Annotated in this window: 109 protein-coding genes and 1 pseudogene (2 of these 110 only partly in view); 61 read left to right on the top strand and 49 right to left on the bottom strand. The window is 64.3% G+C overall.

From position 1 onward, the window contains the following. Window positions 1-287, bottom strand: the 5' end (the start) of a protein-coding gene (locus QTI68_RS01850) for a LysR family transcriptional regulator (protein WP_286519318.1). It extends 586 nt beyond the left edge of the window; only the first 287 of its 873 coding nucleotides appear in the window; the start codon lies at window positions 285-287; its stop codon lies beyond the left edge, outside the window. Between the two features lie 108 nt (window positions 288-395). Between QTI68_RS01850 and QTI68_RS01845 the strand changes: the two genes are divergently transcribed. Both QTI68_RS01845 and QTI68_RS01840 read left to right on the top strand, forming a co-directional pair. Beyond that, window positions 396-788, top strand: coding sequence for a DoxX family protein (locus QTI68_RS01845; RefSeq protein WP_286519314.1), 393 nt, complete (start codon window positions 396-398; stop codon window positions 786-788). 127 nt (window positions 789-915) lie between these two features. Continuing rightward, a complete protein-coding gene (locus tag QTI68_RS01840; RefSeq protein ID WP_286519313.1) occupies window positions 916-1,869 on the top strand; it encodes a pirin family protein in 954 nt (317 codons plus the stop codon). 522 nt (window positions 1,870-2,391) lie between these two features. Here QTI68_RS01840 and QTI68_RS01835 read toward each other — a convergent pair. The 3 genes from QTI68_RS01835 to QTI68_RS01825 all read right to left on the bottom strand — a co-directional run bounded on the left by QTI68_RS01835 (window position 2,392) and on the right by QTI68_RS01825 (window position 6,206). Beyond that, window positions 2,392-3,537, bottom strand: a complete 1,146-nt coding sequence (locus QTI68_RS01835) for a DUF1501 domain-containing protein (protein WP_286519309.1) — start codon at window positions 3,535-3,537, stop codon at window positions 2,392-2,394. Between the two features lie 2 nt (window positions 3,538-3,539). Then, window positions 3,540-4,907 (bottom strand): DUF1800 domain-containing protein, encoded by a 1,368-nt coding sequence (locus tag QTI68_RS01830; RefSeq protein ID WP_286519307.1) that lies wholly within the window; start codon window positions 4,905-4,907, stop codon window positions 3,540-3,542. 399 nt (window positions 4,908-5,306) lie between these two features. After that, window positions 5,307-6,206 (bottom strand): LysR family transcriptional regulator, encoded by a 900-nt coding sequence (locus QTI68_RS01825; protein WP_286519304.1) that lies wholly within the window; start codon window positions 6,204-6,206, stop codon window positions 5,307-5,309. 101 nt (window positions 6,207-6,307) lie between these two features. On the opposite strand from QTI68_RS01825, the gene QTI68_RS01820 reads away from it, so the two are divergent. The 8 genes from QTI68_RS01820 (at window position 6,308) to QTI68_RS01785 (ending at window position 15,305) form a co-directional block, all read left to right on the top strand. Then, window positions 6,308-7,831 (top strand): CoA-acylating methylmalonate-semialdehyde dehydrogenase, encoded by a 1,524-nt coding sequence (locus QTI68_RS01820; RefSeq protein WP_286519301.1) that lies wholly within the window; start codon window positions 6,308-6,310, stop codon window positions 7,829-7,831. Window positions 7,832-7,876: 45 nt separating this feature from the next. Further along, the gene (locus QTI68_RS01815) at window positions 7,877-9,037 is read left to right on the top strand and encodes an acyl-CoA dehydrogenase family protein (RefSeq protein ID WP_286519298.1); all 1,161 of its coding nucleotides are present in this window, start codon (window positions 7,877-7,879) and stop codon (window positions 9,035-9,037) included. Between the two features lie 36 nt (window positions 9,038-9,073). Continuing rightward, window positions 9,074-9,970, top strand: a complete 897-nt coding sequence (gene mmsB, locus QTI68_RS01810) for a 3-hydroxyisobutyrate dehydrogenase (RefSeq protein ID WP_286519296.1) — start codon at window positions 9,074-9,076, stop codon at window positions 9,968-9,970. Window positions 9,971-10,103: 133 nt separating this feature from the next. Beyond that, window positions 10,104-10,886: an enoyl-CoA hydratase gene (locus QTI68_RS01805; protein WP_286519295.1), complete on the top strand. Its 783-nt coding sequence runs from the start codon at window positions 10,104-10,106 to the stop codon at window positions 10,884-10,886. A gap of 19 nt (window positions 10,887-10,905) precedes the next feature. Beyond that, a complete protein-coding gene (locus QTI68_RS01800) occupies window positions 10,906-12,012 on the top strand; it encodes an enoyl-CoA hydratase/isomerase family protein (protein ID WP_286519294.1) in 1,107 nt (368 codons plus the stop codon). 15 nt (window positions 12,013-12,027) lie between these two features. After that, window positions 12,028-13,605 (top strand): PHA/PHB synthase family protein, encoded by a 1,578-nt coding sequence (locus QTI68_RS01795; protein WP_286519293.1) that lies wholly within the window; start codon window positions 12,028-12,030, stop codon window positions 13,603-13,605. Window positions 13,606-13,615: 10 nt separating this feature from the next. Continuing rightward, on the top strand, window positions 13,616-14,674 hold the full coding sequence (locus QTI68_RS01790; protein WP_286519292.1) for an alpha/beta hydrolase: 1,059 nt from the start codon (window positions 13,616-13,618) through the stop codon (window positions 14,672-14,674). Between the two features lie 10 nt (window positions 14,675-14,684). Continuing rightward, window positions 14,685-15,305: a hypothetical protein gene (locus QTI68_RS01785; RefSeq protein WP_286519290.1), complete on the top strand. Its 621-nt coding sequence runs from the start codon at window positions 14,685-14,687 to the stop codon at window positions 15,303-15,305. A 73-nt stretch (window positions 15,306-15,378) separates the two neighbouring features. On the opposite strand, the gene glcF is transcribed toward QTI68_RS01785, so the two are convergent. From glcF to QTI68_RS01760, 5 genes are all read right to left on the bottom strand, one after another. Beyond that, a complete protein-coding gene (gene glcF / locus QTI68_RS01780; RefSeq protein ID WP_286519288.1) occupies window positions 15,379-16,464 on the bottom strand; it encodes a glycolate oxidase subunit GlcF in 1,086 nt (361 codons plus the stop codon). A 354-nt stretch (window positions 16,465-16,818) separates the two neighbouring features. Then, window positions 16,819-18,522 carry a tannase/feruloyl esterase family alpha/beta hydrolase gene (locus QTI68_RS01775; protein WP_286519287.1) on the bottom strand — a complete coding sequence of 568 codons (1,704 nt, stop codon included), beginning with the start codon at window positions 18,520-18,522 and terminating at the stop codon, window positions 16,819-16,821. Window positions 18,523-18,727: 205 nt separating this feature from the next. Further along, the gene (locus QTI68_RS01770) at window positions 18,728-19,531 is read right to left on the bottom strand and encodes an SDR family NAD(P)-dependent oxidoreductase (RefSeq protein ID WP_286519284.1); all 804 of its coding nucleotides are present in this window, start codon (window positions 19,529-19,531) and stop codon (window positions 18,728-18,730) included. A gap of 3 nt (window positions 19,532-19,534) precedes the next feature. Then, entirely contained in the window at window positions 19,535-21,400 is a 1,866-nt protein-coding gene (locus tag QTI68_RS01765; protein WP_503011615.1) for a TRAP transporter large permease, read from the bottom strand. An 11-nt stretch (window positions 21,401-21,411) separates the two neighbouring features. Beyond that, on the bottom strand, window positions 21,412-22,425 hold the full coding sequence (locus tag QTI68_RS01760) for a TRAP transporter substrate-binding protein (protein ID WP_286519282.1): 1,014 nt from the start codon (window positions 22,423-22,425) through the stop codon (window positions 21,412-21,414). Between the two features lie 197 nt (window positions 22,426-22,622). On the opposite strand from QTI68_RS01760, the gene QTI68_RS01755 reads away from it, so the two are divergent. From QTI68_RS01755 to QTI68_RS01715, 9 genes are all read left to right on the top strand, one after another. Beyond that, window positions 22,623-23,522 (top strand): IclR family transcriptional regulator, encoded by a 900-nt coding sequence (locus QTI68_RS01755; protein ID WP_286519281.1) that lies wholly within the window; start codon window positions 22,623-22,625, stop codon window positions 23,520-23,522. Continuing rightward, window positions 23,515-24,684, top strand: coding sequence for an acetyl-CoA acetyltransferase (locus tag QTI68_RS01750; protein WP_286519280.1), 1,170 nt, complete (start codon window positions 23,515-23,517; stop codon window positions 24,682-24,684). The genes QTI68_RS01755 and QTI68_RS01750 overlap by 8 nt, the downstream gene beginning before the upstream one ends. After that, complete coding sequence (locus tag QTI68_RS01745) at window positions 24,681-26,324, top strand: acyl-CoA synthetase (RefSeq protein ID WP_286519278.1); 1,644 nt, start codon at window positions 24,681-24,683, stop codon at window positions 26,322-26,324. The genes QTI68_RS01750 and QTI68_RS01745 overlap by 4 nt, the downstream gene beginning before the upstream one ends. After that, a complete protein-coding gene (locus QTI68_RS01740; protein WP_286519276.1) occupies window positions 26,311-27,192 on the top strand; it encodes a PPC domain-containing DNA-binding protein in 882 nt (293 codons plus the stop codon). Before QTI68_RS01745 ends, QTI68_RS01740 begins: the two co-directional genes overlap by 14 nt. Continuing rightward, entirely contained in the window at window positions 27,189-27,953 is a 765-nt protein-coding gene (locus QTI68_RS01735; protein WP_286519275.1) for an SDR family NAD(P)-dependent oxidoreductase, read from the top strand. The genes QTI68_RS01740 and QTI68_RS01735 overlap by 4 nt, the downstream gene beginning before the upstream one ends. Before the next feature lie 32 nt (window positions 27,954-27,985). Further along, the gene (locus tag QTI68_RS01730) at window positions 27,986-28,510 is read left to right on the top strand and encodes a gamma carbonic anhydrase family protein (protein WP_286519274.1); all 525 of its coding nucleotides are present in this window, start codon (window positions 27,986-27,988) and stop codon (window positions 28,508-28,510) included. Window positions 28,511-28,716: 206 nt separating this feature from the next. Beyond that, window positions 28,717-29,466, top strand: coding sequence for an electron transfer flavoprotein subunit beta/FixA family protein (locus tag QTI68_RS01725; protein ID WP_286519273.1), 750 nt, complete (start codon window positions 28,717-28,719; stop codon window positions 29,464-29,466). Window positions 29,467-29,468: 2 nt separating this feature from the next. Continuing rightward, window positions 29,469-30,404 carry an electron transfer flavoprotein subunit alpha/FixB family protein gene (locus tag QTI68_RS01720; protein ID WP_286519271.1) on the top strand — a complete coding sequence of 312 codons (936 nt, stop codon included), beginning with the start codon at window positions 29,469-29,471 and terminating at the stop codon, window positions 30,402-30,404. Window positions 30,405-30,420: 16 nt separating this feature from the next. Then, the gene (locus tag QTI68_RS01715) at window positions 30,421-31,437 is read left to right on the top strand and encodes an extracellular catalytic domain type 1 short-chain-length polyhydroxyalkanoate depolymerase (protein WP_286519268.1); all 1,017 of its coding nucleotides are present in this window, start codon (window positions 30,421-30,423) and stop codon (window positions 31,435-31,437) included. A gap of 311 nt (window positions 31,438-31,748) precedes the next feature. Here the strand turns inward: QTI68_RS01715 and QTI68_RS01710 are convergent, their stop codons facing one another. Beyond that, window positions 31,749-32,975, bottom strand: a complete 1,227-nt coding sequence (locus QTI68_RS01710; RefSeq protein WP_286519266.1) for an IscS subfamily cysteine desulfurase — start codon at window positions 32,973-32,975, stop codon at window positions 31,749-31,751. Window positions 32,976-33,128: 153 nt separating this feature from the next. Here QTI68_RS01710 and QTI68_RS01705 point away from each other — a divergent pair, with 153 nt between their 5' ends. The 10 genes from QTI68_RS01705 to QTI68_RS01660 are packed head-to-tail and all read left to right on the top strand — an operon-like array spanning window position 33,129 to window position 42,459. Continuing rightward, on the top strand, window positions 33,129-34,325 hold the full coding sequence (locus tag QTI68_RS01705; protein ID WP_286519264.1) for an ABC transporter substrate-binding protein: 1,197 nt from the start codon (window positions 33,129-33,131) through the stop codon (window positions 34,323-34,325). Between the two features lie 58 nt (window positions 34,326-34,383). Further along, window positions 34,384-35,253: a branched-chain amino acid ABC transporter permease gene (locus QTI68_RS01700; protein ID WP_286519262.1), complete on the top strand. Its 870-nt coding sequence runs from the start codon at window positions 34,384-34,386 to the stop codon at window positions 35,251-35,253. Then, on the top strand, window positions 35,253-36,215 hold the full coding sequence (locus QTI68_RS01695) for a branched-chain amino acid ABC transporter permease (protein WP_286519260.1): 963 nt from the start codon (window positions 35,253-35,255) through the stop codon (window positions 36,213-36,215). Before QTI68_RS01700 ends, QTI68_RS01695 begins: the two co-directional genes overlap by 1 nt. After that, complete coding sequence (locus QTI68_RS01690; RefSeq protein ID WP_286519259.1) at window positions 36,202-36,954, top strand: ABC transporter ATP-binding protein; 753 nt, start codon at window positions 36,202-36,204, stop codon at window positions 36,952-36,954. Before QTI68_RS01695 ends, QTI68_RS01690 begins: the two co-directional genes overlap by 14 nt. Beyond that, window positions 36,947-37,642 carry an ABC transporter ATP-binding protein gene (locus tag QTI68_RS01685; protein WP_286519255.1) on the top strand — a complete coding sequence of 232 codons (696 nt, stop codon included), beginning with the start codon at window positions 36,947-36,949 and terminating at the stop codon, window positions 37,640-37,642. The genes QTI68_RS01690 and QTI68_RS01685 overlap by 8 nt, the downstream gene beginning before the upstream one ends. A 32-nt stretch (window positions 37,643-37,674) precedes the next feature. Beyond that, window positions 37,675-38,448: an SDR family NAD(P)-dependent oxidoreductase gene (locus QTI68_RS01680; protein ID WP_286519253.1), complete on the top strand. Its 774-nt coding sequence runs from the start codon at window positions 37,675-37,677 to the stop codon at window positions 38,446-38,448. Between the two features lie 26 nt (window positions 38,449-38,474). After that, a complete protein-coding gene (locus QTI68_RS01675) occupies window positions 38,475-39,797 on the top strand; it encodes a Rieske 2Fe-2S domain-containing protein (protein WP_286519250.1) in 1,323 nt (440 codons plus the stop codon). A 12-nt stretch (window positions 39,798-39,809) separates the two neighbouring features. Further along, window positions 39,810-40,115 (top strand): non-heme iron oxygenase ferredoxin subunit, encoded by a 306-nt coding sequence (locus QTI68_RS01670; protein WP_286519249.1) that lies wholly within the window; start codon window positions 39,810-39,812, stop codon window positions 40,113-40,115. A 12-nt stretch (window positions 40,116-40,127) separates the two neighbouring features. After that, on the top strand, window positions 40,128-41,318 hold the full coding sequence (locus tag QTI68_RS01665; RefSeq protein WP_286519247.1) for an NAD(P)/FAD-dependent oxidoreductase: 1,191 nt from the start codon (window positions 40,128-40,130) through the stop codon (window positions 41,316-41,318). A 40-nt stretch (window positions 41,319-41,358) separates the two neighbouring features. Beyond that, entirely contained in the window at window positions 41,359-42,459 is a 1,101-nt protein-coding gene (locus QTI68_RS01660; protein ID WP_286519245.1) for a zinc-dependent alcohol dehydrogenase, read from the top strand. 262 nt (window positions 42,460-42,721) lie between these two features. On the opposite strand, the gene QTI68_RS01655 is transcribed toward QTI68_RS01660, so the two are convergent. Beyond that, a complete protein-coding gene (locus tag QTI68_RS01655; RefSeq protein WP_286519242.1) occupies window positions 42,722-43,588 on the bottom strand; it encodes an SDR family NAD(P)-dependent oxidoreductase in 867 nt (288 codons plus the stop codon). Beyond that, the gene (locus QTI68_RS01650) at window positions 43,585-44,283 is read right to left on the bottom strand and encodes a dienelactone hydrolase family protein (RefSeq protein ID WP_286519241.1); all 699 of its coding nucleotides are present in this window, start codon (window positions 44,281-44,283) and stop codon (window positions 43,585-43,587) included. Before QTI68_RS01650 ends, QTI68_RS01655 begins: the two co-directional genes overlap by 4 nt. A gap of 132 nt (window positions 44,284-44,415) precedes the next feature. Here QTI68_RS01650 and QTI68_RS01645 point away from each other — a divergent pair, with 132 nt between their 5' ends. The 3 genes from QTI68_RS01645 to QTI68_RS01635 all read left to right on the top strand — a co-directional run bounded on the left by QTI68_RS01645 (window position 44,416) and on the right by QTI68_RS01635 (window position 46,900). Then, window positions 44,416-45,597 carry a CaiB/BaiF CoA transferase family protein gene (locus QTI68_RS01645; protein ID WP_286519240.1) on the top strand — a complete coding sequence of 394 codons (1,182 nt, stop codon included), beginning with the start codon at window positions 44,416-44,418 and terminating at the stop codon, window positions 45,595-45,597. 39 nt (window positions 45,598-45,636) lie between these two features. Continuing rightward, window positions 45,637-46,395 carry a citryl-CoA lyase gene (locus QTI68_RS01640; RefSeq protein ID WP_286519237.1) on the top strand — a complete coding sequence of 253 codons (759 nt, stop codon included), beginning with the start codon at window positions 45,637-45,639 and terminating at the stop codon, window positions 46,393-46,395. Between the two features lie 142 nt (window positions 46,396-46,537). Next, window positions 46,538-46,900 (top strand): MmcQ/YjbR family DNA-binding protein, encoded by a 363-nt coding sequence (locus QTI68_RS01635; protein WP_286519236.1) that lies wholly within the window; start codon window positions 46,538-46,540, stop codon window positions 46,898-46,900. A gap of 122 nt (window positions 46,901-47,022) precedes the next feature. On the opposite strand, the gene QTI68_RS01630 is transcribed toward QTI68_RS01635, so the two are convergent. The 3 genes from QTI68_RS01630 to QTI68_RS01620 all read right to left on the bottom strand — a co-directional run bounded on the left by QTI68_RS01630 (window position 47,023) and on the right by QTI68_RS01620 (window position 50,675). Continuing rightward, complete coding sequence (locus QTI68_RS01630) at window positions 47,023-47,949, bottom strand: Bug family tripartite tricarboxylate transporter substrate binding protein (RefSeq protein ID WP_286519234.1); 927 nt, start codon at window positions 47,947-47,949, stop codon at window positions 47,023-47,025. Between the two features lie 481 nt (window positions 47,950-48,430). Next, the gene (locus QTI68_RS01625) at window positions 48,431-48,997 is read right to left on the bottom strand and encodes a MarR family winged helix-turn-helix transcriptional regulator (protein WP_286519232.1); all 567 of its coding nucleotides are present in this window, start codon (window positions 48,995-48,997) and stop codon (window positions 48,431-48,433) included. A gap of 184 nt (window positions 48,998-49,181) precedes the next feature. Further along, window positions 49,182-50,675 carry a 4-hydroxyphenylacetate 3-hydroxylase family protein gene (locus tag QTI68_RS01620; RefSeq protein WP_286519229.1) on the bottom strand — a complete coding sequence of 498 codons (1,494 nt, stop codon included), beginning with the start codon at window positions 50,673-50,675 and terminating at the stop codon, window positions 49,182-49,184. A gap of 223 nt (window positions 50,676-50,898) precedes the next feature. On the opposite strand from QTI68_RS01620, the gene QTI68_RS01615 reads away from it, so the two are divergent. The 7 genes from QTI68_RS01615 to dctP all read left to right on the top strand — a co-directional run bounded on the left by QTI68_RS01615 (window position 50,899) and on the right by dctP (window position 56,212). Beyond that, entirely contained in the window at window positions 50,899-51,600 is a 702-nt protein-coding gene (locus tag QTI68_RS01615) for a DUF2848 domain-containing protein (protein ID WP_286519226.1), read from the top strand. A 12-nt stretch (window positions 51,601-51,612) separates the two neighbouring features. Continuing rightward, complete coding sequence (locus QTI68_RS01610; protein WP_286519224.1) at window positions 51,613-52,005, top strand: cupin domain-containing protein; 393 nt, start codon at window positions 51,613-51,615, stop codon at window positions 52,003-52,005. Window positions 52,006-52,015: 10 nt separating this feature from the next. After that, window positions 52,016-52,945 (top strand): ABC transporter substrate-binding protein, encoded by a 930-nt coding sequence (locus QTI68_RS01605; RefSeq protein WP_286519222.1) that lies wholly within the window; start codon window positions 52,016-52,018, stop codon window positions 52,943-52,945. A gap of 14 nt (window positions 52,946-52,959) precedes the next feature. Next, entirely contained in the window at window positions 52,960-53,490 is a 531-nt protein-coding gene (locus tag QTI68_RS01600; protein ID WP_286519219.1) for a flavin reductase family protein, read from the top strand. Window positions 53,491-53,547: 57 nt separating this feature from the next. Further along, a complete protein-coding gene (locus QTI68_RS01595) occupies window positions 53,548-53,817 on the top strand; it encodes a hypothetical protein (RefSeq protein WP_286519218.1) in 270 nt (89 codons plus the stop codon). A 134-nt stretch (window positions 53,818-53,951) separates the two neighbouring features. Beyond that, complete coding sequence (locus QTI68_RS01590; RefSeq protein ID WP_286519217.1) at window positions 53,952-55,253, top strand: amidase; 1,302 nt, start codon at window positions 53,952-53,954, stop codon at window positions 55,251-55,253. 29 nt (window positions 55,254-55,282) lie between these two features. Beyond that, entirely contained in the window at window positions 55,283-56,212 is a 930-nt protein-coding gene (gene dctP / locus QTI68_RS01585; RefSeq protein WP_286519216.1) for a TRAP transporter substrate-binding protein DctP, read from the top strand. A gap of 300 nt (window positions 56,213-56,512) precedes the next feature. Here dctP and QTI68_RS01580 read toward each other — a convergent pair. After that, window positions 56,513-56,727, bottom strand: a pseudogene (locus QTI68_RS01580) (alkene reductase); the annotation flags it as partial. 173 nt (window positions 56,728-56,900) lie between these two features. Between QTI68_RS01580 and QTI68_RS01575 the strand changes: the two are divergent. Further along, window positions 56,901-58,643: a TnsD family Tn7-like transposition protein gene (locus QTI68_RS01575; protein ID WP_286519214.1), complete on the top strand. Its 1,743-nt coding sequence runs from the start codon at window positions 56,901-56,903 to the stop codon at window positions 58,641-58,643. Window positions 58,644-58,792: 149 nt separating this feature from the next. Here the strand turns inward: QTI68_RS01575 and QTI68_RS01570 are convergent, their stop codons facing one another. From QTI68_RS01570 to QTI68_RS01560, 3 genes are read right to left on the bottom strand one after another with little or no spacing between them, the layout of a single operon-like run. Next, window positions 58,793-60,094 (bottom strand): AAA family ATPase, encoded by a 1,302-nt coding sequence (locus QTI68_RS01570; RefSeq protein ID WP_286519212.1) that lies wholly within the window; start codon window positions 60,092-60,094, stop codon window positions 58,793-58,795. Continuing rightward, window positions 60,072-62,369, bottom strand: a complete 2,298-nt coding sequence (locus tag QTI68_RS01565; RefSeq protein ID WP_286519211.1) for a TnsB C-terminal domain-containing protein — start codon at window positions 62,367-62,369, stop codon at window positions 60,072-60,074. The genes QTI68_RS01570 and QTI68_RS01565 overlap by 23 nt, the downstream gene beginning before the upstream one ends. Beyond that, on the bottom strand, window positions 62,360-63,052 hold the full coding sequence (locus tag QTI68_RS01560; RefSeq protein WP_286519210.1) for a PDDEXK family nuclease: 693 nt from the start codon (window positions 63,050-63,052) through the stop codon (window positions 62,360-62,362). Before QTI68_RS01560 ends, QTI68_RS01565 begins: the two co-directional genes overlap by 10 nt. A gap of 1,656 nt (window positions 63,053-64,708) precedes the next feature. On the opposite strand from QTI68_RS01560, the gene QTI68_RS01555 reads away from it, so the two are divergent. From QTI68_RS01555 to QTI68_RS01530, 6 genes are all read left to right on the top strand, one after another. Next, window positions 64,709-65,485 carry an enoyl-CoA hydratase gene (locus QTI68_RS01555; RefSeq protein ID WP_286519209.1) on the top strand — a complete coding sequence of 259 codons (777 nt, stop codon included), beginning with the start codon at window positions 64,709-64,711 and terminating at the stop codon, window positions 65,483-65,485. A gap of 24 nt (window positions 65,486-65,509) precedes the next feature. Continuing rightward, entirely contained in the window at window positions 65,510-66,553 is a 1,044-nt protein-coding gene (locus QTI68_RS01550) for a zinc-binding dehydrogenase (protein WP_286519208.1), read from the top strand. Between the two features lie 85 nt (window positions 66,554-66,638). After that, window positions 66,639-67,874: an MFS transporter gene (locus QTI68_RS01545; protein ID WP_286519206.1), complete on the top strand. Its 1,236-nt coding sequence runs from the start codon at window positions 66,639-66,641 to the stop codon at window positions 67,872-67,874. Window positions 67,875-67,950: 76 nt separating this feature from the next. Further along, a complete protein-coding gene (locus QTI68_RS01540; protein WP_286507973.1) occupies window positions 67,951-68,106 on the top strand; it encodes a hypothetical protein in 156 nt (51 codons plus the stop codon). Window positions 68,107-68,118: 12 nt separating this feature from the next. After that, window positions 68,119-69,507 (top strand): phenylacetate--CoA ligase family protein, encoded by a 1,389-nt coding sequence (locus QTI68_RS01535; protein ID WP_286519205.1) that lies wholly within the window; start codon window positions 68,119-68,121, stop codon window positions 69,505-69,507. 88 nt (window positions 69,508-69,595) lie between these two features. After that, window positions 69,596-70,234 (top strand): LysE family translocator, encoded by a 639-nt coding sequence (locus tag QTI68_RS01530; protein WP_286520189.1) that lies wholly within the window; start codon window positions 69,596-69,598, stop codon window positions 70,232-70,234. A gap of 72 nt (window positions 70,235-70,306) precedes the next feature. Here QTI68_RS01530 and QTI68_RS01525 read toward each other — a convergent pair whose 3' ends face one another. After that, entirely contained in the window at window positions 70,307-70,834 is a 528-nt protein-coding gene (locus QTI68_RS01525) for a GNAT family N-acetyltransferase (RefSeq protein ID WP_286519203.1), read from the bottom strand. 110 nt (window positions 70,835-70,944) lie between these two features. Between QTI68_RS01525 and QTI68_RS01520 the strand changes: the two genes are divergently transcribed. Together QTI68_RS01520 and QTI68_RS01515 are read left to right on the top strand one after the other, a co-directional pair. Then, window positions 70,945-72,027 carry an XdhC family protein gene (locus tag QTI68_RS01520; RefSeq protein WP_286519200.1) on the top strand — a complete coding sequence of 361 codons (1,083 nt, stop codon included), beginning with the start codon at window positions 70,945-70,947 and terminating at the stop codon, window positions 72,025-72,027. Then, on the top strand, window positions 72,024-72,515 hold the full coding sequence (locus QTI68_RS01515; RefSeq protein ID WP_286519199.1) for a C40 family peptidase: 492 nt from the start codon (window positions 72,024-72,026) through the stop codon (window positions 72,513-72,515). The genes QTI68_RS01520 and QTI68_RS01515 overlap by 4 nt, the downstream gene beginning before the upstream one ends. Here the strand turns inward: QTI68_RS01515 and QTI68_RS01510 are convergent. Continuing rightward, a complete protein-coding gene (locus tag QTI68_RS01510; protein ID WP_286519197.1) occupies window positions 72,512-72,943 on the bottom strand; it encodes a cupin domain-containing protein in 432 nt (143 codons plus the stop codon). The two genes, QTI68_RS01515 and QTI68_RS01510, sit on opposite strands and share 4 nt — an antisense overlap. 79 nt (window positions 72,944-73,022) lie before the next feature. Further along, complete coding sequence (locus QTI68_RS01505) at window positions 73,023-73,913, bottom strand: LysR family transcriptional regulator (RefSeq protein WP_286519196.1); 891 nt, start codon at window positions 73,911-73,913, stop codon at window positions 73,023-73,025. 82 nt (window positions 73,914-73,995) lie between these two features. Here QTI68_RS01505 and argC point away from each other — a divergent pair, with 82 nt between their 5' ends. Next, complete coding sequence (argC, locus tag QTI68_RS01500; protein ID WP_286519194.1) at window positions 73,996-74,922, top strand: N-acetyl-gamma-glutamyl-phosphate reductase; 927 nt, start codon at window positions 73,996-73,998, stop codon at window positions 74,920-74,922. On the opposite strand, the gene QTI68_RS01495 is transcribed toward argC, so the two are convergent. Then, complete coding sequence (locus QTI68_RS01495) at window positions 74,915-75,895, bottom strand: ABC transporter substrate-binding protein (protein WP_286519193.1); 981 nt, start codon at window positions 75,893-75,895, stop codon at window positions 74,915-74,917. The genes argC and QTI68_RS01495 overlap by 8 nt on opposite strands. A gap of 97 nt (window positions 75,896-75,992) precedes the next feature. Between QTI68_RS01495 and QTI68_RS01490 the strand changes: the two genes are divergently transcribed. Beyond that, window positions 75,993-77,300 (top strand): adenylate/guanylate cyclase domain-containing protein, encoded by a 1,308-nt coding sequence (locus QTI68_RS01490; protein ID WP_286519191.1) that lies wholly within the window; start codon window positions 75,993-75,995, stop codon window positions 77,298-77,300. Here QTI68_RS01490 and QTI68_RS01485 read toward each other — a convergent pair. From QTI68_RS01485 to QTI68_RS01465, 5 genes are all read right to left on the bottom strand, one after another. Next, window positions 77,269-78,645 carry an APC family permease gene (locus QTI68_RS01485; protein WP_286519190.1) on the bottom strand — a complete coding sequence of 459 codons (1,377 nt, stop codon included), beginning with the start codon at window positions 78,643-78,645 and terminating at the stop codon, window positions 77,269-77,271. The two genes, QTI68_RS01490 and QTI68_RS01485, sit on opposite strands and share 32 nt — an antisense overlap. Before the next feature lie 39 nt (window positions 78,646-78,684). Further along, window positions 78,685-79,461 carry an adenylate/guanylate cyclase domain-containing protein gene (locus QTI68_RS01480; RefSeq protein WP_286519188.1) on the bottom strand — a complete coding sequence of 259 codons (777 nt, stop codon included), beginning with the start codon at window positions 79,459-79,461 and terminating at the stop codon, window positions 78,685-78,687. Next, window positions 79,458-80,543 carry a carboxymuconolactone decarboxylase family protein gene (locus QTI68_RS01475; protein ID WP_286519187.1) on the bottom strand — a complete coding sequence of 362 codons (1,086 nt, stop codon included), beginning with the start codon at window positions 80,541-80,543 and terminating at the stop codon, window positions 79,458-79,460. Before QTI68_RS01475 ends, QTI68_RS01480 begins: the two co-directional genes overlap by 4 nt. 115 nt (window positions 80,544-80,658) lie before the next feature. Beyond that, window positions 80,659-82,230, bottom strand: a complete 1,572-nt coding sequence (locus tag QTI68_RS01470) for a Na+/H+ antiporter (RefSeq protein ID WP_286519186.1) — start codon at window positions 82,228-82,230, stop codon at window positions 80,659-80,661. A gap of 18 nt (window positions 82,231-82,248) precedes the next feature. Beyond that, window positions 82,249-82,821, bottom strand: coding sequence for a methyltransferase family protein (locus QTI68_RS01465; protein ID WP_286519184.1), 573 nt, complete (start codon window positions 82,819-82,821; stop codon window positions 82,249-82,251). A gap of 133 nt (window positions 82,822-82,954) precedes the next feature. Here QTI68_RS01465 and QTI68_RS01460 point away from each other — a divergent pair, with 133 nt between their 5' ends. Further along, the gene (locus QTI68_RS01460) at window positions 82,955-83,401 is read left to right on the top strand and encodes a universal stress protein (RefSeq protein ID WP_286520187.1); all 447 of its coding nucleotides are present in this window, start codon (window positions 82,955-82,957) and stop codon (window positions 83,399-83,401) included. Between the two features lie 6 nt (window positions 83,402-83,407). Here the strand turns inward: QTI68_RS01460 and QTI68_RS01455 are convergent, their stop codons facing one another. Beyond that, window positions 83,408-83,821 carry a hypothetical protein gene (locus QTI68_RS01455; protein WP_286519183.1) on the bottom strand — a complete coding sequence of 138 codons (414 nt, stop codon included), beginning with the start codon at window positions 83,819-83,821 and terminating at the stop codon, window positions 83,408-83,410. A 200-nt stretch (window positions 83,822-84,021) separates the two neighbouring features. On the opposite strand from QTI68_RS01455, the gene QTI68_RS01450 reads away from it, so the two are divergent. Both QTI68_RS01450 and QTI68_RS01445 read left to right on the top strand, forming a co-directional pair. Continuing rightward, on the top strand, window positions 84,022-85,008 hold the full coding sequence (locus QTI68_RS01450) for a formylglycine-generating enzyme family protein (protein WP_286519182.1): 987 nt from the start codon (window positions 84,022-84,024) through the stop codon (window positions 85,006-85,008). 13 nt (window positions 85,009-85,021) lie between these two features. Beyond that, window positions 85,022-85,969, top strand: a complete 948-nt coding sequence (locus QTI68_RS01445; protein ID WP_286519181.1) for a SphA family protein — start codon at window positions 85,022-85,024, stop codon at window positions 85,967-85,969. 29 nt (window positions 85,970-85,998) lie between these two features. Here the strand turns inward: QTI68_RS01445 and QTI68_RS01440 are convergent, their stop codons facing one another. The 5 genes from QTI68_RS01440 to QTI68_RS01420 all read right to left on the bottom strand — a co-directional run bounded on the left by QTI68_RS01440 (window position 85,999) and on the right by QTI68_RS01420 (window position 90,544). Further along, window positions 85,999-87,180 (bottom strand): hypothetical protein, encoded by a 1,182-nt coding sequence (locus QTI68_RS01440; protein ID WP_286519180.1) that lies wholly within the window; start codon window positions 87,178-87,180, stop codon window positions 85,999-86,001. Window positions 87,181-87,185: 5 nt separating this feature from the next. Then, window positions 87,186-88,226 carry a VWA domain-containing protein gene (locus QTI68_RS01435; RefSeq protein WP_286519179.1) on the bottom strand — a complete coding sequence of 347 codons (1,041 nt, stop codon included), beginning with the start codon at window positions 88,224-88,226 and terminating at the stop codon, window positions 87,186-87,188. A gap of 91 nt (window positions 88,227-88,317) precedes the next feature. Beyond that, a complete protein-coding gene (gene alaC / locus QTI68_RS01430; RefSeq protein ID WP_286519177.1) occupies window positions 88,318-89,529 on the bottom strand; it encodes an alanine transaminase in 1,212 nt (403 codons plus the stop codon). A gap of 111 nt (window positions 89,530-89,640) precedes the next feature. Beyond that, window positions 89,641-89,874, bottom strand: coding sequence for a DUF2789 domain-containing protein (locus QTI68_RS01425; RefSeq protein WP_286519176.1), 234 nt, complete (start codon window positions 89,872-89,874; stop codon window positions 89,641-89,643). A gap of 67 nt (window positions 89,875-89,941) precedes the next feature. Next, complete coding sequence (locus QTI68_RS01420) at window positions 89,942-90,544, bottom strand: MarR family winged helix-turn-helix transcriptional regulator (protein ID WP_286519175.1); 603 nt, start codon at window positions 90,542-90,544, stop codon at window positions 89,942-89,944. Window positions 90,545-90,716: 172 nt separating this feature from the next. Here QTI68_RS01420 and QTI68_RS01415 point away from each other — a divergent pair, with 172 nt between their 5' ends. From QTI68_RS01415 to QTI68_RS01385, 7 genes are read left to right on the top strand one after another with little or no spacing between them, the layout of a single operon-like run. Then, a complete protein-coding gene (locus tag QTI68_RS01415; protein ID WP_286519173.1) occupies window positions 90,717-91,892 on the top strand; it encodes an ABC transporter substrate-binding protein in 1,176 nt (391 codons plus the stop codon). Between the two features lie 15 nt (window positions 91,893-91,907). Continuing rightward, complete coding sequence (locus tag QTI68_RS01410) at window positions 91,908-92,765, top strand: branched-chain amino acid ABC transporter permease (RefSeq protein WP_286519172.1); 858 nt, start codon at window positions 91,908-91,910, stop codon at window positions 92,763-92,765. Further along, on the top strand, window positions 92,762-93,769 hold the full coding sequence (locus tag QTI68_RS01405; protein ID WP_286519171.1) for a branched-chain amino acid ABC transporter permease: 1,008 nt from the start codon (window positions 92,762-92,764) through the stop codon (window positions 93,767-93,769). Before QTI68_RS01410 ends, QTI68_RS01405 begins: the two co-directional genes overlap by 4 nt. After that, a complete protein-coding gene (locus tag QTI68_RS01400; RefSeq protein WP_286519169.1) occupies window positions 93,766-94,512 on the top strand; it encodes an ABC transporter ATP-binding protein in 747 nt (248 codons plus the stop codon). Before QTI68_RS01405 ends, QTI68_RS01400 begins: the two co-directional genes overlap by 4 nt. Then, complete coding sequence (locus QTI68_RS01395; RefSeq protein WP_286519164.1) at window positions 94,509-95,222, top strand: ABC transporter ATP-binding protein; 714 nt, start codon at window positions 94,509-94,511, stop codon at window positions 95,220-95,222. Before QTI68_RS01400 ends, QTI68_RS01395 begins: the two co-directional genes overlap by 4 nt. Before the next feature lie 41 nt (window positions 95,223-95,263). Beyond that, window positions 95,264-96,358, top strand: coding sequence for a Rieske 2Fe-2S domain-containing protein (locus tag QTI68_RS01390; RefSeq protein WP_286519163.1), 1,095 nt, complete (start codon window positions 95,264-95,266; stop codon window positions 96,356-96,358). Next, entirely contained in the window at window positions 96,355-97,320 is a 966-nt protein-coding gene (locus tag QTI68_RS01385) for a PDR/VanB family oxidoreductase (RefSeq protein ID WP_286519162.1), read from the top strand. Before QTI68_RS01390 ends, QTI68_RS01385 begins: the two co-directional genes overlap by 4 nt. Here the strand turns inward: QTI68_RS01385 and QTI68_RS01380 are convergent. Then, complete coding sequence (locus QTI68_RS01380; protein WP_286519160.1) at window positions 97,268-99,061, bottom strand: tannase/feruloyl esterase family alpha/beta hydrolase; 1,794 nt, start codon at window positions 99,059-99,061, stop codon at window positions 97,268-97,270. The genes QTI68_RS01385 and QTI68_RS01380 overlap by 53 nt on opposite strands. Before the next feature lie 83 nt (window positions 99,062-99,144). Here QTI68_RS01380 and QTI68_RS01375 point away from each other — a divergent pair, with 83 nt between their 5' ends. Next, window positions 99,145-100,209 (top strand): hypothetical protein, encoded by a 1,065-nt coding sequence (locus tag QTI68_RS01375; protein WP_286519159.1) that lies wholly within the window; start codon window positions 99,145-99,147, stop codon window positions 100,207-100,209. Here QTI68_RS01375 and QTI68_RS01370 read toward each other — a convergent pair. The 14 genes from QTI68_RS01370 to QTI68_RS01305 all read right to left on the bottom strand — a co-directional run. After that, the gene (locus QTI68_RS01370; protein ID WP_286519157.1) at window positions 100,206-100,685 is read right to left on the bottom strand and encodes a VOC family protein; all 480 of its coding nucleotides are present in this window, start codon (window positions 100,683-100,685) and stop codon (window positions 100,206-100,208) included. The genes QTI68_RS01375 and QTI68_RS01370 overlap by 4 nt on opposite strands. Window positions 100,686-100,782: 97 nt before the next feature. After that, complete coding sequence (ccmI, locus tag QTI68_RS01365) at window positions 100,783-102,039, bottom strand: c-type cytochrome biogenesis protein CcmI (RefSeq protein ID WP_286519155.1); 1,257 nt, start codon at window positions 102,037-102,039, stop codon at window positions 100,783-100,785. Continuing rightward, window positions 102,036-102,500, bottom strand: coding sequence for a cytochrome c-type biogenesis protein (locus QTI68_RS01360; protein ID WP_286519153.1), 465 nt, complete (start codon window positions 102,498-102,500; stop codon window positions 102,036-102,038). The genes ccmI and QTI68_RS01360 overlap by 4 nt, the downstream gene beginning before the upstream one ends. Further along, the gene (locus QTI68_RS01355) at window positions 102,493-103,041 is read right to left on the bottom strand and encodes a DsbE family thiol:disulfide interchange protein (RefSeq protein ID WP_286519151.1); all 549 of its coding nucleotides are present in this window, start codon (window positions 103,039-103,041) and stop codon (window positions 102,493-102,495) included. Before QTI68_RS01355 ends, QTI68_RS01360 begins: the two co-directional genes overlap by 8 nt. Continuing rightward, window positions 103,038-105,032, bottom strand: a complete 1,995-nt coding sequence (locus QTI68_RS01350) for a heme lyase CcmF/NrfE family subunit (RefSeq protein ID WP_286519150.1) — start codon at window positions 105,030-105,032, stop codon at window positions 103,038-103,040. Before QTI68_RS01350 ends, QTI68_RS01355 begins: the two co-directional genes overlap by 4 nt. Continuing rightward, window positions 105,029-105,466, bottom strand: coding sequence for a cytochrome c maturation protein CcmE (gene ccmE, locus QTI68_RS01345; protein WP_286519149.1), 438 nt, complete (start codon window positions 105,464-105,466; stop codon window positions 105,029-105,031). Before ccmE ends, QTI68_RS01350 begins: the two co-directional genes overlap by 4 nt. Then, a complete protein-coding gene (gene ccmD, locus QTI68_RS01340) occupies window positions 105,463-105,609 on the bottom strand; it encodes a heme exporter protein CcmD (protein WP_286519147.1) in 147 nt (48 codons plus the stop codon). The genes ccmE and ccmD overlap by 4 nt, the downstream gene beginning before the upstream one ends. Continuing rightward, window positions 105,597-106,391, bottom strand: a complete 795-nt coding sequence (locus tag QTI68_RS01335) for a heme ABC transporter permease (protein ID WP_286519145.1) — start codon at window positions 106,389-106,391, stop codon at window positions 105,597-105,599. The genes ccmD and QTI68_RS01335 overlap by 13 nt, the downstream gene beginning before the upstream one ends. A gap of 7 nt (window positions 106,392-106,398) precedes the next feature. Beyond that, window positions 106,399-107,067, bottom strand: coding sequence for a heme exporter protein CcmB (gene ccmB, locus QTI68_RS01330; protein ID WP_286519144.1), 669 nt, complete (start codon window positions 107,065-107,067; stop codon window positions 106,399-106,401). A 4-nt stretch (window positions 107,068-107,071) separates the two neighbouring features. Beyond that, window positions 107,072-107,707 (bottom strand): cytochrome c biogenesis heme-transporting ATPase CcmA, encoded by a 636-nt coding sequence (ccmA, locus tag QTI68_RS01325; RefSeq protein ID WP_286520186.1) that lies wholly within the window; start codon window positions 107,705-107,707, stop codon window positions 107,072-107,074. 24 nt (window positions 107,708-107,731) lie between these two features. Next, window positions 107,732-108,319: a NapC/NirT family cytochrome c gene (locus QTI68_RS01320; RefSeq protein WP_286519143.1), complete on the bottom strand. Its 588-nt coding sequence runs from the start codon at window positions 108,317-108,319 to the stop codon at window positions 107,732-107,734. Window positions 108,320-108,331: 12 nt separating this feature from the next. Then, window positions 108,332-108,829, bottom strand: a complete 498-nt coding sequence (locus QTI68_RS01315; RefSeq protein WP_286519142.1) for a nitrate reductase cytochrome c-type subunit — start codon at window positions 108,827-108,829, stop codon at window positions 108,332-108,334. Window positions 108,830-108,843: 14 nt separating this feature from the next. Further along, entirely contained in the window at window positions 108,844-111,339 is a 2,496-nt protein-coding gene (gene napA / locus QTI68_RS01310) for a periplasmic nitrate reductase subunit alpha (RefSeq protein WP_286519140.1), read from the bottom strand. Then, window positions 111,311-111,485, bottom strand: the 3' end of a protein-coding gene (locus tag QTI68_RS01305) for a chaperone NapD (RefSeq protein WP_503011614.1). It continues 194 nt past the right edge of the window; only the last 175 of its 369 coding nucleotides appear in the window; its start codon lies off the right edge, out of view; it ends in the stop codon at window positions 111,311-111,313. The genes napA and QTI68_RS01305 overlap by 29 nt, the downstream gene beginning before the upstream one ends.

The raw sequence follows: 111,485 nt of genomic DNA, 5'->3' as shown, positions 1-111,485 counted from the left end.
GCGGCGATGCGAAGCAGCCCGCGCATTGCGGCTTCCGGTGATAGCGTTTCCCGCGCCGCGTCGATCTCGGCCAAGACGCGCATGGCATGCTCGCGGAAAGTCGTGCCGGCCTCGGTGATGACGGAACCCCGGGTGGTGCGCGCGAGTAGTTGAACGCCGAGCGCCTCCTCGAGACGGGTCAGTCTACGGCTGACCATCGACTTGGGCATTCCCAGTCGCCGCGCGCCTGGTGCCACACCGCCCGCATCGGCAACCTCTACAAAGGTCCTGATGTCTTCCAAATCCATTGCGTTCCTGTTTTAGCAACTCTGCGGCGCGGATTATGGGTCTAGTGCAACGAATTTAAGAACGGCAATATACCCCAGCTCGTACCATTTCCTTGGAGATTCAACCTCATGCGTGATGCTTCTATTGCGGCCGTCGGCCGCTTACTTCTTGCCGCTCTCTTCCTGGTCAGTGGGCTGTCCAAGCTTGGCGCCGCGGCGGTGACCACGGGCTACATCGCCTCGGTCGGTCTGCCGCTTTCCGGCGTGGTGTACGCGATCACGCTCGTGGTCGAGATCGGCGGCGGGCTGCTGCTGCTGATCGGCCTCCAGGCGAGACCGGTGGCCGTGCTGCTCGCGCTCTTCAGCATCGTTGCAGCAATTCTCTTTCACAGCAACTTCGCTGACCAGAACCAAGCGATCCACTTCATGAAGAACCTGGCCATCGCGGGTGGCTTGCTGCAAGTGGCCGTAGCGGGCGCGGGTCGACTGAGCCTTGACGAACGTCGCCTGCAGGCGGCCTGATACGGCCCATTGATTCAGGAGTACGCAGATGGATTTGCCACATGTCGAGGCCATCCTCTGTTGGGCGCTGCCTTCACCGCATGACGAATTGCTCGCGGCTATCACTTAACTGACTCGAAAGCACAAAATGTTCAAATTGGGCATTAACGAACAAGTGGCGAGATCGCTCTCTGGCGCCGCCGACAACAACAACGCCGAACTGTTGCGCCGGCGTGTGGGCCATAGGACCCGGGGCCATGGCCATGGTCCGATCACCCGGCTGATGAGCCCATCCGATCTGGGACAGCTGCTGAAGCCGTTTGTGTTCCTCGATATTTTCGACATGGGGGAGGGGTTCCTGCGCGCGGCTGCCTCGGGCGGAGGCATGCCGATTCATCCCCATTCTGGCGTTGCAACTGTGACGGTCCTCTTCGAAGGCCGCTTGCAATATGACGATCCAAGGATGGGTTCCGGCACGCTCGGCTACGGTGGCGTCGAGTGGATGCGTGCCGGCGGGGGCGTCTGGCACGGTCAGGAGATGTCTGCGCCGCCTGAGGTGTCACGTGTCCAGGGTTTCCAGCTCTGGCTTGCGTTGCCGCCCGACGTCGAGAACGGCGCGCCGGAGAGTCGCTACATAGAGGCCGCTGACATGGTGCGCGTCGGCCCGGCGCATGTCATTGTTGGTGCTTATGGGGGTGTCTCCAGCCCGGTGCCTTCCCCAGAAGGCGTCAATTACCTTCTCGTCACCCTCCGAGCCGGAGAGCGTTGGATCTACAGTCCGCCGGTGGGGCATAAGGTAGCTTGGCTTGCGCTCGCCGCTGGCATGCTCGACGCGGGCGAATCGATCACTTCTGGCGAAATGGTGCTCTTCGAAGAAGGCGAACATGCCATCGTTCTGCAGGCGGGACCTGACGAGGACGTCGTTTTCGTTCTGGGATCGGCTGTTCCCCATCCGCATCCCCTGCACCTTGGCAACTATTCGGTCCATACCTCCGACGCGGCACTGCTGGAAGGCGAGCGCCGCATCGCCGAGCTGGGCCTTCAAATGAAAGCGGCCGGCAACCGGCGCACCTCGGCAGGGACGGTTCCCGTATTCCGGTGAGCGCACGTGCCGGAGAAGTCCGTAAGCGGCGAACTGCCACAGCGGCATGTGTCGAAACAGGGCAAGGACGGATGACCAGTCGCTAAGCATGCCCGGCGGGCAGCTTGTGACGCGGAATGGATGCTCTGCGATCGCACACGGGGCTGGTTCGATCAAGGCCGGCTGGTAATAGCGACGCTCGCAACCCGCAGGACCGCCGTACCAAGTGCCCAGGACGGACAAATCAGGATCCCAGTGTCTTTACTGAACGCCGTTTTGTTGTTGGCCTTGGCGGTCACCGCCAGGCCTGGTGCAAAAAGCACAAGTTCCAAGCTCAACCGGCGACATTCGAGGTCGCCAACGACGCCCAAGGCAGTAGAGCATCCCGATCCCCCGCTAAAGCGGTCTCCGGCTTAAGAGTTGCTGGGGCCAAGCCAGCCTGTCAGGTTGCGACACACGGCGGAGGTGCCCGCTCCACTCGAGGCAGTAACCCGACGTTCGAAGTTCCATTCGGCATGCCTCTGTTCGCGGAAAACTCTCCGCTTACGAGCGCAGTTGGCGCGGCAAAGGCTTGCCTCGGCCGCCACCAGGAAAGAGCACCGGTGAAAGCCGCTCGGGCTCTAGCGCGAAGCTCTCCGCACAAGCTGCGATGACCAACGCGTCGAGCGCCAACGTTGGCTTCAGATCGCGTCCGTCGAGCAGGTTGGCGTTTTCAAGGCCTGGCCAATCGGCCACGATGCGGCCGCCCTGCACGGCGCCGCCGACCAGCATCGCCACGGCACCTGTGCCGTGGTCGGTGCCCCCGGTGCCATTGGCCGCAACAGTCCGCCCGAACTCCGTGGCCACCAGAATTACCGTCTTGTCCCACGCGGCTCCAAGACCCTCGTGCAGTCCGGCGAGCAGGTTGTCCAGGTTCTTAAGCTGAGCGGCAAGCCGTGCGTTCTGCCCGCTGTGCGTGTCCCATCCGCTGGTCTCGATCATGGCGATGCGAGGACCGTCCGAGCGACCAAGGAAACCGGCCGCCATGCGGCCAAGCGCGGCCGCGTCCTGCCGGCCCCCGCCACTGCCCATGCTGCCGGCCATCTCGCGCGCCTCTAGGGCGGAGGACCAAAGCGCATGCAACTGTGAGTCCTGGGCATAAAGCTGCTCCACGCGAATCATGAGGTCTTCGTTGGCCTGAGGAAGCGCAGAAGGCGCATATGACGTCACCTCGACGGCGCCTCGAAGAGCCATGGGGATGGCGGGCGAGAATGCAATGGCCTCCTTGCCGGTGCGCGGCAGCACGCTCAGCAGCCGGTTCATCCAACCATCCGTGACCTGATAAGGGGCACTGCCTCCAGTTTCAAGCACATTCTGACCATCGAAGTGCGAGCGATCGCGGTAGGGTGAAGCGATCGCATGGAAGAGGCTTGCCTGTCCTGCCGAGTACAGCTTGCGAATATTCGCGAGCGAGGGGTGCAAGGCAAACGTGCCATCCAACTTCAGTGCAGTGCCTGGGTCGATCGCCAAGGCGCCGCGGGCGCGGGCATAAGCCGGCTCTGCGTACGGAATGAGGGTGTTCAGACCGTCGGCGGCGCCGCGTTGGATGATGAAGATGAAGCGCCGCTCAGTAACAGCTTGCGCAAAGAGCACTCCAGGGGCGGCAAGCAGCGCGGCCGCGCCGAGAAAGCCGCGTCGGTCCATGCTCATTTCTATCTCCTCAGGAATTCAGGGGCAACCAGCAGCAGCGCGAGGGCTGTGCCGCTGCTGTCGGCGCGCGCGATCGCGCCTGCAGTTTTTTCGCTGAGCGCGCCATCCGGCAGCACGCGGGGCGCAAGAGTCCTGGCGTCAACGTCATCGCCCGCCTGCTCGGCGAAGCGCTGCGCGGTTTCCACACGCCGAACCAGCGCGTCGGGCGCAGCCCAGGTAAGGGCCAAGTCTCCATAGCCGGCTGGCGAGCCAGGCCGCCACACGGGCTGACCGAGTTGGTTCATCAGTTGGACGGATTGCGTCTCGGGCATCTCGCGTCGTCCCATCGCTCGCAGGCTTGAAATGCCCCAGTCCCAGGGCGACTTGAACTTGGCCGGCACAGGCTGCCAGGCCTCGGGCGACGCAACCAGTGCCCGGTACACGCTGGACAAGTCTCCGCCGGTGCGTGCGAACGTATCGGCAAGGCGCTGTACCAGCGCCGGCGGGGGGTCGTCAGCTACGAAGTGGCGCGCGAGCTTGGTCGCGATGTGGCGGGCGGTTGCGGACTCGAGGACGAGATCGTGGATGATGGCATGGGCCTGCTGCTCGCCGCCATCGGCATAGCTGCGGCCAAGCACGGTCCTCGCGCCAGGCTCATGCAGGGCTCGCACGAAGCGGAAGGTGGCTTTCGTTTCCTCGCCGGGCTCATCGCTTGGAAGTGTCCAGCCGGTGAGCGCTCGCGCGAATTCGGTCACGTCGTCCTGGGTATAGCCGCTACGCACGCCAAGCGTGTGCAATTCCAAGATCTCGCGGGCCAGGTTCTCGTTGAGGCCGCGGCCGCGCTGCTGGAGGCTTTGCGCGCGTTGGCCAGCCGAACTGTTCGGTCCGAGCGACTGCGCTTGGTCCAGGTAGAGCAGCATCGCCGGATGGCGTGCGACGGCCAGCAGCAAGTCTTCGAAGTGGCCCAACACGTTCGGGCGAATGGCGTCTGCTTCGAAACCACCGGCCATTCCCACCACCAGCAACTTGTCCACGGAGACGGCGAAGTGGTTGGACCAGAAATGGACGAGGCGCTCCACGAAAGGAGCAGAGGCCTGCAGGGCGCTGCTGGTGCGAGCACCCACTGCCGCAATATATTCGTCTCGGCCCTTGCGCAGGTACGCCTCGCGAATCCCGCTGCGCTGGCCCTCTGGTGCCTGCCGTACCGCGCGCTGCTGGGCGAGCCAGACTTCGACCAAGGCAGAAGTGCGCTCGACGGGCTTCCAAGGCGCTGGTAGCACCTCGTATTTGTCGAACTGTGAGGTCAGCCATCGCCGCGGTTCTGCCAGTACCGGCTCGTCCGGCCGGGCACCAAGTCCGAAGCGGTTCAGGGCAATCGCTAAATCACTCATCCCGCCATTGTGGGGCGGCGAAAAGCCACAACAGATGTCTGACGCGTATCCGACGGGTAAAGTGCAGCCGCGTCAGAGCGCGACGCTGCTCCTGCGCTGACCATGCGCAGCGCTTCCGGAAATCGCGACGCATCCGTTCGATCGCCACCGTGACCTGGGAGCGAACAAGTCGTTGAACGCGCCAACAGACGGGTGGTTGCCCCTGGGCAGCCCGCCCGTCTGGCGGCCTCTTAGGAACGACGGAGCGGGCGAATGCATCTGGATGCGAGCGAGTGGTGTGCACACGGCACCTTTGACTCACCAGCAGCACGCTATGAGACGCGGGTGAGAGCGAGGCTGCCGGCCCTCTGAAGAGGGCAGCCGTGAGCAGCATGTCACGTACGAGCTCTTACGACCGAACTACGGGGGAGCGTCGATCAACAGCGATTCTTTTCGAGCCGCAACTGTCTCGCGGAGAAAATCCCAAATCGCGCGCATCCGAACGAAATGCTTGGTTTCCTCTGGCATCGACATCCAGAACGTGCGCGTGAAGTTTGCCTGGGTAGGCAGGATGCTATTGAGATTTTCGTCTGGTTCGGCGATGAAAGCCGGCAGCACGGCGATGCCCGCGCCGGCTACTACGGCACGATACTGGGCAATGATGCTTGTGCTGCGGAGCGCGAAGTGCTCGGGGCGGTATAGCTCGTCAAGGTACTGAAGTTCCTTGCTGAACAGCAGATCATCGACGTAGCTGATGAATGTATGGCCGTGCAGATCCTCGCGTGTGTTGACGGGCTTGTGCTCGGCCAGATAGCGCTTGGACGCATATAGGCGCAACGTGTAGTCGGTGAGTTTCGTTACGACTGCGGGACCGCGTACCGGCCGCTCGAGCGAAATCACGATATCGGCTTCGCGGCGCGACAAGTGCACTAGCCGCGGCATAGCCAACAGGTCGATCACGAGCTTGGGGTGCTGCTGCGCGAACAGTGCCAGATGCGGGGCCAATACCACCGTGCCAAATCCTTCGGTAGCGCCGATGCGCACGAGGCCTGTGAGCCCCTCATCCGAGCTGGGCGTGTCACTTTCAATCCGACGGAAGGCGCTTTCCATTGCCTCTACCTGCGGTTGAAGTCGGCGTCCAGCTTCCGTCAGTCGATGGCCGTCCGCCTCCCGGGAGAAGAGGGCCGTCCCCGCCTCCTTCTCGAGCGCTTGGATGCGTCTTGCCACGGTCGTATGGTCTACCGACAGCCGGCGCGCCGCGCTCATCAGCGTGCCCGAACGGGCAAGTTCGAGGAAGAAGCGGAGGTTGTCCCAGTCCATGCGTTGCAATTATGCAGACCCCGAATGCATATTTGTCTATTGTTTTGTTCAATCATGCAACGGTAGCATCCGCCTAACAGTAGTTCTTTAGGAGACAAAACATGGATGCCACCACCACGCCCGCGACCCAGGTCGCCACCGTCAAGTTGCTCATCGGCGGCAAGTTCGTCGAGTCGAAGACCACCGAGTGGCGCGACATCGTCAATCCGGCCACCCAGGAAGTGCTCGCCAAGGTGCCGTTCGCGACGCCGGGCGAGGTCGATGCCGCAGTCGCTTCCGCCAAGGAGGCTTTCAAAACCTGGCGCAAGACGCCGATTGGCGCCCGCGCGCGCATCTTCCTGAAGTACCAGCAATTGATCCGCGAGAACATGGCCGAGCTGGCCGCGATCCTCACCGCGGAGCAGGGCAAGACGCTGCCCGACGCCGAGGGCGACGTGTTCCGCGGCCTTGAAGTGGTCGAGCACGCTGCCTCGATTGGCAACCTGCAGCTGGGCGAGCTGGCGAACAACGTGGCCAATGGCGTGGACACCTACACCGTGCTGCAACCTCTCGGCGTGTGCGCCGGCATCACGCCTTTCAACTTCCCCGCCATGATCCCTCTGTGGATGTTCCCGATGGCGATCGTCACCGGCAACACCTTCGTGCTTAAGCCCTCCGAGCAGGACCCGATGGTCACGATGCGCCTGTGCGAGCTCGCGCTCGAAGCGGGCATCCCGGCCGGCGTGCTCAACGTTGTGCATGGCGGCGAGGCCGTGGTCAACGCCATCTGCGACCACAAGGACATCAAGGCGATCTCCTTCGTGGGTTCGACCAAGGTCGGCACGCACGTCTACAACCGCGCCACGCTCGCAGGAAAGCGCGCGCAATGCATGATGGGCGCGAAGAACCACGCCATCGTGATGCCTGACGCCAACAAGGAGCAGACGCTCAACGCGCTGGCCGGCGCGAGCTTCGGTGCGGCGGGGCAGCGCTGCATGGCGGTGTCTGTCGCGGTACTGGTGGGCGATGCGCAGAAGTGGGTGCCGGATCTTGTCGAAAAGGCGAAGACGCTCAAGATCGGAGCAGGCACCGAGAAGGGCGTGGATGTTGGCCCGCTGGTGTCTTGCGCCGCCTATGACCGTGTCACCGGCCTGATCGAACGCGGCGTGGCCGACGGAGCGACGCTGGCGCTCGACGGGCGCAAGCCCACGGTACCCGGCTACGAGAAAGGCAATTTCGTGGGCCCGACGGTGTTCGCCGATGTCAAGCCGGGCATGGCCATCTACGACCAGGAGATCTTCGGCCCCGTGCTGTGCCTGGCCAACGCCGCGGACATCGACGAGGCGATCGAACTGATCAATTCCAACGCCAACGGCAACGGTACGGCGATCTTCACCCAGTCTGGTGCCGCGGCTCGCCGCTTCCAGGAAGACATCGACGTTGGGCAGGTCGGCATCAACGTGCCGATTCCGGTGCCGGTGCCGATGTTCTCGTTCACGGGTTCGCGTGCCTCGAAGCTCGGCGATCTGGGTCCGTACGGCAAGCAGGTGATCATGTTCTACACGCAGACCAAGACGATCACGGAGCGTTGGTTCGACGACAGCACCGTTTCGCATGGTGTCAACACCACCATCAGCCTGAAGTGATTTCACCCCCTCTCTTCTGCAGAGAGGGAGCACTGGACCATCTCCATGAACTTCGAACTCACTGAAGAGCAGCGCGCTTTCGCCGACACGGCCCGCGAGTTTGCGTTGAGCGAATTCGCCCCGAACGCCGGGCGTTGGGACGCTGAGTCTCACTTCCCTCGCGATGCGATCGCCAAAGCGGGCGAACTCGGCTTCTGCGGACTCTATGCGCCTGAGAGCATCGAGGGCCTCGCGCTGCCGCGCCTTGACGCCACGCTGGTGTTCGAGGAGATGGCTGCCGTCGATCCATCCACCACCGCCTTCATCACAATCCACAACATGGCGACCTGGATGCTCGGTAACTGGGGCAGTCCGGCGGTACGTGAACAGTGGGGTGCAGATCTCACCAGCGGCCGCAAGCTCGCGTCCTATTGCCTCACGGAATCCGGCGCAGGGTCGGATGCCAGTTCGCTCAAGACGCGAGCAGAGCGCGTCGGCAACGAATACGTCATCAACGGCGGCAAGGCCTTCATCTCTGGCGCCGGTTCAACCGACGTGCTCGTTCTGATGGCGCGAACCGGTGCGGCTGGAGCTGGCGGTATCTCTGCGTTTGCTGTGCCTGCGAATGCCCAGGGCATCACCTACGGCAAGAAGGAACACAAGATGGGCTGGAACAGCCAGCCCACGCGCACCATCAATTTCGACAACGTGCGCGTGCCGGCCGAGAACCTGCTTGGCGGCGAAGGCGAAGGCTTCCGCATCGCGATGAAGGGCCTCGACGGCGGGCGCATCAACATTGCGACCTGTTCGGTCGGCGCGGCTCAGGGCGCATTGGACGCGGCCCGCCGCTATCTGCACGAGCGCCAGCAGTTTGGCAAGCCGCTCGCCAGCTTCCAGGCGCTGCAGTTCAAGCTGGCGGACATGGCCACCGAGCTCGTGGCTGCGCGTCAGATGGTGCGCCTCGCCGCGAGTAAGCTCGACGCCGGCCATCCCGATGCAAGCACCTATTGCGCGATGGCCAAGCGCTTCGCCACCGACGCGGGTTTCACGGTGTGCAACGACGCCTTGCAGCTACACGGCGGTTACGGCTACCTCAGCGAGTTCCCGATGGAGCGACTTGTGCGCGATGCACGCGTGCACCAGATCCTCGAAGGCACCAACGAGATCATGCGCGTCATCATCGCGCGCAAGGTCCTCGAGCCTGATCACGCCGGCGACATTAGATGATTTGAAAGTTCCCAGGAAGCGAAAGAGACATATTTCATGAAGATTGCATTCATCGGCTTGGGAAACATGGGTGGGCCCATGGCGCTCAACTTGCACAAAGCCGGATACCAACTCAGCGCGTTCGACTTGTCGGCTGCGGCGTGCGAGGTTCTGCGCAAGGAAGGGGTACCCATCGCGGCCTCGGCGGCGGATACCTTGGCCGATGCCGAAGTGGTCGTGAGCATGCTGCCCGCCAGCCAGCACGTGGAGGCCCTGTACCTGGGCAGTGAAGGCAAGCCCGGCCTCCTCGAGAAGTTGTCGGCCGGCACGCTGGTAATTGACAGCAGCACCATCGCCGCCTCGACTTCACTCAAAGTCGCGAAGGCCGGTGCAAAGCGCGGTGTTGCCGTCATCGACGCGCCCGTTTCCGGAGGCACGGCGGGCGCGACCCTTGGCACGTTGACGTTCATGGTCGGCGGCTCGAAAGCCGATCTCGAACGCGCGCGACCGGTGCTGGAGAAGATGGGCAGCAACATCTTTCACGCGGGTGAAGCGGGCGCCGGCCAGACAGCCAAGATCTGCAACAACATGCTCCTTGGCATCCTGATGATCGGGACTTCCGAGGCGATTGCACTCGGCGTTGCCAACGGCCTCGATCCGAAGGTCCTGTCGGAAATCATGCGTCGCAGTTCAGGCGGGAACTGGGCGCTCGAGAAGTACAACCCGCTTCCCGGCGTCATGGAAAACGTCCCGGCATTCAAGGGCTACGCGGGAGGCTTCGGTACGGACCTCATGTTGAAGGACCTTGGACTGGCGCAGGAGAACGCGGGCGCTGTGCGTGCTTCGACTCCGTTGGGTGGCCTGGCCCGCAGCCTTTATGCATCGCACAGCCTGGCCGGCCATGGTGCGCTCGATTTCTCAAGCGTGATCAAGTTGTTCCAGAACAAAAGTTGATGGGCCCTTCGGGCGATTGAATGCTGACGTGGGGCTGCCGATGCGCACCGCTCCACGGGATTGACTGAGATGACTTTTCGACGCTCGCGGCACGCACGCCGCGCGCGGGCTGTTCCCTTCCCGGAGAGATCGAATGACTGAATACGTTGGGCTAAAACTTGAAAAGCAAGGTCACGTAGCCCTTGTCACGTTGAACAATCCGCCGGCCCACACCTGGACCCAGGACAGCCTGGCGGCGCTCACCAGGCTCGTGGACGACCTGGAGCAGGACCGTGACATCTACAGCCTCGTCATCACGGGTGACGGTGAGAAGTTCTTCTCTGCAGGGGCGGATCTCAAGCTGTTTGCGGACGGGGACAAGGCGATAGCGCGTGCCATGGCGCGTCGATTCGGCGAAGCGTTCGAAGCCTTGGCGAACTTTCGCGGCCTGAGCATCGCGGCCATCAATGGGTTTGCAATGGGCGGTGGCCTCGAATGCGCATTGGCCTGCGACTTGCGCATCTGCGAGGAGCACGCGCAGATGGCCCTGCCCGAAGCGACGGTCGGCCTCTTGCCCTGTGCCGGAGGCTCGCAGTGGCTGGCATGGCAGGTGGGCGAGAGCTGGGCCAAGCGCATGGTTCTGTGCGGGGAGCGGGTCGATGCTGCCACTGCGCTACGGATCGGCCTTGTCGAAGAAGTACCGCCTCGCGGAAAGGCACTTGAACGTGCGTTGGCGCTCGCGAAATCGGTTGAGCGCCAAAGCCCGACGAGCATCGCGGCCTGCAAGAAGCTGATCCATGGCGCGCGGACGCAGTCGCCTACTATCACCCTGGCGGCCGAGCGAGAAGCGTTCGTTGACCTCTTTGACACGCAAGACCAGCGCGAAGGCGTCAGCGCCTTCTTGGCCAAGCGGCAACCCGTATGGCGTAACGCCTGAGCACGAAAGACTAGGAAAAATGCAGGACTTTGTCCTCTTCGACGAGATAGTCACTGCACGCGGGCGGCGGTTTGGCCACGCCACGCTCAACTCGCTGGCTACGCTCAATGCGTTGTCGCTCGGCATGATCGACCGGCTTGGGCCGATGCTTTCAAAGTGGGCCGAAGACCCGGCGATCGTCGGCGTAGTGCTCGACTCCGTGGGTGACAAGGCCTTCTGCGCGGGCGGCGACCTGCAACTGCTGTACGCGTCGATGTGCGAAACGCCCCCGGGACAGATTCCACAGCAAGCAGCTCGGTTCTTCGAGCGCGAGTACCGGCTGGACTACCAGATCCATACATATCCCAAGCCGATCCTTTGCTGGGGTCATGGCATCGTGATGGGCGGAGGTATCGGCCTGTTGGCTGGAGCCTCCCACCGTGTCGCCACACCGCAGACGCGGTTGGCAATGCCGGAAATCTCCCTCGGCCTCTATCCGGATGTGGGTGGAAGCTGGTTTCTTCGCCGTTCGCCCGGGAAGAGCGGCTTGTTCCTGGCGTTGACCGGTGCATCGATCAACGCGGCCGACGCCCGCTTCGTGGGCCTCGTAGATTTTGTCGTCGCGCATGACCAAAAGGCTCAGGTGCTGGCTGCCGTTGGCGAGGCGGAATGGTTCGAAAACGCCGATGCGAATTCGGCACAGCTCAGCCACATCCTGATGGGGCACTCGGTGCGTGGGGAACTGCCCGAGTCGCAGTTCAGAAAACACTACGAACTGATCGACGCGACCATCGGCCACGACAGCCTGGCGGACATTGCACAGCGACTCGAGGCACTGACGCGGCATGAGGATCCCTGGCTGTCCAGCGCCGCGAAGACTTTCGTAAAGGGCTCTCCGACCTCGGCGGCTTTGTCCTTTGCACTCTGGCGGCGAGTGCTGCACCTGTCCATGGCTGACGTTCTGCGCCTCGAATATCACGTATCCGTGGCCTGCGCCCGGTTTGGTGATTTTGCCGAAGGTATCCGCGCCTTGATCATCGACAAGGACCGTGCCCCCCGATGGCGGCCGGCTTCGCTAGCGGAAATTGGCGAAGACTACATCCAGTCCTTCATTCAGCCGCCACATCCGTTGGCCGATCTACTTTAACTGGACCCGAACAAAATGACCCCCGAGACACTGCAACGCCTGTTCGACAACTGGACCAGAACGTGGCTGCCGCCGCATGCGTCGGACGATGCGCCCACGAGCGCGCTGGCCGACGATCCGCGTTTCAAGGACCCGGCGTGGGCCTCCACGGCATACGGGCAATTCCTGATGAAGTGGTACGAAGCGGCGGGGCAGACTGCGCAGCGTGTCGGCGACCTGGGAACCAGCCTGCCACCGCATCAAAAGAACGTGTGGAATTTTTACGTTCAGTACGCAGTGGATGCGCTGTCACCATCGAACTACTTCCTGACCAACCCGCAGGCGTTGCAGAAGGCGGCCGACACCCGGGGCCAAAGCGTTCTGACAGGTGTGACGCGGATGCTCGACGACCTGCAGAAGAACGCGCTGCCGGCTTCCAACGACATGCAGGCCTTCACGGTCGGCGTGAACCTGGCCACGACCGCCGGCTCGGTCGTTTTTCAGAATGAGATATTCCAGCTCATTCAATACCAGCCGCTAGCCCCAAAGGTCGCCGCGGTACCAATCCTGATCGTGCCTCCATGCGTGAACAAGTTCTATGCCTTCGACTTGAACGAACAGAAGTCCTTCGTCAAGTACTTGCTCGAGCAAGGGCACAACGTGTTCATGATGTCCTGGCGCAACCCTCATCCCGGGGAGACGAGCCATGGTTGGGAAGACTATGTGTTCGACGGTGTGCACAAGGCCGTCGAGATGACCTGCGAGATCGCAGGTTCGCCCAGTACGAACCTGTTGTCCTGGTGCATCGGCGGAGCACTATCGGTCTCGGCGTTGGCGGTGATGAACGCCGCGGAGAAGAAGCGCATTGCGTCGGCCACCTTTCTCACCACCCTGGTCGACTATTCGGATCACGGGGACGTTGGCATCTTCGTTGACGAGCCGCAGGTTGCAGCTTTCGAACCGAAAGTGCGGATGAAGGGCGTGATGCCTGGGCGAGATCTGGCCAAGGCCATGGCGATGCTGCACGCCAAGGACTCGATCTGGCATTTCTACGTCAACAACTACCTGCTGGGCGACAACATCCCGCCGTTCGATGTCCTTTACTGGAATAGCGACACGGCCAACGTTCCAGGCGAGCTCTACCAGTTCTACGTAGAGAACATGTACCTGAAAAATCTGCTGCGCGAACCGAATGCGCTGAGGCTGCGTGGGCGGAAGTCCAACGTGGGCAACATCGACGCCCCGTGCTGCTTCGTCTCTGCCACCGAGGATCACATCGTGCCCTGGCGGACCACTCTTCTAGCGCTGGATCTGGTGTCCGGTCCCGCGGAGTTCTTGTTGACGGAGGGTGGACATGTGTCCGGAACCGCTATCAACCATCCGGCCAAGTCAAGAAAGAGCTACTGGTTCAATGGCCCGAAGACGACGGACGCGGATAAATGGAAGGAGGGCGCCGAGAAACACCAGGGGAGCTGGTGGCCTGAATGGTGTCGGTGGGTCGCCAAGACCAGCGGCAAGCAGGTTGCGGCACCTAAACAGCTAGGCAGTCGGGAGTGTCCGCCTCTCGAGGCTGCGCCAGGTTCATACGTGCTGGAACAGGTACCTCAAGGTTGAACGGATAACGATGCTCTTCGACGCCGACGCCGACGCCGACGCCGCCTCACAGCGCACTTTGCCCGAAATTTCGGTCAGCGACTTCCAGGTACCCGGTAACGATCCGGGCGTCTCGATTTTCGTTCGCAACAAACGCCTCGCGCGAGGTCGGGCGATTGACGATCGGAAGGTTGTCATCTTCGTGCACGGCGCAACTTACGCTGGCAGCGTTGCTTTCGATCAGGCGATGTTCGGCGGCGGCTCATGGTTAGACTACATGGCCGTGCACGGATTCGATGCTTACCTGTTCGATGTGCGAGGCTACGGCCGTTCTTCTCGGCCGACTGGATTCAGCGATAACGCCTTGCATGGTCTGCCATATGCGCGGACACCAGATGCAGTTGCTGACCTGACAGCCGTGGTCGACTTTGTTCGACAGCGGACGGGGGTGTCCAAGGTCAACCTGATGGGTTGGTCCTGGGGCACTGCTATCGCGGGAGGGTTTGCTTCGGGCCACAGTGACCTCGTACGTCACCTCGTGATGGTCGCGCCGTTGTGGACGATTCGAACCTCGCCGGTGATTGCCATGTCGCGGTGGATGATGTCGGCATATCCGACGCCTCTGCGTCGGGCCGCGGATTTCCTAGGGGCCTTTCGCAGTGTTCCGAAGTGCGAGGCTCGAAAGCGATGGTTGCGCGGCCTGGATGCCGACGTGGCCGAGGAAGTGATGCCCAAGGCGGAGTTCGACGCCTGGTGGCGGTCTTTTGTGGAGATTCAGTGCGATCCTCGCTCGACCGAAGGTTCCGTCATGGTTCCGAATGGGGTGATGGCGGACTTGACGGACATCTGGGCGGCGGGAGGGTCGACCTACGCGCCCGAGGGCATCAGCGCACCGACTCTGCTGCTGTTGGGTGAGTGGGACGTCGATACGCCTCCCTACATGGCTCAGGAAGTTTTCTCGCGACTACGGAGCGCTTCGTACAAGCGGCTGGAGATTCTTGCGCGCGGTACCCATTCCATGGCACTGGAGCTCAACCGCGTCGATCTCTATCGAAGAGCGCGTGACTTCCTCGAGACGCGCTTTATCTGAACTCACGGGGATGACCAACATGTCGCGTGCCTTCTTCGATTGTTCAAGAGACGGCGTACGCGCGGAGGACGCCGAGAAGGACTTCTCCGTCCTTGCTGCTTTCGCATCTTGGGCGATTGATTCCAATCGGCTCGCGCTTGCTTTGGACTGCGAGCGGTTCGGGCGACTTTCCCCACATGGCCGTACAGGGAAGCGTTTGGAGCAGGAAGAGCGCGTCCGTCCCCGCCAAAGCGTGCTTTGTCTCGCTGAGTCGGAGGAAGACCGGTTCATGCAACTTGCCGCCGTGTTGGCAGTGGGCGGCAGGGCGATCTGGCCCGTAGAGGACGGCATGGCGGAGTTGCTCGCAGGGTTGCCCGGGTCTGTGCGCGAGTGGGTTGCCCTGGCTGATGTTTCGGCAACCACCATACTGGACTTCGACGTTGCGCTCTGTCACGGCGATGAAGATGCGTTCCAAGGGGTGTTGCGCGGGATTTCGGAACGTGACGGTCCAATCGTGGTTGTTTTGGTCTTGCCGCCAGGATCAGTGGAAATCCCGTTGAACGCCTTGGTGGTCGGCCTGTCGGGCGAGAACCCTGCCGAAGCGACGTCTGCTGAGTCCAGGCGACTGCAACTCCTTCGCTGCCGCCCCTGACATAGTTCGGATGAAGGTGCTTTTGACAGAAGTATCGTGCGCTTTCGATTGATCTCATCAGACAGGCGGCGCCTCACGCTGCCAATGCCTCGTCAAGCAGGTCGACCCAATGCCGCACCGGCGTCTCGCTGCCGCTTTGCAGATGGGTGATGCAGCCGATGTTGGCCGACACAATCGTTGTCGGCCTGAACTGGTTCAGATGGCCCAGCTTGCGGTCACGCAGCGGATAGGCCAGCTCGGGTTGCAGGACCGGATAGGTCCCGGCCGAACCGTAGCACAGGTGCGATTCATTGAGCGTCACCTGCTCGTCAAAGCCCAGTGCGCGAAGGTTCCTCAAGACGCCGCCGCGCAGCTTCTGCCCGTGCTGCAATGTACAGGGCGGGTGGTAGGCGATGACGCCGCGCGACGCGCGGACGCGGCCCTTCAGCGGTACCAACTCGGGCAGCAATTCGCTCAAGTCCCGGGTGAACGCGCTGATGCGCTCCGCCTTCTCGAGGTAGGCCGCGTCGCCCTTGAGCATGTGGCCGTATTCGCGCACCGTCACGCCGCAGCCCGAGGCGTTCATCACGATCGCCTCGACCTCCTCACGTTCGACCAGCGGCCACCAGGCGTCGATGTTGGCGCGCATCTGCGCCTTGCCGTCTTCGTGATCGTTGAGGTGGCACTTCACCGCGCCGCAGCAGCCCGCGCCGGGTGCGATGACCGTCTCGATGCCGGCCGCGTCGAGCACGCGTGCCGTGGCGCTGTTGACGTGGGGCGCCATCGCGGGCTGCACGCAGCCGGCGAGCATCAAGCATCTTGCGCGTGTGGGTGCGCGTGGGCCATTCCCCGGCCTTCCGTGGCACGGGCACCTTGGCCTTGAGCGTCTCGGGAAGCAAGCCGCGCATCGACTGCGGTTGAACTTGGCGAGCGAGAGCGTCACGCCCATCGCATTGGGCATTGCGCCAGAGAGGCCGGTGCCAGCGCCGCGCGCCACGACGGGTACGCCGAGCGCCAGACACGCCTTGAGCACGGCAGCGACCTGCGCTTCAGTTTCGGGCAAGGCAACCACCAGCGGGCGCTGGCGGTAGGCGGTGAGGCCGTCGCATTCATAGGGGACCGTGTCCTCGTCGTGCCAGATCAGCGCGCCTGAGGGCATACAGATGCGCAGTGCGAACACGACTTCCGATTGACGCGCAGTCTTCCGGAGGAGAAGACGCTCGGCACGACGCCAGTGTTTTCATTACGTCGAGCCTCACGTTGAACGGCCGGAAACCGCCCGTGGCCATTCACCAGAAAAAAACCAAGGGTTTTCACCTAAGGGTATATACTAACATCCAACCCAGGCACCTTCGCTTGGAAGTAGTGGGAGCAAAATGCTTTTATCTCTTTTCTCCGTTTGCTTTGTTCCTGGCGTGGCTGCGCTCGCGTTTGCTCTCAGCGCTTCGCGCTGATCCACTCCCTGACCTTCGCGGTAGCAAGGGTCGAGGATTCGCGCTGGCACCAACCCCGTCAGGGGTGGGCGCCTTGAAGATCAATTGAGGAGGTATCTCTCGGCAGGTGCCGGGACATTGCCACGTGGTGCGTCCTTGCACACGAAGCTACTTGCCTTCGTCGAATCGCCGCCCTGATACGCGGGTAGTTTGGGATACACGCAGAGTGGCCTTTGCGTTTTGATCTGCCCGCTGGCTGTATATGAGGTCCCGATGATTTCTTCTGGGGCCTTCTGCTTCTCCACCCAATCCACCATCTGGAGCAGGATGTCTCCCTTTGGGTCCGAGGGGACATAGGCTGAATACGGTTGCCCAAACTCGGTGCCCCCGTCGCCGCCGTCCAAGCCACTGCAGTGGCCCATACCCGGCACGAGGTAATAGCGGAAGTGACTCTGCGTTGCAGCAATGTCCCCCCCTTCTGCATTGACTACACGTTCATAGTAGTTTACTGCTCCGGTGTAAACCACGGCGGGATCTTGGGCTCCGGTGTACATGATCATCTTTCCCCCATTGGCCTTGAACGCGCTGAGATCGGGATTGTTCGCATTGAGAATGGATGCGAGTTGAGCGTCAACCGTGTCGACGTCACGATCGAAGTCGAAGGTGTTGTAGTCCCAGTCTTTGCCAAAGAGCCAGTAAAACGGGTAGAACTGTTGCGCTGGCCACCAAGAAGCTACTTGGTCGGCCGGACCATACGCGACAGCCTCGGACCCAAACGGCACGCCGCCATAGATCCTCTCACCTGTCCTCGGATTGGTGGGGCCCGCGTACCACTTCTTCAACGCATCCACTTGCGGCTGCGTGACGCAATCATCTCCGTCGCCTGAGGTACAACGCGGCAACGTCTCGGGATCGAAGTTGCACTGCCGAGGATCGGTCAGGAACGTATCAGTGGGGCTGCCGCCGTCCTTGCCGACGCACGTCGCCAATGATTTGCTCATCACCATTTTGACCTTCCCTGGAGTCAGCGCAGCTCCTGGTGCCTTGAATGCCTTGTAGTTCCAGATGAACGACATGTTCAGATGAGTGCGATCGTTCCCCGGCGCTCCAGCGATGATTCCGTCATAGTCCTTGGGGTATCTCTGTGCGTTTATCAACGCTTGTTGCCCACCGGTTGAGCAGCCTTGGAAGTATGAGTATTTCGGAGCAGTCTTGTAAAACGCGTTGACCATCGACTTTCCTGCCACGGTCATCTCGCGAGTTGCACGATTGCCAAAATCGATCCACCGCTGGGGATGGCCCTCTCTTGTGGTGATGTCGGGTGCTGTGCCCAAGTCGGTGTTTGCCACCGCGAACCCTCGGATCAGCCCTTCCCTCAAACCGGTGTAGTAAGTGATGGACCCGGCTGGACCACCATTGCCTGTCCCTAGGAATCGGCCATTCCAATTATCCTTTGGCAGCCACACTTCTACGCCGACGTTCGAGTCAGGGCTGGTTTTAATCGTCGCGGTAACGCGGCAGAATGCCGGCAGACCGGTCAAGGGGGACGGTTCGCCCGGCGCTAAGTTGGGCGGTGTGTAGTCGCCTGCTCCGATTGATTGGGCGCCGGTAACGGTCCCGCCGTTGAGCGTCACTCCCGTCATAGATGCGCAAGGATCTTGTGCCTGTGCCGATGGTGTGGTGGCGATTGGAAATGACCCATAGGAACCGCCGCTCCCACCTCCACAGGCGGTGAGGGTGGTCGCGACAGCTATGCCAACAATGCTTCCCCCGAAGGTGAGGCTGCTTCGATCGATGTATCTCATTGCTTCGTCTCCTGAAAAAAAGGGCCGGCATGGGCCCGGTCAAAGGACCATTGGGCGTCGCATTCCACTGGTCCGAATAGGCCGCAGCCGGGACCAGCGCCAAGCAGCGCTATTGACTGATGGGGACTGAGTACCGCGTGACCTGAGTCAACGCGTCAGCCCAGAATTGGCGAGCGCATGCAAAGAGTTTGCGCGGCCAGCTACCTCAGATCAGGCCAGGCAGTCCACATGAATGGCCACCGTCTACGGGCAGACAGACGCCGGTGATGAAGCGCGCTTCGTCCGATGCCAAGAAGACTGCGGCATTGGCAATATCCCACGGAGATCCGCATCTCTTCATAGGAACTGCGTTGCTCCTTGCGAGCTTCATTTCTTCAACCGTCTTGTACTGGCCAACAATCTGTTTGTAGACCAGCGGCGTGTCGATGACACCGGGCATGATCACGTTGGCTCGAATGCCCTTGTCGGCGTACTGCAAGGCGATTGCGACTGTCGCATGGTTCACAGCAGCTTTGGAAGCGTAGTAGCCAAAGTACGAGTACCCGCTCCACCGAATCGCCGACAAGGACGAGATGTTCACGATCGAACCACTTCCCTGTGCGAGGAAGTGCGGCAGGACGGCGCGCACAGTGCGATGCAGTGAGCCGACGTTCAGGTCCATGCTCCGCTGCAGACTGGCATCGTCGGTTTCGAGGGGTCCGCCTGGGATCACCACTCCGACGTTGTTGTGAAGGATGTCGATCCTGCCGAACTTTTCCATGGCGGTTTGGACAGCCAGATTCACCGATTCGGTATTGGTGACATCCGCAGTCAAGGCAAGCGCCTGACCGCCCTCGCTCTGGATGACCTTCGCCGCATCCTCGGCCGCTTCTGTGACGCGATCGATCGCCACGACGATCGCACCTTCCCGAGCGTAGGCAACGGCCGCCGCCTTTCCGTTGCTCCATTCCCCAGGGGGGCCGCCCGCGCCAAAGACGACGGCAACTTTGCCGCTCAAACGATCAGTCATGATTTAGTTCTTCAAGAAGCCAATTGAGAGCCACGGGAACGCGGCGACAAGAACAAGGCCCAGAAACAGAGCGGCCATGTAGCCCCAGATCGGACGAATCCCTTTTTCAGGGTCGACGTTGCCGATGGCGCATGCGGAGTAGTAGCCCACGCCGAACGGAGGCGCGAATAGCCCGAGTCCCATGCTCAGGACCACGACCATCGCGTAGTGAACCTCATGCACCCCCAACGCACGCGCAATCGGGAACAGCAGGGGCCCAAACAGGACGATTGCGGGGATTCCTTCGAGAACGCTACCCAGGATGATGAAGGACACGATCGAGACGATGAGGAACGTGGTCCGTCCGCCCGGAAGCGCCTTCATGAACTCGGCCAGATCTCGCGAGAAACCGGACTGCGTAAGCGCCCAGGCCATTGCCGAGGCAGCGCCGATGATGAGCAGAATTGCACCCGAAAGGATGACGGTCTCTACGAGCATTGGACCGAGCCGGCGCCAGTCAAACTGGCGATAGAGCACGATGCCGATGATGATCGAGTAGAGGATCCCGATGGTCGACACCTCGGTGGCTGTCGCGACGCCTTCGACAACCGCGGCGCGGATCACGAAGGGTAGCGCGATGGCCGGCGCAGCGATAAGGAAGAGCTTGAACGCCTGCTTCTTCGACACGCGCTGCACGCCCGAAAGATCTTCCTTGCGGTAGCGGTATCCGACAACGAAACACAGGAAGATCCCAAGCACCAGGGCAGGAACGAGGCCGCCTGTGAATAGCGCTGCGATCGAAACGCTCGCGACCGACCCGACCGTGATGAGCACAATCGAAGGGGGCACCGTTTCCGTTTGAGCACCAGTCGCCGAGAGCAGGGCAACCAGTTCGCCCGGCTTGGCACCGCGCTTGATCATTTCGGGGAACAGGGCTGGCGCGATTGCAGCCATGTCCGCCGCCTTCGAACCTGAGATACCGGAGACGAGGTACATCGCGCCAACCAGCACGTATGACAGGCCACCACGGATGTGCCCGAGCAAGCCCGCGAGGCTCTGGATCATCGCTTTCGCCATGCCGGTCATTTCGAGCAGCTGCCCCAGGAAGATGAACGTTGGAACTGCGAGCAGCATGAGGTGTGACATCCCCTCGTCCATGCGCCCGACGAGCGTCAGCATGGGGACCCGCGTTGTCAGCGCGAGAAATCCGAACGTGGCAAGAGCGAAGGCGAAGGCAATGGGAACGCCCGCGAACACACAGATCGACACTACGCCCAAGAAGAAGATCACCAGGTTGATGTAGCCAGCGCCCTTCAGGTTCGAGCCGAACAGCCAGAACCCGAGCACCGCGATGCCGACCAATGCGATCGCCGCGACGGCCTGCTTGTCCTTCACGGTATCGATCAACCGGAAGAGACTGAAACAGATCATCAAGGCGACGCCTACCGGGACCGCAGACGCCCGCCATGCGTTGGAGATCTCCAGGGCAGAGGTGGTTACGAAGGCTTCTTCGCTGGCGTAGTGGTAGGCCGGTCCGAGAACCAGAAGAAGAAAGGCCAATCCGGTGGTCAGCGAAAGCGACCCGAAGAAGCTGCTCCATTTCTCGCCGAGCATCGTCACCAGCGCGGTCATGCGCATGTGCGATGCCTGTTGCGTCGCAAGTGCGGCGCCCAGCATCGCCAGCCACAGGAAAAAGATCGAGCAGAGCTCGTCCGACCAGGTGATCGGAACGTGGAACACGTAGCGCGCAACGACGCCGGCGAAAAGCAGCCCGATAACCCCCGTGAGAAGCATCGCGCTAATCACGGCGGCTAAGCGGAACAGAGCCCGCTCCGCCACCTGCAACGGCCCACTCGTGACCGGCATGGGCACAGTAGAAATTGCCTTCATGATGGTGACGCTCAGAGCGTTCCGACAGCGGCTTCGAGCTGGGACCAGCCAGCGGCGGGAAATTTCCCTTGCCACTCCTTGTAGAAGCCGGCGGTGCGGAGCTTGTCGCGGAATTCTTCTGGCTTAGGCGTCACGAACTGGAGGCCCTTCTTGCCCAGTTCGTCGCGCAAGCTTGTGTTGAGCTTCACCAAGTCTTCCCGTTCTGCCAACGCACCGGCGTTCAGATGCTTGGACACGATTTCCTGGATGTCCTTGGGCAGCGCATCGAATGCTGCCCGATTCCCCAGCAACCAGAAACCGTCCCACATGTGATTGGTCATGGAGACGTACTTCTGAACCTCGTAGAGCTTGAAGGTCGATACGACCGCCAAGGGATTTTCCTGAGCGTCGACGATCTTGGTCTGCAGCGACGAATACAGCTCGTTGGCATTGATCGTGGTGGGTGCTGCACCCAGCCCCTTGAACAGCGACGTCCACATGGCCGACGGTGGAACGCGGATCTTCAAGCCCTGCAGATCCGCGGGCGCCTTCACCGGGCGCGAGGAACTGGTGATTTGCCGGAAGCCGTTGTCCCAGATCTTCTCGAAGGCAAAGATCGACTTGCTCTTTGCGATCTCACCTCGGATGAAAGCGCCGAGGCCGCCGTCCATGGCCTTCCAGACGGTGTCGTAGTCCTTAAACGCGAAGCCCACGCCGCTGATGGCGGAGTTCGGTACGAATGTGGACAGGATGACGCCCGAAAGCATGAAGAAGTCGACCGCGCCGGAGCGCACCTGGCCCAGCACATCCGATTGCGAGCCGAGCTGGTCGGCAGGGAACACCTGCAGTTCGAAGCGCCCCTTCGTGTCCGTCTTGATCCGTTCGGCGGCCTCGGTGAGCCGGATGTGAAGTGGGTGCGTCGCTGGCGTTGTGTGTGCGATGCGATAGCTGAATTCGGCCGCGTGTGCGCTGCGCAGCACTGCCAGACCCGAAGACGCGACGCATGCCGCGGAAATGCCCTTTACGAACTGTCGGCGATCGATCATGACTGTCTCCTGTTTAGAGGTCCAATATATGGACCCGATAGAAAAAACGTTGTGGAACGAATTAGAACCTCGTACACTTCGGCCGTCAATACTCGGGCTTACGCCTAGAGTGGTGCAGGGAAATAGAGAGGTCCAATATATGGACCATGTGTAAAGTGAAGAGGTCCAATAATTGGACCTTTGCCTGGAGACAAGCCATGAGCGACAACAGTGAACGGGACGAGTCCGAACGCGGAGCAGCTTCGGCAAGCCAAACCCTCGACCGGGCCATCCACCTCGTTCGACTGATCTCCGGGGCTCGAGGAGCCGGGTTGGCCTTGTCCGACCTGGTGCGTTTGACAGCGTTGACCAAGCCGACGACGCGGCGGTTGCTCATCTCCTTGATTGACAACGGCATGGTTGAGCAAGACCTCGAAAGCCGCAGATACCACTTGGGCCCTGAGGCTTACGCGTTTGGCGTGATCGCAGCAGAGCGCTTCGGGATCCACCGGTTGGCGGCGGACAGCCTGGTCAGGCTCGCGACTCTTTCGGGCGACGCTGCACTGCTGAGTGTTCAGCGCGGGACAGAGTGGGTGTGTTTGTCGCGCGAAGAGGGATCCTTTCCTCTGCGCTCGCACGTCCTGCAGCCCGGAGACCGACATCCTCTCGGCGCGGGAGCCGCGGGACTTGCATTGATTGCCGCGTTGAGCGATGAGGAGATAGCCGAGGTCTTGGCCGTGAACGCTGAGCGGTTGGCCGCGAACTACCCGGGCCACCCCCTGGACGCGCTTCGTCAGCAAATTGCCGAGACGAAGCGAAATGGATACGCGCTCAATGCTGGCTACGTCATCACGGGCTCGTGGGGAATCGCGGTGGCGTTGCGCGACGCACGAAGCCATACCCGCGCCGCGCTCACGATCGCCGGCGTCGAAAGCCGATTCACCGGGGGTCGCATCAAAGAGATCGCGGCGCTACTGACAAACGAAAAGACCTTGCTGGAGCAGCTTCTCGGAGGCGCCAGCAAACCATCCGACTCCGAGCCGCAACTCGGGGCGGTCCACCACCAGCGGTCGTCCGGCCGCAATCCTGTTCACCAAGGAGACGATTCCTATGTCTAAGCGCGCTGTTATCGTGGGTTGGGCCCACACCCCATTTGGCAAACTCGACGATCCCGATGTCGAATCCCTCATCGCCCGGGTGTCCGGCGCAGCCCTCGAGCATGCGCAGGTGGACCCGGAGGATGTCGACTCCGTCACCGTCGGTGTTTTCAACAACGGCCTCACCCCGCAAGGCTTCGAAGGGGGCCTCGTTTCCCTCGGTGTTCCTGGCTTGCGGTTCACGCCATCAAGCCATCTCGAGAATGCCTGCGCGACCGGCTCAGCGGCGATCTACAGCGCGATGGACTACATCGAAAGTGGTCGAGGCCGCATCGCACTCGCAATCGGCGCCGAAAAGATGACGGCGGTCCCCTCGCGAATGATCCCCAGCATTCTGCTGAGCGGCTGCTATCGCAAGGAGGAGGAGAGCCCGGAAGGCTTCGCAGGAATCTTCGGACAGATCGCCAGCGCATATTTCGAGCGGTACGGGAATCACAGCGAAGAGATGGCAATGATCGCCGCGAAGAATCACGCAAACGGCGTCAGCAATCCGTTCGCTCACTACCGCAAGGACGTGGGCTTCGACTTCTGCAACAACGTCTCGGACAAGAACCCACTGGTTGCGGGCCCGCTGCGCCGTACCGATTGCTCGCTGGTCTCTGATGGAGCTGCGGCCGTTGTGCTTGCGGACGAAGAGACCGCGGCGGCAATGGCACGAGCGATCCGATTCCGCGCCCGAACGCAAGTGAACGACATGATGCCGCTCTCGCGACGCGATCCGATCGCCTTTGAAGGCGCGCGCCGTGCATGGACCAAGGCACGCGAAATCGCTGGCATCTCGCTTGACGACCTCAGCCTCGTGGAGACGCATGACTGTTTCACGATCGCCGAGATGCTCGAGTACGAAGCCATGGGCCTCGCAGCGCCTGGCGAAGGGTGGAAGGTTGTGCGTGAAGGCATCACGCGCAAGGATGGGCGGCTCCCAGTGAATGCTTCCGGCGGCCTCAAGGCCAAAGGACATCCGCTCGGCGCAACTGGCGTGTCCATGCACGTCATGGCCGCCATGCAGCTGATGGGTGAGGCGGGGGACATGCAGATCCCGGGTGCGAAGCTCGCTGGCGTGTTCAACATGGGTGGCGCTGCGGTGACCAACTATGTGTCGATCCTGGAGCGCACGAAATGACAGCCGCAGCTCCACAAATTCCAGCCGCTACGCACAGGGTGATGAATCTGGGTGCGTGGGTCACGCAGAATGCGCGGCGGCTGCCCGAGCACCTTGCACTTGTCTGGGGCGCTTCGTCATGGACGTGGGCGCAGTTCGACGCTCGAGTTTCCGCACTTGCTGCAGTTCTCATTGAGCGCGGGGTTCGTCCAGGCGACAAGGTGCTGATTCATTCGAAGAACAGCAACGAGATGTTCGAGTCGATGTTCGCGACCTTCCGCGTGGGCGCGGTCTGGGTTCCAACCAACTTTCGGATCACTCCCGATGAGGTCGTGTACATGGCGAGCGTCGCGCAGAGCCGGGTCTTCCTGTGCCAAAGCGATTTTCCCGAGTATGCGGCAGCAGTAGGCGCAGAGTTTCCCGGGACGGACGTGATCTGGCTTGAGGGCGCGCAGGCGCCTCAGGATGAGCGCTTTCCACGAGCCAGCGACCTCATTACTTCGCATCTTGGCCAGACCGTCCCCAACGCCGCGGTTGAAAGGGACAGCCCTTGCTGGTTCCTGTTCACTTCGGGCACGACCGGCAAACCCAAGGCAGCCGTCCTCACCCATGGTCAGCTCGCCTTTGTGGTCAACAACCACTTGGCAGACCTGCTTCCTGGAACGACTTGCGAAGACGGCTCGCTGGTCGTTGCCCCTCTGTCGCACGGCGCGGGAGTGCACCAGCTGAACATGGTCGCGCGCGGGGCCAAGACGGTTCTGCTGCCCTCCGACCGGTTTGACATCGACCAGGCCTATGAACTCATCGAGAAGCACCACCTGACCAACCTGTTCACCGTACCCACCATCCTCAAGATGATGGTTGAGCATCCGAGCGTGGACAAGTGGGACCACTACAGCTTGCGCTACGTCGTCTATGCGGGCGCACCGATGTATGAGGCGGACAAGCAACTCGCGCTGAACAAGCTCGGTCCGGTGCTCGTTCAGTACTACGGCCTCGGGGAAGTGACCGGAAACATCACCGTCTTGCCCCCGCATGAGCATGAAGGCGAGGGGGCCGCGGCCCGTGGCGCTACCTGCGGCTACGAGCGTACCGGCATGGAAATCTCGATTCAGGACGACGGCGGCAACGAATTGCCATACGGCGAAACCGGCGAGGTGTGCGTCGTTGGCCCAGCGGTTTTCGTTGGCTACTACAACAATCCCGAGGCCAACGCCAAGTCGTTCCGGGATGGCTGGTTCCGCACTGGAGACATGGGACACATGGACAAGAACGGCTTCGTGTTCCTCACGGGCCGCTCTTCGGACATGTACATCTCCGGCGGGTCGAACATCTATCCCCGAGAGCTCGAGGAAAAGATCCTCATGCACGACGACATCACCGAAGTCGCAGTGTTGGGCTTGCCGGATGCGCAGTGGGGCGAGATCGGCGTCGCAGTGTGTGTGCGCAAGGACGGCTCGTTGCTGAGCGAGAAGGACCTTCTCGACTGGATGTCCGCCCGCATCGCCCGCTACAAGATGCCCAAGCACGTGTACTTCTGGGAAGCACTTCCGAAATCGGGCTACGGGAAGGTTCCGAAGCGCATGGTGAAGGATGAGCTGGCCCGCCGAGGCGTTGCCGTAGACCTCAAGACAGTGGCGGGTAGCCATGCGACGCATTGAACACCCCGGCCCGGTCAACGCCCAACGCCGACTCACGGTCGACTGCGGGCTGGAATACGCCCGAGTACCACTGGAACCTGGGGCGTCACTGATCGACTCGTTGGCTGCCATGCTCAAGCGCTATGACGCGACCAGTGCAGTGGCCACTCTTCACGGAGGCGGCTTTGACCCGTTCGTCTACTACATGCCTGCGCTTTCGCCGACGCCAGCGCATGCTGTGTACTTCAGCGGCCGCCACGAACCGGAGGGACTTGTACGACTGGAGGCCGCCGGCGTCACGATCGGTCGGCGCGACAACCAGCCTTGGCTGCACTGTCATGGCATCTGGCGCGATGCGGCCGGCAATCGGCTCGGCGGGCATGTCGTTCCCAACGAGGCGCTGATCGCGGAGCCCATCGAGGCGTCGATGTGGTTTCTGAAAGGCGCGGCGTTTGAGGTCACACCGAGTCCGGAGACTTCGTTCTCGCTGTTCGAGCCAAAGGCAAGGGGCGAGGGCGCGGCCGATGGCAAAGGCGCATTCGCGCTCGCGGTCCGGGCCAACGAGGACCTGTGCACGGCCTTGGAAGAGGAGTGCCGCGCTCGCGGTATCACCAGCGCGAACGTCCGTGGTGGAGTCGGAAGCCTGGTTGGAACCAGCTTTGAAGACGGTCGAGTGGTCGAACCTTTCGTCACTGAAGTGTTCATCCGCCAAGGAAAGATCAGTGTGAACGCGGCGAACGAGCTGGAAGCACAGATCGACGTCGCTCTGGTCGATCACCTCGGGGGCTTGAGTGAAGGCCGCCTTCGGCGGGGCGACAACCCTGTCCTGGTCACCTTTGAGCTCGTCATCGAGCCCTCATCCTTTACACCCACCGGAAGCGCCCAATGACGAACAACACTGGAATCACCATTGTCACCGGGGGAGCATCCGGGATCGGTCTGGCCACCGCCGCCTGGCTGCTCGCGCGCAGCCGTTCAGTACTCGTACTGGACCATTCAGAAGCCAACCTCGAAAGTGCGCGGGTTGCTCTCAAGGAGTACACAGCAAGCGCAGCCTTCGCGGCACTTGACGTCACCGATGAAGAGGCGATGATGCAAGTGCTCTCATCCAACATCCCGGCCGGAACTGCCATCTCAGGCTTGGTCAACAGCGCCGGCTTCGGCACCGACATTCCCTTCCTTGAGACGACCTCGAAAACCTTACGCGACATGCTCGAGGTGAACCTGGTCGGCACGTTTGTGATCAGCCGTGAAGTGGCGAAGCGGATGGTTGGCACGGGAGGCGGAAGCATCGTGCACATTTCCTCGGTCTCAGGTCTGATCGGCAACAAGGGGCGCTCGGCTTACGGCGCAACAAAGGCGGCTTTGGTGAATCTCACACAGGTCATGTCCAACGAACTTGCGCGTCACCACATCAGGGTGAACTGCGTGTGCCCTGGGCCGATCGAGACGCCATTGGCTGCTGCAGCCCACGGTGACGCAGGCAAGCTGCTTTGGGAACAGCAAGTTCCAATGAAGCGGTACGGTAGTCCCAAGGAAATCGCCAACACCGTGGGCTTCTTGCTCGACGAAGAATCATCGTCCTACGTGAACGGTCAGATCATCAGCGTGGACGGCGGATTCATCGCCGCGGGTCTCCTGCCCGCCTAGCGCGTTGAAGCATTGCACCCCTAGGAAAAAGCATGCCCATCTATAGCATTGGCGACGAACGCCCGCAGATCGATGAGACCGCATATGTAGCCGACGCGGCCACGGTGATCGGGCGCGTCACGCTTGCCGCTCACAGCAGCGTCTGGTCGAACGCCGTTCTGCGCGCGGACAACGAGCCGATCACCATCGGCGAAGGCAGCAACGTGCAGGAGGGCGCCGTGCTGCATTGCGATCCAGGCTTTCCCCTCGTGATCGGCGAGAACGTCACGATCGGGCATCAAGCCATGGTGCATGGCTGCACGGTGGGCGACGGTTCCTTGATTGGCATCCAGGCCGTGTTGCTCAACGGGGTCGTGATAGGCAAGAACTGTTTGGTAGGGGCCGGTGCGGTGGTCACCGAGAACAAGACCTTTCCGGACAATTCGTTGATCATCGGAGCTCCTGCGAAGGTGACTCGCACGTTGACACCGGAAGCGATTGAGGGGATCGCCGCTGGTGCTCGCGAGTACGCTCAGAAGTCGGCGCGCTTCAAGTCGGTACTCAAACGCGTTGGCTAGTGCCGCTCTAGGCGCGCGGCGTAGTCGTGGGGCGGCGCGACGCTGACCGCTGCAAGCGATCGGATTAGGGCCCAGACCATCATCCAAACTTGCGCGGCACAGCCGCAAAGCGTAGGTGCCGCTCAGTCGTCGTTGAGGTGCGTCGACATGTTGGGCCTACCCGTGCACCCCTGTCCCTTTGGGTGAGATTCTTCCTGAGGATTGCTATGAAGGTCATTGTTCCCGTCAAGCGGGTCGTCGACTACAACGTCAAGGTGCGCGTGAAGAGCGACGGCACCGGTGTCGACATTGCCAACGTCAAGATGAGCATGAACCCCTTCGACGAGATCGCCGTCGAAGAAGCCGTGCGCCTGAAGGAGAAGGGCGCCGCCACCGAGATCATCGCGGTCTCGTGCGGCGACGCGAAGTGCCAGGAGACCCTGCGCACCGCGATGGCCATCGGCGCCGACCGCGGCATCCTGGTCGAGACCACGGAAGAGCTGCAGCCGCTGGCCGTGGCCAAGCTGCTCAAGGCGCTGGTCGACAAGGAGCAGCCCGGCCTGATCATCCTGGGCAAGCAGGCGATCGACGACGACGCCAACCAGACCGGCCAGATGCTGGCTGCGCTGGCGGATCTGCCGCAGGCCACCTTCGCCAGCAAGGTCGAAGTCGCCGGCGACAAGGTCAACGTGACGCGTGAAGTGGATGGCGGCCTGGAGACCATCTCCCTGTCACTGCCGGCCGTCATCACGACCGACCTGCGCCTGAACGAGCCGCGCTACGTGACCTTGCCCAACATCATGAAGGCGAAGAAGAAGCAGCTGGACATCGTGAAGCTCGAGGACCTCGGCGTGGACGTCAAGCCGCGACTGAAGACCTTGAAGGTCTCTGAGCCGCCGAAGCGCGGCGCCGGCATCAAGGTGCCGGATGTCGCCACGCTGGTGGACAAGCTGAAGAACGAAGCCAAGGTGATCTGATCATGACCGTACTTGTTGTTGCCGAACACGACCACGCCACGCTCAAGCCGGCGACCCTCAACACCGTGACCGCAGGCCTCGCCTGCGCCAGCGGCGACGTCCACGTGCTGGTGGCCGGCGCCAACGCCGCCGAAGCCGGCAAGGCCGCCTCTCAAGTCGCAGGCGTCGCCAAGGTGATCGTCGCCGACAGCCCGTCCCTGGCCGAGAACCTGGCCGAGAACGTCGCCGCCCAGGTGCTCGCCATCGCCAAGAACTACAGCCACATCCTGTTCCCGTCGACCGCCAACGGCAAGAACGTGGCGCCGCGCGTGGCAGCCCTGCTGGATGTCGCCCAGATCAGCGACATCACCAAGGTCGACAGCCCCGACACCTTCGAGCGGCCGATCTACGCGGGCAACGCGATCGCGATCGTGCAGAGCAGCGATGCGATCAAGGTCGTCACCGTGCGCACCACGGGCTTCGATGCGGCAGCCGCCACGGGTGGCAGCGCGGCCATCGAAACCGTGGACGGCGTCGCCAACAGCGGCAAGTCGAGCTTCGTCGGCCGCGAAGTCACCAAGAGCGAGCGCCCCGAACTGACCGCCGCCAAGATCCTCGTCTCGGGCGGCCGCGCCCTGGGCAGCGCCGAGAAGTTCCAGGAAGTGATGGCGCCGCTGGCCGACAAGCTCAACGCGGGGCTGGGCGCCAGCCGCGCGGCGGTGGACGCGGGCTACGCCCCGAACGACTGGCAGGTCGGCCAGACCGGCAAGATCGTCGCCCCGCAGCTCTACATCGCCTGCGGCATCTCGGGCGCGATCCAGCATCTGGCGGGCATGAAGGACTCCAAGGTGATCGTGGCGATCAACAAGGACGAAGAGGCGCCGATCCTCTCGGTGGCCGACTACGGCCTGGTCGCCGACCTGTTCACGGCCGTGCCAGACCTGGTCGAGGCACTCTGACGAAACGCGTCGCTGAATGGCAGTTCGAAAATCGATCACCTGGACCAAGATCTTCGCCCGCAGTTTTGCGGCGATGTCGCGCAGTACCCTGCGCACAAGCGCCCGGGTCATCGGCGAGGCGATCGAGCCGACTGTAAAAAGGCTTCGACCGCCTCCTGGCACCGGGCAATGGATCGCGGGAGTTGCGATGGGCTCCACCGGGATGCGCCGCTTTCAGCTCTACCGGCCACCCGGCGTCATGGTCGGTGAGCGACTACCGTTGATGGTCATGCTGCATGGCTGCTTGCAGGACGCAAAGAGCTTCGCGACGAGCACCCGAATGAACGGCGTAGCAGCGCGCGAGCGATTTCTTGTGCTCTATCCGGAGCAAGACCGTGTATCTAACGCCCAGGGCTGCTGGAACTGGTTTGATACTACTGCGGGACGCGCGTATGGGGAGGCTTCGCTGATCATGAAGGCCGTCGACCAAGTCTGCCTAATGTATCCAGTGGACCGGTCCCGCGTTGCGGTAGCGGGACTCTCGGCTGGCGCTAGTATGGCTGCGCTGCTGGCAGCCAAGCACCCAGAACGCTTTAAAGCGGTGGTAATGCACTCGGGCATTCCACCAGGGACTGCGCATTCGAGCCTCACTGTGCTGGGCGCCATGCAGGGCCGACGTGCGACGAAGCCGTTGATTGCGACGCGTGGCGCAAAGGCAATGTCGTGGCCTCCACTGATGGTGATCCACGGGGGCTCGGATCGCGTGGTGGCTTTCAGCAATGGTCAGGCGGCAGTGCAGAGGTGGGCCGAGGCGGCTGGGGCCACGACCGTCAGGGAGCGCACGGTGCAGAGAGGACGCAGGTATTCCACGAACGTCACGGATTACAAGCGCAGCAGCAGCACTGTGGCCACACTGGTCGAGATCGCCAAGTTGGGACATGCGTGGAGCGGCGGTTCCTCAAAGCAACCCTACACCGATGCGCGAGGTCCCGACGCTTCTCGCATGACATGGGCGTTCGCGGCCAGACAGTTTCGTACGCGGAGGGCGGATTAAGCGAGAGATGACCCCGGAGTTCATCGTAAGGCAAGTCAACAAGAGGAGTGCCCGGAACTGACCGCCGCTAAGATCATCGGGTCTAGACCTAGAGTGAAATGATTGATAAAAAGACCTTCTTCAGGCTCGTTCGGCGTTTCATGCGCGATGTCGTCGACAACTTGGGACCAGTGCATTGCGTGTATGCCCCAAGTGAATCAGCCGTCGCGACTCAAGGCGAGTACCCCTCCTTGTAGGCCTCGCTCGCACGTAAACGCGATTGCACAGCGGCTAAAACTGGCAGTGAACCATTTCAGTCGCTTCGCACAGCGTCAATGCGCGGCCCATTTGATCGTCGAGATATCGATCCCCTCTTTGTACATGTCCCACAACGGGCTCAGCAGCCGAAGCCTCTCGACGGTTTCCGTGACTTGCAGGATCACTGCATCGACCTCTGCCTCGGTTGTGAACCGTCCAAGCGTGAACCGAATGGAGCTGTGGGCGAGCTCGTCGCTGCGACCCAGCGCGCGAAGCACGAAAGACGGCTCCAGCGAGGCCGAGGTGCAAGCGGAACCCGAAGACACGGCGACGTCTTTCATTCCCATGATGAGTGACTCCCCCTCGACGTAGTTAAAGCTCACGTTGAGGTTATGTGGTACCCGGTGCTCGAGGCTGCCGTTGATGTACACCTCTTCCATTCTGGTCAGGCCTGCGCTGAGCCGGTCGCGCAACTCCTTCACGCGGGCCGACTCCGTCTCCATCTCGATCTTCGCAAGGCGAAAAGCCTCGCCCATGCCCACGATCTGATGAGTCGGAAGGGTGCCGGATCGCATCCCGCGCTCATGACCTCCACCATGAATCTGCGCCTCGATGCGAATCCGCGGCTTGCGACGGACGTACAGCGCCCCGATGCCCTTGGGTCCGTAGACCTTGTGCGCGGTCACGGTCAACAGGTCGGCGCTGAACGTGCTGAGGTCGATCGGGATCTTTCCCGCACCCTGCACAGCGTCGCAGTGATAAACGATCCCTCGGTCTCGGCACAACTGCGCGATCTCCTCAACTGGATTGATCACGCCGATCTCATTGTTGACCATCATGACCGACACGAGAATCGTATCCTCCCGTAGGGCTTCTCGCACCGAATCGATGCACACGCGTCCGTCGCTCTGAACGTCGAGGTATGTGACGCTGAAGCCTTCGCGCTCCAGTTCTCGGCAGGTGTCCAGAACAGCCTTGTGCTCCGTCTTCTGCGTGACGATGTGCTTGCCCTTGCCGCGGTAGAAGTGAGCGGCGCCCTTGATGGCGAGGTTGTTGCCCTCGGTGGCACCGGAGGTCCAGACAACCTCACGCGGGTCGGCGCCCAGGAGGCTTGCGACGTGGCCACGAGCCGTCTCCACGGCACTTTCAGCCTCCCACCCATACACATGACTGCGCGAGGCGGGGTTGCCGAAGTGCTCCACCAGGTAAGGGAGCAGGGCTGCGACCACCCTCGGGTCGGGCGGGGTCGTCGCCATGTAGTCCATGTAGATCGGTCGTGAGCGGGGCGAAATCGATGTCATATGAACGTCCAGGTTGGGGTTGTATGGGGCCATGGCGCACCACAAAGGAACAAAATGTGCCCCGAAAAAATGATGCTTGCATTCCTCAACTACCCTAGTTGACAGATGTATATGACGAATATAGCATTGCCCGGCAATCACAAGGAGCACAGCATGGGTATCGATCGCAGAGGGTTCTTGGTCGGCGCGGCAGGCGCAGGTTTGGCAGCTACTTTTCAGCCCACCTGGGCGCAATCAACGGAGGCGGTGCGAATCGGTGTGCCGACAGGCATCACCGGTAATTGGTCGGCACTAGGATCACAGGTCCAGCGCACCTGCCGCCTCTTCGCAAAGACAATGAACGCCAAGGGCGGCATCGATGGCCGTCAGGTCGAGTTTTTCTTCGAGGACACGCAGGGCGACCCTGCGGCATGCGTCCGGAAGACCTCGGAGCTGATCGAAGGCCGTGGCATCAAGTTCATCACGGGGGTCATCTCCAGCGGCGAGTCCCTGGCGATCATGCCCCGCCTTGCAGACTGGAACGCCCTGTACTTGGCAGGCATCAGCGGCGTTGGCTCGCTGACGGCACAACACTTCGTTCCGAACACGTTCCGGACCTGCACATCTGGTCCCATGCGTGCCCGCGCGATTTCGTTGTGGTTCGCCAAGTCACCCAAGACTAAGTTCTTCACCATTGCCCAAGACTATGCCTGGGGAAAGAACAGTCTCTCGACGTTCGAGCAACTCATCGGCGGATTGGGCAAGCAAACAGTGGGCAACGTCCTGACGCCTCTGGGAACCAAGGACTACTCCAGCTACATCGCTCGTATTCGCCAGGCCAAGCCGGAAGTGCTCTACGTCGCTATGAGCGGCGATGACGCCACCGCCTTTCTTAAGCAGGCGGGTCAGTACCGGCTGGGCGAGCAGATGCAGATCGTGACCGAGGTGCTGGATTTGTTGAATACGCGCCCGCTAGGCGACGCGGCGATCGGGTTGTATGGTGTGAGCCAGTACAACTACGCGTACGATGCACCGGCGAACAAGGAGTTCGTGCGCATCTTTCGGGCTGAGTACAGCGAAATTCCAGACACTTGGGACGGTGAGGCCTGGCAGGGCCTGAGCCTCCTGGCGGAAGGGGTGCGGCGCTCGAAGTCTGTTGACGCAATGGCGGTCAGGAAAGCTCTGGTTGACCTCGAGATCGAATCGGTCAAAGGGAAGGTAAAGCTGCGGGCCTGCGACCAGCAAGGCGAGCAAAGTGTCTTCATTGCGCGTCTGGAAAAGAGCGCCGATGCGAGCTACCCAGTTCCCAAGATCATCGAGACGTTCGGGGCGGAAGCAGTCATGCCGGCCTGCCGCAAGGACTCGTTTTGACGCGAGCGGTCACCGGTGGTCCTTTCCCTAGAAAACTGAACCCTACGAAAGACGCACTATGAGTGTGTTGCAACTTTGGCTCAACCTCGGGCTGAACACGCTATCCCTGGCATCGCTCCTGGCAATGCTCACGGTGGGCTTGACGCTGATCTTCGGCATCATGCGCATCATGAACTTTGCCCACGGGGCGATGTACATGTTTGGCGCCTACGTCGGTATCTCGGCGGCTCAATGGGCAGGAAACTTCTGGGCCGGACTTCTGCTTGCGGCGCTGAGCGCCGCGGTCATTGGAGCCGTTTTCGAATCGGGGCTTCTGCGCCACCTTTACAAGCGGGACGCAAGCAGCTTCCTTCTCATCACGTTTGGGCTGAGCCTCGTGCTCACCGAAGCCACCCGCCTGGGTTGGGGATCGAACAGTCGCGACGTTCAACTGCCCGAAGCCCTTGCCGGGGTGGTGTTCGTCATTGAGGAGCCGTTTCCACTTTACCGCGTCTTCCTGATCGCGTTCGGAATGGCCGCCTTGGGCATCCTTGCAATCGTCATCCTAAAGTCGCGGCTAGGGCTCCTCATCCGTGCGATTTCCCAAAATGCAGAGATGACTCAGGCCCTAGGGGTCAATGTCGGGACCATCCGAACGCTGACCTTCGCTGTCGGGTGCGCTTTTGCGGGGCTGGGTGGTTACCTCGCCGTTCCATTGATCACGGGTTACATCGGCATGGGCAGTGCGGCCATCATCGAATCGTTCGTCATCGTGATGATCGGTGGCATGGGAAGCTTCCTCGGATCCGCCGTCGGCAGCTTGCTCGTTGCGACCACCCAGTCGTTCGGCAACTTTTACTTTCCCGACTTTTCGCTAGTGTTTACTTACCTCTTGATGATTGGCGTTCTGCTGTACCGCCCGGGCGGCTTGTTTGGAGAAGAAGAGTGATGAAGTACGCCGTTCCTGTCGTTGCCTTCTTGGCGGCGGCCCCGCTAGCCCTGCAGAGCTTTCAAGTCACGCTACTGACGGAGATACTGATCTTCGCGCTGTTCGCGATGAGCCTGGACGTTCAGATGGGCTACGCCCGCCTGTTCTCATTCGGTCATGTGCTGCCGTACGGTGTCGGTGCCTATGCATGCGCGTTTGCGCTGCTGGCTGGCTGGCCGTTGCCCTTCGCGCTCGGCGGCGCCGTGCTGGTTGCAACACTCCTCTCAGTTCCAATCGGTTGGCTGAGCACACGGGCTAGCGGGATCGCCTTCGCAATGCTGACGTTGGCTTTCGCGCAGCTGGGCTACGCGATCGTCTTCAAATGGAACACGCTTACTGGCGGTTCGGATGGCCTGACCGGCTTCGCACGCAACGCCGGCCCCTTCGGATTCGAGGGCTTCGTATCCCGCGATGGGTATTTCTGGCTCGTCCTGGTTGTTGTCTTTGCAACATACTGGTTGACCCGAGGGTTCATGAACTCTGCAATGGGCAGAGCCATCGTCGCGGTTCGTGAGAACGAACGACGAGCCAGTGCGATTGGATATGTGCCTCGGACCTTGCGCATTGTCGCGTTCGTGGTTTCAGGCGCCCTCGCGGGCGTGGCGGGGGCGCTCCACGCAGGGTTCCTGTTGTTCGTCTCGCCGGAGATCTTGCACTGGATGCTGTCGGGGCACGTCATCATCGCCGTCATCCTCGGCGGAACGGGCACCCTGATCGGACCGATGATCGGAGCGGCTCTGATCATTCTCGCTCACCATCAGTTGAGCGCAATCACCGACAGTTGGCCTCTGGTGATGGGGCTGCTTTTCATCATCGTTGTTATTGCTGCACCGAAGGGCTTGTGGGGCATCAAGACTTCGATTTCGGCCAAGATTTCGCAGCGCCGCGCCCCCCATGTCGGAGAGAAAAATGCCGCTTCTTGAATGTTTTGGTCTTACGAAGCGCTGGGGAGCAGTCACGACAGTGGATGACGTGAGCCTCACAGTTGACGCTGGCGAGGTCGTCGCGCTCATTGGCCCAAACGGTGCGGGCAAGAGCACCGTGTTCAATCTGATTGCGGGTGCGATCAGGAAGACCGCTGGAACCGTGCGCTTCGCAGAGGAGAGTGTCGAACACCTATCAGCGTACGACCTGGCCCAGAAGGGGCTGAGCCGCACGTATCAGATTACCTGTTTGTTCCCGGAACTGACGGCCCTGGAGAACGTCCGGTTGGCAGTTCAAGCCAGGTCCGCCGGGCGGCTTCAGCCGATAGCGTCAAAGGCTTTTGTGCAAGAGACCGAGGCGGAGGCCATGACCTGGCTCGCACGCGTCCGCCTGACCGATTGCGCAGATCGAACGGCCGGTCAGTTGTCTCATGGAGATCAACGGCTGCTCGAAATCGCGACGGCCCTGGCGCTTCAGCCAAAGTTGGTCCTCTTGGACGAGCCCACGCAAGGCATGTCGGTCGAAGAGACACGCGGGACGGTGAGATTGCTCAAGTCGCTGCTGGAGGACTCCCCCATCGCAGTGCTACTGGTGGAGCACGACCTTGAGGTTGTGTTCGGAGTCGCAGACCGCATTGTTGTACTGGACCAGGGGCGCAAGATCGCCGATGGCAACCCGGAGGCGGTGCGAAACGATCCGGCGGTCCAGCGCGCGTACCTGGGAGTCGCACATGCTTAAGGTGGATAAGCTGGAAGCCGGATACGGATCCGGCAAGGTTCTCTTCGGCGTTAATCTTCAGGTGCCCAAGGGGGAAGTGACTGCAATCATCGGGCGAAACGGCGTGGGCAAGACCACGACGCTCAAGACTGTAATGGGACTTGTGCGAGCGTCCTCCGGAACCGTGTCGATCGACGGCCTCGACCTGAGCGGAAAGCCAGCGCACGAGATGGTGAGAGCGGGCATCGGTTACGTGCCCGAGGGCAGGCAGATCTTCCCGGCATTGACGGTCCTTGAGAACCTGCGCGTGGGCCAGCGCACCAAGCCGAAGACTTGGACCGAAGAGCGGGTGCTCGACCTCTTTCCCCACCTTCAACGCCGCATAAAAAACGCCGGCCACGCCCTCTCTGGCGGCGAGCAGCAAATGCTTGCGATTGCGCGAGCGCTGGTAACGGACGTCAAGGTCTTGATGCTGGACGAGCCGACGCAGGGGTTGGCACCTATGGTGGTCCAACAGATCGGTGACGTGGTCAAACTTCTGAAGTCCGAGGGGGTTGCAGTCCTGCTTGTCGAGCAGAACCTCAATCTCACGGAGCGCATCTCCGACCGCATCCTCGTGATGTCCAAAGGGAAAGTCGTGGAGACCCTCTCTATCGCCGATTTCAAAGCCGACGCTGAGCGCGTCCATCGTCAATGGCTGACGATCTGACCATGTTTCGAATGAAAAGCAGGAGCAACTAGATGATTGAGTTTAACGGCAGTCCGTTGTTGGACGGTCAGGTGGCCGTGGTGACTGGGGCCGGTCAAGGGATGGGCCGCGAAATTGCTATCGGCCTGGCCGCAGCGGGCGCGAAGGTAGTGGTCGCCGACGTCAACATGCAGACCACTGAGGAAACCGGCGCGCTGATCGAGCAGCAGGGAGGGACCGCTTGGTCAGTGCGTTGGGACGTCTCTGACCCCGACCAGGCGCGGCTTGCGGCATCTCGCGTCCACGAGCTAGCCGGCGACGTATCCATCCTCGTGAACAACGCGGGCATCCATCGCCGCGGCCAATTCGGCGAGGAAGGCCACTTCGGCACTTGGCGGGAAGTCATGGCGGTGAACTTGGATGGGATGATGTACGGCATCACGGCCTTTCTGGATCAACTGAAGCGCACTAAGGGCAACATCATCAACCTTGCATCGATTCAATCGTTCACGGCAGCTCCGAACTTCACGACGGCCTATGCCGCGAGCAAGGGGGGAGTGGCGATGTTGACCAAGTCGCTGGCGGCGGATTTGGCCCAGCACGGCGTGCGGGTCAATGCCATCGCGCCAGGCTTTATCGAAACCCCTCAAACCGCAGTCTCTCGGGCAAACCCTGACCGCGTCGCGTTCGTCATGTCACACACACCGATGAAGCGCGCTGGCCGCGCGGGCGAGATGGCAGGGCCTGCCGTCTTCCTGGCGTCGCATCTTGCGTCCTTCGTGACCGGCGTCATCCTCCCGGTTGACGGCGGCTTCCTCACCCTTTGATTCGAGTCTCGATAAGGAAACACACCATGGCACTCGTTAACAAGCTCGATGTACTGTCCCACGTGAGCAAGGGCACGCCGGTCGGCGAACTTTTCCGCTCCATTTGGCTCCCAGCTTTGCCCTCAACTCAACTGCCCGAACCCGGCGGCGCGCCGGTGCGGCTGAAGCTGCTTGGCGAAGAGCTCGTCGCATTCCGCAACGGCAAAGGTGAGGTTGGCATCGTTCAGGCCAACTGCGCGCACCGCCTAGCGCCTCTCTTCTACGGCAGAGTAGAACAAGAGGGCATCCGCTGCAACTACCACGGTTGGTTGTACAACGCTGAAGGCGACTGCCTAGAGATGCAGAATTCAACAGATCAGTCCATCTGCAAGAAGGTCAAGCTGACCGCCTACAAAACACAGGAGAAGGCCGACATCGTTTGGGTGTTCATGGGCAGTGGTGAACCGCCGGCGCTCCCGCTGTTCCCTTGGATCGACCTGCCCAAGTCGCAGCGCAACGCAACGGTGTGGATTCAGGAATCGAACTGGCTGCAGGGCATGGAAGGAGAACTTGACAGCTCGCACGTCTCGATTCTTCACACGAACCCGGCGACGATGGCAACCTCGCCGGTGCACCGTCCGTACTCGGCGGTTGACATCACGCCAAAGCTCTACGCCAAGGACACCGAGATCGGGGTCATCGGCATCGCGCGGCGCAACGCCGACGAGAATTTCTATTGGCGTGTTTCTCAGTTCATGGCGCCGTGCTTCAGTTCCATCCCCAGTGCAGACTTCCCGGTGGGCGGCCGTGCGTTCATTCCGATCGATGACCACAACACCTATACCTGGGACTTCAACTACTACCTCAAGGGCGATCTTCCCGAAGCATTCCTGGACTACATCGGCAAGGGGTTGGCCTTCCCACCAGATAGCGTCTATGAACCGTATCGCCTGAACACGGGCGCCATCATCGACACGTTCGTTCCCGTTCGGAACCAGCGGAACAACTACATGATCGACCGCAAGGGAGCGAGCCTGTCGAGCCCCTCCGGTATTCACGGTCTCAACGACCAGGACCGTGCCATGCAGGAGGGCATGCTGGCCCTCCCGGGAACCGAAGGCCGCATCGTCGATCGCGAGAAGGAATTCTTGCTCGCGACCGACATCGCGATCGTCCGTAGCCGGCGGCGCCTGCTCGAGTACGTCAAGTCCGAAGAGAGCCTTGCGAAGTTCCGCGAAACCGTCAAGGACGGCAGCGCCTACGCGGTTGTGCCGCTTGACGTCGTTTCCGAGCTTGGAGAGATGAGCGACTTCCTGGATCGTCATCACGGCGAACTGATGCCTAACAGCGCGGCAGAGTCTGCCGCCTAGTCGCTTGCCGTCATGACGCTTCAACTTATCACCGCATGCGAAAAAGTCACGCAGGATGCCCCATTCGCCTACGAAGGCCAGGGCAAGAAGATTGCAATTTACCGAGTCGATGGCGAGTTCTTCGCAACCGACAACGTCTGTCCGCATGCCTACGCGCTGCTGACCGACGGATTCGTGGAGGGCGACACCGTCGAGTGCCCCCTGCATGGTGCCCTCTTCAACATCCGCACTGGCAAGTGTATGGGTCTGCCCGCGGAATCTGATCTGGCGACGTATCCCGTCACGGTGGTTGAGAACAAGATTTTCCTCAACTTCTAGTTAGCCTCGAACATGACTAAAGTCAACGACATCGTCATCATCGGGGCCGGGCAGTCCGGCGGCTGGGCCGCCAAAACACTGCGCGACTCGGGTTTCACCGGTTCAGTGCAGCTTATCGGCGATGAAAGCCATCTTCCTTACGAGCGTCCACCCCTTTCGAAGCAAGTCTTGCTCGGCGAGTTTGAGCCTGGCGCGTGTCAACTGTGGTCCTCGGAGCGCCTTGAGGAGCTGGGAATCAAGGCGGAACTTGGCAATCACGTCGAGCTTGTCGACCGGAGGGGCGGCCAGGTCGTATGTCGTGAAGGCAAGTCGTTCCGATTCGATCAATTGCTTCTTGCTACAGGATCTCGACCCCGGCGATTGATCTGCGAGGGTGGCGAGCTGGCAGGTGTGCATTACCTTCGGACGATCGACGACTGCATGGCCATCCGTGCCAGCCTCGGGCCTGACACTCGGCTGGTCGTGGTTGGGGGTGGTTGGATAGGGCTGGAGGTGGCCGCGGGCTTGCGTGCGCGTGGCGCGCACGTAACCGTGCTCGAAACCTCCGAGCATCTCTGCGGGCGTTCGCTATCCCCGTCGCTCAGCAAGTACTTCCTCGAGCAGCACCTTAGGCGCGGCGTTGACGTCCGGCTCGGCGCTCGCCTAAAGCGTTTCGTGGGAAAGGGAAGGATTCAAGGGGTGGAGCTTGACGACGGTTCGATGCTGGATGCGACGGTCGTGCTCGTAGGCATCGGAGCGATACCGAACGACGAACTGGCCCGGTCGTGTGGACTGGAAGTTGGCAACGGAATAGTTGTCGACGAGCATTGCCGAACTTCGGACCCCCGTATCTTTGCCTGCGGTGATGTTAGCGATCAGCCGCTGGGCGAGGGCAGGGTACGGCTCGAATCCTGGAAGAACGCGCAGGATCAAGGCGTAGCAGCTGCAAAGGCGATGCTGGGCATCGATTCCCTCGCCAGAGAGTTGCCGTGGTTCTGGTCCGACCAGTTTGACATCAACTTTCAGCTGGTCGGCATCGTGCCCCCAACTGCGCAGCAGTATCGAAAGGCCAATGCAAGTGAAAACGGGTTCATCGACTTTTTTGTGCAAGAGGGGCGCCTGGTAGCAGCCGCCGCCATTAACAGTCCCCGCGAATTGCGGGAAGCCAAGAGGGCGATTCAAAAGGCGCTTCCATTCTGCGTGGATGGCCTGGTGTTGGTTTAAGGTCAAGAAGAGAGGCCCCTGTGGGGCAGGAGAAAGAACTATGAGCGGCGCACGAGCGTTGGTACTGGAGTCACCCAAGAATCTCCAGTTGCGGGAATTTCCCATCCCGAACGTCGGCGACGACGATGCGGTGTTGCGGGTCGAAGCGTGTGGTCTGTGCGGCACCGACTATGAGCAGTGGCTCGGTCACCTCGGTGATTGGGGCGGAGGCATGCCGATAGTGCCTGGTCACGAGATCATGGGCTTCATCGAGCGCATCGGGCCGACAGCAGCCAAGCGTTGGCGCGTGAAGGAAGGCGACCGTGTAGCGGTCGAGCCGATCATTCCTTGCGGGCACTGTGCAGATTGCATATCTGGCGAGTACACACGGTGCCAGTCCGACTTGGGGTACGGCCTGTACCAGAACATCTATTCTGCGCCGTCGCTGTGGGGAGGCTACGCGAGCCACGTGTACCTGCATCCGAAGACGATGGTGCACAAACTGCCCACGGACGTCGCTACCGACCTAATGACCCTGGTTAACCCTTTGTCCAACGCGATCCGCTGGGTGTACGAGGTGGGCGGCGCCTCGCTCGGAAAGACGGTGGTGATCGCTGGTCCGGGGCAGCGGGGACTGCTGGCCGCCGTAGCAGCTCACAGGGCCGGTGCTTCGCAAATCATCGTGACCGGAACATCGTCTGACCGCGGCCGTCTGGATTTGGCGCTTCAGCTTGGCGCTACGGCGGTCATCGATGTGAACAAGGAGGATCCGGTGGAGCGCGTGATCGAGATCACTGGTGGACGTTTAGCCGATGTGGTCCTCGACGTGTCGGCGGGATCGATGGCACCGATCATCCAAGGCGTCGACATGGTCAAGCGCGGCGGTCGTATCGTGCTCGCTGGACTCAAAGCGAACAAGCCACTCGACGGGTTCCCGATCGACAAGGCTGTTCTGCGGGAGATTCAACTCGTCGGGGTGCTCAGCGCGGGTTGGGAGTCGACGGAACTGGCGATCGATATCGTCAAGCATGCTGGAGAGGCGCTGAGACCCCTCTGCACCCACTCATTCGTCCTTGACGAGGGCATTGAGGCGGTGCGCACGCTCGGGCGAGAGGTGACTGACGGCCGGGATGCCATCCATATCACCCTGACACCTGAGTAAGCGCATGTGTGCGGCCTGTTATCGCGCGGCCTCATTTCGATCCCTTGTCGCGGACGATAAGCCCGCTAAGGGGGACGAATTGAGGCATCAAGAGCCGCCGTCCGTGCCCTCGGCCGAACCTCACTCGCCTCTAGCGGATACTCGTATGGGCGAGCAGCCCTCAGCAAAGTCGTAGCGCCACCGGCCTCCCGGGTGGCGCTGTGGCGAGCGCGGATGGTCTGCTTGGCCCGCAGCACCAAGCTGCAGGGGCCCTTGCGCAATATCAGGCCTTGGCCGCCGGGATGTGCGATTGCGCGCCCAACTGCGGCCAGGCAATCGGCGCTGTTGCTGCGGCGAGGCGTTCCCGCGGTGGGAGCCGCGAGTCCCAATGCCTAGCTACCAGTCTCAAACCAGTGACGTCATTGGCTTCGTTCGAGCAGAGCCAGAGCGTTGGCTTGGCGAGTTGCTCCGGTTGAATAAGGTCTTCGGGATCGATTCCGCAATCAGCCGGCACCATACGGGAGTTCACAGGGCCGCCGGGGAGCAACACGTTGACTGTGACCCCACTTCCCTCCAGATCCTGGAACATGATGCGTGACGAGGCCTCTAGAGCTGCTTTACAAGGCCCATAGGGGCCAATGCCTTGGCGGTACATCGTATCGAGACTGGTTGAGACGTTGATGATGCGGCCCCATCCCTGTCGGACCATGTCCGGGGCGAACAGTGTGCTGAGCAGTTGCGCGCCGAAGACGTTGACCCGCAGCATCTCGAGCCATAGCGCATCCGGGGTGGACCAGAATTTGGGCTTGGCCACGAGATAAGCCGGGTCATTGCGCTCAGGACCAATCGCCGCGTTGTTGATAAGGATATCGACGCCGGTGGATGCGCCGGCCAGTTCGGCGCGCAGTGCCTGTGCGCTGATCCGATCGGCAATGTCCATCGCCTTGGCTTGAACGCTCGCTCCGGCTCCTCGCAACTGCGTTGCCGCCTCAGCCAGTTCTTGCTCCGCTACGTCGACCAGGATGAGATTTGCGCCGGCGGTGGCTAACAGCTCGGCAATGGCCAGACCAATTCCTTGTGCCGCGCCCGTTACCAGTGCGGTTCGACCCATCAGGCTTTCGGCCGGAAGGTCTACGGACGAAACCGTCACGTCGGATCCCCACCGGAAGGCTGGCTGAAGTCACCAAAGCACTTGGCCGCGAAGCGCAGCGCCCGGGCCTTGGCGAGTTCATGCGCGTCGGGATTGAATCGATCGGCGCGGAACCGGTTGTAGAACGCGTGCTCAGCCCCTTCATAGGTGTAGAACTCGTCGTCGTCGCGTCCGCGCCTGGTGACCGCGTCGGAGACCGCCTCAATGACTTCGACGGGGTTGTGGTTGTCGTTCGTCCCGAAATGGAACTGCAAGGGACATTCGATTCCCTGGATGAGGTCCCCGAGCTTGTTCAAGCCCACACCGTACATGGAGATCATGCCGGAGAGGGGCGTAGCGGCGGCCATGCGGATCGCCATGCGGCCGCCTAGACAAAAGCCAAACACGATGGGCCGTTGGTCCGCCGTCTGCTCTGCCTGTAGCCAGTCGGCGCAAGCGGCCAGATCCAAGGCCCCAGTGCCCTCGTCGTAGCGCAAGGAGTAGTCAACGGCCTGTTGGCGCTCGTTGTCGTCTTCGCCGTTGCCCAAATTCAAATTTCGTGCCAAGCGCCAGTAGATGTCCGGCACAAGAACGGCGTAGCCAGAATTCGCCAGGTCGTCCGCGATCGAACGCATCGCCGGCGTAACACCGAAGATTTCCTGGATCAGAACGATGGTGCCATGGGCCCGTGCAGGTCGGGTGTAGTACGCGTCCATGCTATCCGAACCGACGGGGACTGAGACGTTTGTCGAAAGCAGGTCCATGGCAAGTAGATGTGTTGACAAAGGTAGTTGAATGAGGCATCGTAGCATGCAGTGTTTGGTGTTGGCAATGAACTGGAAGAAAAGATGGATAGCAACGCAACCTCGCCCCTGACAGGCGTGCGAATCGTGGAACTCACAGCGATGATCACCGGGCCGCTGGCGGGCACGTTGTTGGCGGATCTGGGCGCCGACGTGATCAAAGTGGAGAACCCCAAGGATGGCGATCCGTTCCGATCCTTCCGCGGAGGCACCTACAGCCCCTACTTCGCCACCTACAACCGCAACAAGAAGGGCGTCACGCTTAACTTGAAAGGGGAGCTGGGGAAAGCGGCGTTCCTGAAGCTAATTGAAACCGCGGATGCACTGATAGTGAACTTTCGCTCCGGTGTGATGGAGCGGCTAGGCCTTGGCGTGGACAAACTGCGGGAGGTCAACCCTCGCCTGATCGTTTGCTCAATCACGGGTTTCGGCGAGTCCGGCCCATACGCTGATCGACCGGCCTACGACGCGGTGGGACAGGCGCTCAGCGGCATCTCGAGCCTCTTGCTTGGCGCCGATGCGCAGATCACCGGCCCGTCGATCGCGGACAACCTAACCGGCATGTATGCCAGCTACGGTATCCTCGGCGCGCTGTTCGAACGGGAACGCACGGGCAGGCCCCGCACGCTCCAGTTGAACATGTTGGAGTCGACGATGGCGTTCATTAGCGATCCATTTGCCAATTTCACGATGGCAGGGGTCAAACCGGATCCCTTGATGCGAGTGCGCGCGTCACAGTCTTATGCGTTGCGCTGCCGAGACGGCTCCCTGGTGGCCGTGCACATGTCCTCGCCTCAAAAGTTTTGGGAGGGCTTGCTCAAGGCCCTCGAGCGCGAGGACCTGGCGACTGATCCGCGTTTCACTGAGCGCGCGCAGCGACTGGACAACTACGAAGAACTTGCCATTGAGCTGAACCGAACATCCAAGACGCAACCGCGTGACCATTGGCTAGCCCGGCTCGTCGAGTTCGACGTGCCGCATGCCCCTGTGCTGACACTTCCAGAGGTCATGGACGACGCACAGGTGAAGCACCTGAACTCCTTCGCAGATGCTGAACACCCCGTGCACGGTCCGCAGAAGATGATCCGCAGACCGGTTCTTTACGACGGCCAGCGAGAGGATCAACCGTTGCAGCCCGCGCCCGACCTGGGCGAACACTCCCTTGATGTATTTCGTGCACTCGGTTACGCCGACGATGTGATCGCCAAGATCCAGTCTGGCGGCTGAGAAGGTTCGCGCCCAGACATTGACCATCAGGAATCAATCATGACGAAGACACAAATCGGAAGCCATCCAAGCGACACAACGCGCCTGCGCGTTCGCGGCAAAGACACTCTGAGTGAGGTCGTAGGAGAACTTAGCTTCACTGAAGGCTTCTACATGGTCGTTACCGGACGTGTTCCGACTGCGACGCAGCGCAAGGTACTCGACGCGGCGCTGCTGGTCCTGATGGACCATGGCCTGACGCCCAGCGCACTGGTGGCACGCATTGTTGCCGACTCGAATCCCGACGACATTCAGATCCCGCTGGCAGCGGGCGCATTGATGGTTGGCAACCGATTCGCGGGCACGATGGTCGGTGCGGGCCGGGTGTTGAACGAAGGCATGTCCTTTGCGGGCGATCGGCGCGAATGGGCCAAGGGTCTTGTTGCCAAGTTCCGCGAATCCAAGCGCCGCATCCCCGGCTTTGGTCACCCCAACTACAAGGGCGTGGACCCACGCGCGGCGCGGCTGTTCGAAGTAGCGATGACGGCTGGCGTGAAGGGCGAGCACATCGCTTTGCTGAAGACGCTGAGTGAAGAGATCGATGCCGACGCGGGCAAGCAGATTGTCCTGAACGCGACCGGCGCACTGGGCGCGATCTTGCATGAGATCGACTTCCCGGTGGAAGCGATGCGCGCGGTGGCTGTGGTAGGCCGCTGCGCAGGGCTGGTCGGTCATGTGCTCGAGGAGCGGAGTTCGCCCATCTCCCCAGACATCTATGCCTTCAGCGAGACTATCGTCTACGAGGACGGGTTAGATTGAAGTCGTCGCAGCGCCAGTTCCAGAGGATGACGGGCGTTCAGCATCGACGATCGACTGTGACGCCCAGTCAGGCTGTACCCAGGCCGCCTCGGCGGCGCCGAAGCGCCCCACTTTTCCAAAGGTTGGATCGGATGGAACGCCTGTGAGCGTGAAAACCGCAGTAGTGAAATCTGTCACGGCACGGTACCGTACCCGTCCGGATCATCTGTGGGCCCGGTTTCCGGAGTACGCGGTATTCAGGCAAAAAGACAGCGGCAAGTGGTACGCGCTGTTCATGACCGTACAGCGAAAGAAGCTTGGGCTCGCGGGCGAAGGCAACGTTGATGTTGTAAACGTCAAGAGCAGGCCGGAAATGGTCGGGTCGCTCAGAATGAAGGACGGGATCCTTCCGGCCTACCACATGAACAAGGAGCACTGGCTCTCGGTGCTGTTGGACGCGACGGTACCAGAGGAGCTCGTGTTGGAGTTAATCTCCGACAGTTTCGAGCTCACATCAGGCGCTTGAGGTCTTTGAAGCCAGCCGTGCGACGACCGGACATCGGCGGCCATCAAGCGGACTGAACCCTGACCGCGCAGAAGTGTCGACCGACGTCCAGGGAGCCGCTGTGCCGCCCCGGGTAGAACTTATCAATCGATGTGAGCTCCGGATACCTTCACGATCTCAGACCATTTCTCGGTCTCGGCCTTGCTGAACTGCACGAGCTGTCGCTCGTCCATCAGGGGGACGTCCAAGCCCAACGCGACCAGCTTGGCTTTGGTTCCCTCGGTCATGACGGTCTTCCATGTCGCGTCTCGCAACTTCGCAAGTACAGCTGGAGGGGTCTTTGCGGGGGCGTAGAGCATCATCCAAGCCATCAGGTCGAAACGCTCCACGTCCTGCTCCTGGATCGTGGGGACCTCCGGGGCGATCGAAGTACGCTGCGCAGTGGATGTGCCGAGCGCGCGCAACTTGTTCGCGCGGATGTGGGAGAGTGCCGCCACAGGGTGGTAGAACATGAAGTCCACTTGGCCCGCAATCACGTCGTTCAGTGCGGTTGCGCCCTCCTTGTAGGGCACATGCACCATGTCGCCACCCAGGCGAACCTTGAGCAACTCGCCAGCCAGGTGGCCTGAAGTTCCGTTGCCCGCGGAAGCGAAGCTCAGGCTCTTTCCACCTGACGCAGCAATGCGCAGGTCCTTCAGCGTCTTGTAAGGTGAGTTGGCCGAGACGATTAGCAGGGTAGGTGTGGAGCCGGCAAAGCCGATGGGCGCGAAGTCCTTGAGCGCGTCGGTGCTGGTCTTTCGGTACAGCGCGGGGTTGATCGCGTGTGTTCCGACAGTTCCGAGCAGGATTGTGTACCCGTCTGCGGAAGCCCTGGCAACCGTATCTACGCCGATGTTGCCGCCTGCGCCGGCCCTGTTTTCAACGACGACCGGCTGGCCCATCTGGTGCGCGATGCCTTCCCCAAAGACCCGTGCCACGATGTCCGCGGTCGTGCCCGCGCCGAACGGCACTATAAGCTTGATGGGACGGCTGGGGTATTCCTGGGCAACGGCTTGTTGTACGAGGCTCAAGACGGCTGCGGCAGTCAGAATTGTTCGACGAGAAAACATGGAAATCCTTTGGGGTGTCACAACTCCTAGCCAACAAGCCGAGCTTGCAGGAGTACTCGACAGGCTATGTTAACTAGCCTTGTTGACTAGTGCAATATTGGGGCCAGCCTTGTGCACCCACGCGGCGACGACTACGGACTACGAGAAGCGCCCAGTGCACCGCACCGGTGCAGCTGTCGCATCTCTTGGTGCCTGACATGCCCAAAACCCCATCCAATCCGCCGTCAGAGAGGGCAACAGGTCAAGCCAGAGCCAGAGCCGTAGAGTGAGCCTGCGGGCGAGCATAGAAAGCGGCAGCAGAGGCGCCGCCGGGGATGGACTACCACAGTAGGCTAGGGTAGGCGGGAGCGCCCGTCGCATAGCCGTAACGAAGGTCGACCTTCTCCGTGCTAAGCGGCCGCTGTCCGCGGCGCTGGAATCAACTGCCCCGATGGCGTAGGCGTCAGAGCTTCGCGCCGACGTAGAACATCAGAATCGACAAGGCGCTTTCACGCTCTTCGATACTTAGTTGGCTGACAAAATAATCCACGTGAAACTTGACGTTCTCGTCGATTTTGTGCAGCGTGGCGCGGCCCGAATCCGTCATGGCGACATAGGTCGTTCGCTGATCCTGATCACCACGCCGACGCACCACCAAGTCCTTTTCGACGAGCAGTTTGACCAGGCTGGAAGAGAAGGCTGGCGTTATATCAAGGCGGCTGGCGATTTGATTAACCTGCAGCTCCATTTCAGGGCTGCCGTAGATTTGGATAAGTGCCTGGTGAGCCAACGGGTCGATGCCAAACTTTTTGGCCTGCTCTTCGACAATGCGGAACACCTTTCGCAGCACATAGCGCGCTTCGGCAACGCCTATGAAGTAGAGGTGTTTATTGCCGTCTCGTGCTTTGCGGTTTGCATCACTTTTGCGACGGATGCGATCAACGGAGAGCGGCTGCGACGCGACCGGCACATCTAGTTTGGGTTCACGTGATTTGATAAGCGCACGCGAAGGCTTTGAAGCGGTGGTCATTTTAATTTGCTGGGTACCGATTGAGCGCGTCGCGTGCCGCCACAGTCAGTCTCTAAAGACTTTGATCTGTGGCAATATATATCATGTAAATAGCATTGTCAACACACTGATATAACGAAAATGTAGCCGGGCTTGCAAAAAAAAGGCCGGAAGTCCGGCCCTTTCTTTGTTATAGCTCAGCGCGCTACTTGTAGTCGTTCGGTCCGAACGCGCCCTCAAAGCCTGGAAGGGCCAATGCGCGATCGACCAAGCCGGTCGCTCGTGCGTAATCAAAATTGCGGTTGACATTTTGCTTGACCAAGAAGGACGCGCCGCCGTAGAACTTCTCGTATTGCTGGTGGCGATTCCCAAACTCGGAGCCAATAAAGTCCCATGCCATTCGCATCAGCGCGACGCGCTCGTCGGCGGTGGTGGTCGCCGAACGGTAGTACCGCTGCACGTCCGCTGCAGTGTCGGAGTTGTGGAAGTCCTTGTACGAAGAGGGAAGGGTGATCATCCCGGCGCCTGACAACTCGCGGATGATTTCCACCATGCGAGCGTTCAGTTCCGATTGAAGCGCCATGATCGAGTACAGGGCGGTGCGGGACGGCCACAGTACGCCATTGCTGTCTTTCTCGGCAGCTACTTCCTGTGCCAGCAGCATGTTCTCGACGATCGAAACCAGAGAGGTCAACTCGCCCATCTGGGTCTGCACCGCGGGGTTGGCGTCATTGCCTGTCAGCTCGTTCATGCGTTTGGCCAAGCCGGTCATGAAACGCAGCTTGGTGGCGTAGCGAGCCTGCGCCTGCAAGTTGCCATACAGGTGGGCGGGCGTTTTCCACCACTGGTCGCGGGCGACCTGGAGGTTGCGGTAGATGAAAACGTGCTCCCAGGGGATGAACACGTCTTCGAGTACCACGAAGCAGTCCGATTCGTCGAAGCGACTCGACAACGGATAGTCAAAGGAGTTCAGTGCCTGACCGCCGAACGGGCGACGCGGGTAGAGCTTGACACCAGGGGCTCCCACCGGAACGGCCACGCCGAACGCATAGTTCTCGTCTCCGGCCTGCAGCGGGTGGATTGTGCTGATGTAGATGTAGTCGCAGTAGACGCCGGCCGTTGCCAACTGCTGTGCGCCCTTGATGACGATGCCATCGTCTCGCTCCTTGACAACCCCTGCGTACAGGGTGGGGTCGCTTTGCTGGTGCGCTGGCTTGCTGCGGTCGATCTGCGGAGGCACGATGGCGTACGTAACGTACTGGTGGGTCTCGCGCAGGTGCTCGTAGAACTTGACCACGTTGTCCGCAAATTGCTGTCCACCAGCAGCGAACACGCTCGGAACTGCCGCATAGCCAGCGAAGAATCCAGCGACGTGATCTGGCGAGCGGCCCATCAGGCCGAAGGTAGCCTCCGACCACAACTCGCTCGCCAGACGCTTGGCCTTTAGATCGGCGTGCGTCTGCGGGATCTGGAACCCGCGGAGGACTGGGTTGCCGGTCGCCGGTGAGGTGTACGTCATCACCTCCCGGTTTTCGGGCGCCGCCGCGATGTCATAGAGGTTGCTCAGAGAGCGCGCTCCCCTTGCGAACGCGCGATGGGTCGTCACGTCCAAGACCCGTTCGCCATCCACATAGATTTGTCGACCATCGCGCAGCGCGCGCAGGTACTCATCACCCGTACGCAAGTTAGCTGTGACCACTGTAGCTCCTAGTTGAAACGACTTGATACCGCCTTGAACGGACGGCGACTTGGCTCGGTTGGCTTCGCCGGATCCACGGTTGACGCCAGATCCCAAACGCTGCATACTAAGCCACATAGGTATGTTAACTCATCTATCTGACGCATGCAACGTGTCTGTGTTTGCGATGCAGCGCCAGGGTCCACAAACCCGTGAACCGGTGAACTAGAGGAACTAGACGGAAATGAACAATGTTCGAGCAAGGCTGCATCTGGAGACGGCCGACCACGTGGGCCCGCATCACCTCGACGTGCCTGTCACCGACCTGGTGATTGCGGGCTGGACCGGTAGCGACGCCGCGGCCATTGAGGCCCACATCGTGGAGTTGGAGGCGTTGGGTGTGCGGCGTCCGAAGAAGACGCCAATCTTCTACCGCGGCGCTGCCACGCTGCTGACCCAGCGCGAATCAATCGAAGTGGTGGGAAGCACTGCGAGCGGGGAGGTAGAACCCGTGATCTTCAGCACCGATAGCGGTCTGTGGCTGGGCATCGGATCGGACCACACCGACCGCGAAGTGGAGACCGTGGGCATCACGATCTCCAAGCAGATGTGCGCCAAGCCCGTTTCCACGAAGGCCTGGAAGTTCGAGGAGGTGGCGGGCCACTGGAACGAACTCATCGTTCGCTCATGGATGACCAAGGGCGGTCAACGCCGCCTCTACCAAGAAGGGCCTCTCGCCAAAATGCGTCATCCCTATGAACTGCTCAAGCTTTATGGCGGCGAGGGCTACGTCCCCGAGCCCGGCCTCGTCATGTTCTGCGGAACGCTGGCGGTGCACGGCAATTTGGAGCCCGCAGAGTTGTTCGAAATGGAGCTGGAAGATCCCGTGCTCCAACGCTGTCTTAACCATTCCTATCGTGTGACTGAACTGCCCATCGAGGGCTAAAAGGAAAGTGCTATGCCGATGAACAAACCCCACCTTGAATTTCACCCATTGGACATGGTCAATGGATGGCAGAGCCCTCCGGGGTATCCGCCGGGCGCGGCCGTGCAAGAGAAGATTTTGGCCAGTGACATCGATGAGGTGAACAAGTCCGGTAGCAGGACCCGATTGCTTCGGTTCGAAGCGGGAGCCTTCTCCACCAAGCCTTTCGTTCACGACCACTGGGAAGAGGTCTACCTGGTGTCGGGAAACCTCACAGTGGGCAACGACGAGAACGGCGTGGGGGGTGAAGTGTTCGCCGCGCCAACCTATGCATGCCGTCCTCCAGGTGTTTGGCACGGTCCGTTCAAGTCTGAGACGGGCTGTCTTCTGTACGAGATTCACTACTACGACGAGAGCAAGAAGTAAGAGGCGCCCCATGACTTTGAAGATTGCAGTCCCCGACCTCATCTCGAACTCCTACTTCCCCGTCGAAGCTGCCGTGGAACTTGGCTTCTTCAAAGCCGCGGGTCTCGACGTCTCGCTTGAGCTGATCTTCCCCGTTGACAAGGCCTATGCCGCGCTGAAGGAAGGGCGGGTCGATTTCGTGGGGGGGTCGGCCCATTCCGCCCTTGCTGCCTTCCCGGACTGGAAGGGAGTCAAGTTGCTGGCTGCCCAGGCGCAGGGCATGTACTGGTTCCTTGTGATGCGGTCCGACCTGGTCAAGGAAAAGGGTGACCTGAGCGTCGTCAAAGGCCGCAAGATCGGCGCGGCTCCATGGGTAGAGATGGGCCTTCGGCAGTTGTTGGTCGCTGGCGGGATCGATATCGAGCGCGACGGCGTTCAAATTGCGCCTGTGCCTGGTGTGCAGGCGGGCAACGTGAACTTTGGTGTCACCGCCGCGAAGGCTCTCGAAGACGGGAAGATCGATGGGTTCTGGGCCAACGGCATGGGAACCGAGGTTGCGGTCCGCAATGGCGTCGGGACCGTTGTCTTGGATGTGCGCCGAGGGGACGGCCCTGCAGGCTGCTTCGACTACACGTTCGCATCGATTGCCGCAGCGGACGCAGTGATCGAAAAGTCTCCTGACCTGGTAGCTGCCGCCGTAGGCGCCCTGGTCAGTACTCAGAAGGCATTGATCGAGAACCCCGGCATCGCCGCGAAAGTTGGCGAAAAGCTGTTTCCGCCGACGGAAGCGTCACTGATTGCCAAGCTTATCGAGCGGGATTTGCCCTACTACGACGCGTCGATCTCGACCCGAGCCGTGGATGGCATGAATGCCTTTGCCCGATCGCTCGGCATTCTCCGTGGCAATCCCGCCTATTCCGATGTGGTCGCGGATCAGTTTAAGCCGCTCTGGAAAGCATAAGTAGGAGGTCCGCCGTGTCCCTCGAGCAGAAAGAATTCCGCAACGCGCTGGGCCAGTTCGCGACCGGCGTAGCTATCGTGACCGCGACCGTGGACGGCAACCGTTTGGGCGCCACCATCAGTTCGTTCAACTCAGTGTCGCTGGACCCGCCGCTTGTGCTGTTCAGCATGATTCGAGGGTCTCTCGGCATTGCCCAGTGGAAGGCTGCGAAATCCTATTGCATCGCCATCCTGGGCGAATCACAACGGGATCTGTCCAACCGATTCGCCAAAGCGGGAACGGACAAGTGGATTCGCATCGCCCCTACATTTGCAGCCAACGGAGCACCCATGGTTCCGGGCGCAAACGCCTATTTCGAATGCGAGCCGTGGAGCGTTTGCGACGGAGGTGACCATGAGATCTTCATCTGTCGGGTCACAGCGTTTCGAGTGATCCCTCAAGCGGAGCCTTCGCTGATTTTTTGTGGCGGCAGGTATAGGCACCTGAGCGCACTTGACGCCGCAACCACCCCGCCACCCGAGAACCTGTACTTGCACGGCTGGTGACCGCCGCGACACAAATCTCGGCACGAATGCTCCAACCCAGCACCGAAGGTCGTACCTATGAATACCGCACACATCGGGGTCCCGGAAAGAAGCGACCGCTTCATCAATCTGGTCGACTTCAAATGGCTGATGGCTGGCATGGGCTGGTGGGTCAATCTTTCTCGTTTGCAGACCGATAGGGACTACATCGACGAGTGCCTGCAACTCGCTATGACCAGTGACTCAGAGTTGCTGCAGGAGCGAAGCATTGAAATGCTTGGCTTGCGAGGCTCGGATTCGCATTGCGACAAGGTTGTATCGTCCCGATCCCTCGCCTCGGCATGGTGACAGGCGCTGTCCGGCTCCATTTGCCTGGAAAGCTCACTCACTCGTCAACGTGGTTCTTGGGTGGATGAAACACCTCCGAGTAAGTACGGATCAGTCTTCCGCGCCTCACAAACACTTCTTCCCTTGAGAACGTCATGGAACAAATCTCCAAGCTTGAAACCGTCGAAACCATGCTGTCAAGAATCGAGGATCCGCGGGGGCAGGGGTCCGTCGTGTTCACACAGGTGTACCGCGAGCAGGCTCGTGCGTCCGCAGCGAGCGCAGATGTCTTGGAGAAGGCGGGAATTGAGCAGCATCCTCTGGCAGGGGTGGCAGTTTCTGTGAAGGACCTGTTCGATGTGAAGGGTGCGCAGACGCTGGCTGGGTCGCGCGCGCTGTCGAATGCCAAGCCTGCCTCTCAGGATGCAACTGTGGTCGCCCGGCTCCGCCGTTGTGGTGCCGCGATCATCGGCAAGACCAACATGACCGAGTTCGCGTTCTCGGGTTTGGGCATCAATCCCCACTACGGAACGCCGGTGAGCGTATGGGACCGGCCGGCTCGCCGCATCCCCGGGGGCTCATCTTCCGGTGCGGCGGTGTCCGTCGCCGAAGGAATGGCCTGGGCTGCGATCGGCACGGACACCGGCGGGTCGTGTCGAATCCCTGCCGCCTTCAATGGCATCGTCGGGATGAAGCCGACGGCTTCCACCGTGCCGCGGGACGGAGCGCTTCCCCTTTCGTCCAGCTACGATTCTGTGGGGCCCCTCGCGTCAACGGTGGCCGACTGTGCCAGGGTGTACTCGGTCATCAGTGGTTCTACCGCAACGCTGGTCAAACGCGAATGCTCCACCCTCCGTCTGGGGGTAATTCGAAACTACGTCTTGGAGGGGCTTGACGACTATGTCGGGCACGCATACGAGGCTGCTTTGAAAAAGCTGGCGGAGGCAGGTGCTGTACTGCACGAATTGACCCTGCCGGTGCTGAACGGAATGCCGGACGTCCTTCATGGCGGGGGCCTAGTCGCCGCGGAAGCATTTCAGTGGCATCGTGAGCTCTTGGCCAGCAACGAAAACGAGTATGACCCTCGAGTTTCGTTGCGGATCCTGCGTGGCCAAAGCATTGGAGCCGCCGACTACATTTCGTTGCTGGCCGTACGTGAAAGAATGATTCAGCGCTGGTCTGAGCAGATCGCGGAATTCGACGCTGTCCTGATGCCCACTGTACCCACCGTGGCGCCACAGTTGGAATCGCTTGAAGATGATGATGAGTACGGGCGTGTAAATCTGCTGCTGCTGCGTAACCCTACCGTCGTGAACATCATGGACGGCTGCGCCGTGTCGGTGCCGTGCCACGAACGCGGCGGCGCTCCGGTAGGCCTGTCGATCGCGGGAGACCGCGGGCGCGATTGGCTAGTGCTCAGCATCGCACGCATCATCGAGCAAGTGCTCGCCGGCTAATCCTTCCCACTAAATTTGTTGAGGACTCCATGCAAGGCGACATCCACTTAATTGCAGCGTCCGCTTACCCTGCAGGTACCCTGCCAGGGATGGGGCTGTCTCGCTTTGCAAAAGAGCTTTGCGTCCTTTCGGGTTCACAGATGACCGTCGATTGTTGTCATGACCTGCCGATGCAGGCCCCGTCGATACTGGATGCGGTGCGACAAGGAGACTTCCAGATCGGCGATCTGTACTGCGGCGCGCTGAGCAACGTGGATCAACTCTTTCAGATCGGTTCGATGCCGTTCCAATCGTCGACCAGGGCGTCTGCGTTGCAGCTCTTGGCGGTGGCGCGCCCGCACTACGAACAAGCCTTTGAGGCATTGGGAGTCCGTCTCGTGTACGTCTCGCCCTGGCCGCCAACTGGACTGTGGACGCGTGAGCCAGTCCGATCGAGGACAGAATTCGAGAAACTGCACATCAGCACTTACGACGATATGTCGGCCGACGTTATGAGAAGCGCGGGCGGCCAAGCGGTGCAAATGCCAATCGGAGAAGCCTTCAGCCACCTACGGCAAGGAAGCCTGGGAGGCGTTCTCTCATCGGGTGACGGCGCCGCGGGCCAGCGCCTCGGCGAGCACCTGCGATGCTTCTACGACATTAGATATGCCACGCCAATCTCTTTCGCCGTAATGAACGCTCAGCTGTATCGCGCCATGGCGAGCGATCAACAGCGGCTGGTTGATCAAGCTTCTGAAAAGATCGAACGATCGCTCTGGTGCGACTTGGATCGTCGTGTTCGTCAAAACCATAGCCACATGACGGCTGCCGGCATCCAGGTGTTCCCGGAGCTCGAGGCGAAGCTGAAGCAAGCTCTATGGGAAGGCGGGCACCAGGCAATCAGTCGGTGGGAGCAGGGCGCCTGTGGCAAGACTGCATCGATCCTCGGAGAATACTTTCCGTCGCCGCAGGGGAGGTAATCTGTGCCCCGCAGCTCGTCCCGTTGTGCCACCGGCGTGGTGATCAATCGCCCGATTGAGCGCTGACCCCGAATCCGAACACTGTCGGAGCGCTTCATCAACCGGGATCGTCACCTGCCCTTGAGCCTGACTAGTCCGACCCCTTGTGCGAATTCGGTAGCGATAGGTGCGAACGCGTCCGGACCCCCGCCCGGCCTCAATCACGCACTCCAAACTGCTGATCGTGGGCAGCGAGGCGAGCCTCTGGCTTGCACTGAAGATTAGCTCTTTGCAGAGGGCAGCGCTGGCGGGGCGTCCCGGCGCATCGCCATAGAAGGTATCGTGGTCTGCATTGTTCATCGGCGCATTTGCCTTCAGGCGTGCGACGAAGTCGGGATAGGCGAGCACCATCTGGCCGTACGCCTCCAGCTCAGCCAGGCCTGGCGCCACATCGGCGCCGATCGGTTCGCGCGCCCGCCCCGGCCGGTTCAGGGTGAGCGCGCCGTCCCGAGCCTGCGGATGTCCCCCAGCAGCGGCTAAGGCGGCGGCATACTCGTCTTCCTCGCCCATCTGCACGAGGTTGTCCCGGGGGGAAGTTGCGCCCTTCCATGCGGAGGAGTACCGTGGCCAGTTCGGTGCCGGATTCGCAGAGGGTGCCGGGCGGGACGTCTTACAGCTAGGGCTGGCTAGCGAGTGGAGAGTTCACACTATGAGAACCTCAGACCAACTTTCGTTGCTGTGTTGGTTGCCTGACGAGAGTCTATACAGCTTGTGCAGCCGCCAGCACCGGTTCTGGGGTTTCAGACATGCTTCAGAAACTTGCGAGCGGCTGTTTGGCGCACCTCTTGCTGGGACGCATCACGATTTGCCCAACCACCTGGCAGAGCTCGCCATCCGAACGGATTCGGCGTGGGGTGCCGCGCACGACCTCGCGCAGCAACGAACGTTGCTCAAGTTCTACGCGACCTTCTTGCGTGAAGAAAATGTGAACGAGTGCGTCGATGCGATGGCCGGAGACAGCGTCGCGCACCTGAGATTTCGCCTTGGTCTATGCGCGAGTCGGTTTGGTACGAATCATCCGCTGAAGGCGTGCCTTGCATGCATTGACGACGACGTCGAATCTAAAGGATGGCCGTACTGGCATCTGGAACATCAGTATCCGGGCGTGTGGGTTTGTAGGAAGCACGAGATGATGCTTCGCGAGTCGCTGTTGAAGTCGACTGGCCTGGGGAGGTTTCAGTGGCAGCTGCCAGCGAAGGAGCAACTTAGAGCCCGACTTGCAACGGGCTCCTTCGGAATCGATGAACCGACCGAGCAGGCATCGATCTTCGCCAGACTAATTGTTGAGCTGACAGAGTGGGGTGGCCGCATAGGAGTACCTCGATTGCGGCCTCTTTACATTAGGAAGCTGGATCAGCTAGGTCTTGTCACGCCGGGGGGACGCGTCCGAATCGGGAGCGTGGCCAACGATCTGTTGTCACATAGTTTGTCCGTGCGTCCAGTGGCTCCGGAGCTTGGAGCCTTTCCATCAAACTTGGACGAGGTCCGTGCCAATATGGAGCGCTTGCTTCGGCCGACTCGCTCTAGCATTCATCCGCTGCGACACATATTGATGATTAGTTGGCTCTTTCGGGACGCCGCGACCTTCTTCGATGCGTATGCCGAACTCCCTGATGATCCCGTGGATGTCGGTCAAGATCTGGGCGCTACGAACCTTGCTCAATACCGCATTGAAGGGGCTCCAGAGGCGCGTTCCGCCTCGATACGCACCGAGAAGCCGCAAGGGACAGGTCTGTCAGGGGGAATACTGCGAGTGTCAGAAGGCAGTGACTTGACGACTACGATGGCGGACGCCGGGCGTGTAGCGACGCGGCGCGGACCCTGGCTCGTCAAGGGCAAGTTGCGACAACAACTGATCACCAAGTTGGCGGCTGGCAGCGGTGCGCAGGTCCTCTCTGTCAAATACAAGGTTTCAAAGACGACCATTTATGACCTCCTGCGCACAGAGCCTGATCTCTTGGACACCTGGACCGAAGCCCGTGACCAACAGGTGCTCGACCGTGCGCGGCAGCGATGGCTGTATGCCGTAGAAAAGCACGGACACCTCGGGCTCCAGCGCGTGCGGATGCTCGAGTCCGCCGCATACACGCGGCTCTATCGTCAGGACCGCGCGTGGCTGGACCAGCACAAGCCTCCTCGCGTGAAGATGGATTTCGGAAGGCGTAAAGGGGTGTCGTGGCCCGCGCGAGATCTGGTTCTGAGCGCGCAGGTTCAACGCGCGCTGGATGAACTGGCAATGACAAGGTCTGGGGATCGGTGGCATCTCTGGCAGATCTGCCAAGCCGTACCGGAGGTGAAGGCGAAGCTTCGGGTGCTCGATCGACTGCCGCTAACGCGCCAGGTCGTGGATGCCGCATTGGGGCGAGGTGTGAACGGGTCTTCGATAAGGTGAGGTCATTGGCCTTGGATCGCCGTTGGAGGCTGCGCAGTGAATGATTCATCGTGTGCCAACCGAGGAGGCCGAAACTCAGGCAGCTTGCGCCACGGGAAGCCATGAACGGTTCGCCCATCGTCACAGAGACATGCATTGGATAGCCAAGCTCAAATCGTTCCGACCTTGTTCCAAAAGAGGGCCCAGAAGTCATCGTCTCGGGGCACCAAGTCCTCGTAACGAGATCTCGCATCGGGCGTGTTGGACAAGAGCGCCTTGACGCAGGGTTGCAGCAGCTTCAGGTAGGTATCCGCTGCCGTTTTGAAGTCCTGCAGAAGGAGGTTGTCAACCTTGCAGCGTGAAGCGGCAGCTCGGTCAAATGCAACGCGGTGCGCGGCAATCCACAGAGCAATGATAAGCCGCTGGATTCCAGCAGTGCGATCAATGACGACGCGCGCAAGTTCGTCACTGTCTTCAATGCGGTCCTTAACGAACTGGAGCTTGAGCAACTGTTTGAAAAATATCCTTCTGAAATAGGATTTCGGATCGATGCTATTGAATCGCTCCAAAGAGTAGTACCCCATCGTGGAAACGCGCTCCATAGTGCTAAGGCGTTTTGTCAATGCGCCTATACCATCGTATGTGCCGCTCGTGACAGTAGGAATACCCGAGTTTATAAAAGTGAGAAGCCATTTAAGGGCGTTGTCGTCGCTTATACGCAACATTGGACCAGGTTGTTCTGGCGCCTTTTTCCTTCTTCGCTCTTCAAGGGTTGGAATATGAAAGAGATTCTGTATCTCATCAAGATGCAAGATTCCGAGCGATTCTGCCCTGGCGACCAGCGACCACTCGTCCAGCATCTGTTGTCCGTTGGGCTTTTTGAGATCTACGAATCGCGAAAAGCGATTTCCTTGCGTAGCCAAGTCCCACTGGGTTCCCAAGGCGCGGGCCAAATCGGGAGACCGTCCTCCTGCCGGCACATTGACCGACAGGTGGACAACTTGCAAATGATGGCCAATGATGCCCGGGTATGATTGGTGCTTAATGACTTGAGGATAAAGCCCAAATATCTGCTTAAATGTTTCAGTCTTTCCGGTTCCACTGTCGCCCCCAAGTACAGCTGCCGACGCAGGGGCGGCTTTGAGCCCTTTCAAGGTGCTGTACCCGGAAAGCTGGGCCCATGTGCGAGCGTCCGCCGGATTTCGGTGGCTGTAACCTTCTCTGATCATTACATCGACTGTGGCTGCAAGAGGGGTTGCTTGGCCTGGCGGAAGATACAGATTGCGTATGAACATCACCCAATGCAGTCTCAGGTGCCGAGGTATCGATTCAATTAGTGCTGGAAGTTGAGGTATAACCGTCATTAGTTCCAAGGTTCGCGCAGGAGAGAGGATCGATCCTAATGGGCCAATTAGAATATTTTCTCCATATGGATTCAAATCTGAGGGGTCAATGATGGCTGACTTTTGCATGGGACATCCTTCCAAGAATTTTGTTCATCATTGCGATATGCGCGTGATCGGATTCCTCGATTTTCGCCTCGTCGCCGATCACAGTCGAAGGGTGAAGGCCTGCGTTTTTTTCTACTTCGATTTTCCGAGCCTTGGTGACGTTGGGAATTTCTTGAGGAAAAGAGAGAGTTTCGTTCGTCAATGCTTCTGCCTGTGAGATTATCAGTTTCGAGATTTGACCAAGTTGATTGTTCAGCACGACACGACGGTGTTCATAATCGGCATTATTCAAGGACCCGAAATAGAAGGCATCCATGACGTCATCCAACGTCTGAAAGCGTGTGGCCCTCGTGAAATCGGAAAGCTGAAGATCTAGCAGCCCGTTGCCTGAGGGATTGGGCGTCCAAATTCTGGAGACCGTTCCAGGGAAATTCAGAGCTGGAATTTCGCTCCTCCCAAAATTTCTTGCATACGCAGTCCATTGTTCTTCTTCGATTTGGGGGCAAGAATAATCCAAGCCTGCGAAGTTAACGCCGCTTCGGGTGATGATCGCGGTGCGATCTCCCGGCAAGAGTGATGTGATGAGCTGTGGAAGAGTCGTCGCTCGCTGCACCCCAGCGCCAATGGCGTGCCCATAGCTCCAGAGTCCGGCAGGCGACGGGAACACGCCTGCTTGCAGCATGTTGGTATCTAGCCGCTTGCTCCGATCGGCGTTCAAGTTGTAGAGCGTGAATATGATATAAAGGTAGGTGGCGAACTCCGGAACCGTGAGGACCCCTTCCTTTGGATTGAAATGCTTCAATTCATACTCGGGACGTCGCGCATCAATTGCTCCAGGCACGAATAAGAAGATCTTGTTCTTCGCCACGCGATGGAGGACCTCGTTGATGCCTCGAAGGTCTGGGCGGTATGGCGGCATGTATTGCAAGTGCACTTCCAATTCCACACCGAATTGCTTTGCCCCTTTGCTCAGGTACTCGCCGCGGTCGCACCAGAGATAGTAGGAAAGAGTAGGGGATGGGTGCAGGCTCATGATCGGCACGTAATGCCAGAGTTCACCCATCAGGCTTGGCGGCGCCGCCGCGGAGAAGATCGCGAGCTTGGCCGTCGCCCAACTGGGACCGCTAAGGCAGACGTGGAAGCCTACGATCGCTGTCGACCAAACGTCGACGACGATATAGACGATCGGTCGACCGACAAACCATGCGCGGTTCACTGTCGATCGGAGGTACACATCGCCGACTGAACTGTCGATGGCATACGTGTGGCCCGGTCCGGGAACTCCCTTCCAGCTTCGCGCCTTCAGGCCACGCTTGGCCCTGGTCATGTGTCCTTCGGTAGTGCTCTGCGCTAGTCGAACGAGACGATCCGTTTGGCGTTCGAGGAACCTTGCGATCTGCCGTCTCGATGGATAGGCGCCCTTCGGTAGCGGGATTGGCACCAAGCAGCCATCGACTTCCTTGCACTGCGTGAAGAAATGACTATCGAGAATCATCTGGGCCCTGTCCGGATAATCCGGCTTTGGACACTGGATCAAGGCATCGCCGGCCAAGATGAGTGCCTGCCAATCTGTGCAAATACCAGGTTGTTCAGGCGGTAAGATTTTCTGTGTCTCGGCGTAGTGCTTTCGCTGCTTGTTCGTCCAGCGACCGGCCTTCTTGCGACCCCCTGGATCACATGGCCGTGAGATACCCCGCGCGCCAGATCTGAAGTAGCGGTCAATCAGGCTGCTCTCCTCGAAGCCATAGCGACAGAGCAGCGAAAAGTACTTATAGATAGTGCACGCGGCGCGCCCGCTTTCAGTTTTTGCGGCCTCGACGAGGCCCGCAAGAGAACGCGTCTTCAGGAGTTGCTCTTGGAGGCCCTCAATGTCGAGGAAGATCGCCATCGCAAGGCAGCGCGCCTTGTGGTCTTCGTTTTCGTATGGGTCACCGTCCTTTTCCTCAAACTCCTTGCTCGCCGAGTCATCCATTGGACGTGGCTTGATGTTGTAGTACCGAGAGTCATTGAGCAGGTCCACCTGCAAAACCTGAGCTTCGGCGCTCAGTTTCTCGAGTTTGGTCACGGTGGTCCAAATGAGTTTTCCGACGAGCGGCTGGGGAGGCCTTTTGCGGGGATTTTTGGTAACCTCCAAATGCTTCCTGCCACCGTGCGAGGGTTTAATTGCGCTGGCTGGGGCGGCTATACACGCCAAAGCGCAACTGTCACAGTCTTTCCCGATTGCTACGATCCGAAAGGTACCATTCAAAGGCTCAGCTGCGGTGATACGAATCACACCGTTTTGCATCAACTCCATGATGATCTCCTCATCGTGATTGGATTGAGCTCTCGAAAATCCGACAGGGGAAGTAGTGGGTAGGGAAAATTCAAATTCCAGCCCATTCGCATGTCAATTGATAGGGCCTCTTCCCAGACCGATTGCCAGAATGCCCGTTGGGCCAGTTCCATGCTGCCCAATTTGGAAGCCATTCTTTGCAAATTGATATAAAGTGGCGACGCCTGATGAAGACGATGAATGGCCTGCGCGATCGCTCTCGATTCTTCTCCCGCTTCTTTATCAATTGCCCAGGCAGCAGCAGATCTGAGAAGATCGCTCACGCGAGGGTCATATAGCTCGCGCGTGAAAAAAATCCAAGGAACGCCTCTGATTTGCCAGTAGCTCCTTTCCAATGAAAGGAGTTGTCGTTCTCGAGGGGTTATCTTCTTGTTGGGTTTGGCGCCGACTGCCAAGGCAGAAAGCTCCCGGCTGCAATTGCCTGCGGGACCGTAAACGATCAAGCGATCAGTCGAGAGTGTCCATGGCTTGGTATCGGCGCCCTCTCTGATTACAGGGTGCTTGATGCCCAATAATTCGGCTAACTCTAAGGTTCCGAGATACTTTTTTCGCGGATCGACCATCATGTAGGCCGACAAATCGTGAATGGCAGAGTCGAGCGAAAGAGGTCGCTGTTCGGTGCTATCCTTAACGGTGGAATCCAAACTCGTAAATAGCAGACAATCCCATTCCCCATCGCTCAATAGAGCTTGCTGTCGACCGCGCCAAAGATGAAGATGAGAGCGACCCCTGCTTGCGGGATCGCCTCGGGAAACGCCATGCCAAGGAACGTAGTCTAGGTAAGCGCCCAACCCACGGCCTTCTCGGAGGAATCGGGCGAGAGTTGTCGTTGTAAACCGCTTGGTCGTTCGCATCATGGCCCTTCCTGCGAGGCGGGCTATCGCTGCTGGCGTTGAGCCCAGGTGACAAGCTCGCTTAGGTCTGCGGGCCGCACCAAGGCGACTTTGGCGCTGGTATCGCATCACTAGATGAAAAGCATCGGCCTGCACGTCCCATTAAGAAGGCAGCGGGATGGCGCGACCTCGTTCATACTCCTCTCATCGGAGGTGAGGGTAACGATCCGTTATCAATGTCGCGACGGTGGCCTCGCCAACGGAACCGACCTGTAAAAATAGTATGAGTGCCTCCTAAACCCTGGTGCGGTTTGAGGTCTGGCATTTTCAAATGCAAACACCGCATCCATCGGCTTCGTCCATAGTGACCCTCCGATCAACGCCAGAACATACCCGGGCATATAGGGAACTTGACTTCCGAGAAACAGGTCGCACGTCTTGCGGACACGATTGTAATCGGCGACCTCACGCATCCAATCCGATGGATAGGTGGTTAGGACTTTTTCGGCGAGGTCGATTCCTTGTAGGCTCGAGGCGATCTTGACTCCGAGACGTGCTGATTGCCGAAGAATCGAAAAACGCACCACGACATTGATAAAAGGCTTCCCTAAATATAGCATCACCTGACATATTTTCGAATAGTTGGCAACGGCTGGATGACTTCTGCAATCTCTAATCATCTTCTCTTCCGTTTTTGAAGGCGCTAGATTTTCAGCGAATTCTGGTTGCGTTTCGTAGGCGCTCAACGGTGCTCGCGAAAGCTGCACTCTTGGATGTATAGGACACCAGTACATCCCGGGAATTTGGTGCGTCCTGTGCCAATAGCTTCGTGTACCCGTGTGAAAATCGATGCTGGCGCATTTTTTACACCAATAGACATATGGCCGTAGATGGTGGAATATCTGGCCCCGTCGTTCGGGATTTTCCCATCTATTTCGGCAGGAAATTCCGCTCAACGCCACCATTGAGTGTTGAGCTGCAAAATCGCTCGCAGTCAACCCTGACACCTGAGCGAGAATTGCTGCGCGCTTGAATCCCTCTAGACCCGGCCTTCCAAGAAGATCTTTCGTCTTTTTACCCTGGTAATCTCCCGGTGCTAGAAAATTGATAGCGCGAAACCAACTGTCGTAGCCCCAGACTATTTCATCCGGCAAAATTAGAGGTCTGGTAAACCGTATCATTGCACTCTCGACCATTGTTTGCGACCCTATTGGGACCTCGTGTGAGTTTCTGGAACGGCGTTTACGACTGGCTGTGGCGCGAACGAACCTCTGGGGCACGCCCCCAATATGGCCAGCGTTTACGACTTAAATAGCTAGCAACACTGCTGCTGCTCCGCACCACCGCCTAGGAAACAACATGTTCACCTCATCGTCCATTCGCCGCCGCCTGCTGGCCGACGAGGGCGCCTTGTTGTCGGCGCTGATCAAACAGCAGAAGATCGTGGTGGATTGACACGGGACCGGCATGCACGAACAACCCATCCTCACGCAGGCCCACGGTCGGGTCGGCCTCATCACGCTGGCCCGGCCGCGGCAGATGAATGCGCTCGACGACGCACTGATGGACGCGCTCGGCGCGGCGCTGCTCGGATTCGACGCCGACGCCGACATCGGCGCCATCGTGATCACCGGCAGCGCGAAGGCCTTCGCGGCCGGCGCGGACATCGCGGCGATGGCGGACTGGGGCTACATGGACGTCCACCAGGGCGAGTTCATCACGCGCAACTGGGAAACCATCCGCCGGGTGCGCAAGCCGGTGATCGCCGCGGTGGCGGGTGTCGCGATGGGCGGCGGCTGCGAGCTCGCGCTGGCCTGCGACATCGTCATCGCCGCCGAGTCGGCGCGCTTTGCGCTGCCCGAGATCAAGCTGGCCATGATGCCCGGCGCGGGTGGCACCCAGCGGCTGCCGCGCGCCATCGGCAAGGCCAAGGCCATGGACATGTGCCTGTCGGCCCGCACGCTGGACGCCGCCGAGGCCGACCGCTGCGGGCTGGTTTCGCGGGTCGTGAGCGACGAGCGCCTGCTGCCCGAGGCGATGGAACTCGCGGCGCGCATCGCCGGCTTTTCGCTGCCCGCGCTGATGGCGATCAAGGAGTCGGTGAACCGGGCCTGGGAGGCTTCGTTGACCGAAGGCATCCTGTTCGAGCGCCGGCAGCTCCATGCGCGCTTTGCCAGCGAGGACGCACACGAAGGCATGAACGCCTTTCTCGAGAAGCGCCAGCCGGTGTTCCGGCACGGCTGATCCACATCCCACGAGGAGCACCGCATGCAGGCAGTCTTCATCACCGGCCACGGCGGCAACGAGGTCGTCGCCGTCGGCGAGCGGCCGAGGCCGATGCGTGGGCCGGGCGAGGTGCTGGTGCGCCTCCAGGCGGCCACGCTCAACCAGGTCGATCTCTACATGCGCGACAGCGGCGCGGGCATCACGCATCGGCTGCCCCAGATCATGGGACTCGACGGCGCCGGGATCGTGGAGGAGGTGGATGCGGACGAGCCTCTTCTGGCGCCCGGCCAGCAGGTCGTGCTGCATCCGGGCATCGCCTGCGGCCGTTGCGAGTTCTGCCAGCGCGGCCAAGGTGTGCTGTGCACCGCGATCCAGTACCTGGGAGAGCATCGCGACGGCACCTTGGCCGAATACGTCAGCGTGCCGGCCCGCAACGTGTTCCCGATGCCTGCGCACCTGAGCCACGCCGAGGCCGCGGCGCTGGGGGTCAACCACCTCACGGCCTGGCGGATGCTGTTCACCAAGGCGCAGATCAAGCCCTGGGAGACGGTGCTGATCTTCGGCATCGGCGGCGGCGTCTCGCTGGCGGCCCTGCAGCTGGCCCGGCTGGCCGGCGCCAGGGTCATCGTCACGTCGCGCACCGACGCCAAGCTGCAGCGCGCCCTGCAGATGGGCGCTGACCATGCGATCGACAGCGCGACCCGCGACGTGGCGAAGGAGGTGATGGCGCTCACCGGCGGCCGCGGCGTCGATGTCGTGATCGAGAACGTGGGTGCCGCGGTCTGGTCCGGCGCCATGAAGTCGCTGGTGCGCGGTGGCCGGCTCGTGACCTGCGGCGCCACCAGCGGCGACCAGCCGCCGGCGGACCTGCGCCGCATCTTCATCCGCCAGCTCCAGATCCTGGGCTCGACGCTGGGCGATCTCGACGAGTTCGCGGCCTTGCTGTCGCTGGTCCGGCGCACCGGCCTGCGTCCCGTGATCGATGCGGCGTTTCCGATGGCCGAGGCCCACGCGGCACTCGACCGACTGGGCGCCGTCGACCGTTTCGGCAAGGTGGCCATCACCATCGCCGACGGCGCGCGCTGATCGCTCCGCGAAGGGGCCCATCGCCAGATGGCATGCGCGCCGCGGGCATGCAGCGGGACAATGAATGCGACTCCCGCCGCCATTCATGTCCGATATTTCCGCCGCCAGTTCCCCTCGCACCCTTGCCGACCCGGCCGCCCAACACTGGCGGCGCAACCTCGTCGTCTGCATGTTCGGCTCGTTCACCACCATCGTGGCGATGACGCTGCTGCTGCCCTTCCTGCCGCTCTACGTCGAGCAGCTCGGCGTGCGCGATCCCGCGGCCATCGTCCGCTGGTCGGGCGCGGCCTACGGCGCGACCTTCTTCAGCGCCGCGCTGGTGGCGCCGCTGTGGGGCCGGCTGGCCGACCGCTACGGCCGCAAGCTGATGCTGATCCGCGCCAGCCTGGGCATGGCCGTCGCGATGGCGCTGATCGGCCTGGCGCAGGACGTCTGGCAACTGGTCGGCCTGCGGCTGCTCGCCGGCCTGCTGGGCGGCTATGCCTCGGGCTCGACCGTGCTGATCGCGACCCAGACGCCGAAGGAGCGCTCAGGCTGGGCCCTGGGCACCCTGTCGTCCGCGGTCATGGCCGGCAGCCTGGTCGGCCCGCTGATCGGCGGCGTCCTGCCGCCGCTGATCGGCATCCGCTGGACCTTCTTCGGCGCTGGCGCGGTGATCTTCGTCGCCTTCCTGGCCACGCTGTTCATGGTCCGGGAGGAGCGCCGCCCGGCGCGTGCCAAGGCCGACGCCAAGCCGGCCGGCGGCTGGGCCGCGGTGCCCGACAAGCGGCCCGTCACCGCGATGCTCTTGACCGGGATGCTGCTGATGCTGGCCAACATGTCGATCGAGCCGATCATCACGGTCTACGTCGCGCAGCTGGTGGCCGAGCCCGCGCGCGTCACGGTGATGGCCGGCTTCGTGATGTCGGCGGCCGCGCTGGGCAGCATCCTGTCGGCCTCCCGGCTCGGCAAGCTGGCCGATCGGGTCGGCCACTGGAACGTGATCATCGGCTGCCTTGCGATGTCGGCCGTGCTGCTGGTGCCGCAGGCCTTCGTCACCTCGGGCTGGCAATTGGTCGGGCTGCGCTTCCTGATGGGCCTGTCGCTCGGCGGGCTGCTGCCGTGCATCGCCAGCGTGATCCGGCACAGCGTGCCCGAGGGCACCGCCGGCAGCATGCTGGGCTATTCGATTTCCGCGCAGTACACCGGTCAGGTCGCGGGGCCGCTGCTGGGCGGCTTCGTCGGCGGCCATTTCGGGATGCCGACCGTGTTCCTCGCCACCTGCTTGCTGATGGCCTTCGGCGCGCTGTGGAATTGGCGCGCGAAGCGGGCCTGCGACTGATGCCGACTGTTCGTCTGTATTTCTTGCCGCCGGCGGCTCAAAATGGGCGTTCTTCCGCAGTCCGAGGATCAGTCCCATGTCCACTCCCAAAGTCCCCTCCGAGGACGACCCCGGGCAGCTGCCCGTGGAGCCTGAATTCCCCACCGACGCCGACCCGACGAACCCCCATTCGGACGAGGGCCAGCCCGGCGCCGACGAGAACGCCGCCGGTTTCGTGAAGGAGAAGCTCTAGGGAGGCCACCTGATGCCGCCGCCGGTCGACCCCTGGTTGTCGGGCTCGGTCGCGCTGGACGTTGCGCTGGCCGCGCGTGCGCCGGCGGCGTCGATCGCCGCCCGGCAGGCGGCGCGCCTGGGCCGGCTGCTCGCTTCGGCCCGCCTGCACTCGCCGACCTACCGGCGCCTGCTCGACGGCCGCGCGCCGGACCGGCTGCAGCTGGCGGACCTGCCGGTCGCGCACAAGGCCGCGCTGATGGGCGATTTCGACGGCTGGGTCGCCGATCCCTGCCTGCGGCTGGACGCCCTGCGCCGCTTCGTGGCCGACCGCCGGCGCATCGCCGAGCCCTTCCTTGGCCGCTACGCGGTATGGGAGAGTTCGGGCAGCACCGGGGAGCCCGCCATCTTCGTGCAGGACGCGGCCGCGATGGCGGTCTACGACGCGCTGGAGGCGCTGCGGCGGCCCGTGCTGCGGCCACTGCAGCGCTGGCTGGACCCGTGGGGCCTCGCCGACCGCATCGCCTTCGTCGGCGCGACCAGCGGCCACTTCGCCAGCACCGTCTCGATCGAGCGGCTGCGGCGCCTCAATCCGGCGCTGGCGCAGCGCCTGCACGGGATCTCGTTCCTGCAGCCGGTCGCGCGCCTGGTCGAGCAACTGAACGCGCTGGCGCCGACCGTGATCGCCACCTATCCGAGTGCGGCGGTGCTGCTGGCCGAAGAGCGCATCGGGGGGCGGCTGCGGGCGTCGCCGGGCGAGATCTGGACCGGTGGCGAAGACCTGTCGGCGGCCGAGCGCGACTTCGTGCAGCAGGCCTTCGGCTGCCCGGTGGCCAACAGCTACGGCGCGTCGGAATTCCTCTCGCTGGCCTTCGAATGCGGCCACGGCGGGATGCACCTCAACAGCGACTGGGCGATCCTGGAACCTGTGGACGCGCAAGGCCGCGCCGTGGCGCCCGGCGAACTGCCCGCGACGACCTTGCTCACCAACCTGGCGAATCACGTGCAGCCGCTGATCCGCTATGACCTGGGCGACCGCGTGACCGTTTGCCCGGGCGGGTGTCCTTGCGGCTCCTGCCTGCCCGTGATCGAGGTCCAGGGCCGCTGCGAAGACACGCTGCACCTGGGCGCCGCCCGCTCGGGCCCGGTCAGCGTGCTGCCACTGGCACTCAGCACGATGCTGGAGGAGGGCGCCGGCCTGTTCGATTTCCAACTGGTGCAGGTGGGCCCCTGCGAATTGCTGTTGCGCACCGGGCTGTGCGGTTCGGCGGCCGGCCCGGCGCTGCGGCGGGCGCGGCAGGTGCTGGGCGAGTTTCTCGAATCCCAGGGTGCGCCGGGGGTGCGGATCCATTGCCGCAGCGGCGAACCCGGTCGTGCCGGCCGCAGCGGCAAGGTGGCGCGCGTGGTGGCATCGGCGCCCTGATTCCGGACCGCGGGCCGGGGGTTTCCCGGTCCGAAGACAATCGGGACCTGAAACGCCACCGCGCGGGTGGCGTCACTGAGGGGTGATGGTGACCTGGTCGAACTGGCTCGTCTTTTGCGGTGTTTCGTTGTTCATGGCCTTCACGCCCGGCCCGGCTGTGCTGCTGGCTGTCTCCAACTCGGTGTCGGTCGGGCCTCGCCGCGCCATGTGGGGTTCGCTCGGCAATGCGGTCGGCGTGTTCCTGGTGTCGGCCGTCGCGATGGCCGGCCTCGGCGTGCTGCTGAGCAGTTCCGCCACCGCGTTCATGGTGCTCAAGCTGGCCGGTGCGGCCTACCTGGTCTACCTCGGCATCCGGCAGTGGCGCAGCGGCGCCAACGCCTTCGCCGACACCCGCCGGCCGGACGAAGCCTTGCCGCCCGCCACCCTGCGGCTGTTCGGGCATGGCCTCACGGTGGCCGTGACCAACCCCAAGAGCATCCTGTTCTTCTCGGCCCTGTTCCCCCAGTTCCTGACGCCGGGCGCGCCGGTGGCGGAGCAGTTCTTCGTGCTGACGGCGACCTTCGCCGTTTTCACCGTGCTGTCGCATGCCTTCTACGTGCTGCTGGCGCGCGGCATGAAGCACAGCTTTTCCGACCTGCGCCGGGTGCGGCTGTTCAACCGCATCGCGGGCGCGGCCTTCGTGCTGCTCGGGCTCGGTCTGCTGCGGCTGCGCAGCAGGGTCTACTGAGACTTTGCGGGACAGACCAAAAACTGCGCAGCAGTTTTTGCTCTGTCCTCAACTGACTAGAAGATTCCGCCGTCAGGGCGCGCGCAAGGCGTCTGGCTCGGTACGCGCATCCACCTTGAGCTGCAGGAACACCAGGTCCAGCCAGACGCCGAACTTGGTGCCGACCTCGCTCATCAGGCCGACCTGTTCGAAGCCGAGCTTCTTGTGCAGTTCGATCGAGCCGGTGTTGTTGGCCTCGATGGCGGCGACCAGCACATGCTTGCCGATGCCGCGCGCGCGCTCGATCAGGGCCACCATGAGCGCCTTGCCGATGCCCGCGCCGCGGCAGTCCTGGCGCACGTACACCGAATGCTCCACCGTGTGGCGGTAGCCGTCGAAGGCGCGCCAGTCGCCGAACGAGGCGTAGCCGGCGACGCCGCCTTCGGCATCGATCGCCACCAGCACCGGGTAGCCGACGCGCTGCCGCTCGGCCAGCCAGGCCGCGCGATTGGCGGCGTCGACGGTCTTCTCGTTCCAGATGGCGGTGGTGTTGCGCACCGCGTCGTTGTAGATGGCGACGATGCCGTCGATGTGGGTGGTGTCTGCGTCAAGGACCTGCATGGGGCCTCCAGGGGAAAGATCCGGCGATTTTCAGCCCGAGTCGGGCCTGCGCTGGTCTATTCTTGGTTCTTGGCGTGGAGCAAGCGACATGCCGACCGAAGGAGTCCTCGATGCCCGATGAAGATCCGACCGCCGCGAGCCCCGGGTCCGCCGACACGGCCCCGGCGGCGATCCTGCGCCAGGCCCTCGCATGGAAGGACGCCGCGGCCGATGTGGCCCTGGCGACGATCGTGCGCGCCTGGTCCACTGCGCCGATGCGCGCCGGCAGCCAGATGGCGGTGCGCGGCGACGGTGTCCGCTTCGGGTCGCTGTTCGGCCCGCCGGTCGATGCGCGGGTCGCGCAGGCCGCGCTCGATGTCCTGGACCGGGGTGCGGACCCTAAGCTGGGCGTCGCCGTCGACGACGCGACCGCCTCGACCGCGGGGCTTGCCTGCGGCGGCGCCCTGGAGATCCGGCTCGAAGCGATCACGGAAGGCGACGCGGGCCACGCCGACCTGTTGCGCGCGGCCCTGCGCGCCATCGAAGACCGGCAGGGCGTCGTGCTGTGCACGCGGCTCTCGGACGGCCTGCGCGCCTGCCTCCCCGCCAGCGGCGCCGCTGCGCATGCGTGGGCGGCCGAGGCCCGCGACCGGGCCCGCGCCGACGACACCGGCATCGCGAGCGTGGACGGCGACGAGGTGCTGTTCCAGGTCTTCAATGCCCCGCTGCGGCTCTTCGTGGTCGGGGCCGTCCGCGCGGCCCGGGCGCTGCTCGATGCGGCGAAGCTGGTCGGATTCGGCGTGACCATCATCGACCCGCGGCCCGGCCACATGCAGGCGATGCCGTTTCCCGGCGCGCGACAGGTCGTCGACGATGCCGCCCGCGCGTTGCGCGACGCGCACCTGGACGAGCGCTGCGCCGTGGTGTTTCTTTCGCACGCGCCCGAGATCGACGACCCCGGGCTGGCCGAGGCGATCGGCAGCCGGGCCTTCTACGTCGGTGCGCTCGGCAGCCGAAGGACGCATGCGGCGCGCCTCGCCCGGCTCGCCGAGCGGGGCCACGCGCCCGAACTCACCGCCAGGATCCATGGGCCCGCGGGCCTGCGCATCGGTGCCGTCGGGCCGGCGGAGATCGCTGCCTCGATCGTGGCGGAAATCGTCGCCGTGCTGCGGCGGGGCGATGGCGGGCTGGCATCATCCGACCCGTCACCATGAGCAACCCGCGCTTCGCCTCGACCCTCGTTCGCCTGCTTTCGACGGCCGCCTGCCTGCTGGCGCTGGGCTGCGCGAGCCCGCCGCCGCCGATGTCCGGGGCCGGTCCCGCGGCGCTCTCGGCCGAACAGTCGAACGATGTCGCCATCCATGCGCTGGGCCTCGTCGGCACGCCCTACCGCTACGGCGGCAACACCCCGGCCGGCGGCTTCGATTGCAGCGGGCTGATCGGCTACGTGTACCGCCAGAGCGCGGGCCAGGCGACGCCGCGCACCGTGGCCCGAATGGCCGCCTTCGGCCGTCCGGTGCCGGTGTCCGAGATCCGCTCGGGCGACCTGGTGCTGTTCGGTGCCGCCACGCCGTCGCACGCGGGCATCTACGTCGGGGAAGGGCGCTTCGTGCATGCGCCGTCGACCGGCGGCGAGGTGCGCCTCGACCGCCTCGACGGCATCTACTGGTCGCGCCAGCCGACGCAGGTGCGGCGGCTCTAGGTCTGTGCGGGCGCCGCCGGCTTCAGCCCGTAGCGCGACATCACTTCCATCAGCTTCGCCCGGTCGGGCGGGCCGCCGGCATTGACCACGACGGCCACGTCGCGGAAGTACTGCGCGCCGATGTCCGGCGTCAGGACGACGAGCGCGCGCGCCGTCTGCGTCCCTTCGTTCTTGAAGCCGTGCACCGAGCCTCGCGGCGTCGACATCCATTCGCCCGGCTGGAGCTGGCGCGTGTCGGCGTCGACCGTGTAAGTGATCGAGCCTTCGACCACATAGAAGAACTCTTCGTTGTCACGGTGGCTGTGGGCCGGCGGGACGTTGGAGCCGGGCGGCACCGTGAGTTCGAACACGCCCAGCCCGCCGCTGGCCGAGCCGTCGACCAGGTAGCGGATCTCGAGTTGGCCTGCGCGGATCGGATCGCTGCTCATGGGAGGTCTCCTGTGGTTTGGCGGCCATCCTACCGGGAGGCGCCATCGCGTCAAGGCCGATCGCCACCGATCATCCGACTCACGTGGCCGGATCCCTCTCGGGCAGCAACGCGTCCAGGACGAACCGCGTCGGTCCGCTGGCGCCCCGGTCACTGACCGCGAGACCCAGCTGCCGCCATAGCGCCGGGCTGAGCGGGCGGACGGCGATGCGAGGGTCCCGCGCGGGCTCGTGCGATTCCGCCGGCAGCAGCGCCGCGCCGTAGCCCGCGGCGACCAGGGTCCTGATCGCATCGTTGTAGTTGAGCTCGATGCGCGGCCGGCAATGCACGCCGGCCGCAGAGAACCATTCCGCGGTCAGCCGGTAGAGGCGGGTGGAGGCGTCGTTCATGATCAACGGTCGCTGGCCCAGCCACTGCGGCGTCAGCCGCCTGGGTGCCTGCCAGGCCGCCGGCAGGAAGGCGACCACGGCCTCGCGCCGCAGCGGCGTGACCTGGACACCCCGCACCGGCGCCTGCGGCAGCGCCACGACCGCCAGGTCCAGGCTGCCTGCGGCGAGCCGGGCCATGCTTTCGTTGGACGTCAGCACCTGCACGTTGACGTCGATGCCGGGATGGTGCCGGGCCAGGCGTTCGAGCGCGGGCGGAAGCAGGTGCGCAATGGCGCCCGTCGAGGCGCCCACGCGCACGCGCCCCGTCTGGCCGGCGAGCTGGCGCCGCACGTCCTCCACGGCGTCGTCGGCGTCCGCCAGCAGCCTGCGGGCACGCGCGATGAAGCGCTCCCCCAGGGCGGTCGCTTGCGCGGGCCCGCGCCCGCGAACGAGCAACTGGCCGCCCAGGCGCGACTCCAGTTCCGCGATCTGGACGGTGACGGTCGGTGCCGCCAGATGAAGGGCGCGCGCGGCATTGGCCAGCGACCCGAGGTCGGCAATGGCGACCAGGGTGCGCAGATGGTCGAGGCTCAGTTCCCGCATGTCGCTAATTTAACTTTTCTTAATCCGGGGTTGGATAAATTTAGCTGGAGCCATCGCGGTCGACTGCCTACGATCGCACGCCATGGACCTCCTCAACATATTCATCGACGGCGACCAGGGCACCACCGGCCTGGACCTGCAGAACCGGCTGCGGGGCGGCGAATTCCGCATCAGCACGTTGCCGACGGAAGTGCGCAAGGACGCGGCTGCCCGCCGCGACGCCCTCAACGCGTGCGACATCGCCATCCTTTGCCTGCCCGATGCCGCGGCGCGCGACGCGGTGGCGATGATCGAGAACCCTTCGGTGCGTGTCATCGATGCCAGCTCGGCTCACCGCACCAGCCCGGGCTGGGTCTACGGCCTGCCGGAACTCGATGCACGGCAAGGCGAACGCATCGCCGCGGCATCGCGGGTCAGCAATCCGGGCTGCTATCCGACCGCCGCGGTCGCCCTGCTGCGACCGTTGACGGATGCGGGCCTGCTGCCCGCCGACTGTCCGCTCGTCATCCATGCCGTCTCGGGCTATTCGGGTCAGGGCAGGGCGGCGGCGGAAGCGCACGAGGCCGGAGCCGGGGCGCATTCGTTCAAGGTCTACGGCCTGGCACTGGAGCACAAGCACGTGCCGGAAATCGAGGCCTACGCCGGCCTGGCGCAGCGGCCCATCTTCGTGCCGGCCTATGGCAGCTGGCGGCAGGGCATCGTGCTCACCATCGGATTGCACGCGCGATGGCTTCCCTCGGACGCGTCGGGTGCGCGCATCCACGAATGCCTTGCGCAACGCTACCGCGATGCGGCGCATGTGCGCGTGCTGGCGATGTCGTCTGCCGAGCCGATCACCGAACTGGACCCGCAAGTCCACAACGGTTCGAACGACATGAGTCTGGCCGTTTCGTGCAATGAACGCACAGGGCAGATCGTCTTGAGCGCAGTGCTCGACAACCTGGGCAAGGGCGCCGCGGGTGCGGCCGTGCAGAACCTGCGTTTGATGGCGAGCGCCGATCTCAGCTGATGAGCCGGTCGGCGCGCACCAGCAGCGACTGCGGCAGCTTGAGTCCGATCGCGTTGGCGGTCTTCTGGTTGAGCACCAGCTCGAAGGTCGTCGGCCGCTCGATCGGCAGGTCCGCGGGCCGGGCGCCCTTGGCGATCCGGTCGACATACGACGCCAGCCGCGCATAGGAGTCCACCAGCCGCGGGCCGTAGGTGCACAGCGCGCCGCTGTCCGCGAAGACCGGCCAGCCGGACATCACGGGCATCTTGCGCGCGATCGCGAAGTCGAGGATCTGCCGCCGGTTGGCCACCGCGAAGCTGTCGCTGAAGATCGACACCGCGCGTGCGGGCGAAGCGGCCATGGCATCTAGCGAGGACGCGAGCTCGCTGCGCGTCCGCGCCGGAAAGTACTCGGTACGCAGGCCGAGTTGCCTGGCCGCGCCGTCGGTGTAGTCGCGCTCGATGTGCGAGCCCGGATGTTCGGGGTTGGCCACGATGGCCACGTCGCGCAGCGACGGAACCATCTCGCGCAGGATCTCCAGCAACTTGCCGTTCATCTCGGCGGCCATCAGCGTGAGGCCGGTCATGTTCGACTCGGGGTGCGCCAGACTTTTCGCGAAACCGGCCGAAACCGGGTCGCCGCTGAAGACGTAGGCCACCGGCACGGCCACCGGCAGGCCGCTCACGACGTTCACTGCCGGCCCGCCCTGCGCCAGCAGGATGTCGATGCCCAGGCCCTGGAGTTCCGCGACCTGTTCGGGGACGCGGTCGACCGAACCGTCGCCGTACCTGAACGCGATGGCAAGGTTCTGGCCTTCGACATGGCCCAGCCGGGCGAGCGAGGCGCGCAGCGCCGCGACCATCGGCGCCAGGCTGGCGGGCTCCTGCGCAGTGACCCATCCGAGGCGCAGCACCTTGTCGGCTGCGCAGGTCCGCGAACTGTTCTGCGTCAACGCAAGGGCGAACGCGGTGCCCAGGACCAAGCGGCGTTTCATGGCGGGAGCGTGCACCATTGGTGGCGCCTGCGCAAGGCGCGGCCCACCTTGACGCGCCCCGGGCCGGCGCATACTGTGCCGTCGACGAAGGACTCCCATGACGACGATCGTTTACCTGGGTGACGACAAGACGGTCTCGGTGGCCGATCCCGGCATGACGGTCCTCGACATCTCGATCGCCCACAAGATCCCGCACCTTCGGGAATGCGGCGGCAACGGGCGCTGCACGACCTGTCGGGTGCGCATTTGCGACGGCATCCAGAACCTCTCGCCGCGCACGCCGCGCGAAGCCGAGGTGGCCGAGGCGCGTCGATGGGACAGGTTCACGCGGCTGGCTTGCCAGGCGCGCGTGGGCGGCGACGTGACGCTCGAGCGGCTGGTCAGGCGTTGCGCGGACGTGTCGCGCCTGCAGCTGGAGCAGGCTTCGATCGCGCCGCCGGAGGAACGAACGCTGGCGATCCTGTTCTGCGATATCCGCGGGTTCACGTCCTTCGTGGACAGCAACCTGGCCTACGACGTGGTGCACATCCTCAATCGCTTCTTCACGGCGATCGGCGATGCGATCCTGGTCAACAACGGCATCATCCACCAGTATGTCGGCGATCAGGTCGTCGGCCTGTTCGGGGTTGGCGCAGATCCCCTCGAAAAGAGCTGTCTCGACAGCCTGCGGGCCGGCTTGGGCATTCTCCAGACGCTGACCGATCTCAACGCGGCGCTGTCAGCCGAATTCGGCGTGACCCTCGATGTCGGCGTCGGAGCGCATTGTGGGCCGCTCGTCGTCGGGATGATGGGGCATCCGAATCAGCAGCAGTTCACGGTCGTCGGGGACGCCATGAACGTCGCCAGCCGGATCGAAGACGCGAACAAGACGCTCGGGACCCGATTTCTGGTGTCGGAGATTCTGTTCGACCACGTCGCTCAGGTGCCCGTGCAAGCGCGGCGAACCCAGGCCGTGCTCAAGGGCAAGCGCGACACTTTCAAGCTGGTGGAAGTCATCGGCTTTGCCGCGCCGGACCCCGCTCTGCTGGTCCAGTCGACCATCGGCGTCCTGCTGCAGCATCAGAAGCAATTCACGGCGCACCTCTATCGGCGCTTGTTCGAACTGGACCCCGGGACGCAGCCCCTCTTTCGAGGCAACCTGGAGACCCAGGGCCAGATGCTCTCCCACATGCTCCAGTTCCTGGTCTACGCCATGAGCCGTCCCGAGACCATGAGGCTCGGCTTGCGGGACCTCGGACGGCGGCACGATGCCTACGGCGTTGCCGCCGGGCACTATCCGGCCTTCCGCCGGGCGTTTCTCGATTCGGCGCGCGTGGTGCTGGGCGAGAAGTACACGCCGCAAGTCGAAATGGCCTGGACGGACACGATCGACGTCATCGTCCAGGCGATGCTCGGTCGCCACTGACGCGCCTGCGGTTCAACCGCAGCGGCACGAGCCCGATCGCGATGCCGCCCATGCCGACCGCGTTGGTCACCGCGTCGAAGGTGGGGATGCTGTAGAGCGCGATGAAGAACAGGAACACGCCGCTGGCCGCCGGCCACCACACGTGGGTCACGGCCGCCCAGCCGGCCGCGGCCAGCGTGCGGTAGTGCCAGGCGCAGGCCAGGCCCGTGAGGCCCAGGTAGAAGCAGATCTGAAAGCCGATCGCGGTGATCGAGTCCTGCAGGATCACGTTGATGGTGGGCAGGTACGAAGACACGAGCAGCAGCACCAGCCCGGCGGCCCAGATGAAGAAGATCGCGACATGCGGCGTCTGCCAGCGCGGGTGCAGCCGCGCGTAGCGCTGATGCAGCGCGCCGTCGCGGGCCTTGGCGAACAGCATGCGCGTGAACTGCAGCATCTGGGTCTCCACCGTGCCCACCGTGCTGAGCAGCACGGCAAGGATCGCCACGTAGCCCCAGGTCTTGCCGAACAGCTTCTCGGCGATCGCGAAGATGACGTTGGTGTTGTAGTGCTGGATCTCCTCGTCGCTCAGGCCCAGCAGGGTGATCGTGATGAACACGAGGAAGAACGCCATCAGGAACACCATGGCCCAGAAGGCCGCGCGGCCCGGCGTGCGGCTCGGGTCCCGGGTCTCCTCGCTAAGGTTCAGCGTCACGTCCCAGCCGTAGTAGAAGAAGATCGCCACCAGCGCGCCGTTGGCGAACAGCTTGGGCGAGAACTCCAGCGGCGAGAACCAGCGCCACGAGAAGGGGTGCGCCGGCGCCTTCGTGAAGACCGCGAACGCCGCCACGATGATCACCAGCAGGATCACGGCCTCGATCAGCGTCAGCCCCACCTGCACGTAGCTGGTGAGCTTGATGCCCTTGACGACCACGGCGCTCACCGCGGTGAGCCACAGCGCGGCGATCAGCGTGACCCAGTGGACGTCGTTCATCAGCGCCGGCGCGAAGACCAGCAGGGTTGCGTTGGCGGCCGGGATCATCGCCGACACCATGAACACGCAGCACAGCACCAGCAGCGCCCAGCCGGCGAAGAAGCCCAGCGTGCGGCCGAACGCCATGGCGACCCACGCATAGGAGGTGCCGGCACTGGGCAGCGCCCGGTTCATCTGGATGAACGCGAACGCGATGCCGAACATGATGAGGCCGCAGACCAGCACGCTGGCCGGCGACAGCACGCCAGCGGTCGCGATGATCGTGGAAGTGGTGATCTCGATGCTGTAGGCCGGCGCCGTGCCGGCGACGCCCATGACGACCGCCTCGGTCATGCCGAGCGAATTGGCTTGAAGACCGGCGGACTCGCGCATGCCCTGGTTGTACGCCGGCTGCGGGGCCGTCGCAACAGCCTAGGCCTCCACGTGATAGGTCTGGATCGGCTCCGCCTTGCCCTTGACCAGCGCCGGCGGCATGGGGCGCAGCCGGAACTGGTCGTCCAGCGCGCGCCGGATGTCCTCCGTGACCAGCAGGTCGACTTCGTACTTGGCGGTCAGTCCTTCGACCCGGGAGGCGACATTGATGGGGTCGCCGGTCACGCTGAACTTGGAGAGGCCGGGGGTGCCGATCACGCCCGCCACCACCTCCCCGCCGTGGATGCCGATGCCGAAGCGCAGTTCGGGCAGGCCCCGCTCCCGCAGGGTGGCGTTGTAGCGCGCCAGGGCCGCGCGCATGTCCAGCGCGGCCAGCACGGCGTCGCGGGCCTGCCAGGGGTTGGCTTCCAGGGCGCCGAACAGCGCCAGCAGGCCGTCGCCCACGAACTCGGTGACATGGCCGTGGTGGTGGCCGATGGCGATCGTCATGTGGCGGAAGTAGTCGTTCAGGATGGCCACGGTCACGGCCGGGTCGAGCCGGTCGCACAGCGCCGTGAAGCCGCGCAGGTCGGCGAACAGCATCGTCACCTGGCGCCGCTCGGGCGCCAGGACGTCGCTGGCCTCGGTGAGCCGCTCCACCACGTCGGCCGGCACGAAGCGCTCGAACTGGCGCTGCAGCTGCTCGAGCCGGTCGTCGGCGGCGAGCAGCAGCTTCTCGAGCTGGTCGTTCTGCCGGCGGCCGTGCAGCACGAGCACGGCCAGGCCCGACAGGGCGATGGCGCCGAGCGCGACGAGGATCCAGTCCAGCGCCGTCACTCCAGCAGCATGGCCAGCCGCACGGTCGCGTTGGCCAGCGACGCCACGCCGATGGCTTCCAGCAGCGCGGCAGTGCCCAGTTCGGCGCCGAGGGCGCGCGTCTTCTGCTGGATCGACGAAGGCTCGTAGTAGACCGTGTCGCGCGCCCACGCCAGGAGGCCGGCTTCGCCCTGCGCCAACCGGGGCGAGCGCAGCGTCGCCATGGCGCTGTCGATGTCCGCCTGGCCGAAGCCGTCTTCGAGCAGCAGGCGAGTCGCCGCGGCTTCGCAATGCGGGCAGCCCAGCGTGCGCGCGACCACGGCGAACATCAGCGCCTTGGCGCTGCGGCTCAGCAAGCCGGACTCGAACGAGCCGTCGAGCGCCGCCTTCATGATGGTGCCTGCCTGCAGGCCGGCCAGCGGCGCGACCACCACGCCGAAGGGGCCGGCAGCCAGGGTGGCCCGGTCCAGGGCCGCCGTTTCAGGCCGGCCCGGGCCGAGCTTCTTCATCAGCGGCATGGCGAGCGCGAGCAGCCAGCGAAACGGCCCGCTGGCCATGCGCTCGAACTTCTTCTCGGGCGGGCAGGCCAACAAGGTGCTGACCCGGTTGTAGAAGCAGCCGAGCGAGATCGCAAAGGCGATCTCGCCGATCTGCGCCGGGGTATAGCCGAGTTCGAGCAGGGCAGCGCGCTCGGCCGCGGCCGGGCGCGGCCGCGACCGGGCCAGGCTGCGGCAGAAGGCGATGTAGGCGCGTTCCCTGGCGTCCAGTTCGGCCATCTGGACGTCGCGCTCGACCTGCTGGATGAACGACTCGGAATAGCCCAGCAGCTTCATGTAGGCGCGGTTTGCGCCATAGCAGTAGCGGCACGAATTCTCCTGGGCCGTCACCATGCTGCCCATCCGGTGCAGACGCTCCGGCAGCGCGGCGGGCATGTAGTTCGTCGCCTGGTAGGCGGCCTCGCGCAGCCAGCGGCTGGCCGCCACCCGGCGGTCGACCTCGAGCACCGGGGCGCCGCGGCGCTTGAGTTCGGCTTCCCATGCCGCGTCCGGCGCCGCCGGCAGGACGGGGTCGCTCCACTGGATCTCGCTCAGCAACACGGCCATGCACCACTCCACAGGAAACCGGACACCATGGCCGATCGTCGACCGGCCGGCCTGGATGGTAGCCAATACGGGCCGCCTTCGCTCGCCTCGCCGGTACCCGCGGACGGCCGCCGCCTCACTGCGGCCTGCCGCCGCCGGCGCTGAGTTCGGCCCAGTCGAGTTCTTGCACCAGCACCCGGTAGGCATCGTCGCCGATGACGTCGTCGCGGCGCATCTCGAAGGCGCGCTGGCGCGCCACCGCGATGGCGCGGCGCCGCAGCGGCCCGCCGGGCACTTCGTCGATCGGCGCCTCGTCGGCATGGCCCGAGTTCAGCTCGACGATCGCGCCGTACTCCTTGCGCAGCAGCTTGCCGGCCAGGCTGTCGTCGTGCGCGATCGCATCGAGCAGCGCGCGATAGGCATGCGTGCGGCCGAGCCGGATCTCGCGCCCGACCGGGTCGTCGTCGCTGAGGCCCATGTGCCGGATCAGCGGCGCCATCGTGAGGCCCTGCAGCACCAGCGTGCCCAGCACCACCGCGAAGGCGCACAGGAGGATCAGGTCGCGGTGCGGGAACGGCGTGCCGTCGGGCAGGGTCTCGGGAATCGCGAAGGCGGCGGCCAGCGTCACGATGCCGCGCATGCCGGCCCATGAAAGCACGATGCCGCTGCGGAAGGCGCCCCGCCCGTGCCCGGCCTGGGCGGCGCCGGCGGCGCGATGGCGTCGCAAGCTCAGTGCCTTGTAGCTCAGCACCCAGACGAAGCGCGCCGCGATCGTCGTGCCGAGCACCACCAGGGCCGTGAACACGGCGTCGGTGCGCGCGCCGCCAGCCTCGAGCCGCTGCCAGATCGGCCGCAGCTGCATGCCGATCAGCACGAAGGCGAACGCATTCAGCACGAACACCACCGCCTCCCAGACCGCGAACACGGGCACGCGCTGGCGCGCCGGCAGCTGGGCGCCGCCGCTGCGCGCGACCGTCATGGCGTAGGCGACCAGCGTGAGGATGCCCGAGAGCCCGATCGCCTCGGCCGCGATCCAGACGCCGAAAGTCAAGGCGAACTGCATGATGAGCAGCACCGGCACCTCGCGAACGCCGCTCATCAGCCGGCGCAGCGCGTAGGCGCAGCCAACGCCCGCCGCCAGGCTGCCGAAGAGGGTCAGCAGGAACACCGGCGCGAAGCTCGCGAAACCCAGGTGGCCGGCCATCACGGCCATGATCGCGAGGCGGTAGACCAGCAGTGCGCTGGCGTCGTTCAGCAGGCTCTCGCCCTCGATGATCTTGAGCAGCTTGTGCGGCAGCTTGACCTGCCGCATCACGGCGGTCGCGGCCGCCGCATCGGGCGGCGCGACGATCGCGCCCAGCGCGATCGCCACCGGCCAGGACATGCCGGGCACCAGCCAGCGCGCCACCAGCGCGACCGCGATCACCGTGGTGCCGACCGCGGCGATCACCAGCCCGGCGATCGGCCGCCAATGGGTGCGCAGGTCGCGCAGCGAGGTGTCGTAGGCGGCATCGACCAGCACCGGCGCCACGAACAGCGTCAGCGCCAGGTGCGGGTCCAGGGTCCAGTTGGGACTGTCGGGCACGAAGGCGAGCAAGGTGCCGCCGAGCGCGAGGAAGGTCGGGTACGGCGCACCCAGCCGGCGCGCGAGCGCAGCCAGCAGCGCGGCGCCGAGCAGCAGCACGATGATCCATTCGAAGGTGGCCATGGTCGGGCGGATTCTCCCTCAGAGCAGAAACGGAACCAGCGCCGCCACCCGCCGGCTGTAGGCCACGTACGCTTCACCGAACTGCTCGCGCATCCAGCGCTCTTCCATGCGCAGCTTTCGCACCAGCGCCCACAGGACCAGCACGATCGCGGCGACGCCCCCGAGGTCCCCGCGTGCGAAGCCTGAGCCCAGGAACGCCAGCAGCAGGCCCGTGTAGATCGGATGGCGGACGAAGCGATAGGGGCCGCGGGTGACGAGTTCGTGGTCCTGCTTGAGCGTCACCGTGCCGCTCCAGTTCCGGCCCAGGTACGCGCGCGCCGCCACGCTGAACAGCAGGCCCGCCAGCGTGACCGCCGCGCCGGTCCAGAAGGGCCATGCGGCGCGCGGCAGGATGCGCGCATCGAGCAGCGGGATCGGCGCATTCGGGCGCCACAGCAGGCCGATGGCCAGCGCGAGGGGGACGATGTGCAGCAGCCGGGAGCCCGGCGATTCGCGGCGCACCGTGGGCTTGACGTCGCGAGACATCACCCACCAATAGAGCGCCCAGCTCAGCCACAGCGCCGGAAACAGGTACCGATAGACGAGGAGCATGGGAACGCCATGAGGGCTGGTGGCTCTTGGCCTCATTCTGCCCCTGCCCCCGCGTTCCTTGCTCGCCGAGGCCGCGCGCGGTACGCTGGGAGCCGCGGGCGGGTGTCCCTGCCCGGGAGGCAAGGTCATGGCCATGTATGAACGCATCCTCGTTGCCACCGACGGCTCCGAGCTCTCGCAGCTGGCGGTCCACAGCGCCATCGATCTGGCCCTTCTGATGCAGGCCGAACTGGTCGCCATCAAGGTGGTGCGCCGCGACCCCACCGGCTACTTCGAAGGATCGGTGCTGCTCGACCAGGCGGATGCCGATCGCCTGGGCGAGCAGTTCAACGTCGAGGCGCAGCGCGTGGTCGATGCGGTGAAGGCCACGGCCGATGCCAGGGGCGTGAAGAACACGCGCGCGGTCGTGGTCCAGTCGGAGCTGGTCTCCGAGGCCATCATCGAGACCGCGAGCCTGCACCACTGCGACCTGATCGTGATGGCCTCGCACGGGCGGCGTGGCGTGCAGCGCCTGCTGATGGGCAGCGAAACCCTGCAGGTGCTGACGCACTCGCGCATACCGGTGCTGGTGCTGCGCTGAAGGCTCTCATGTCTTGTTCGCGGCCTTCCTGGCGAGCCACCACCGGGCGAGCCGGTCCGCCGGCCCGCGGACCAGCAGGTAGGGCAGGAACGCCAGGAAGAACACGACCACGATCGCCTCGCCGAGGTAGAAGGTGCCGACAGTCTTGAACTGGTAGACGGCGTCCAGCGCGAAGCCCAGGGCGATGATGCGCGAGGTGGCCTTGAAGCCTTCGCGCAGACGTGCGCCGCGCTGGGCCGGATCACGCAGCAGGGCCCGGAAGTACGGCGTGCGGCCGGCGCGGGCATCCTTGACGCCGTCGAGGGTCGCGACCACGGCCGCCATGATCGGCTGGAAGATGAAGCGGAACGACTCGGGCCCGCTCGGACGCGAGAGCAGATCCGTCCAGACGCGGTGAAGCACCTCCTGAATTTCGTTCATCATTGACTCCGTGGCTTGCCGGCTTCACCCGCGCTCGGGTCAAGGCGGTCGAGCATGCCGGCGCGGCAGGGGTGCGTCAACGCCTTTGTTGCGGCGTAGGAATTGGCTGACAGCAAGGCGTCGACGGCGCGTGCAAAGCGATGGTCAGGGGCCTTGGGCCCGCCTATCATGCGGGCGACCCATCCTCCGACCCAAGACGCATGGACACCTCGAACACGCCTCTCGCCCCGACGCCGGCCACCGGCGTCAAGCCGCCCGCGCCCGGCATGGCCTGGATACCCGGCGGCACCTTCCTCATGGGATCGGACCGTCACTATCCCGAAGAGGCACCCGCGCACAAGGTCGCGGTCCAGGGCTTCTGGATCGACACCCACGCCGTGACCAATGCCGACTTCAAGCGCTTCGTCGACGCCACCGGCCACGTGACGCTGGCCGAGAAGCCGGCGCGGGCGGAAGACTATCCCGGCGCCGACCCGGCGATGCTGGCGCCCTCGTCGGTGGTCTTCCGCAAGACCGCGGGGCCGGTCGACATGGGCAACGTCCACAACTGGTGGACCTACCAGCAAGGCGCCGACTGGCGCCATCCGCGCGGCCCCGGCAGCTCGCTGCAGGGGCTCTGGAAGCACCCGGTGGTGCATGTCGCCTTCGAGGACGCCGAGGCCTATGCGGCCTGGGCCGGCAAGGCCCTGCCGACCGAGGCCGAATGGGAATTCGCGTCCCGCGGCGGCCTCGACGGTGCGGAGTACACCTGGGGCGACGAGTTCACGCCGGGCGGCAAGCACATGGCCAACACCTGGCAGGGCCAGTTCCCCTGGCAGAACCTGCTGATCGACGGCTACGAGGGCACGGCGCCGGTCGGTTCGTTCCCGTCCAACGGCTACGGCCTGTTCGACATGGCGGGCAATGTCTGGGAATGGACCACCGACTGGTACCAGGAGCACGGCAAGATCGAGCACGCCTGCTGCACGATGAACAACCCGCGCGGCGGCACGGCCGACGCGAGCTGCGACCCGCGATCGCCCGAGCTGCGCATCCCGCGCCGGGTCATGAAGGGCGGCTCGCACCTGTGCGCGCCGAACTACTGCCATCGCTACCGCCCGGCAGCCCGGATGGCGCAGCCGATCGACACCATGACCTCCCACCTCGGCTTCCGCTGCATCGTGCGCGAAGAACAACGCCTGGCCTGAAAGCAAAGCCCCTATGAAGTTGCGATCCCTGCGAAACGCCCTCTGGGCCGCAGCCCTCCTGTCGCCAATGCTGGCGATGGCGACCGAAGGCGGCATCGGCCGGCCGATCACGGGGCAGCAGGTGTATTCCGATGCCGGGATCGTGCCGCCCACGCCGGGCCTGGTGCTGACGCTCGGCAGCATCTACTTCAACGGCGAGCTCGACAGTTCGCGGCAGGTGTCGGTGGGCCGCGTCGTCAGTGCCGGCCTCGAGGCCACGGCGTCCTACAACATCGCCAACCTCACCTACGTCTGGAACACCGGGCCGGGGCGCTGGAACTTTGCCTCGGCGATCGGCCTGCCGGTGCAGTACACCAAGGCCGAGATCGACATCGCCGGCCGCCGGCTGGGTGTCTCGCGCAGCGACAGCAACACGAACTTCGCGGACATCCTGGTCAACCCGGTCGTGGCCGGCTACCACTTCAGCGAGACCGAGCACATCGCCTTCTCGCTGCCGTTCTACGCGCCCACCGGCTCCTACGATCCCAACCGGCTCGCCAACGCCGGCCAGAACACCTGGACCTTCTCGCCGACGGTCGCCTACACCCGGCTGCTGGCCGGCGGCGGCGAGTTCACCGCGGTGAGCGCGATCGACTTCTACACCCGCAACGACGACACCGACTACAAGAACGGCGCCGTGTTCCGCATCGACGCGATGTGGACCGCGACCATCGCGCCCCAATGGCACCTGGGCGTGGTCGGCGGCTGGATCGAGCAGATCCAGGACGACTCCGGACCGACCGCCGACAAGCTCAACGGCTTCAAGGGCTACTCGGTGGGCCTCGGCCCGATCGTGACCTGGGCCGGCAAGATCGGCAATCAGGCGGCGGCCTTCTCGGCGCGCTGGGTCTACGACGTGGACGCCAAGAACCGGCCCAAGGGCAATGGGGTCAGCGTGAGCCTGACCCTGCCCTTTCTTTGAAGTTGCCCCCCGACCTCCGACGCCTGGCGCTAGAGCAACATCCCCAACAGCTGGTCGAACAGCTTGTCGAAGGGCACCATCGCCAGCGCGACCACGCCGAAGGGCAGGGCCGTGAAGGCGGCCAGCGCCAGCAGGCTGCGCAGGTCGACCGCGACCAGCCGCATGGTGAACGCGTTGCCGGCGGTCTGATACAGGTCGGTCACCGCGGAGAAGTCGCCGCTCGATAGCGGCTCGGCCGTGTCCGGCGCCGCGGGCTCGGCCATCCATTTGTCCTCGAGGGCCTCGCCGACGCGCTGGACCAGGGCGCCGTAATCGATCACGCCGCGCCGCCAGGCCGCCAGCAGCGGCGGGCTGAACACCACCAGCGGCGCCGTGAACAGCACGACCACCACCAGCACGGTGCCGAGCGCCAGCCGGCCGAGCTGTTCGGGGCTGCCGGCGCCGCCGGCGAACACATGCGCCAGTTCGGTGGCGGCGACGATGATGCCGATGGCGACGCCGACCACCGAGAAATCTCGCAGCGAATAGCCCACGACCATCAGGCCGGCCGCGCCTTCGGGGTGCGACACGACCAGGCGCAGCTTCAGCCGGGAGACCCGCCAGAGATAGTGCGCCCACAGGCACAGCCGCCAGACCCAACCGAGCAGCAGCACCAGCAGCAGCGGCAGGCTGACCAGTGCGTGCCACCAGCTCGCCAGCGACCGGCCCAGCGGCGCGCTCGGGTCGCCCCGGTGCCAGTCGGGCAGGAAGGAGGCCGGCACATGGCTCACGATCAGCAGTGCCGCGGCGTAGGCCAGCACGACCGCGAGGGCCTCGACCACCCAGCTGTCGCGCAGCCGCCGGATCGACCGCACCACGGCGTCGTAGGCCGGCGCCTCGGAAGGCGGGACGATGCCCCGCGTGCCCAGCGACTGCGCGATGGCGCCCAGGCGCGGAATGCAGACCGCCTCGGCCAGCACCAGCAGCGGCGCGGCGAGCAGCGAGCGCGCATGCACCGAGGCATCACGCAGGAAGGCGTGCAGGGTCTCGGCATGGCCGTAGGCGCCCGCGATCAGCGCCAGGGCCATCAACGGCAACCAGCCCAGCGCGATCACCACCAGGGCGCGGCGCACCACGTGCCGATGCCAGGGATCGAAACGGCCCCACAGCCGCAGCAGGCGCAGTGGCGGGCCACCATCGAAGAGGTCGAGATCTTGTGCGGGGTCGTTCATCCGGTTCAATACAGCCGGCTGCCGGACCAGAGCAGCGACAGCGCCGCCGCCGCGATCGCGACCACCGCCGAGACCAGCGCCACGACGCCGGTGAGCTCGGTGTCGCGGGTCAGCACCTGGACGCGCGAGCCGAGCTTCTCGTAGACGCTCCGCAACGCCTCGGCGGTGCCGGCATGGAAGTATTCGCCGCCGGTCATGCGTGCCACCTCGCGCAGGGTCGGCTCGTCCAGCTTCATGTAGATCGCCAGGCCGTCGGGCGTGGCGGTGTCGCCATCCACCGTACCGAGCCCGACTACGTAGATCCGGACGCCGCGGTCGGCGGCCATCTTCGCCGCTTCGAGGGTGTCGATGCCGGTGGTGCGCCGGCCGTCGCTCAGCAGGATGATCGCGGCGGAATCGAAGGAGCCCGGCGCCACGGGCGTGATCTGCCGGGGCGGCGGCTTTGCTTTCTCGTCCAGGCTGCGCCCGCGCGGCCGGCTGCCGAACGTCATGTCGCCGAGGTCGATGCCCTGCTCCGGAAACAGCTCCGCCAGGCACAGGACGATGGCATCGCCCACCGCGGTTCCCATCTGCATCTGGAAGCCGTCGATGCTGGTCACGAGGCTGGCGCGGTCCAGCGTCGCCCGCTGCGCCACCTGGCTGCTGCCGGCGAAGGTGACGAGGCCGACCTCGATGTCCTTGGGCAGTTCGCGCAGGAACAGCTTGGCCGACTCCTGCGCGGCGGCGAGCCGGGTCGGCAGGACATCGCTCACGCGCATGCTGAGCGACACGTCCATGGCCAGCATGATGGACGACCGTGCCCAGGGCAGCGGCACGCGCGCCACGGGCCGTGCCGCCGCGAGCAGCAAGCCCGCGCAGGCCAGCAGGAACATCGCCGGCGGCACGTGCCGCCGCCAGTTGCGGCCTGCCAGCGCGTCGCGGACCAGCGCCAGGCTGCTGTAGTGCAAGGCTCTCTTGCTGCGGCGGCGCAGCAGCCAGACGTAGGCCGCCGGCAGCAGCGCAAGCGCCGGCAGGAACCAGAGGCAATCGGGCCAGAGGAAGGACATCGGCGGCGCCTTGGAGTTGGGCGGTGCGGCACTATCGTGCCCGTGCGGGCGCGGTTTCGCAAGAACCGCGCCGCGGCGCCCGTCCGTCGACTCAGGCCGCCCGCGTCGCCCCGTCGGCCTTGAACATCGCCCGGATCCCGCGCACGGCCTGTCGGATGCGGGCTTCGTTCTCGATCAGCGCGAAGCGCACATGGTCGTCGCCGTGGTCGCCGAAGCCGATGCCGGGGGAGACGCAGACCTTGGCCTTCTCGAGCAGGCGCTTGGCGAATTCCAGCGAACCCAGTTCGCGGTACGCGGGCGGGATGCGGGCCCAGATGTACATCGAGGCCTTGGGGAGCTCGACCTCCCAGCCGGCTTCGGTCAGGCCCTTGTGGAGCACGTCGCGCCGGGCCTGGTACTTGGCGGCGATTTCGCCGACGCAGGTCTGGTCGCCCTCCAGCGCCGCGATCGCGGCCACCTGCAAGGGCGTGAACATGCCGTAGTCGTGATAGCTCTTGATGCGCGCCAGCGCGGCCACGAGATCGGGGTTGCCGACCATGAAGCCGACACGCCAGCCGGCCATGTTGTAGCTCTTGCTGAGGGTGAAGAACTCGACCGCGATGTCCTTGGCGCCGGGCACCTGCATGATCGACGGCGCTTTCCAGCCGTCGAACACGATGTCGGCGTAGGCGAGGTCGTGGACGATGAAGATGTCGTGCTTGCGGGCCAGCGCGATCACGCGCTCGAAGAAGTCGAGCTCCACGCACTGCGCGGTGGGATTCGACGGAAAGCCCAGCACCATCATCTTGGGCTTGGGGTAGCTGCCGCGGATGGTGCGTTCGAGGTCGGCGAAGAAGTCGACGCCCGGCACCAGCGGCACCGAGCGGATGTCGGCACCCGCGATCACGGCGCCGTAGATGTGGATCGGATAGCTCGGGTCGGGCACCAGCACCGTGTCGCCGCGATCGAGGGTGGCGAGCATCAGGTGCGCCAGCCCTTCCTTGGAGCCGATCGTGACGATGGCTTCGGTGTCCGGATCGATCTCCACCTGGTAGCGCTGCTGGTACCAGTGCGAGATGGCGCGGCGCAGCCGCGGGATGCCCTTCGAGGCCGAGTAGCCGTGCGTGTCGGGGCGCTGGGCGACCTCGGTGAGCTTGGCCACGATGTGGGGCGGCGTGGCCCCGTCGGGGTTGCCCATGCTGAGGTCGATGATGTCTTCGCCGCGGCGGCGGGCGGCGAGCTTCAGCTCGGCCGTGATGTTGAAGACATAGGGAGGCAGGCGGTCGATGCGCGCGAAGCGGCGCTTGCCGACAGAAGAGGACATGGTTGAATCTCACGTAAGCGCCCGGAACCGTCCGAGCGACGCAGGCCGCGATGTGGCGGCCAGATTCGATCATAGCCGCAGGTCAGCGGCGCTCTGAAACCAGCGGACCGCTCAGGCGCGCAGCGCCAGGTTGAGCTGGTCGACCACCTCGGCCCAGTCGGCATCCTCCCGGATCTCCTCGCGCAGGAATTGCGCCTGGCCGGGAGTCCAGAAGCTCGCGTCCGCCAGCGCCACCGCGTCGCTCAGGGGGCGGTGCTCGGTGATGAAGCGCTGGATCTCGGACTCCGTGCTGGGAAGCCCGAGCTGGTCGAACAGGCTGCGGAAGGTGTGGTTGCTGAGGTCCATGGCGTGCGAGTCCGTGAGGTCGTTGCCCGAACCATAGCGCAAAGTGCGGCCCGCGTTGCGCGCGTTGTCAGCCGCCGCCGCGCTTGTCGGCGCGGGCGAAGCGCTGGGCGACATAGCGCTCGGTCGCCGACTCGACCTCCGGCAGGTTTTCGTGCAGGCGCTTCAGCAGCGCGATCAGGGTCTCGTGCTCGGCCTCGCTCAGCACGGACAGGAAGACGCGCTCTCGTTCGAGCGCCACGCCGACGATCTGGTCGTGCAGGCGGCGTCCCTTGGGGGTCAGCGTCGCCATGCGCAAGCGGCCGTCCTTGGCATCGAGCTCGAGGGTGATCAGCTCGCGCTCCTGCATGCTCTTGAAGCAGCGGCTGACGGACGACTTGTCCATGCCGATGACCCGCGATACCTGCTGGGCCGAGATCGAGCCTTCGGTGGCCAGCAGCACCATGCAGCGCCAGGTTTCGATGCCGACGTCGAACACGCGCAGGTAATGCTGGGAGGCACCGCGCGACAGCTTGTTGGCGATCCATGTCAGGAACGCCGGAACGTAGCGCTCGAGGTCCACGACCTCGCCGCCGGCGCCCATGTCCGGCGTGTCGGTTTCGGCCTGCGATGCCCGCGGCGGGCGTCGCGCCGTCGTGTTCGATGCTTTCGCCACGCGCTTGCTGGCAGACATGGATGGCCCTCTTGGTTGTCTTGGATGTCGTTGCGATTGGAACATGCGGGTCGGCGCCAAGGCAGGGAAAACCCCATTTTAGTTGGCATATCAACTAATTGATACTCCAACCATTCGAGACGCAGCCGATCCGACACCCCGGTTGCACGCCCATCCCATCAGGAGACCCCACATGCCCTTGTCCCGCCGCGCGCTCGTCTGCGCCCTCGCTGCTTCGTCCTTCGCTCTCGCCACGGCGCAAGCGCAGGCACAGAGCGTCAAGATCGGCATCGTCGGCCCCTTCTCGGGGCCGTTCGCCCACTACGGCGCCTTGTTCAAGGCGGCCGCGGAGGCCTATGTGGCGGGGCAGGGCGGCAAGCTCGGCGGCAGGGAGGTCGAGCTGATCTACCGCGACACCGGCGGACCGAATCCGGCCCAGACCAAGAGCCTGGTCCAGGAGTTGATCGTCAAGGACAAGGTCGACTACCTCGGCGGCTTCGTCTTCACGCCCAACGCGCTGGCCGTGGCTCCCCTGATCCAGCAGTCGCAGACGCCGACCGTGATCTTCAACGCCGCCACGTCCTCCATCACCGAGAAGTCCGACTACTTCGTGCGCACCGGCTACACGCTGTGGCAGGTGACGGTGCCGCTGGCCCGGTGGGCGGCGAAGCAGAACATCGCCAGGGTCGTGACAGCGGTCACCGACTACGGCCCGGGCCTGGACGCCGAGGCCGCGTTCAAGAGCGAGTTCGCCAAGCAGGGCGGCCAGGTGGTGGAGTCGATCCGCATGCCGATCGCGACCACCGACTTCGGCCCCTTCGTCCAGCGCATCAAGGCCAGCGGGGCCCAGGCGGTCTACACCTTCCTGCCCGGCGGCCCGCCCAACCTGGGCTTCATCAAGGCCTACAACGAGAACGGCCTGGCCAAGTCGGGCCTGCGCTTTCTCGGCACCGCGGAGACCGACGAGTTCGACCTGCAGAAATTCGGCGACAGCGCGGTGGGGCTGACCACCGCCTTCCACTACTCGGGGGCGCACGACTCGGCCGCCAACAAGGCTTTCGTGGCCGCCTTGAAGAAGCAGGATCCGGGCGCCGCCGCCAACTACGCCTCGGTCGGCGCCTGGGACGGCATGTACGTCATCCAGAAGATGATCGAGGCCACCGGGGGCCGGAAGGACGGTCCGAAGGCCATCGCCACCGCGCGCACGCTGCAGTGGGAGAGCCCGCGCGGGCCCGTGCGCATCGACGGCAAGACCCGGCACATCACCCAGGACGTGTACCTGCGCCAGGTCGAGAAGGTCGGCGGGGTGCTGGTCAACAAGGAAGTCGAGAGCTTCGGTCCGCAGGGCGACCACGGCCTGGTCCAGTGAGACCGCTGCCCTGACATGACCGTCCTCTTCAACATCGCCGTCGACGGGCTGGCCTACGGCATGGTGCTGTTCGTCATCGCCGTCGGGCTGTCGCTCACGCTCGGCCTGATGCGCTTCGTCAACCTGAGCCACTGCGCCTTCGCCATGGTCGGCGGCTACTGCGCCGCCTTCCTGGTGCGGCAGGCGCAATGGAACTTCTGGCTCGCGGTGCCGGCGGCCGTCATCGCCACCGCGGCACTGGGCGCCGTGCTCGAGCTGCTGGTGCTCAGGCACCTGTACCGGCGCAAGGAGCTCGACCAGGTGCTCTTCACCATCGGCCTGAGCTTCTTCCTGATCGCGACCACCAACGCGCTGGCGGGCCCGCAGGTGCAACTGATCCCGCTGCCGCCCGGGCTGGCCGGTTCGGTGGACCTGGGCTTTCGCACCTTGCCGGCGCAGCGCCTGCTGGTGATCGGCGCCGGACTGGCGGTCGCGGGCACGGCGGCATGGATCGTCGCGCGCACCCGCTTCGGCATCTGGCTGCGGGCCGCGGTCGACCACAGCGGCACGGCCTCCAGCCTCGGCATCCCGATCCGCGTCGTCCAGTGCGCGAGCTTCGCCGCCGGCGCCGCGCTCGCGGGCTTCGGCGGCATCCTCGGCGCCGAGCTGATGCCGCTGGAGCCGTACTACGCGCTCAAGTACCTCGTGCTGGTGCTGGTGGTGGTGGCCGTGGGCGGCATGGGCAGCATCGCAGGGTCGCTCGCGGCGGCGGTCGTGCTCGGCGTGATCGAGACCGCCAGCAAGTACCTCGCCTCCGACTGGGGCAGCCTTTTCTTCTTCCTGGCCATGGCGGCGCTGCTGGCCTGGCGTCCCGACGGATTGCTCAAGCGATGAACACCTCCACCACGCTGCCGGGGCCGGCCAAGGCCCCACCCGAAGCGCGGCACGCCGCCGCGCCGCGCTGCCGGCCGGCCTGGCGCGCCCCCTTGATCGTGCTGGCGCTCGGCGCGCTGGCCTGTGCGCTGCTGCCGGAGCAACTGGGGCTGATGACCCGCATCTTCGTCGCCGCGCTGTTCGTGCTGTCGCTCGACCTGGTGGTCGGCGTGGCCGGACTCGCGACCCTGGGGCATGCGGCCGTCTTCGGCACCGGCGCCTACGCGGCCGGGATCTTCGCGCTCAAGGTGATGCCCGACCCGCTGGCGGGCCTGGCCATCGGCATCGGCGCCGGCGGCCTGCTGGCGCTCGCCAGCGGCGCCTTCCTGCTGCGCTACCACGGCTTCACGTTCCTGATGCTGACGGTGGCCGTGGCGCAGATCGTCCTGAGCCTGGCACAGAAGGCGCGCGACTGGACCGGTGGCGATGACGGGCTGTCCGGCTTCATCGTCGGGCCGCTGCTGGGCCGCTTCGCGTTCGACCTGGAGGGCCGCGTCGCCGCCTTCTATGCGCTGGCCGTGCTGGTGCTCCTGTACTACGTGGCGCGGCGCCTGGTGGACGCGCCCTTCGGACTGTCCGTGCGCGGCATCCACGAGAACCGGGCCCGCATGGCGGCGCTGGGGACGCCGGTCTACCGGCGGCTGCTCGCCATGTACACCGCCGCGGGTGCGATCGCCGGTGCAGCCGGTGCGCTGTCGGCGCAGACCAACGCCATCGTGGGACTCGACAGCCTGTCCTTCGCGCTGTCGGCCGAGGCCCTGGTGATGCTGATCCTCGGCGGTGCCGGGCGCCTGAGCGGCGCGCTCGTCGGCGCGGTCGTGTTCACCCTGCTGCACCACACGGCGGCTTCGATCAATCCGTACCACTGGCTGTTCGTGGTGGGCTTCATGCTGATGGCGGTGGTGCTGGCTTCGCCGGCGAAGGCGTGGGGCTGGCTGCGTCGCCGCCTGGGAGCTGCATCATGAGCCTGCTGCTGGACATCCGCGATCTGGACAAGCGCTTCGGCGGCCTGCACGTCACGCGCGGCGTGTCGTTCCAGCTCCACGCCGGCGACCGGCTGGCCCTGATCGGCCCGAACGGCGCCGGCAAGACGACGCTGGTCAACCAGGTCAGCGGCGTGCTGCGGTCCGATGCCGGGGAGATCTGGCTGCGCGGCGAGAACGTCACCCGCCTGGGGCAGGCCCAGCGCGTTCGACTCGGCCTCGCGCGCACCTTCCAGATCACGACGCTGGCACCGCACCTCCCGGTGCAGCGGCAGATCGAGATGGCGCTGTTCGAGCGCGAGGGCCTGGGCGGCCGTGCCTGGCGCAGCGTGGACGCCTATCCGGCGCTGAACGCCGAGGCGCAGGCGCTGCTGCAGCGCTTCGGCCTGCGCGGCCATGCCGCCACGCCGACCGAGGACCTGGCCTACGGCGAGCAGCGGCTGGTCGAGATGGCGCTGGCGCTCGCGCTGCGTCCGAAGGTGCTGCTGCTCGACGAACCGATGGCCGGGGTGCCCAGGGGCGATGGCGCGCGGCTGCTCGCGGCGCTGGATTCGCTGCCACGCGACCTGGCCGTGCTGATCATCGAGCACGACATGGACCTGGTGTTCCGCTTCGCCAGCCGCATCGTGGTGCTGGCCGAGGGGGCCGTGCTGGCCGACGGCAGCCCCGACGACATCCGGCGCGACCCGAAGGTGCGGGCCGCCTACCTGGGGACTCCCGCATGACCGAAGCGATGCTGAAACTGGAAGGGCTGAAGGCCGGCTACGGCCCGACGACGGTGCTCGACGGCCTGTCGCTGGCCGTGGCGCCGGGCGAGCGGGTGGCGATGGTCGGGCGCAACGGGGTGGGCAAGACCACGACCTTGCGCGCCATCATGGGCCTGGTGCCGCTGGCCGGCGGCCGCATCGAGTTCCTGGGCGAAGACATCTCGCGCCTGAGCCCCCACCAGCGCGCCCGGCGCGGACTGGGCTACGTGCCGCAGACACGCGACATCTTTCCGTCGCTCACGGTCGAGGAGAACCTGCTGGCCGGGCTCAAGCGCCGCCCGCGCCGCGCCGTCGACGAGGCCTATGCGCTGTTCCCCCGGCTGGCCGAGCGGCGCCGCAACGGCGGCACGCAGCTGTCCGGCGGCGAGCAGCAGATGCTGTCGGTAGCCCGCGCGCTGCTGGGCCGACCCCGGCTGATCCTGCTCGACGAGCCGCTCGAAGGGCTGGCGCCGCTCATTCGCCAGGAGTTGCTGAACGCCTTCCAGGCGATGAGCCGCGAGACCGGCATCGCGGTCGTCATCGTCGAGCAACAGGTCGACGAGGCCCTCAGGTACGCCCGGCGGGCGCTCGTCCTCGACCACGGCACGGTGGTCCACGAGAGCGACGCTCAGGTCCTGCTGCGCGACACCGAGACGCTTGACCGGTGGGTCGGCATGGCCGTGCATTGAGCAGCGTCGACTCCCATCCCAACCCTTCGCAGGAGATTTGCATGAACACCGCCTCCATCCCGGTCGGCAGCATCCGCAAGAGCGGCGCTGCCGCCCGATTTCCGCTCGACCGCTGGTACGTCGCCGGCTTCTCGTCGGAGCTCCAGGACCAGCCGATCGGCCGCACCTTCCTGAACCAGAAGGTGGTGCTGTTTCGCACCGGCGGTGGCGAGATCGCCGCGCTCGAAGATCGCTGCTGCCATCGCTCGCTGCCGCTGTCGTGCGGCACGGTGGAAGCCGACGGCGTGCGCTGCGGCTACCACGGCCTGCTGTACGCGCCCAGCGGGCAGTGCCTCGAGATCCCCGGGCAGGAGCGCATTCCGTCCAAGGCCAGGGTGAGGTCCTACCGGGTGGTCGAGAAGGACCGGATCGTCTGGATCTGGATGCCACGGGACGAAGGCTCGGCCCCGGACGTCGAGCCGCCGGACTACCCCCACCATGACGATCCGCGCTACAAGTTCGGCAGCGGCATGTACCACTACAAAGCGCCCTGGCAGCTGATCCACGACAACCTGCTCGACCTGAGCCACCTGGGGTACGTCCACCTCAAGACCATCGGCGGCAATGCGCGGCTGCACATGAACGCGCCGATGAAGGTGACGCAGGACGGCGACACGGTCAAGGTGGTCCGCCTGATGCCCGGCTCGACGCCGCCACCCACCTACTGCGCCGCCTGGCCCTTCGGCGACACCTGCGATCGCTGGCAGGAGATCGAGTTCCACGTGTCCCATCTGGCGATCTGGACCGGGGCCATGGAGCCCGGCTCCGGCGCCATCGACGATCCGCAGCGGGGCGGCTTCCACATGCGCGGCTTCCACGGCATCACGCCGGAGACCGAGGACACTTGCCACTACTTCTGGAGCATGGCCAGCAACAAGCACCCCGACATGCCCGAGAACATCGACACGGTGGTCGAGCAGACCGCCTACACCTTCGACGAAGACCGGGTGGTCATCGAAGACCAGTACCGCAACATCGCCGATTTCGGCGATCGCAATTCGTGGATGGACATCCACGTGGATGCCGGCGCCAACCGGGCCCGCCGGATCGTGGAGCGGCTGCTGGCGGACGTCCGGCCCGAGGAGGTGGCCGGATGACGACCGCGACGCTCAGGGTCCGGGTGAGCGCCAGGCGCGAAGAAGCCAGGGACATCGCGAGCTTCGAGCTGGTCGCGGCCGACGGGCAGGCGCTGCCCGCTTTCTCGGCCGGCGCGCACATCGACGTCAAGGTGGGGGACGGACTGGTGCGCCAGTATTCGCTCTGCAACGATTCGACCGAGACCCACCGCTACCTGATCGCGGTGCTGAAGGATCCGGCCACGCGCGGCGGCTCGAAGGCGATGCACGAGCGCGTGCGGGTCGGCGATGAACTCGAGATCAGCGCGCCACGGAATCACTTTCCGCTGGCGCACGAGGCTCGCCACAGCGTCCTGCTTGCAGGTGGCATCGGGGTGACACCGATCCTCTGCATGGCCGAACGGCTGGCGGCGGCGCGCGCCGATTTCGAGCTGCACCATTGCACGCGCTCGCCGGAACGCACCGCGTTCCGCGAACGGATCGCCGATGGCCGGTTCGGGTCTCGCGTCCACCATCACTTCGACGACGGCCCGCCGGCGCAGAAGCTCGACCTGGCGGCCTTCATCGCGCGCCAGCACAGCGACACCCACCTGTATGTCTGCGGGCCGAAGGGCTTCATGGACGCCGTATTGAACGAGGCGCGGTCGCAGGGCTGGCCCGAGACGCGGCTTCACTACGAGTTCTTTGCCGCCGGCGCGGTCGACCGCGAGAACGACTGCGGCTTCGAGGTGCAGGTCGCCAGCTCGGGCCAGGTGGTGGCGGTGGGGAAGGACGAGACCGTGGTTCAGGCGTTGTGCAGGATCGGCATCGAAATCCCGACCTCGTGCGAGCAGGGTGTCTGCGGCACCTGCATCACGCGCGTGCTCGAAGGCGTTCCGGATCACAAGGACGTCTACTTCACGGCCGACGAGCTGGCCGCCAACGACCAGTTCACGCCGTGCTGCTCGCGCTCGAAGTCGCCGCGGCTGGTGCTCGATCTCTGAGGACGCCCTCAGGGCTGCGAAGGCCTGCAGGCGTAGCTCGCGGCCACCAGCCGGTCTCCGCCCAGGTAGTGCGATAGTCCGGGTACTGGCACATCGGCCGCGACGCCCGCAGCGCATGCGGTGGCGCCGTGTTCTTCACGGTCTGGACCAGGGCGTCCGGCGCCGTGCCGGCGCTGACCCAGCGGTCGAGCGGGTCCAGCAGGTCGACCATCGTCGGCACCGGCGATCCGTCGGTGACGCTGCTCGCATGCCCCGAGTGGGTCGACGCCGGCGAGATGTAGAGCCGCGCCGACTCGCGCGTCACCTGGGCACCCACCCTGGCCTGCACGGCCGCGAAGTAGTCGATGCCCGCTTGCGGGCTTTGCGCCAGGTCGCCCATGTTCTCGCGCACGATCAGCTTGCCCCCGCGGGCGAAGAAGGCCGAGAGGTCGGGGTTGCTCGAATCGATGAGCGCCGACACCTGCTGCAGGCGGACCTTGAAGTCGGCCGGCTTGTAGGTGCGGACGTCGAAGTTGGCGTCCCTTGTCACGAAGAACTTGACGAAGTTCGAGCCGTACAGCCAATACTGTCCGGCCGACGCCGCATTCGGCGGCTCGGTCGGGACGGCGCTGCCGGTCACCCAGCGCGTCATCGTCGCGTCGACCGGATCGGGCGTGGTCTCGTTGCCATAGAACCATGCCGGATAGCGGGTCAGGCCGTTGGCCAGCGGAAAGGGAAAGTCATTGGGTGCGTGCACCGACCGGACCATGGCGATCTGCGCGTCCGAGAGGCAGCCGTCGCCGGTGTCCGCACCGCCGTTGCAGCGCAGGGCCTGCAGGTCGATCCGCGACGGGCACGCGCGGTAGTTGCTGACGACGCCGTCCGCGATGCCGTCCAGCGCGTCGCAGCGGTCCGAGACGTATGTCGCCAGGGTGCGGACCTTGCCCGCGTTCATCCAGCCGCCGCTGAACTGCGGCACGGTGCGCGGGATGTACGACTGGAACAGCATCGACAACTGCACCACCGGCACGACGCTCACGATGCCGTCGTAGTCGGCCGGAAAACGCTGCGCCATGGTCAGGCCCTCGCGCCCGCCCTCCGAGCCGCCAAAGTAGTAGAACCTGGCGGGCGCCTGGGCGTAGTAGAGCCGCATGATGGCCAGCGCGACATCGTGCGTCTTCTTGTAGGCGGCATAGCCGTAGTTGGCGAGCATTTCGTCGTTCAGTCCGAACTGCCCGATGCTGTTGGCGGCAAAGGCGCTCGCCTGGTGGCCCGAGTCGGTGCCCAGCGTGACATAGCCGCGCATGAGCGGCAGGGGATCGTCGGGCGCGGCATCGCGCAGCGGCGCCAGCCCCGTCACCAGCACCCCGTTGTAGCCGCCGCCGCCGTACTGCAAGGCCTTGCGGTTCCACGCGACCGGCAGGTTGACCTGGAACTGGATCGGCTGCGCGGCCGGATCGACCGGCGCGATGCTGCCCAGCACCTGGCAGTGGTCCGGCGTGGCGGGCCTGAGGCTGGCGCCCGAGCCGGAGGCCGCAGCGGCCGGCACGAAGGTGGCCGACCGGAGGGTCGCGTTGCCGCTGGGCAGTCCGATCTGCGCGCCGGCGACCACCTGGCCCTGGAGTGCCGCGCACGATGCCTTGAAGTCGGCGGCGGCGGGCGCCAGGGTCGGTGCGGTACCGACACTGCCGCAGGCCGCGACAAGCAGGCCGGCGATGGCTGTGGCGAGCAACGCCGGAAGGCGGGCGAAGGGTGTGTTCATGGTTGGCCACCGTAGGGGCTCGCGACGAGGCTGCTGCCTAGGGCTTTCCCTTGCAGCGTGGCTGCGTGCCATCACAATCCGGCATGACGAATCCCGCGCTGCCCAAGGCCGCCGAGCCCGCCTGCCTCACCGAGGCGCTGCGACAGAGCGGCGCGCTCCCTGCGGGCCGTGTGGCAGAGGTGTCGATCGAAGCGTCGTTCGCGACCGTGCTGTCCCACGTCTTCAGGTTGCGCCTCGCCTATGCCGGCGCGGCTGACGGCGCGCCGGCCACACTGATCCTGAAGGCGGGCCTGGCGGACCGTCCCGGCGGACCGTGGCCGGGCGGCGGGCACGAGGTCGCGTTCTACCGGGACCTGGCGCCGGCGATGCCCGCGGGCATCGTGCCGCGCTGCTTCGACGCCCGATGGGATGCCGACTCGGGCACCTGGCATCTGCTGCTTGAGGATCTCACCGACTCGCACTTCATCGCGACGCGCTGGCCCTTGCCGCCCAGCTTCGCGCAATGCGAGGCCATCGTCCGCACGCGAGCCCGATGCCAGGCCGCCTGGTGGGACGACCCGCGGCTCGGCGTGTCGATCGGCGCCTGGCACGACGCAAGCGCCGCCGAGGAGGCAACGGCCCATCTCGCGGCGCAGTTCGCGCGTTTCGCCGATGACCTGGGCGACCGGCTTTCCGATGGTCGGCGCGCGCTGTACGAACGCCTGTTCGACGCCGCGCCGCGCCTGGCCGCACGCTACCGGTCGCACCGCCACATGACGATCGTCCAGGGCGACGCGCACGTGTGGAACTGCTTCCTGCCGCGCGATGGCGCGCCGGATGGCGGCCGGCTGTTCGACTGGGATTCGTGGCGCGTCGACACCGGATCGGACGACCTGGCCTGCATGATGGCCCTGCAGTGGTATCCCGACCTGCGGCAACGCTTCGAGACGCGCCTGCTGGACAGCTTCCACGACGAACTGGCGGCGCGCGGCGTGCAGGGCTACGACCGGCGCGACCTGCACGACGACTACCGGCTGTCCGTGCTCTGGCTGATCGCCACGCCAGTCTGGCAGCATGCGAACGGCATCCCGCCGGTGATCTGGTGGAACAACTTCGAGCGTGCGCACCTGGCCGCCGAGGACCTCGGCTGCGTCGACCTGCTGGGCTAGCCGCGCCGCGCCGCCTCGATCGCCGCGATGTCGATCTTGCCCATCGTCATCATCGCGTCGAACGCGCGCTTGGCTGCCGCGCGGTCCGGGTCGGCCAGCGCCTCGGTGAGCGCGCGCGGCGTGATCTGCCAGGACAAGCCCCAGCGGTCCTTGCACCAGCCGCACTCGCTGGCCTGGCCGCCGTTGCCGATGATCGCATTCCACAGCCGGTCGGTCTCGGCCTGGTCGTCGGTCGCGATCTGGAACGAGAAGGCTTCGCTGTGCTTGAAAGCCGGGCCGCCGTTCAGGCCGAGGCAGGGGATGCCGATGACGGTGAACTCGACCGTCAGCACATTGCCTTCCTTGCCCGCCGGATAGTCGCCCGGCGCGCGAAAGATGGTGCCTACGGCACTGTCCGGGAAGGTGTCGGCATAGAACTTCGCGGCGTCCACGGCGGTGCCGTCGTACCACAGGCAGAGGGTGTTCTTGGGCGTCATTTCGTGTCTCCTGGTGTGCTGAACATCCGGCATCGGCCGAGTTCTAGTTGTCGGATCGGTCCGATGCCGTTGTAGGCCGCCGGGCAGCGAGCCCGCTTCATCTCGGCGCGGTTCCCGATCCGCCCGCGGCGGCCGGCGACACCGTGCCTTCAATAACCAGTTGCAGGCCGGTCCGGCCCACCGGCACCGGCCCCGTGCTGCCGACGAGGTCGCCCTCCGACGGCAGCGCGTTGCCGCTCGCCGAGATGCGGGCCTCCACGATCACCTGGCCCGCGCCCGACAGCCGATGGTCCGGGCGCATGGCCAGGCTGTCGTCGAGGACGAAGGCAAGGGGCAGGTCGCCGACCCGGGCCCGCAGCACCGCCAGCGGCAGGCGGGAGCCATCGACCGGGCGCGCATACACGAACACCGTCTCGTCCGGCCGCGGCGTCCTGGCCGCCTTGCCGCCCAGGCGCACCTGGCCGGCGACCGACGCGGCACCGACGGCCTTGTCGCCGCGGGCGTCGAGCGGTGCGGACGAACGCGCCTGCGCCAGGTTCGCGGCGACCCGCGCCGCGGTCTGGGAGTCCGGCGGCAGCAGGCGCTGGAGGTGCTCCCAATGCCGTATCGCCTCCGGGGTGTCGGCGCGCTCGATGGCGGCACTGGCCGCGAGCGCCAGCGCCTTCGGCTGGTCGGGGTCCAGCGCCAGCGCGCGGCGGACCTGTTCGAGTGCCGGGCCATTGAGTCTGCCGCCGTCGACGCTGGCCAGCACGTCGGCATAGTCCGCGCGCAGCGCCGCCTCCTCGGGGGCCAGCGCCACCGCCCGGGCGTAGGCCGCGGCGGCATCGGCCGGCCGTTCGAGGGCCGCATAGGAGCGCGCAAGCATGTACCAGCCATCGACGTCGTCGGGTTGGCTGCGCAGGCGCAGTGCCAGCTGGTTGACCATGCCCTCGATCTGCGCGGCGCTGGGTTCGCTGTCGCTGTCGTGGGCATGCGCCGCATCGTCCGCACGCCACAGGGCCAACGGGTTGCCGAGCTGCAGGTAGAGGACGATGGCCGCGCTGGGCAGGGCCGCCAGCAGGAGGGCGGCCAGCAGCGGCGAAGGCCGCTCCACTTGTCGCGATGCCGGTGCCAGGTCGGCGTCGGCCAGCAGGCGCCGGGCCACCTCGTCGCGTGCTTCGCGGCCGCGCGCGGGGGCGAGAGTCCCGGCGCGCAGGTCGGCCTCGATCTCGTCCAGCTGGCCCCGGTAGCAATCGGCCACCGGCAGGGTGTCGCGCTCGACTGCGGCGCGCCGGCCCTGGCGCAGCAGGGGCGGCAGCAGGCACGCCATGGCGGCGGCGATCAGGCCCGCGGCGAGCAGCCAGAACGCGATCATCGGCCGGACTCCGGTGCGGGTGCCCTGGATGCATCCAGCAGCGCATCCGCCCGCTGGCGCGCTGCATCGTCCAGTGGCGCCACGGCCGCAGGGCGACGCAGCCGGCTGCGCACGACCGCCAGCGCGGCCAGCGCCAGCAACAGCAGCGGGCCGAACCAGAGCAGCCAGGTCGAAGGCTTCAGTGGCGGGTCGTACAGCACGAAGTCCCCGTAGCGCTGCACGAGGTACGCCTTCACGGCTTCGTCGCCGACGCCCTCGCGCAACTGCTCGCGGATCTGCCGGCGCAGGTCCACGGCGAGTTCGGCCTGCGAGTCGGCCAGCGTCTGGTTCTGGCACACCACGCAGCGCAGTTGCTGCGACAGGGCATGCACGCGCGCGTCCAGCTGCGCATCGTCGGACGGTGCCGCGATCGCCGTCGCCAGCGCAAGGGCCGGCCAGATGGCCGCGATGCGTCTAGGCATGCGGCGCCTTCTCGCTCTCGCGCTCGAGGTCGCGCAGCAGCGGCACCAGCGCCCGCTCCAGGAACTCCGGTGTCATCGGTCCGGCATGGCGAAGGCGGATCACGCCGGCCCGATCGATCACGAAGGTCTCGGGCACGCCATAGACGCCGAAGTCGATGCCGGTCCTGCCGTCGGCGTCGACCAAGGTCGCCAGGTAGGGGTTGCCCAGGCGTTCAAGCCATTGGCGCGCCGCGTCGGGCCGGTCCTTGTAGTTCAAGCCGAGCACCGGGATGCGCGAGCGCGCTGCGAAGTCGACCAGCACGGGATGTTCGACTTGGCACGGCGTGCACCACGACGCCCAGACGTTGAGCAGCCAGACCTTGCCGCGCATGTCGCTGGCGCGGATGCTGCGCCCGTCGCCCTCCAGCAGCGGCAGCTCGAAGGCCGGCGCCGGCTGGCCGAGCAGCGGCGAGGGCAGCGCCCGCGGATCGCGCCCCATGCCGGCTGCCAGCGCGATCGCCAGCGCCAGGAACACGCCCAGGGGCAGCAGGAAGCGCGTCATGCCGGCCCCTCCCCGGTGGACGGCAGCACCTGAGGCCCCGCGACGTCGGGCACCGTTGCCCGTTGCCGCACCCGGTATCGTCGGTCGCTGGCGGCCAGCATGCCGCCGGCCGCCATCAGCAGGCAGCCGATCCAGATCCAGTCGACGAAGGGCTTGACGTGGATGCGCATGGCCCAGTGGTGCGCGTCGATGGCTTCGCCCAGCGCCACGTACAGGTCGCGCGTCCATCCGACGTCGATGGCGGCCTCGGTGGTGGGCATCTGCTGGCTGCGGTAGATGCGTCGCTGCGGCGCCAGCGTGGCGACGGGGCTGCCGTTGCGGCTGACGGTCACGGTCGCGGCCAGGGCCTCGTAGTTCGGGCCCGTCAGGCCCGTCACGCCTTCGAAGCGGAAGGCGTAGTCCGCCAGCTCGGTGCTGTCCCCGCTTTTCATCGGCAACTCGCGCATGCTCTCCTGGCTGCTGACCAGCGTGACGCCGGCGATGAAGACGCCGACGCCGGTGTGGGCCAGCAGCATCCCTGCATAGCTGGCCGGCAACTGGCGCAGCGCGGCCAGCCGCCGGCCGCGCTGGTGGCGAAGGCGATCGGCCAGGCTGGCGACCGCGCTGGCCACCGACCAGCAGGCCAGCAGCAGGCCCAGGCCCGTCAAGGCCGAGGGAGCGCGCAACACGGCCAGCCAGGCCGCGCTGATCGCCAGGCTGGCGAAGGCCGACCAACGCAGCCGCGTCGAGATGTCCGCCAACGCCGCCCCGCGCCAGCGCACCCAGGGCGCGGCGCCCATCAGCAGCACCGCCGGCGCCATCAACGGCACGAAGACCTGTTCGAAATAGGCGGGCCCGACGGATATCTTGCCGAGCCCCAGCACGTCGAGCAGCAGCGGATAGAGCGTGCCCAGCAGCACGGTGGCGGCGGCTACCGCCAACAGCACGTTGTTGGCCAGCAGGAACGATTCGCGCGACAGCGCCGCGAACGCGGTGGGCCGGGCCAGCGTGGGCGCGCGCAGGGCGAACAACGCCAGGGCACCGCCGGTCACGCCGCCGAGCAGCGCCAGGATGAAGCTGCCGCGCAACGGGTCGACGGCGAAGGCATGGACCGAGGTCAGCACGCCGGAGCGCACGAGGAAGGTGCCCAGCAGGCTGAGCGAGAAGGTGAAGATCGCGAGCAGCGCGGTCCAGGCGCGGAAGGCGCCGCGCTTCTCGGTCACCGCCAGCGAATGGATCAGCGCGGTGCCGGCCAGCCAGGGCATGAAGGAGGCGTTCTCGACCGGGTCCCAGAACCACCAGCCGCCCCAGCCCAGTTCGTAGTAGGCCCAGGCGCTGCCGAGCATGATGCCCAGCGTGAGGAAGGCCCAGGCCGCCAGGGTCCACGGGCGCGACCAGCGGGCCCAGGCCGCGTCGACCTGGCCGGACACCAGTGCGGCGATGGCGAAGGCGAAGCTCACCGAGAAGCCCACGTAGCCCATGTAGAGCAGGGGCGGGTGCAGCACCATGCCGGGGTCCTGCAGCAGCGGATTGAGATCGCGCCCTTCCATGGCGGGCGGCAGCAGCCGCAGGAAGGGGTTGGAGGCGAACAGCAGGAACAGCAGGAAGCCCGCGCTGACCAGTCCCATGACGCCGAGCACGCGCGCCACCGTCTCGAGCGGCAGCCGGCGGCTGAACACCGACACCGCCGCCGACCAGGCGCCGAGCATGAGCGTCCACAGCAGCATCGAGCCTTCGTGCGATCCCCAGACGGCCGCGATGCGGTAGGCGGTGGGCAAGGCGGTGTTCGAGTTGGCTGCCACGTAGCGGACGCTGAAATCGTTGTCGACGAAGGCCCGCGCCAGCGCGACGAAGGCCAGCAGCACCAGGGCCGCCTGCAGGCGTGCGGCCGGGCGCGCCATCTCCATCCAGCCGACCCTGCCCGTCGCGGCACCCGCGAGGGGCAGCACGGCCTGGACCCCCGCGACCAGCAGCGCGACGATCAGGCTGAAGTGGCCGAACTCCGCGTTCATGGCTTGGCGGCCTGCGCGGCCTTCTTCAGGGCCTCGGCCGCCTCCGGCGGCATGTAGTTCTCGTCGTGCTTGGCCAGCACCTCGCGGGCGACGAAGACGCCGTCTTCCTGCAGCTTGCCGTTGGCGACCACGCCCTTGCCTTCCCGGAACAGGTCGGGCAGCAAGCCGCGATAGACCACCGGCACCTCGCGCGCCGTGTCGGTGACGATGAAGCGGACCGTCAGGCCATCTCCTTCGCGGCGCATCGAACCCGGCACGACCAGGCCACCGAGGCGGAAGCTGCGCGCCACCGGCGCTTCGCGCGCGACCACCTGCGTCGGGCTGAAGAAGAAGACGAGGTTCGAGCGAAAGGCATTGAGCAGCAGCGCCAGCGCCCCGCCGGCGCAGGCCAGCGCCGCCAGCAGCATGCCGAGCCGGCGTTGCCTGGCGGTCACGAGAACCCCCGCCCTGCCGAGACGGTGCGGCAGCGCCGCTTGAGCCACAGGATTTCGGCGCCCAGGAGTGCGAACGCAAAGCCGAACGCGGCCGCGACATAGGCCGCGTGGCCGCCGGATGAAATCTGCGTCAGCCAGCCCATGATCGGCTCCGGGGTTCGTCCGCCGGGGGCAGGACGCCGCGCTCGCGCAGGATGCAGCGCACCCTGACCAGCGCGACTGCGATGGTGTACGTCCAGCAGGCGAAGGTCATCAGCAGCATGCCGGCCAGCATGGTGGCCGCCATCGACGGCGCCGCGGTGAAGCTGACGGACGCGCCCTGGTGCAGCGTGTTCCACCACTGCACCGAAAAGTAGATCACCGGCAGGTTGAGCGACCCCACGAGCGCCAGCAGCGCGCAGGCGCGTTCGGCGCGCCGGGGCTCGTCGATCGCGGCCTCGAGGGCCATGTAGCCCAGGTAGAGAAAGAGCAGGATCAGCTCCGAAGTGAGTCGGGCGTCCCACACCCACCACGTGCCCCAGGTCGGCTGCCCCCACAGGGCACCGCTCGCCAGCGCGATCGCCGTGAAGACCGCGCCGGTGGGCGCCAGCGCGGAGGCCATCATCGACGACAGGCGGGTATGGAACACCAGTGCCAGCGCCGAGTAGCCCGCCATCACCAGGTAGATGAACATCGACATCCAGGCCGCCGGCACATGGATGAAGATGATGCGGTACACCTCGCCTTGCTGGGCATCGGTCGGAGCGACCCCGAAGCCGACGTAGAGCCCCGCCGCCAGGAACAGCAGGGCGGCGGCGAAGAACCATGGCGCGAGGCGCCGGGCGAGGGGATCGAATCGCCGCGGCGAGGCGAAAGCCAGCCAGCGTCGCGCCGTGCCCCCCGCAGGCTCGCGGTCCCTTGGCAGTGCATCGGCGAGGTTGCCCATGGTCGGCTCACTCCATCGAAATGCGAAGCCCGGCCGCCGTGGCGATCGGACAGAGAAACAGCGACAGCGCCAGGCAGGCCCCGAGCAGGGACAGCTGCGGCATCACGTCGAGCCCGGCGTCGGCCGCCGCGCCGGCGCCGGCCCCGAAGATCAGCACCGGGACGCACAGCGGCAGCACCAGCACGCACAGCAGCACCGCGCCGCCGCGCAGGCCCAGCGTGAGCGCCGCGCCCACCCCGCCGATCAGGCTCAGCACCGGCGTGCCGATCAGCAGCGATGCCGAAAGAAGCAGCGCGGACGACGCAGGCAGCCCGTACTGCTGCGCCAGCAGCGGCGTGAGCAGCAGCAGCGGCAGGCCGCTGGTGACCCAGTGGGCGCAGATCTTGGCGAGCACGAGCAGGGCCAGCGGGTGCGGCGAGAGCAGGAGCTGGTCGAGGCTGCCGTCCGCATGTTCCTGCGCGAACAGCCTCGACAGCGACAGCATCGATGCGAGCAGCGCGGCGACCCACAGGATGCCCGGCGCCAGGGCGCGCAATTGCTGCGGATCGGGGCCGATCGCCAGTGGGAACAGGCTGCTGGCGATGACGAAGAACAGCAGGCTCGACAGGATGCTGCCCCGCCGGCGCCAGGCCAGCGAGACGTCGTGCAGGACGATGGCGGCGAGCAGCGCGGGCATGCGGTCATCCGCCCAGGTGCAGGAAGCGGCCGCCGGCCGAAAGGGCGCGGTGGGTCGCCACCACCGCCATGCCGCCGACGCGCAAGTGGGTGTCGAGCTGCGCTTGAAACGCGTCGGCCGCCTGATCGTCGAGCGAGGTCAGGGGCTCGTCGAGCAGCCAGAGGACGCGCGGCACCAGCACCAGCCGGGCCAGTGCCACGCGCCGGCGCTGGCCCTGCGACAGCCTGCGCACCGGCGCGGCCATCGCGAGCGCCATGCCGTACGCGTCCAGTGCGCGGTCCACCAGCGCCCGGCTCGGCGTGCCGCCGGCGACCCGCATCGCGAAGGCCAGGTTCTGCTCGGCGCTCAGGTCGGGATCGATGCCGTCGGTGTGGCCCACATAGGCGACCGACTGGAGGTAGCCGGATTCGCCCGCACGAACCGGCCGGGCGCGCCAGCGCAGTTCGCCCGCGGCAGGTTCGAGCAGCCCGCTCAGCACCCGAAGCAGACTGGTCTTGCCGCTGCCGTTGGCGCCGGTGACCTGCAGCAACTCGCCGGGCCCGACCGTGAAGTCGATGCCATCGAACACCGGCCGGCCGGCGCGACAAAAGCCGAGCTGGCGCGCGCTCAGTCCGGAATCGGCCGGAGCTTCGACAGGCATGTCGGCAGGGCGGTTGGACACGCGCTAGGGTTCCTTCGCCTGGGCCAGGTCGGGCAGGCGATGCGCGATGCCCTTGTGGCAGTCGATGCAGGTCTTCTCGCGGTCGGCCAGGAAAGTGGAGTGCATGGCTTGCGCGCGCGGACTCTGCCGGGTGAAATCCATCGACTGGTAGTCGTGGCAGTTGCGGCACTCGAGCGAATCGTTGGCCTTGAAGCGATCCCACTCGTGCTGCGCGAGCACCAGGCGATGCTCCAGGAACTTCTCGCGCGTGTTGATGGTGCCGAAGATCTTGCCCCACACTTCCTTCGAGGCCTGCATCTTGCGGGCGATCTTGCTGGTCCAGTTGTGCGGCACGTGGCAGTCCGGGCAGCGTGCGCGCACGCCGCTGCGGTTGGTGTAGTGGATGGTCGTCTGGAGCTCGGGGTAGACGTTGTCGCGCATCTCGTGGCAGCCGGTGCAGAAGGCCTCGGTGTTCGTCAGTTCGAGCGCGGTGTTGAAGGCGCCCCAGAACATCACGCCGGCGATGAATCCGCCCAAGGTCAGGAAGCCCAGGCTGAAGTAGGCGCTCGGCCGGTTGATCGTGATCCAGTAGCGCTTGATCAGCTTGAACATGGCGCCCTCGCGCTATTTCGTCGAACCCAGCACGCCGGGCTTGCGTCGCAGCAACTGCTCGACGTCGACGAAGTTGTTGCCGATGAGCGGCTTGGCATCGGCCTGCGCCACATGGCACTGGATGCAGAAATAACGCCGCGGCGACACGTCCGCGAGCATGTTGCCGTTGCGGTCCTGGTAGTGGGTGATGCTGACCGGGATCGCGCCGGTCTCCTGCGTGCGGGTGCGCGCGTGGCAGAACATGCAGCGGTTGAACTCCTTGTCGACCTGGTAGCCGTCGATGGTGTGCGGAATGGTCGGCGGCTGCATCGCGAAGTTGCGCGTGCGGCGGATGTCCTTGTTCTCGGTCGGGAAGATCGGCGGCGACTTGGTCTGCTCTGGAATGGGCGTCGGCCCCCGCATCGAATCGACCAGCCCCTGGGCCCGCGCCGGCGCGAGCAGCAGGCTGGAAAGCACCGCAAGAAGCAGGGCGCACACGGCGCGCGACAAGGTCGGGGATCGATGCGTCATCGTCTTGCCTTTCGCTAGACCTTCACGATCTTGATCGCGCATTTCTTGAAATCGGTCTGCGAGGAGATCGGGCAGGTGGCATCCAGCGTGACTTTGTTGATCAACTGGCTGGCATCGAACCACGGCACGAACACCAGCCCCTGCGGCGGCGCGTTGCGTCCGCGGGTCTCGACCCGGGTGCGCATCTTCCCGCGGCGGGACACCAGCTCGACCTCGACCCCGCGCCGCAGCCCGAGCTTCTTCGCGTCTTCCGGATGCATGTAGCACAGCGCATTCGGCACCGCCCGGTAGAGCTCGGGAACGCGCCGCGTCATCGAGCCGGAGTGCCAGTGCTCGAGCACGCGCCCGGTCGCGAGCCAGAAGGGATATTCCTTGTCCGGCGATTCCGCGGGCGGCTCGTAGGGCAGCGCGAAGATCACCGCCTTGCCGTCCGGATTGCCATAGAACTGGAAGCCCGAACCGGCCTTCACGTACGGATCGCTGCCTTCGCGGTAGCGCCAGCGCGTCTCCTGGCCGTTGACCACCGGCCAGCGCAATCCGCGCGCCTCGTGGTACATGTCGAAGGGCGCCAGGTCGTGGCCGTGGCCGCGGCCGAAGCTCGCGTACTCCTCGAACAGGCCTTTCTGGAGGTAGAAGCCGAAGGCCTTGGCTTCGGCATTGTGGTAGTCGGGGTCGAGGTCCTTCAGCGGGAACTTGTCGACCTGGCCGTTGCGGTAGAGCACGTCGAACAAGGTCTTGCCCTTGACCTCCGGCTGCTTGTCGATCAGCTCGGCCGGCCAGACCTCCTCGATCTTGAAGCGCTTGGAGAACTCCACCAGCTGCCACAGGTCGGAGCGGGCGTCGCCCGGCGCATCCACCAGCTGGTGCCAGAACTGCGTGCGGCGCTCGGCGTTGCCGTAGGCGCCTTCTTTCTCGACCCACATGGCGCTGGGCAGGATCAGGTCTGCCGCCAGCGCGGTCACGGTCGGGTAGACGTCCGACACGACCACGAAGTTGTCCGGATTGCGGTAGCCCGGATAGCCTTCCTCCATGAGGTTCGCCGCCGCCTGCATGTTGTTGTTGACCTGCACCCAGTAGGCGTTGAGCTTGCCGTCCTTGAGCATCCGGTTCTGCAGCACCGCGTGGTAGCCGGGCTTGTCCGGAATGGTGCCGGGCGGGAGCTTCCAGATGCGCTCCGCCTCTTCGCGGTGCTTGGGGTTGGCGACCAGCAGGTCGGCCGGAAGCCGATGCGAGAAGGTGCCCACCTCGCGCGCCGTGCCGCAGGCCGACGGCTGCCCGGTCAGAGAGAACGGACTGTTGCCCGGCGTCGCGATCTTGCCGGTCAGCAGGTGCAGGTTGTAGACCATGTTGTTGGCCCAGGTGCCCCGCGTGTGCTGGTTGAAACCCATGGTCCACAGCGACATCACCTTGACGTTCGGGTCGGCGTAGAGCTCGGCCAGCTTGTCGAGCTGCTCGCGGGAAACGCCCGACAGCTTCGTGACGTAGGCGGCGTCGTACTTCGACACGAACTTGGCGAAGTCGTCGAACGAGATCGGGGTCGATGCATTGGGGTCGGCGGCATTCTTGGCCGCTTTCTGCAATGGGTGCTCGGGCCGCAGGCCATAGCCGATGTCCGTCACGCCCTGCTTGAACACGGTGTGCTTGCTGACGAAGTCCTGGTTGACCTTGTTGTTGCGTATCAGGTAGTTGGCGATGTAGTTCATGATCGCCAGGTCGGTCTGGGGCTTGAAGATGATCGGCAGGTCAGCAAGGTCGAAGGAGCGGTGCGTGAAGGTCGACAGCACCGCAACCCGGGTCTTCGGTGCGCTGAGCCGGCGGTCGGTCACGCGGGTCCACAGGATCGGATGCATCTCCGCCATGTTCGAGCCCCACAGCACGAAGGCGTCGGCGGCCTCGAAATCGTCGTAGCAGCCCATCGGCTCGTCCATGCCGAAGGTGCGCATGAAGCCGGTCACCGCGGAGGCCATGCAGTGGCGCGCGTTGGGGTCGAGGTTGTTGGACCGAAAGCCGGCCTTGTAGAGCTTCGATGCCGCGTAGCCTTCCCAGATGGTCCATTGGCCGGAGCCGAACATGCCGATCGCGGTCGGGCCCTTGTCCTTGAGCACGCGCTTGAACTGCTGCTCCATCAGGTCGAAGGCCTGGTCCCAGGTGACGGTCTTGAATTCGCCGTTCTTGTCGTACTTGCCGTTCTTCTGGCGCATCAACGGCTGGGTCAGCCGGTCGGCGCCATACATGATCTTCGACAGGAAGTAGCCCTTGACGCAGTTCAGGCCCTTGTTGACCTCGGCCTGCGGGTCGCCCTGCGTGGCCACCACCTTGTTGTCCTTGACCGCCACCGTCACGCCGCAGCCCGTGCCGCAGAAGCGGCAGGGCGCCTTCGACCATTTCAGCTTGGTCATGTCGCCATCGGTCACGAAGTTCGCCGCGCCCGCTGGCAGCGCAACGCCGGCGACCGACGCCGTGGCGGCGACGGCCGTCTGTCTAATGAAGTCCCGGCGGCTGAAGCTCATCGCTCATCTCCTCGGCCATGGCGGCTGCGTCTTCGTTGTGCTGGTAGACGAGCGCCGCTGAGAGCACGCCGTCGAGTTGGTGCAGATAGGTCAGATGGGCCGCGATGGCGCGCGAGCTGGGTGCCTCCAGCGTGACGACCATCTTG

It is taken from the genome of Variovorax sp. J31P207 (assembly GCF_030316965.1).
GTDB classification, from domain to species: domain Bacteria; phylum Pseudomonadota; class Gammaproteobacteria; order Burkholderiales; family Burkholderiaceae_C; genus Variovorax; species Variovorax ginsengisoli_B.
The sequence above is the reverse complement of the archived record's forward strand: the minus strand, read 5'-3'. Positions and strand labels throughout refer to the sequence as shown.

What these genes read in the sequence shown, in the direction of transcription:
- QTI68_RS01845 (WP_286519314.1), top strand. Translation starts at nt 396, where the DNA reads ATGCGTGATGCTTCTATTGCGGCCGTCGGCCGCTTACTTCTTGCCGCT.
- QTI68_RS01840 (WP_286519313.1), top strand. Translation starts at nt 916, where the DNA reads ATGTTCAAATTGGGCATTAACGAACAAGTGGCGAGATCGCTCTCTGGC.
- QTI68_RS01835 (WP_286519309.1), bottom strand. Translation starts at nt 3,537, where the DNA reads ATGAGCATGGACCGACGCGGCTTTCTCGGCGCGGCCGCGCTGCTTGCC.
- QTI68_RS01830 (WP_286519307.1), bottom strand. Translation starts at nt 4,907, where the DNA reads ATGAGTGATTTAGCGATTGCCCTGAACCGCTTCGGACTTGGTGCCCGG.
- QTI68_RS01825 (WP_286519304.1), bottom strand. Translation starts at nt 6,206, where the DNA reads ATGGACTGGGACAACCTCCGCTTCTTCCTCGAACTTGCCCGTTCGGGC.
- QTI68_RS01820 (WP_286519301.1), top strand. Translation starts at nt 6,308, where the DNA reads ATGGATGCCACCACCACGCCCGCGACCCAGGTCGCCACCGTCAAGTTG.
- QTI68_RS01815 (WP_286519298.1), top strand. Translation starts at nt 7,877, where the DNA reads ATGAACTTCGAACTCACTGAAGAGCAGCGCGCTTTCGCCGACACGGCC.
- mmsB (WP_286519296.1), top strand. Translation starts at nt 9,074, where the DNA reads ATGAAGATTGCATTCATCGGCTTGGGAAACATGGGTGGGCCCATGGCG.
- QTI68_RS01805 (WP_286519295.1), top strand. Translation starts at nt 10,104, where the DNA reads ATGACTGAATACGTTGGGCTAAAACTTGAAAAGCAAGGTCACGTAGCC.
- QTI68_RS01800 (WP_286519294.1), top strand. Translation starts at nt 10,906, where the DNA reads ATGCAGGACTTTGTCCTCTTCGACGAGATAGTCACTGCACGCGGGCGG.
- QTI68_RS01795 (WP_286519293.1), top strand. Translation starts at nt 12,028, where the DNA reads ATGACCCCCGAGACACTGCAACGCCTGTTCGACAACTGGACCAGAACG.
- QTI68_RS01790 (WP_286519292.1), top strand. Translation starts at nt 13,616, where the DNA reads ATGCTCTTCGACGCCGACGCCGACGCCGACGCCGCCTCACAGCGCACT.
- QTI68_RS01785 (WP_286519290.1), top strand. Translation starts at nt 14,685, where the DNA reads ATGACCAACATGTCGCGTGCCTTCTTCGATTGTTCAAGAGACGGCGTA.
- QTI68_RS01775 (WP_286519287.1), bottom strand. Translation starts at nt 18,522, where the DNA reads ATGAGATACATCGATCGAAGCAGCCTCACCTTCGGGGGAAGCATTGTT.
- QTI68_RS01770 (WP_286519284.1), bottom strand. Translation starts at nt 19,531, where the DNA reads ATGACTGATCGTTTGAGCGGCAAAGTTGCCGTCGTCTTTGGCGCGGGC.
- QTI68_RS01765 (WP_503011615.1), bottom strand. Translation starts at nt 21,400, where the DNA reads ATGAAGGCAATTTCTACTGTGCCCATGCCGGTCACGAGTGGGCCGTTG.
- QTI68_RS01760 (WP_286519282.1), bottom strand. Translation starts at nt 22,425, where the DNA reads ATGATCGATCGCCGACAGTTCGTAAAGGGCATTTCCGCGGCATGCGTC.
- QTI68_RS01755 (WP_286519281.1), top strand. Translation starts at nt 22,623, where the DNA reads ATGAGCGACAACAGTGAACGGGACGAGTCCGAACGCGGAGCAGCTTCG.
- QTI68_RS01750 (WP_286519280.1), top strand. Translation starts at nt 23,515, where the DNA reads ATGTCTAAGCGCGCTGTTATCGTGGGTTGGGCCCACACCCCATTTGGC.
- QTI68_RS01745 (WP_286519278.1), top strand. Translation starts at nt 24,681, where the DNA reads ATGACAGCCGCAGCTCCACAAATTCCAGCCGCTACGCACAGGGTGATG.
- QTI68_RS01740 (WP_286519276.1), top strand. Translation starts at nt 26,311, where the DNA reads ATGCGACGCATTGAACACCCCGGCCCGGTCAACGCCCAACGCCGACTC.
- QTI68_RS01735 (WP_286519275.1), top strand. Translation starts at nt 27,189, where the DNA reads ATGACGAACAACACTGGAATCACCATTGTCACCGGGGGAGCATCCGGG.
- QTI68_RS01730 (WP_286519274.1), top strand. Translation starts at nt 27,986, where the DNA reads ATGCCCATCTATAGCATTGGCGACGAACGCCCGCAGATCGATGAGACC.
- QTI68_RS01725 (WP_286519273.1), top strand. Translation starts at nt 28,717, where the DNA reads ATGAAGGTCATTGTTCCCGTCAAGCGGGTCGTCGACTACAACGTCAAG.
- QTI68_RS01720 (WP_286519271.1), top strand. Translation starts at nt 29,469, where the DNA reads ATGACCGTACTTGTTGTTGCCGAACACGACCACGCCACGCTCAAGCCG.
- QTI68_RS01715 (WP_286519268.1), top strand. Translation starts at nt 30,421, where the DNA reads ATGGCAGTTCGAAAATCGATCACCTGGACCAAGATCTTCGCCCGCAGT.
- QTI68_RS01710 (WP_286519266.1), bottom strand. Translation starts at nt 32,975, where the DNA reads ATGACATCGATTTCGCCCCGCTCACGACCGATCTACATGGACTACATG.
- QTI68_RS01705 (WP_286519264.1), top strand. Translation starts at nt 33,129, where the DNA reads ATGGGTATCGATCGCAGAGGGTTCTTGGTCGGCGCGGCAGGCGCAGGT.
- QTI68_RS01700 (WP_286519262.1), top strand. Translation starts at nt 34,384, where the DNA reads ATGAGTGTGTTGCAACTTTGGCTCAACCTCGGGCTGAACACGCTATCC.
- QTI68_RS01695 (WP_286519260.1), top strand. Translation starts at nt 35,253, where the DNA reads ATGAAGTACGCCGTTCCTGTCGTTGCCTTCTTGGCGGCGGCCCCGCTA.
- QTI68_RS01690 (WP_286519259.1), top strand. Translation starts at nt 36,202, where the DNA reads ATGCCGCTTCTTGAATGTTTTGGTCTTACGAAGCGCTGGGGAGCAGTC.
- QTI68_RS01685 (WP_286519255.1), top strand. Translation starts at nt 36,947, where the DNA reads ATGCTTAAGGTGGATAAGCTGGAAGCCGGATACGGATCCGGCAAGGTT.
- QTI68_RS01680 (WP_286519253.1), top strand. Translation starts at nt 37,675, where the DNA reads ATGATTGAGTTTAACGGCAGTCCGTTGTTGGACGGTCAGGTGGCCGTG.
- QTI68_RS01675 (WP_286519250.1), top strand. Translation starts at nt 38,475, where the DNA reads ATGGCACTCGTTAACAAGCTCGATGTACTGTCCCACGTGAGCAAGGGC.
- QTI68_RS01670 (WP_286519249.1), top strand. Translation starts at nt 39,810, where the DNA reads ATGACGCTTCAACTTATCACCGCATGCGAAAAAGTCACGCAGGATGCC.
- QTI68_RS01665 (WP_286519247.1), top strand. Translation starts at nt 40,128, where the DNA reads ATGACTAAAGTCAACGACATCGTCATCATCGGGGCCGGGCAGTCCGGC.
- QTI68_RS01660 (WP_286519245.1), top strand. Translation starts at nt 41,359, where the DNA reads ATGAGCGGCGCACGAGCGTTGGTACTGGAGTCACCCAAGAATCTCCAG.
- QTI68_RS01650 (WP_286519241.1), bottom strand. Translation starts at nt 44,283, where the DNA reads ATGGACGCGTACTACACCCGACCTGCACGGGCCCATGGCACCATCGTT.
- QTI68_RS01645 (WP_286519240.1), top strand. Translation starts at nt 44,416, where the DNA reads ATGGATAGCAACGCAACCTCGCCCCTGACAGGCGTGCGAATCGTGGAA.
- QTI68_RS01640 (WP_286519237.1), top strand. Translation starts at nt 45,637, where the DNA reads ATGACGAAGACACAAATCGGAAGCCATCCAAGCGACACAACGCGCCTG.
- QTI68_RS01625 (WP_286519232.1), bottom strand. Translation starts at nt 48,997, where the DNA reads ATGACCACCGCTTCAAAGCCTTCGCGTGCGCTTATCAAATCACGTGAA.
- QTI68_RS01615 (WP_286519226.1), top strand. Translation starts at nt 50,899, where the DNA reads ATGAACAATGTTCGAGCAAGGCTGCATCTGGAGACGGCCGACCACGTG.
- QTI68_RS01610 (WP_286519224.1), top strand. Translation starts at nt 51,613, where the DNA reads ATGCCGATGAACAAACCCCACCTTGAATTTCACCCATTGGACATGGTC.
- QTI68_RS01605 (WP_286519222.1), top strand. Translation starts at nt 52,016, where the DNA reads ATGACTTTGAAGATTGCAGTCCCCGACCTCATCTCGAACTCCTACTTC.
- QTI68_RS01595 (WP_286519218.1), top strand. Translation starts at nt 53,548, where the DNA reads ATGAATACCGCACACATCGGGGTCCCGGAAAGAAGCGACCGCTTCATC.
- QTI68_RS01590 (WP_286519217.1), top strand. Translation starts at nt 53,952, where the DNA reads ATGGAACAAATCTCCAAGCTTGAAACCGTCGAAACCATGCTGTCAAGA.
- dctP (WP_286519216.1), top strand. Translation starts at nt 55,283, where the DNA reads ATGCAAGGCGACATCCACTTAATTGCAGCGTCCGCTTACCCTGCAGGT.
- QTI68_RS01575 (WP_286519214.1), top strand. Translation starts at nt 56,901, where the DNA reads ATGAGAACCTCAGACCAACTTTCGTTGCTGTGTTGGTTGCCTGACGAG.
- QTI68_RS01570 (WP_286519212.1), bottom strand. Translation starts at nt 60,094, where the DNA reads ATGCAAAAGTCAGCCATCATTGACCCCTCAGATTTGAATCCATATGGA.
- QTI68_RS01565 (WP_286519211.1), bottom strand. Translation starts at nt 62,369, where the DNA reads ATGGAGTTGATGCAAAACGGTGTGATTCGTATCACCGCAGCTGAGCCT.
- QTI68_RS01555 (WP_286519209.1), top strand. Translation starts at nt 64,709, where the DNA reads ATGCACGAACAACCCATCCTCACGCAGGCCCACGGTCGGGTCGGCCTC.
- QTI68_RS01550 (WP_286519208.1), top strand. Translation starts at nt 65,510, where the DNA reads ATGCAGGCAGTCTTCATCACCGGCCACGGCGGCAACGAGGTCGTCGCC.
- QTI68_RS01545 (WP_286519206.1), top strand. Translation starts at nt 66,639, where the DNA reads ATGTCCGATATTTCCGCCGCCAGTTCCCCTCGCACCCTTGCCGACCCG.
- QTI68_RS01540 (WP_286507973.1), top strand. Translation starts at nt 67,951, where the DNA reads ATGTCCACTCCCAAAGTCCCCTCCGAGGACGACCCCGGGCAGCTGCCC.
- QTI68_RS01535 (WP_286519205.1), top strand. Translation starts at nt 68,119, where the DNA reads ATGCCGCCGCCGGTCGACCCCTGGTTGTCGGGCTCGGTCGCGCTGGAC.
- QTI68_RS01525 (WP_286519203.1), bottom strand. Translation starts at nt 70,834, where the DNA reads ATGCAGGTCCTTGACGCAGACACCACCCACATCGACGGCATCGTCGCC.
- QTI68_RS01520 (WP_286519200.1), top strand. Translation starts at nt 70,945, where the DNA reads ATGCCCGATGAAGATCCGACCGCCGCGAGCCCCGGGTCCGCCGACACG.
- QTI68_RS01515 (WP_286519199.1), top strand. Translation starts at nt 72,024, where the DNA reads ATGAGCAACCCGCGCTTCGCCTCGACCCTCGTTCGCCTGCTTTCGACG.
- QTI68_RS01510 (WP_286519197.1), bottom strand. Translation starts at nt 72,943, where the DNA reads ATGAGCAGCGATCCGATCCGCGCAGGCCAACTCGAGATCCGCTACCTG.
- QTI68_RS01505 (WP_286519196.1), bottom strand. Translation starts at nt 73,913, where the DNA reads ATGCGGGAACTGAGCCTCGACCATCTGCGCACCCTGGTCGCCATTGCC.
- argC (WP_286519194.1), top strand. Translation starts at nt 73,996, where the DNA reads ATGGACCTCCTCAACATATTCATCGACGGCGACCAGGGCACCACCGGC.
- QTI68_RS01495 (WP_286519193.1), bottom strand. Translation starts at nt 75,895, where the DNA reads ATGAAACGCCGCTTGGTCCTGGGCACCGCGTTCGCCCTTGCGTTGACG.
- QTI68_RS01490 (WP_286519191.1), top strand. Translation starts at nt 75,993, where the DNA reads ATGACGACGATCGTTTACCTGGGTGACGACAAGACGGTCTCGGTGGCC.
- QTI68_RS01485 (WP_286519190.1), bottom strand. Translation starts at nt 78,645, where the DNA reads ATGCGCGAGTCCGCCGGTCTTCAAGCCAATTCGCTCGGCATGACCGAG.
- QTI68_RS01475 (WP_286519187.1), bottom strand. Translation starts at nt 80,543, where the DNA reads ATGGCCGTGTTGCTGAGCGAGATCCAGTGGAGCGACCCCGTCCTGCCG.
- QTI68_RS01470 (WP_286519186.1), bottom strand. Translation starts at nt 82,230, where the DNA reads ATGGCCACCTTCGAATGGATCATCGTGCTGCTGCTCGGCGCCGCGCTG.
- QTI68_RS01465 (WP_286519184.1), bottom strand. Translation starts at nt 82,821, where the DNA reads ATGCTCCTCGTCTATCGGTACCTGTTTCCGGCGCTGTGGCTGAGCTGG.
- QTI68_RS01460 (WP_286520187.1), top strand. Translation starts at nt 82,955, where the DNA reads ATGTATGAACGCATCCTCGTTGCCACCGACGGCTCCGAGCTCTCGCAG.
- QTI68_RS01455 (WP_286519183.1), bottom strand. Translation starts at nt 83,821, where the DNA reads ATGAACGAAATTCAGGAGGTGCTTCACCGCGTCTGGACGGATCTGCTC.
- QTI68_RS01450 (WP_286519182.1), top strand. Translation starts at nt 84,022, where the DNA reads ATGGACACCTCGAACACGCCTCTCGCCCCGACGCCGGCCACCGGCGTC.
- QTI68_RS01445 (WP_286519181.1), top strand. Translation starts at nt 85,022, where the DNA reads ATGAAGTTGCGATCCCTGCGAAACGCCCTCTGGGCCGCAGCCCTCCTG.
- QTI68_RS01440 (WP_286519180.1), bottom strand. Translation starts at nt 87,180, where the DNA reads ATGAACGACCCCGCACAAGATCTCGACCTCTTCGATGGTGGCCCGCCA.
- QTI68_RS01435 (WP_286519179.1), bottom strand. Translation starts at nt 88,226, where the DNA reads ATGTCCTTCCTCTGGCCCGATTGCCTCTGGTTCCTGCCGGCGCTTGCG.
- alaC (WP_286519177.1), bottom strand. Translation starts at nt 89,529, where the DNA reads ATGTCCTCTTCTGTCGGCAAGCGCCGCTTCGCGCGCATCGACCGCCTG.
- QTI68_RS01425 (WP_286519176.1), bottom strand. Translation starts at nt 89,874, where the DNA reads ATGGACCTCAGCAACCACACCTTCCGCAGCCTGTTCGACCAGCTCGGG.
- QTI68_RS01420 (WP_286519175.1), bottom strand. Translation starts at nt 90,544, where the DNA reads ATGTCTGCCAGCAAGCGCGTGGCGAAAGCATCGAACACGACGGCGCGA.
- QTI68_RS01415 (WP_286519173.1), top strand. Translation starts at nt 90,717, where the DNA reads ATGCCCTTGTCCCGCCGCGCGCTCGTCTGCGCCCTCGCTGCTTCGTCC.
- QTI68_RS01410 (WP_286519172.1), top strand. Translation starts at nt 91,908, where the DNA reads ATGACCGTCCTCTTCAACATCGCCGTCGACGGGCTGGCCTACGGCATG.
- QTI68_RS01405 (WP_286519171.1), top strand. Translation starts at nt 92,762, where the DNA reads ATGAACACCTCCACCACGCTGCCGGGGCCGGCCAAGGCCCCACCCGAA.
- QTI68_RS01400 (WP_286519169.1), top strand. Translation starts at nt 93,766, where the DNA reads ATGAGCCTGCTGCTGGACATCCGCGATCTGGACAAGCGCTTCGGCGGC.
- QTI68_RS01395 (WP_286519164.1), top strand. Translation starts at nt 94,509, where the DNA reads ATGACCGAAGCGATGCTGAAACTGGAAGGGCTGAAGGCCGGCTACGGC.
- QTI68_RS01390 (WP_286519163.1), top strand. Translation starts at nt 95,264, where the DNA reads ATGAACACCGCCTCCATCCCGGTCGGCAGCATCCGCAAGAGCGGCGCT.
- QTI68_RS01385 (WP_286519162.1), top strand. Translation starts at nt 96,355, where the DNA reads ATGACGACCGCGACGCTCAGGGTCCGGGTGAGCGCCAGGCGCGAAGAA.
- QTI68_RS01380 (WP_286519160.1), bottom strand. Translation starts at nt 99,061, where the DNA reads ATGAACACACCCTTCGCCCGCCTTCCGGCGTTGCTCGCCACAGCCATC.
- QTI68_RS01375 (WP_286519159.1), top strand. Translation starts at nt 99,145, where the DNA reads ATGACGAATCCCGCGCTGCCCAAGGCCGCCGAGCCCGCCTGCCTCACC.
- QTI68_RS01370 (WP_286519157.1), bottom strand. Translation starts at nt 100,685, where the DNA reads ATGACGCCCAAGAACACCCTCTGCCTGTGGTACGACGGCACCGCCGTG.
- ccmI (WP_286519155.1), bottom strand. Translation starts at nt 102,039, where the DNA reads ATGATCGCGTTCTGGCTGCTCGCCGCGGGCCTGATCGCCGCCGCCATG.
- QTI68_RS01360 (WP_286519153.1), bottom strand. Translation starts at nt 102,500, where the DNA reads ATGCCTAGACGCATCGCGGCCATCTGGCCGGCCCTTGCGCTGGCGACG.
- QTI68_RS01355 (WP_286519151.1), bottom strand. Translation starts at nt 103,041, where the DNA reads ATGACGCGCTTCCTGCTGCCCCTGGGCGTGTTCCTGGCGCTGGCGATC.
- QTI68_RS01350 (WP_286519150.1), bottom strand. Translation starts at nt 105,032, where the DNA reads ATGAACGCGGAGTTCGGCCACTTCAGCCTGATCGTCGCGCTGCTGGTC.
- ccmD (WP_286519147.1), bottom strand. Translation starts at nt 105,609, where the DNA reads ATGGGCTGGCTGACGCAGATTTCATCCGGCGGCCACGCGGCCTATGTC.
- QTI68_RS01335 (WP_286519145.1), bottom strand. Translation starts at nt 106,391, where the DNA reads ATGGGCAACCTCGCCGATGCACTGCCAAGGGACCGCGAGCCTGCGGGG.
- ccmB (WP_286519144.1), bottom strand. Translation starts at nt 107,067, where the DNA reads ATGCCCGCGCTGCTCGCCGCCATCGTCCTGCACGACGTCTCGCTGGCC.
- ccmA (WP_286520186.1), bottom strand. Translation starts at nt 107,707, where the DNA reads ATGCCTGTCGAAGCTCCGGCCGATTCCGGACTGAGCGCGCGCCAGCTC.
- QTI68_RS01320 (WP_286519143.1), bottom strand. Translation starts at nt 108,319, where the DNA reads ATGTTCAAGCTGATCAAGCGCTACTGGATCACGATCAACCGGCCGAGC.
- QTI68_RS01315 (WP_286519142.1), bottom strand. Translation starts at nt 108,829, where the DNA reads ATGACGCATCGATCCCCGACCTTGTCGCGCGCCGTGTGCGCCCTGCTT.
- napA (WP_286519140.1), bottom strand. Translation starts at nt 111,339, where the DNA reads ATGAGCTTCAGCCGCCGGGACTTCATTAGACAGACGGCCGTCGCCGCC.